Here is a 115,343-nt window from a genome sequence, read left to right as displayed (position 1 = left end):
CCACGGGTGTATTCGCCCATGATCTCGAGCCCGCGCTGTGCGTCGCCAACCTCGCCCAGACAGGCGCGGCCGTCATATTGATCGGTCAGAGCGCGCAGCCGTTCAAGGAAGGCGATGTTTTCCGGCTGGCTCTTGGAATACAGGTGGTCCTGATGGTTGTAGGGGTTGACCATCGGCGCGATGGTTGCGTTGCGCTGATCCAGCGGCAGCGCCGGGTTGTCGCGCAGTTGCGCGTCGTGGAAGTAGAAGTTGATCGTGTCCAGCCGGAACCCGTCAACGCCCATGTCCAGCCAGAACCGCGCCACGTCCAGCAGCGCGTCCTGCACGTCGGGGTTGTGGAAATTCAGGTCCGGCTGCGAGGTCAGGAAGTTGTGCAGGTAGTACTGCTGCCGGCGCGTATCCCACTGCCAGGCCGAGCCGCCGAAGATCGACAGCCAGTTGTTGGGAGGGGTCCCGTCAGGCTTGGGGTCGGCCCAGACGTACCAGTCGGCCTTGGGGTTCTCGCGATTGCTGCGGCTTTCGACGAACCACGGATGCTGGTCCGAGGTATGCGACAGAACCAGGTCGATCATCACCCGCAGACCCAGACCATGGGCGCGGTCCAGCAACGTCTGGAAATCCTCCATCGTGCCGAACATCGGATCGATGGCGCGATAGTCGCTGACATCGTACCCGAAATCCTTCATCGGCGACTTGAAGAAGGGCGAGATCCAGATCGCATCGACCCCCAGACCGGCGATGTAATCCAGCCGCTGGGTAATGCCCCGCAGGTCTCCGATGCCGTCGCCGTTGCTGTCCTGAAAGCTGCGCGGGTAGATCTGATAGATCACGCCGCCGCGCCACCAGTCGGACGCCGTCTTGGTTGAATGCTTGAGGTCCACGTTGTTCTGCACGTTCATCACACGCCCTTATTTGACTGAACCGGCCAGCAATCCGCGGACCAGGTATTTCTGCATTGCAAAGAAGACGACCAGCGGCACCGCGATCGACACGAATGCGGCCGTGGCCAGGATTTCCCAGTTGCCGCCACGGGTGCCCAGAAGCTCGACGATACTGTTGGTCATCACGGTAGTCTCGCCGGATGCGTCGATCAGGAACACCTTGGCCACCAGCAGGTCGTTCCATGTCCACAGGAACTGGAAGATGGCGAACGAGGCCAGCGCCGGAAAGCTCAGCGGCAGGATCAGCTTGGTGAAGATTTGAAATTCGGTGGCGCCATCGACCCGCGCATTCTCGATCAGGTCGCGGGGCAGCCCGGCCATGTAGTTGCGCAGAAGATAGATCGCCAGCGGCATGCCAAAGCCGGTATGGGCCAGCCAGACGCCCAGATACCCTTTGCCGATGCCTATGTTCAGGTGGAATTTCAGCAGCGGGATCAGCGCCAACTGCAAGGGAACCACCAGCAGACCGACCACCGCGGCGATCAACAGCGCACGGCCCGGGAAATCCATCCAGGCCAGCGCATAGGCCGCGAAAGCCGCCACCAGGATCGGAATGATCGTGGCCGGAATCGTGACCGTCAACGTGTTGAAGAACGCCTTGGCCATGCTGTCAGTGCTGTCCTCGGCCAGCAGGACCTTGTGGTAGTTGTCCAGCGTGAACTCGGGCGGCAACTCGGCGGTCACGAAGACGCGCGACCCACGGCTGCCGGTGAATGCTTGGGTGTTCTCCATCCGGTAGTCGCCATTGGCCTGAACGGTGATCGTACCGCCCTTGCGCAGTTCGGCGGTCTGGCCCGGCTCAAACGCATCGATCTCGCGCGAGCTGATGCCCCATTTCGAGATGCGCGCCTTGGTTCCGGCGTCGAACAGGTTGCCCTCGATCACATACAGGCCGTTTTTCTGCATCTGGGTGTCGGGCGCGGCGCTGCGCAGCGTCAGGTTCTGCTCGGACGGGAAAATCGCCCGCCACCAGCCGCTGGTCGCGATCTGGTCCGCCGTGCGAAACGACGAGATGAACAGGCCCAGCGTGGGCACCACCCACAGCACCACCAGAAACAGAACCGAGGCATGTACGGCCCATCTGAGCGCCGGGCGGGTTCCTGCGATCTCACTCATGACGCGCCCTCCTATTCCATTTCCTTGCGCGCGTTGCGCACGTTCCAAACAAGGATCGGGGTCACCAGCAGCATGATGACCATGGCCGAGGCCGAACCCACGCCCCAGTCATTGGCGCGGAACAGCTTGTCGAACATGTAGTTGGCCAAGACCTGTGTCTCCCACTGGCCGTTGGTCATGGCGAAAACGATGTCGAACACCTTCAGCACGACGATGGTGATCGTGGTCCACACAACCAGAATCGTGGTCTTGATCTGCGGCACCTTGATCTTGAAGAAGATCTGGAACGGGCTGGCGCCATCCAGAATGGCGGCTTCGACCGTTTCTTCGGGAATGCCGCGCAGGGCCGCCGACAGGATCACCATGGCAAAGCCCGTCTGAATCCAGACCAGCACGATCATCAGGAAGAAATTGTTCCAGAACGGAATCGTCAGCCAGGTCTGCGGGTCGGTTCCGCCAAAGAAGATGTACAGGGCATTCAGCATGCCGATCTGGTCCTGCTCGACCGGGCGGGTGTCATAGACAAGCTTCCAGATCACCGATGCGCCCACGAACGAGATCGCCATCGGCATGAAGATCAGAGATTTGGCGACATTGCCCCATCGGATGCGGTCGGTCAGCTGGGCGACCAACAGGCCAAATGCTGTCGAAAGCGCCGGGACCACGATCAGCCACAGCATGTTGTTGCGCATCGCTTCCCAGAATTTGGGCTCTCCCATCATCTGGGCGTAGTTGTCCAGACCCACCCACTCGTATCCGCCGCCGGGCACCCGGTCGGTCAGGGACAGGCGTAGCGTTTCCACCACAGGGTAGGCCAGGTACAGCCCCAGCGCGACCAGAGCGGGCAAAAGAAACAACCATGGCCGGACCATGTTTGCCCGATTGATGTTGCGTCCGGCGTTCGGGCCGCGCGGCGGGAACAGAACCTTGTCCAGAAACTGGTTGGACAGGTAGAAGTACCCAACGCAGCCGGATACGCCGATGGCGATCGTCAGCAGACCTTGCAATGCGGGATGCATGTCACCCTCCCTGGCGACAATGGGTCGGGCAACCCGGAGGTCGGATTGCCCGGTTTCATGGCTTTACTGGATCGCGTCCCAAGACGCCTGGATCTCGTCCGCCACGTCTTGCGCGGGTTTGCCACCGGCATAGTCGACCATGCCCGTCCAGAACGTGCCTGCGCCAACCGCACCCGGCATCAGGTCGGACCCGTCAAAGCGGAAGGTGGTCGCACCCAGAAGAATGTCGTTCATTTTCTTCAGTGTCGGATCCGAGAAGGCCGAGGTGTCGACACCCTTGTGCGGGGTCAAAAAGCCGCTGAGCGCCATCCAGGTCTCATGCGCCTCTGGCGTCTGCAGATAGGCGATCAGGTCATGCGCGGCGGGGCTGTCATTGGTGATCGCCCACAGGGTGCCAGCGCCCAGTACCGGGCTGCCCAGATCCTTGCTTTCATAAGCCGGGAAGTAGAAGAAATCGGCATCTTCACCCACGACCGTGCCTTCGGGGAAGAAAGCCGGGATGAACGAGGCCTGACGGTGCATGTAGCACTGCGGCGGCGAGCTGAACATGCCTTTGGGGCTGTCGCGGAAATCCGTGGTTGCAACCGCACCGGCCCCACCGGCGACGTACTCGTCATTGCGGGCGAATGCGCCGAATTCCTCGATCGCGGCCACGACCTTGGGATCGTTGAACTTCAGCTCGTTGGCAACCCACGCGTCATAATCCTCGGGGGATTGGGTGCGCAGCATCATATCCTCGACCCAGTCGGTTGCAGGCCAGCCAGTTGCGCCACCCGACCCCAGACCGATGCACCAGGGCGTGCCGCCATCGGCGACGATCTGGTCGGTCAGGGCTTTGAGCTCTTCCATCGTGGTCGGAACTTCATATCCCGCGTCCTCGAAATTCTCGGGCACGTACCAGACCAGCGATTTCACATCGACCTTGTAGAAGAAGCCGTAGAGATGATCTTGGCCGTCCGGGCCGGCATAGGTGCCCAGATCGACCCAGGACTGGCCCGCTGCATAGTTGTCCCGGATCCAGTCGGCGGTCCCGTCAGCAAGCGGTGTCAGAAACCCGGCCTTGGCCATGTCGGCCGCCAGACCAGGCTGGGGGAACACGGCGATGTTCGGGGCCGACCCGGCCTCGGCGTCGATGCGGATCTGCTGCTCGAAGCTGTCCGACCCGACATAGGCATATTCATGACCGGTGGCAGCGGCAAATCCGTCCAAAACCTTTTCGACATTTTCCTGGTCCGGACCAAGCCATGGGCCGAACACGGTGACCTTTTCGGCCTGTGCCGCGCCCGCCATCAGGGCGACCATGGCCGCACCTGCCAAAAGCGAGTGTTTCATTGATTTTCCTCCCAACTGTATCCGCGCGTGTGAGACTCAGTTTTCAAAGCGCTTTGAATGCGGCCGTTATCCGCTAACATGTTGGCCCTGTCAATGACTAGATTTCGGTGCAGGCAGACAGCGTCCATGTTTTCCTGGCATATCGCGGATAATGGCAAAACAACTTGACGCAAGCAGCAAATCCCCACACAACAGGGCGCACACAAGCATTGAAAGCGTTTTGAAACCGCTATGAACCTCAAACAGCTCTCTCAGATCCTGGGTCTGTCACAGACGACGGTCAGCCGCGCGCTGAACGGTTACCCGGAGGTGAATGAAGAGACTCGCATGCGGGTTCAGGCGGCGGCGGCCAAACATGGCTATCGGCCGAACGCCCGCGCCAAGGGGCTGGCGACGGGTCGGTCGATGGTGATCGGCCACGTGATCCCAAGCTCGTCGCGCCACGAGATGGTAAACCCGATCTTCGGCGATTTCGTCGCCGGCGCGGTCAAGAAATATGCCGAGCACGGCTACGACATGATGTTCACCAATGCCGACGACACCTCGATCGAAGACGCCTATCGCAGCCTGTTCCAACGCGGTGCGGTCGACGGCGTGGTGCTGCAGGGCCCCAAGGTGAACGAGCCGCGGATCGAGGTTCTGACCCGCATGCAGGTGCCGTTCATCGTGCATGGCCGGTCGACCAGCGTCAGCGTGCCCTATGACTGGATAGACGTGAACAACAAAAGCTCGTTCCTGCGCGCGACCCGCTTTCTGATCGACCTGGGCCACAGGAGGATCGCGCTGATCAACGGTCTGGAAGACATGGACTTTGCCCAAAGGCGCCGCGACGGGTACCTCGAGGCGCTGAAACAGGCCGGTCTGTCGCCCGACCCGGCCCTGATGCGCAGCGCCGAGATGACCGAAGTCTATGGCCATCACGAAACCCGCGACATGCTGCGACTCGACGATCCGCCGACCGCGATCCTGACCTCGTCGATGATCTCGGCCATCGGAGTGCGGCGCGCGCTGGACGAGGCCGGACTGAAAATGGGCCGCGATGTTTCGGTAATCGCCCATGACGATGACCTGTCCTATCTGAAGAACGGGCAGGACGTTCCGATCTTTACGGCCACCCGGTCTTCGGTGCGCCACGCCGGCGAACTGGCCGCCGAGATGCTGATCGAGCGCATCCGCGCGCCCCACGACCCGGCCAAGACTAGATTGCTCGAGGCCGAACTGGTAGTCGGCGGCTCGACCGGTCCCGCCCCCAACAGGTTCTGAACATGAAATATACCCGCGCTGATTTCCCCAAAGACTTCCTCTTTGGTGTCGCAACCTCGGCCTATCAGATCGAAGGCCACGCACAGGGCGGCGCCGGCCCGACCCATTGGGACAGTTTCGCGGCCACGCCCGGCAACGTAGTGCGCGCCGAAAACGGCGATCTCGCCTGCGACCACCTGCACCGGTTCGAACAGGATTTCGACCTGATCCGCGAGGCCGGGTTCGATTGCTATCGCTTTTCCACCAGCTGGGCGCGCGTGCTGCCCGAAGGGCGCGGGCCGGTGAACCAGGCTGGGCTGGACTATTATGACCGGCTGGCCGACGCCCTGCTGGAACGCGGCATCCGCCCCTGCGCCACCCTGTATCATTGGGAGCTGCCCTCGGCGCTGGCCGATCTGGGCGGCTGGCGCAACCGCGACATCGCCGACTGGTTCGCCGATTTCACCGAGATCATCATGGGCCGCATCGGCGACCGCATGTACAGCGTCGCCCCGATCAACGAGCCCTGGTGCGTCAGCTGGCTGAGCCATTTCGAAGGCCACCACGCCCCCGGCCTGCGCGACATCCGTGCCACGGCCCGCGCCATGCATCACGTCCTTCTGGCCCACGGCCGCGCGATTCAGGCAATGCGGGGCCTTGGCATGTCGAACCTGGGCGCGGTGTTCAACCTGGAATGGGCCGAACCCGCCGATGACACCCCCGAGGCCCGCGCGGCCGCCGATCTGTATGACGGCATCTACAACCGGTTCTTCCTGGGCGGCGTGTTCAACAAGGCCTACCCCGAGAATGTCCTGCAGGGGCTGCAGGCCCACCTGCCCGACGGATGGCAGGATGATTTCGACACGATCGGCACCCCGGTCGACTGGTGCGGGCTGAACTACTATACCCGCAAGCTGATCGCGCCCGCCGACACGCCCTGGCCCAGCCTGCAAGAGGTCCCCGGCCCCCTGCCCAAGACGCAGATGGGGTGGGAGATCGAGCCAAGCGCGCTGACCCGGTTCCTGACCCGTACGGCCCGGGACTACACGGGCGATCTGCCGATCTATGTCACCGAAAACGGCATGGCCAGCCCCGAGCGGCAGCAGGATGACGACCGCATCGACTATCTGAATCAGCATCTGGCGGCGGTGCAGGACGCGCTGGATCAGGGCGTTCCGGTCAAGGGCTATTTCATCTGGTCGCTGCTGGACAATTACGAATGGGCGCTGGGATACGAAAAGCGGTTCGGCCTGGTCGATGTCGATTTCGACACGCTGGAACGGCGCCCCAAGGCCTCGTTCCGAGCGGTCCAGGCCGCCTTGGCCAAGGGCGATCCGGTCTCGGTTCCGATGGCGCAGCCCAGGGGCGCGATGCACGACCACTGGAACCTGGTGGCCGATATCGGCGGCACCAACACGCGGCTGGGGGTCGTCACCAATGGCACGCTCACCGATCTGCGCAAATCGCCCACCGGCACCCTGCCCGAGTTTCTGGCCGCTCTGCACGACCTGTGCGCCGAGATCGGAACGCCGCCGCGCGCCGTGGTCGCCGCGGGCGCAGGCCCGGTGCGCAATGGCACGATCCGCCTGACCAATGCCAATCTGGATCTGTCCGAGGCTGACATCGCCACGGCCACCGGCGCGGACCACACCTTTGTCATCAACGACTTCACCGCCGCCGCGTGGTCGGTGGCCGAGATCACGGGCGATGACGTGCAGGCCCTGCAGGGCGACCCGACCCCGCCCACGGGCACTCGACTGGTGGTTGGCCCCGGCACCGGGCTGGGCGTCGGCGCGCTTTTGTATTCCGAAGGCCACTATCACACCGTCTCGGGCGAGGGCGGCCATGTCGGCCTGTCACCCCGCACCCGCGACGAGGTGGACGTGTTCGAAGCCGCCCGCCGGATCGCGCCCGAGTGTTTCTTTGGCGACTGCCTGACGCTCGAGGCCGAGATGTTCCTCAGCGGTACGGGCCTGCCGATCCTGTACCGCGCCGCGGGCATGGCCGCTGGCCAACCCGACACGCCAGACCTACCCGCCAAGGACATCCTGCAGGCCGCGCGCGACGGGTCCGATCCGCTCGCCATGCGCGCCGCGCAGATCTTCACCACCCATCTGGGCGCCGTGATGGGCGACATGGCCGTGACCGTGATGCCCACAGGCGGCGTCTTCTTGGTGGGCGGCGTGGCCGAGAAGAACCGCTGGTTGTTCGGCGACGACTTCCTGGCGGCCTTCAACGCCGGAGGCCGGTTCGACGCGCTGCGGCAGGGCTTTGGCGTTTATGTGTCGGAACAGGCCGAATTTGGCATTGTTGGCGCTAACAACTTCTGCAAAAATGCGCTCGCGCGGTAAACTCACCGCCTGATCTTTGCAGAAGGAAGGAGCCGGGACATGATCCTGTGCTGTGGCGAGGCCCTGATCGACATGATCGCAGAGCCGACGGTTTCGGGCGCGCAAGGTTTCGTGCCGCATTCGGGCGGGGCGGTGTTCAATACCGCCATCGCCTTGGGCCGGCTGGATGCGCCTGCCGGAATGCTGACCGGGTTGTCGAGCGACATGTTCGGCGAGCAACTGGCGCAGGCCCTGAAAGACAGTCATGTGGATGGCTCGCAGGTTGTTCTATCGGACCGTCCGACCACGCTGGCCTTCGTGCAGCTGCAGGACGGGCACGCCACCTATACCTTCGTCGATGAAAACTCGGCCGGGCGGATGCTGCGCCCCGAGGACATGCCGGACCAGTTGACCGCGACCTCGGCGCTGTATTTCGGCGGCATCAGCCTGGCCTGCGAGCCCTGCGCCGATGCCTATGCCGCCCTGCTGGACCGCCACGGGGCCGAGCGCGCGGTGATGATCGACCCCAACATCCGCCCCGGCTTCATCCAGGACCAGACCCGCTATCGCACCCGGCTGAACCGGATGATCGCGCAGGCCGACATCGTCAAGGTCTCGGACGAAGATCTGGACTGGATCGTCCCCGGCCCTGAAACGCTGGAGGAAAAAGTGCCGCTGCTGCTGCAGGCCGGCCCCGCCGTGGTCATCGTCACCCGCGGCAGCCGGGGCGCGACCGGGTATCTGGCCGATGGCCGCACGGTTTCGGTGCCGGTCACGCCGGTTCAGGTGGTCGATACGGTGGGCGCGGGCGACACGTTCAACGCCGGGGTGTTGGCGCAACTGCACCGCGCCGGGCTGCTGACCAAACAGGCGCTCCGTGCGATCTCGCCCGACGACCTGCGCACCGCGCTGGAACTTGGCGGCAAGGTCGCCGCCGTCACCGTATCCCGCGCCGGGGCCAACCCGCCCTGGGCTCACGAGCTGTAATTCATCGAAAGCACCAATATGAAACGATCCGAGATCAACCGCATCAAGGCCGAGGCGCAGGCCTTCATCAACTCGTTCGGCTTTGCCCTGCCGCCCTTTGCCAACTGGACGCCCGTGCAGATGCGCAGCCCGCAGGCCGCCGGCATCCGCGCCCGCGGCCTTGGCTGGGACATCACCGATTACGGCCAGGGCAAGTTCGACGAGCTGGGCCTGTTCCTGTTCACCCTGCGCAATGGCGACGAAAAGGACCTGAGCGCAGGACGGGGCATGCTCTATGCCGAGAAGCTGCTGATTTCGCGTGACAAGCAGCTGTCGCCGATGCATCGCCACATCGTCAAGGCCGAGGACATCATCAACCGCGGCGGCGGCGATCTGGTGATGGAGATCTACGCCTCGGCCCCCGATGGCAGCATCGACCGCGACGCCCCCGTCACCGTACCCAGCGACGCCTGCCCGGTGACCATCCAGCCCGGCGAGCATCTGCGCCTGAAACCGGGCGAAAGCGTCACGCTGATGCCCGGTATCTGGCACGCCTTCTGGGCGGAAAAAGGCGATTGTCTGATCGGCGAAGTCTCGACCGTCAATGACGACCGCACCGACAACGTGTTCGAGCAGCCGATCCCGCGCTTTGCCACGATCGAAGAAGATACCGCGCCCGAATTCCTGCTGGTCGCCGATTACTGAGCGCGCTGGGCCGGACCAAAGGGCGGGTCCGAGGCCAGCGTCAACGCGACCCGGCCCGGGCTTGCGGCCTGGGCCAGCCGGTCGCGGACGGCCTCGAAGGCTTCGATCGTCACGGGTTCGGCGGGTTTCAGATAGACAAGGTGGAACAGTGCCCGCCCGCCGCGCACCGTCGCCACATCCAGCACCTGAAACGGGCTGTCTGCACAGATCCGGCGGGCCTGCCCAATGATCTCGGCCCGGGCATCGGCCGGCAGCGCCACACCCACGATATCGCGCAGCGCGCCCAGAAACACCTTGATGGGCTGCGGCAGCAGCGCCAAGCACAGCAGCAACACCACCAGCGCATCCGACACCGGAACCAGACCGGCAAGCGGCCCGCCCTCAAGCAGGTTGATCGCGAAAAACGCCGCCCCGGCCCCAAGGCTCAGCACCCCGTCGACCATCGCGGCCCGGGCCTCGACCCGCAGCAGATCGCTGGTCTTGCCGGTGCGGCGCCAGTTCCAGCGGTGATAGGCGAACAGCGTCAGACAGATGGCCGCCATCGCCCCGGCATAGATCAGGATCCATTCCAGAACCACCGGCGCGGCTTCGCCCGTCTTGGCATAGGCCAGCAGACGGTTCACCGCCGAACCAGCCGCCATCAAGATGATCCCGAACAGCAGCAGGCTGCGAAACATCACGAAGACGGATTCGTCGATCTCGTATCCGAAGGGGCGGTTCTGGTCCGGGGCCCGTCGGATCGAGGCGGCGACCCATCCCGCCACCGCAGCTGTTGCGAAATTGAGCCCCGAGAACAGCCCGTCCAGCAATAGCGCATCGGAGTTTGCCAGCAACCCGGCCACAACCCCGGCACCCGCCATGAACAGGCTGGCCCATTTTGCCGCGTTCAGCGACCGGCGTTCAAAGATCAATGTGTCCTGCATCGGCTCAGCTTTTCCGGTTGATGAGGCTGGCGGTCATTTATGTCCGACGGGCCAAGGCGCAAGCCCCGCGCTCATGCCCGTCCGCGTATCATGTCGGCAGCCTTTTCCGCGATCATGATCACGGGCGAGGCGGTATTGCCCGACACGATCTTCGGCATGACCGAGGCATCGACCACCCGCAACCCCTCCAGCCCCCGCACGCGCAACCGTGGATCGACCACCGCGGCGGCGTCACTGCCCATACGGCAGGTACCGACCGGGTGAAAGATCGTGGTGGCGATGTCGCCCACCGCATCCAGCAGACCCTGTTGGTCGTTGATCTCGGGGCCGGGCAGAACCTCTTGCGGATTATAGGGTGCCAGAGCCCGCGCCGCCATCACCTGCCGTGCCTGCTGCACGGATTTGACGGCCACCTGCCGGTCACGCTCGGCCGAGAGGTAATTCAACCTGATCTCGGGCTGGGCCGTCGGATCGGGCGTGGTGATGTGGCAGTGCCCCCGGCTTTCGGGCCGCAGATTGCAGACAGAGACGGTGATCGCGGGAAAGGGATGCAGCGGATCGCCCAGCCGGTCGGTAGACAGCGGCTGCACGTGATATTCCAGATCCGGCGTGGCCAGCATCGGGTCGGATTTGGTGAACATGCCGAACTGGCTGGGCGCCATCGCCATCGGACCCGACCGGGTCAGGGCGTATTGCGCTGCGATGCGCGCCTTGCCCCACAGGCTGTTGGCCATGGTGTTCAGAGTTTTGGCGTTCTGCACCTTGAACACGGTGCGGATCTGCAGATGGTCCTGCAGGTTCGCCCCCACGCCCGGGCTTTCATGCTGGACCGCGATTCCGTGCGCCGCCAGCACCTGGGGGTCGCCGATCCCCGACAGTTCCAGCAGCTTGGGCGAGTTGATCGACCCCGCCGCCAGCAGAACTTCGGCCCCGGCCACAGCGCGGTATTCGGTGCCCCCCCGCGCAAAGCGTACGCCGCGCACGGCCTTGCCCTCGAGGATCAGGCCCAGAGTCTCGGCCTCGGTCAGGACCCGCAGGTTGGGCCGCTTCATCGCGGGGCGCAGAAATCCCTTGGCCGTGTTCCAGCGCACGCCGTTCTTCTGATTGACCTCGAAAAACCCCGAGCCTTCGTTGTTGCCGTTATTGAAATCGGCACGCGGCTGGATGCCGATCTCTCGCGCGCCGTCCTGCACGGCTTTCAGGATCTCCCAGCTCAGCCGCTGTTTCTGAACCTTCCACGCGCCGCCGGACCGGTGCATTTCGCTGTCGCCGGCGTGGTGATCTTCGGATTTCAGGAAATAGGGCAGCACGTCGTCCCAGCCCCAGCCTGCGTTGCCCAGCTGCCGCCAATGGTCATAGTCGGCCGCCTGCCCGCGCATGTAGATCATCCCGTTGACCGAGCTGCACCCGCCCAGCACCTTGCCGCGCGGATAGACCAGCGACCGCCCGTTCAGACCCGGCTCGGGCGCGGTTTTCATCATCCAGTCGGTGCGCGGATTGCCGATGCAGTACAGATACCCCACCGGGATGTGGACCCAATGGTAATTGTCCGACTTGCCAGCCTCGAGCAGCAGAACCCGTGTCTTGGGGTCCTCGGTCAGCCGGTTGGCCAGCACGCAGCCCGCGGTACCCGCGCCTATGATGACATAGTCGTATTCACCCTCAAGCCGGGCGGTTTCAGATGTGGCGGAATTCATTCTCGGTCTGCTCTGTGCATTGTTCCTGATCCTGCGGAGCGCAGCTTAGCAGTTGTTGCGGGCAATGCACGGGCTCGATGTCGCATTCCGCAACAGTATTTCGCAATCCTGCAGGTCGCGCCCACGGTCGGCGGTCAGACTGGTGTCAAAGGAGGCCCAGAATGACCCAGACCGCCACCCGCGTCCGCACCGGAGGCCGCGCCGCCCGCCGCGCCCTGCGCACCGCGCCCAGCTTTGACATGTTGCCGGGCCTGACCCGCAACATCCCGCTGTGCCAGGTGATGGACGGATCACAGGTCGAGCGGATCGACGCGGCCTCGATGGATATCCTCGAAAACGTGGGCGTGCAGTTCCGCGACCCGATCGCGCTGGCCGACTGGAAAGCGGCTGGAGCCAAAGTCGACGGCGAGCGGGTGTATCTTGATCGCGGGCTGGTCCGCGACTTGATCGCAACGATCCCCTCGGATTTCACCTATCACGCCCGCGACCCGCGCAAGAATGTGCGCCTGGGCGGTCCGCACGCGATTTTCGTCCCGATGACAGGCGCGCCGTTTCTGCGCGATCTGGACGACGTGCGGCGCAACCCGACGCTGGACGATCTGGCGATGTTCCACAAGCTCAGCCACATGCTGCCCGCGCTGCATTCCAGCGCCCATCACATCGTGGAACCCTATGATCACCCGATCAGCCAGCGCCACCTGCGCATCACCTATTCGTCGATGAAATATTCTGACAAGACCTTCATGGGCATGACCACCTCGCCCAAAAACGCCGAAGACGTGATGGAGATGTGCGCGATCCTGTTCGGCGCAGAGTTCATGGAGGATCACCCCGTCACCACCGGCAACTGCAACGGCAACTCGCCGCTGGTCTGGGACGAGACCATGCTGGGGGCGATGCGCGCCTTCTGCCGCCGCAATCAGCCGGTGCTGTGCTCGCCCTTTGTACTGGGCGGGGCTAACACGCCGGCCAGCGTGCCGGCGACGGTCGCGCAGCTGAACGCCGAGGCGCTGAGCGCGCTGGCCTATACGCAGGTGATCCGGCGCGGCTGTCCCGCGATCTACGGGCACTACCTGTCGACCGTCAGCATGAAATCCGGCGCGCCGATGGCGGGCACGCCCGAGATCAGCCTCATGAACTTCATGATCGGCCAGATGGCCCGGCACTACGGCGTGCCCTGGCGCAGCTCGAACACGTTGGGCGGGGCCAAGACATTCGATGCGCAGGCAGGCTACGAATCCGCCACCACGCTGTCGGCGGTGATCCATGCCGGGGCCAACTATATCTGGCATTCGGCGGGCTGGAACGAGGCCGGGATGCATTGTTCAACCGCCAAGTTCGTTGTTGATGCCGAGCAATGCGCCATGGCCTACCGCATGGCCGAGGGCCCGAAATGGCACGATTTCGACGAGGCCGTTGCCGCCGTATCCGATATCGGCCCCGGCGGGCACTATCTGGGCCATCCGCACACGCATGAGAACTTTCAGGAGGCGTTCTTCATGCCCGAACTGTTCGACAACAACTCGATCGAGCAATGGGTGGCCGAGGGCGAGATCGAAATCACCGAGCGCGCCTTGAACCACGCCCGCAAGCTGTTGGCCGAGTATCAAGAGCCCCGCCTGGACCCGGCCACCGACGAGGCGCTGCGCGACTACATCGCCCGGCGCGAGCGGGAAATTCCCGCCGCCGACGAATTGAACCAGCACTATTAGGAAACACTCCACTTGCCCGCCTGCCTGTCAGGCGGGCCTTTTTCATTCGTCGCGCGCGCGCCATTCATTCCAGCGCAGCACCATGTTGGCACCGATCTCAGACAACGGCCTGGGCGGCAGGCGTTTGGGACGGTCCTCGGCACCGAAATGATCGCTGATCCCGGACCGCACGCCACAGGCCAACTCGGCCGCGGCGATCCCGGTCAGGGTGCCGCGCGCTGTGCCCAACCCGTTCTGGACGCAGGCGGAATAAACGCCGGTCTCGATCTCGCGGGTGACCGAGACGCCATTCAGGCTCAGGCACAGATGGCCGGACCATTCGTACTCCATCGAGATGCCGCGCAACGGCGGGAAGCGCCGGTCGAATTTGCGCCGCATCACCGCAGCCGCGCGCCGCAGGTCCGCTGCCCGCGCCTCCATGCCCGGGCGCAGCACGGCGCAGGTGCGGGTGATGATCCGGTTGCCGCCCTGCCCGGTGTCGATCCGGCGCATGGTGGTGCCCATCGGATCGGACGGGGTCACGCCCCAGCGCGGCTGGCCGCCCAACCGGGCCAGCGCATCGGCCTCCAGTTCGCGCGTCATCGCCGCGAACAGAAACAGCTGCATCAGCCGGCCACGTTCCACCCCGAAACTTTCCAGGTGACCGTTGACCGACAGGATCAGCCGGCCGGTCGAGACCTGCCCGAGCGCCGTCTGCACGCGCCAGCCCGCCCCGTCGCGCTGGAACCCAGTGACCGCACTGTTTGCAAAAATCTGCACCCCATCGGCCGCCAAACCCGCCGCCAAACCGCGCACATAGCCCGCCGGCTGCAGCATGACCGTGCCCGGCGTGTACAGCCCCGACACATAATGCCCGGACCCGGTGAGTTCCTGCATCTGCTGCCGGTCCAGCAACTCGGACCGCTCACCGAGGCTGTCCAGATGGCGGGCATAGGTTTGGTTGTGCGCATGTCCCGCTGGGCTGGCCGCGCCGTTCACTTTGCCCGCCGGATCGAAATAGTTGGGGTCGATTCCGTAGTCCTCGACCGCCGCGCGGGCAAACGCGATGGCTTGACGGTTCAGTCCGATCATCACCCGGTCATCACCCGCCCCGGCATAGTCGTCCGAGGCCAGATCATGCGGCAGATCGATCATGAAGCCCGAGTTGCGCCCCGCCGCGCCTTCGGCCACGCGTCCGGCTTCAAGCACCACGATCCGCGCATCCGGCACCAGCTGCCTCAGACGCCGCGCCGCAGACAGCCCGGCAAAACCGGCGCCCACGATGGTGAAATCTGCGGTGATATTGTCCGAAAGCTGCCGCGCGGGAGGTTGCGGGCCCAGCAGGGCATTCCACGCCGCCGGGCCGCGCTGCAGCGGTAGGCGGCAAGCGGTGAACCGCGTCAATCCACCGCCTCGTCGGCATCATCAGACAGGTCGATCCACAGCGTCTTCAGCTGCGTGTACTGGTCATGCGCGTGCAGCCCGTTGTCCCGCCCGCCAAAGCCCGACTGCTTGTAGCCGCCGAACGGGGTCGAGATGTCGCCCTCGCCAAAGCTGTTCACCGTCACGGTCCCGGCCCGGATCGCGCGGGCGCCGCGCAGGGCGCGCTTGGCATTGGCGGTGAACAGCGACGCGCACAGTCCATATGGCGTGTCATTGGCCATCGCGATGGCCTCGTCGAACCCCGCGACCTCGATCACCGACAGAACGGGCCCAAAGATCTCCTCGCGCGCCAGCGGCGTGTCATTGTCCGGAAGCTCGACCACGGCTGCCTCGACGAACCCGTTTTCAGCCTTGCCGCCCAGAAGAACTGACGGCGCCTTGTCGAGATAGCCGCAGACCTTGTTGAAATGGTCTTTGCTGACCAGCGCGCCCAGCCGGGTTGCAGGGTCCAGCGGGTCGCCCACAGTCCACTGACGGGCGTGATGAGCGATGCGCTCCAGCAACTCGGGTTTGACCGCACGATGCACGATCAGGCGTGACGTGGCCGAGCAATTCTCGCCCATGTTCCAGAACGCTCCGTTCACCACATGGGCTGCAACCCGGTCGAGGTTCTCGGCATCCTCCATCACGATGGCCGGGTTCTTGCCGCCCATCTCCAGCACCACCTCCTTGGCGTTGCTTTCGGCGGCATAGGACAGGAATTTCTTGCCCGTCACGGTCGAACCGGTGAAGGACACCATGTCGATATCCATGTGCCGCCCGATGGGTTCGCCCACCTCGGCGCCATCGCCTGGAACCACGTTCAGAACCCCGCGCGGCAGCCCGGCCTCGGCCGCCAGTTCGGCCAGGCGCAGGGCGGTCAGCGGGGTTTCCATCGCCGGCTTCACAACAACCGAGCACCCGGCCGCCAGCGCCGGGCCGATCTTCCAGGCCAGCATCAGCAAGGGGAAGTTCCACGGCAGCACCAGCCCCACCACCCCGATCGGTTCGCGTAGGATCATCGCGATGTGGTCGTCGCTGGCAGGCGCGACTTGATCGTAAATCTTGTCGATCGCCTCGGCGTGCCATTTCAGGCAGTGGACCGCCTCGGGCACATCCACGGTTTCGCAGTCAAAGATGGTCTTGCCGCTGTCGATGCTCTCCATCACCGCCAGTTCGCGGGCATTGCGGGTCATCAGCTTGGCCAGGCGGATCAACACATCCTTGCGCGCCGATGGATGCAGGCGCGACCAGCGGCCGTCGTCGAAGGACCCGCGCGCCTTTTCCACGGCCAGGTCCACATCGGCGGCGGCGCAGGCCGCGACCTCGGTCAGCACCGCGCCGGTGGCCGGGTTCACCGTCGGAAACACCGCGCCCGAGATCGCCGGGCGATAGCCGCCGTCGATGAAGGCGCCGGTGGGCAGGTCCAGCCCGGCGGCGATGGATGCGTATTCGTCCCGTGTCAGCAAGTCCATGCCTCAGCCCTCCACCATGATGTCTGCGATCTTGCGTTTCAGCACCCGGGTCACCTGTTCCAGTGCGCGCTTGTCATCCTTGTTCAGCCCCTTCAGAGGCGGCCGAACCGCGCCCGCCGGGATGCCGTTCATCGTGACCCCATGCTTGATGGTCTGGATGAACTTACCGCCCTGTTCGAGCACTCGCATCAATGGCATCAGCGCCGACATGATCCGGCGGCCTTTGGCGAAGTCGCCCTTCAGCACGCAGGTCTCATACAGCGCCACATGCTCGCGCGGCAGAAAATTCGACCCGCCACAGACCCAGAACGGCGCGCCCCAGGCGAAGAATTCCAGCGCCTGATCGTCCATGCCGCAGCCCAGCTGGATATGCGGATAGTCCCGCGCCAGCATGTGTACACGGTTGATGTCGCCCGAGCTTTCCTTGATGCCGCAGAAATTGCGGCTGCGCCCCACACGGTCGAGGAACTCGGCCCCCATCATCGTGCCGGTGCGGTGCGGATAGTTGTACAGCATCACCGGCAAATCGGCCGCCTTGTCGATGGCCAGCGCATTCAGGGCGTTTTCCCGGTCCGTCGGCACCGAATAGGGCGGGCTGGCCAGCAGGATGGCATCGGCCCCGATCTGGCGCGCGCCTTGGGCAAACGCGATCGAATCCGGCGTCAACATCGCGCCGGTCCCGACCACCAAAGGCAGACGACCCTTCAATCGCTGGTGAGTGAAACGCGCCAGTTCCAGCCTTTCATCAACGGTCTGGGCATAGTTTTCGCCCGTGGACCCGCCCGAGATCAGACCGTGCACGCCATTCTCGACCAGGTATTCGATCACCTCGGCCAGCGCATCCCAATCGACGCTGAAATCATCCGCATAGGGCGTCACCACCGGGGTATAGATCCCCTGAAATCTGAACACGGGCGTCATCTCAATCCTCTTGCCGGGCACGCGTGAAGCTTGCGCCCGACACCAAGGCTAAGAAAAATACAAGATGTGCACAATGTAGATTCCCGACATGAACGGCCCAGGGTCCGACATATCGAGGAAAATCAGACGACCATGGGTCGGCCTGAACACCGTCAGCGGAGTGCGTGACCTTCCTGCCAGACCTGGAGCAGCCCGTGGTCGGAGACATGCAGCACATTGGCGCGGGCACCGGCCGCCAAACGGCCAAGATCTGATCTGCCGATCAGGTCTGCGGGCAACCGGGTCGCCATGTCGAAAGCAGCTTGCAAAGGCAGTTGCGCGAATGCGATCACATTGCGAACCGCGTCCAACAGCTCGAGATGCGCACCGGCGAGCGTTCCATCGGCGAGGGTCAACCGGTTGCCGTCGCGCAAGATCTGCCGTCCGTTCAGCAGGAAGCTGTCGATATCCGATCCGGCGGTCGCCATCGCGTCGCTGACAAGGAAGACACTACCCGGCCCATTTTTTGCCCGGATGGCATTGCGCACTGAAACCGGGTGGACGTGAATTCCATCAGCGATCAGGCCCGCAGACAGCTCGCCAAGCGCCAGCGCCGCGCCTACGACGCCGGGCTCTCGGTTACCCATCTGGCTCTGAGCATTGAACAAATGTGTGACGCAACGCGCCCCGGCCTGAGCCGCTTTCTGACAGGTTTCAAAACTCGCATCCGTATGGCCCAGCGAGACGACGATCCCCGCTTGGGTCATGGCGTGTATCTGATCATCCGTCACGCTTTCCGGCGCCACCGTAACCTTGAGAATCGGCAACCGCGCGACTGTATCCAGCAACAAATCCAGATCAGCCTGCGCCATCGGTCGGATCAGGGCAGCATCATGTGCGCCCTTGCGGGCTTGGGACAGGTGCGGGCCTTCCAGATGAAGCCCGACAATGCCGGCAATACCTTCGTTCACGGCGGCAATCGTGGCCGCGATGGCCCGCCGCGTGACCCCAGTCGTATCCGTGATCAGCGTTGGCAAGATCGACGTTGCTCCGATACGCGCATGTGCCACCGACATCGTGCGGAGCGTTTCCAGATCGGGGGCGTTGTTCAGCATTGCCCCGCCGCCGCCATTCACCTGCAGATCGACGAAGCCCGGAACCAGCAGGCCACCGTCCAGCCGCGACACCCTCGCTGTTCCAGGAGTGTTCGAGAGAGGCGTCACGCCCTCGATACGCCCTTCCGTGAACAGAAGGGCATGATCCTGCAGGATACCTGCAGGGGTCAGAATGTCCGCGCCCGCCAGAGCCTGCAGTTCGCTGGTCATACGGTTTCCGTCACCTTGTTCAGATGCCGCGGTGCGTCCGGATCGATCCCGCGCGAGGCGGCAAAGGCCTCGACCATCGCGTAGAAGGAGACGATCAGGCTCAGCGGATCAGTCAGGGAATGCCCCGTGCGGACATGCGGAATGCGGGTCGCGGAAGTAACCCTGTCCGTGGTTGCAAAGACCCGTGCACCCTTGGCGCTGATTGCGTCGGCCACCTCCGCCAACACAGGCTCCGCCGCATCTGCCGCTGCAAAGCTGAGTACCGGAAAGCCGTCCTCGACGATGGACACCGGTCCGTGCAGAACCTCGGCCGAGGAATAGCTTTCAGCGTGCAACTGGCAGGTCTCCTTGAACTTCAGCGCAGCTTCGTTCGATACAGCCAGTGCCTGACCTCGGCCAAGCGTGAACAATGACGGGTGAGCACCGATAGCGTCACGCACTTCGGGCCAATCGATCCGGGCCGCCTGATCCAGCTGCTCGGGCAGGTCGCGCAACGCCGCCAGCAACGCCGCATCCTGCCCCCACTCTGCCAACAGCCACAAGCCGGCCACCGCCGATGTGACGAATGTCTTGGTGGCCGCAACACTCAGTTCGGGGCCTGCCTGTATATCTATGGCGTGATCGCTGACTTCGGCCAACGGTGAAGCCGCGTCGTTGGTCAACGCTACTGTCAATGCGCCGTCGCGTCGAGCATTGCGAGCCATGGCCACGATGTCGGGGCTTTTGCCGGATTGCGACACCGACAGGCACATCGCCTGGCGCATGCGCAGAACCGAGTCGTAGATTGATCCGATCGACGGCCCGACCGAGGCCACCGGCACACCCAACAGGATTTCCGACGCGTATTTGAGGTAGGTGCAGACGTGATCGGAAGACCCGCGTGCGACCGTCACGACAAATGTCGGGTCCAGTTCGCGGGCAACCGAGGCGACCGCCTCAATATCTGCCTGACCCCGGCTAAAAAGCCGCTCTACGGCCACGGGGATTTCATCAATTTCCCGGCGCATCCGGGTGATCTGCTTTTGCATGATGTGTCCTAGCTGTTGGCCAACCGCAATTCGGCGACAAAATCATAGGCGTCGCCGCGATAGATCGACCGAGTGAATTCAACGACCCGCCGATTGGAAAGGTATGATGTTCGAACAATGCGCAGCCCGGCCGCACCGGGTTCGACCCCAAGCAAACCCGCGTCGGCGCTGTCCAGATTGATCGCCGATATGCGCTGCAGCGCCCGTACTGGCCGGTTTCCATCCCGCTCCAGGACTTCATACAACGAGGCTTCGACCTCCTGCGGGCGCGGCAGAATGTCGATCGGCAGCGAGGCCCGTTCGATCGCCATGGGCCGATCATTGGCCATACGCAGACGCGAGATGCGCGCAACCGCTTCACCCGAGGACAGGGCCAGCGCCATCACCTCCTCGGGCGACGGAGTGTGCACACCGCGCTCAAGCCACTCGCTTGAGGATTCAAGACCGCGTCGATTCATGTCCTCGGTGAACGAGGTCAGCCGTGACAGAGATTGCTCGACCCGAGGCGTGCCGTCGGCCACGAAACTGCCCGAGCCCTGGCGCTGAATGACGATTCCCCGATCTACCAGATCCTGCATCGCCCGACGCACCGTGACGCGGGAAAGGCCCGTGAGATTTGCGATCTCGCGTTCGGCCGGGAGCGGTGCACTTTCCGCCAGCAGACCATTCTCGATGCCCTCTTCGATCCGCTTGCGCAACCGAACGTACCGCGGCCCAACGGCCCGCTGCATCCAGTCACCGGTCCTGAGGAAGGTTTCGATCGTTTCGGCGGTCATGCTGCCCCCAATCTGGCGCGCTCGGCCAGCTGTGCGGCGAGCTGGAGCGCCCCGTCAAGGGCGGTGCCCGCCGGTTCGATCATCACGCTCTGCACCTCGGCGGAAAGATAGGGGATGTAATGCGATGCCACCCCGCCCACTGCACAGACCGGCTCGGCATCATCGCGACCAAGGGCCTGAAGCCCTGCAGCGACATAATCGGCGCCCTCGCGCATCAGGGCCACGGCCACCACATCGCCTTTTTGAGCCGCCGCAATGATTTCGGGTGCGAAGTCTGCGATTTCGGCCGGCCGTGCCTGCCCCGCAAATCGCACGATCTGCATCGGGTCTTCGTCAAAACGTCTGCGTACGGATCGTGTCAGCGCGCTGTCGGGGGCTATTCCGTCCGCTGCAAGCAACACCCGCCGCAGCAGCTGCTGTCCCAGCCAATACCCGGACGCATCATCACCGATGAGTGCCCCATATCCGCCAATCAACCGGATTTCGCCATTGCTTTGCCGCGCCAGGAACGATCCGGTGCCGATCCCGATCAAACATCCATCGACCGGCCCCAACGCCCCAACCACGGCCGAGCGGCGGTCATCCTCGACCTGCACAATGCGCGATGGCAGGTGCCGTGCGATTTCAGCGCCTGTGTCCGCGTCGGTCACGCCAGCAAGCCCTGCGTAGATCGGAATCCCGGTCAAAGCCGCTTCGGGCATCGCAGCACGCTCGGCCAGTGCCCGCAGCCCGGCATTCAGCGTTGAGATAGCCGCCGCGCGATCCGAATAGACATTGGCGCTTCCCAGAACCAGATCATGCCGCCCGGTGGGGCCGGCCATGGCAAACCGGCAGCGCGTACCGCCACCGTCAATTGCAATGAGATATGGGAGGGACTCATCCATATAGATACCTTTACAATACCTTTTGGATGAAAAAAAGACCTCTTGTGGCCAAGACTCGCTATTTTTTGCGCTTTTTGGTGAGTATTTGGTGATATGAAACGAATGGTAGACAAAAGGTATTATATAGGTATTATCTTCGGTGCCAAAGGGGAATCACATGACGCCGCACATGCTGCCGCAAACCGAAATGCTGCGCGACGAATCCGAGGGGCTGGACCTGCGCCCGGACGCCGAAGTTCTGCGCCTGCTGCTGGATGCGCAGAAAGCCGCGCTGAACGGGCTGGATGCTTGCCTTCCGGATATCTCGAGAGGTGCGGCATTGATGGCAGAAACCATCCGCGCCGGCGGGCGGCTCTATTATGCCGCCGCCGGGTCGTCCGGGCTGATGGGCTTGGCCGATGGGGCGGAAATACCGGGAACATTCGGCCTGTCGCCAGATTCGATCGCCATCTGCATGGCCGGCGGCATACCAACCGGGGCAGAGATGCCGGGCCACACCGAAGATGACACTCGGACGGCCGAAATCGCCGCTGCCGACCTCCGCCCCACAGACACGGTGATCGCGATATCCGCCAGCGGCACCACGCCCTACCCGTTGACCTTTGCCGGAATTGCAAAGTCCCGCGGCGCCAAAACTATCTGCATCGCCAACAACGCCGACGCACCCCTGTTCGAGCACGCCGATTGCGCAATTTGCCTGAACACCCCGCCCGAAGTCATTGCGGGATCGACCCGACTGGGCGCCGCAACCGCGCAGAAGGCGGCGCTCAACATGCTCTCGACCCTTATGGGTGTCAGGTTGGGCCATGTGCATGACGGCATGATGGTCAACGTGGTCGCCGACAATGCCAAGCTGCGTCAGCGTGCAGAAGGAATCATCCGGAACATAACCGGCGCCACACCTCAGCACGCCGCTGATGCCCTCGATCGCGCCGAAGGCAACCTGAAGCTTGCCGTACTTTTGGCCGCCGGCGCCGCAACACCGGCGCAGGCCAGTGAACTGCTGGCGGCATCGGGCGGTCATCTGCGCCCTGCGTTGAACCAGATTTGAACCAAGAAGAAGACCAAAAGGGAGAATACATCATGAGAACAACCACACTGACCGCCGTGCTGCTGGCGTCATCGGCCCTGGCCGGTGCGGCAATGGCCGAAACCACGCTGACCATCGAGAGCTGGCGCAACGACGACCTGGCCCTGTGGCAGGAAAAGATCATCCCGGCCTTTGAAGCCAAGCATCCCGACATCAAGATCAAGTTCACCCCATCAGCCCCCGCGGAATACAACGCCGCCCTGAACGCCAAACTGGATGCCGGTTCGGCCGGAGACCTGATTACCTGCCGTCCCTTCGACACCTCACTTGGCCTGTACGAGGCAGGCAAGCTGGCCGATCTTTCTGATCTGGAGGGCATGGCGAACTTCTCGGACGTCGCCAAATCAGCGTGGCAGACCGATGACGGATCGGCCACCTTCTGCGTGCCGATGGCCTCGGTGATCCATGGGTTCATCTACAACAAGGACGCGTTCGACGAGCTGGGCCTGTCGGTTCCGGAAACCGAAGCCGAGTTCTTTGCCGTTCTGGACAAGATCAAGGAAGACGGCACCTATATCCCCATGGCCATGGGCACCAATGATCAATGGGAAGCGGCCACCATGGGTTACAACAACATCGGGCCGAACTACTGGAAGGGTGAAGAAGGTCGCCTCGCCTTGATCGAAGGTTCTCAGAAGCTGACGGACGAGCCGTGGGTCGCCCCCTACCGCCAGCTGGCCAAATGGGGTGCCTATCTGGGCGACGGGTTCGAAGCGCAGACCTATCCCGACAGCCAGAACCTGTTCACACTGGGCCGCGCCGCCATCTATCCGGCCGGCAGCTGGGAGATCAGCGGCTTCAACAACCTGGCCGATTTCGAGATGGGCGCTTTCAAGCCGCCAGTCCAGAATGCCGGGGACGAGTGCTATATCTCGGATCACACCGACATCGCCATTGGTCTGAACGCGGCGTCGCCCAACGCCGATGCGGCACGCACCTTCCTGAACTGGGTCGGTTCCGAGGAATTCGCGCAGATCTATGCAAACGCGCTGCCCGGCTTCTTTTCTCTCTCCAGCTTCGATGTGGCGATGGAGGACCCATTGGCACAGGAATTCGTCAGCTGGCGGAACGAGTGCAACTCGACCATCCGGTCCACCTATCAGATCCTGTCGCGTGGAACGCCCAACCTTGAGAACGAGACCTGGAACGCATCGGCTCAGGTGATCAAGGGCGAGGAATCGCCCGAGGACGCCGGCAAGCGCCTGCAGGACGGGTTGGCCAGCTGGTACGCCCCGCACCAGTAAACCGTCTTTCGTAACGCAAACGGCTCTGGCCAGACGGCCAGAGCCACCCTGAGCTTTCGAGGAACAACATGGGCAATCGCCGGATCAAATGGCACATCGTGGTGTTTCTGGCACCCGCAGTGCTGGTCTACTCGGCCGTCATGGTCTTTCCGCTGTTCAACACGCTGCGGCTGGCGCTTTACACCGAGGTTGATCAGGCCCGTGTTTTCGTAGGCCTGGACAACTTCCGCACCCTGTTCGGCGACCCGATTTGGTCGGATGCGTTCTGGAACGCACTTGGCAACAATTTCTGGTTCTTCTTCATTCACATGCTGGTGCAGAATCCGATCGGGATCGCACTGGCGGCGATCCTCAGCCACCCTCGCCTGCGCTTTGCGGCGTTTTACCGTTCGGCCATCTTCATCCCGACGATCCTGTCCTTCGTGATCGTTGGCTTCGCCTGGAAGCTGATCCTGTCGCCGATCTGGGGCATCGCCCCCGATATGCTGGCCGCGGTCGGACTCAAATCTCTGTTCGCGCCTTGGCTGGGCAAAGAGGAATACGCGCTGACCACGCTGGCCCTGATTTCGGTCTGGCAGTTCGTGGGCATTCCGATGATGTTGATCTATGCCGCCCTGCTGTCGATCCCCGAAGAGATCCTCGAGGCTGCCGAAGTCGAAGGCATCACCGGCATGTCCGCATTCTGGAAGATCAAGCTGCCGCTGATCCTGCCTTCGATCGGCATCATCTCGATCCTGACGTTTGTCGGTAATTTCAATGCGTTCGACCTGATCTACGCATCCCAAGGTGCTCTGGCGGGGCCGGACTTCTCGACCGACATCCTTGGCACGTTCATGTACCGGACCTTCTTCGGGTTCCAATTGCAGCTCGGTGACCCGCATATGGGATCGGCCATCGCAACGGGCATGTTCGCCATCATCCTGACGGGGGTCTGCATCTATCTGTTCCTGATCCAGACCCGCATCCGCCGGTATCAGTTCTGAGGGGCCCGAGGAGAATGAACAAAGCCCGCAGAAACCGCTTCAACATCGCAGCCATGCATGGCGCGCTGATCCTCTATACGCTGATCGCCCTGTTTCCGGTCTTCGTGATCGTGATCAACAGCTTCAAATCGCGAAAGGCGATCTTCCGTGAACCGTTGGCGCTGCCGGATGCCGACTCGTTCTCGATGATCGGATACCAGACGGTGATGAAACAGGGCGACTTCTTCCTGTATTTCCAGAATTCGATGATTGTCACCGTCGTGTCGCTGTTCCTGATCCTGCTGTTCGGTGCAATGGCGGCTTTCGCGCTCAGCGAATACCGGTTCAAGGGCAACACGCTGATGGGCCTGTACCTTGCGTTGGGCATCATGATTCCAATCCGCATCGGCACGGTTGCGATCCTGGACATGATGGTGGCGACCGGTCTGGTCAACACGCTGATGGCGCTGATCCTCGTCTACACCGCACAGGGCCTGCCGCTGGCCGTATTCATCCTGTCCGAATTCATGCGGCAAGTCAGCGACGACCTCAAGAATGCAGGCCGCATCGACGGGCTGAGCGAATATACCATCTTCTTCCGCCTTGTTCTGCCGCTGGTACGTCCGGCGATGGCGACCGTGGCCGTGTTCAACATGATACCTATCTGGAACGATCTTTGGTTCCCGCTGATCCTGGCCCCGGCCGAAGAGACCAAGACCCTGACCCTCGGTAGCCAGGTCTTCATCGGGCAGTTCGTCACCGACTGGAACGCGGTGCTTTCCGCGCTCAGTATGGCGATCCTGCCGGTCATGGTTCTGTATGTCATCTTCTCGCGGCAACTGATCCGCGGGATCACTTCGGGGGCGGTCAAATGATCCGGGTTCTGATCGCAGGTTTGGGCAACATGGGTCTCAGCCACGCGCTGGCGCATCATCACCATCCCGACGCCCAGATCGTGGGTCTGGTGAACCGATCCGGGACAGTGGATCACCCGGATTTGCAGGGGTATCCGGTCTTCACTGATTTCCATACGGCGCTTGCGGACACCAACCCTGATCTGGCCGTGATTGCCACCTATTCCGACAGCCATGCCGATTATGCCTGTGCCGCAATGGACGCCGGTGCGCATGTGTTCGTCGAGAAACCCTTGGCCACCACCGTCGCGGACGCACGCCGTGTCGTCGAGAAGGCCACTGAAGCCAACCGCAAGCTGGTGGTTGGGTACATTCTTCGGCATCACCCGTCGTGGATGCGGCTGATATCCGAGGCGCGCGACTTGGGCGGCCCCTATGTCTTTCGCCTGAACCTGAACCAGCAGTCCGACGGCCCGACATGGGAGACGCACAAGGCGCTGATGCAAACCACCTCACCTATCGTGGACTGCGGTGTGCATTACGTCGACGTTATGTGCCAGATTACCGATTCCCGGCCCGTTCGGGTCAACGGCATGGGCCTGCGATTGTCGGACGAGATCGCGCCCGACATGTACAATTACGGCCAGTTCCAGGTGGTGTTCGAAGATGGCTCGGTTGGTTGGTATGAGGCCGGTTGGGGTCCGATGATGTCCGAAACGGCGTTCTTCGTGAAGGACATCGTTTCACCCAATGGCGCGGCTTCCATTACCGAAGGCAACAAGGGCGCATCCGACGATGTTGACGGCCACACGAAGGTGGGGGGAATTCTTGTGCACAAAGCCAGCGGCGACACCCTGATCGAGATGGATGGCGAACCCGGCCACCAGGAACTGTGCGACGCGGAACAAGCCTACATGCTGCAAACCATCGCGCAGGACATCGACCTGACCCGCCACATGAATGACGCGGTGCAATCCCTGCGGATCTGCCTTGCCGCCGACCAAAGCATTCGATCCGGCCAGCCGGTCGACCTGAAGGAGACGTGACGTGACCGCCCTGAAACTGACCAATGTGTGCAAGTCCTTCGGACAGGTGAACGTGCTGAAAAACATCGACCTGACCGTCGAGGAAAACGAATTCGTGGTCTTTGTAGGCCCCTCGGGATGCGGCAAGTCCACCCTGCTGCGCGTGATCGCGGGGCTTGAAGAGGCGACCTCGGGAACGGTCGAAATCGATGGCCAGACCGTCAACGAGATCCCACCCGCCAAGCGCGGCATTGCAATGGTGTTCCAGTCCTATGCGCTGTATCCGCATCTGACTGTTCGGGGGAACATGGAACTGGGCTTGAAGCAGGCCGGGCATCCCAAGGACGAAATCGCGCGCCGCATCACCGAAGCCAGCCGCATGTTGTCACTGGATCCCTATCTTGAACGTCGCCCGGCCGAGTTGTCCGGCGGTCAGCGCCAGCGCGTCGCGATTGGCCGCGCGATCGTGCGGAACCCCAAACTGTTCCTGTTCGATGAACCGCTGTCGAACCTGGATGCCGCGTTGCGCCTGAACACCCGGGTCGAAATCGCAAACCTGCACCGCCAGATCGACGCCAGCATGATCTACGTGACCCACGACCAGACCGAGGCGATGACTTTGGCGGACAAGATCGTCGTGTTGCGGGACGGCCGAGTCGAACAGATCGGCAGCCCGATGGAGCTGTACAACAACCCCGCCAACCGGTTCGTGGCCGAGTTCATCGGATCTCCCGCGATGAATTTCGTGCCCGCCGATCGGGTCGGTGGATCTGGCCGGCAACTCATCGGCATTCGCCCTGAATACGCTCGCCTTGGGCAGTCGGGTCCGCTTTCAGGCACAGTCGTTCACGTGGAAAACCTTGGCGCAGATACCAACGTGTTGGTCGATATCGGTACCGAAAAGCCTTTTACCGTTCGGGCCTTTGGTCAGCATCAGGTGTCCCCGGGGACGCAGGTCGGCATCGACTATGATCCGGCCAATGCACTGACGTTCGGAGAGGACGGGTTGCGGGCTTGACCGGGCGCGTTTAGCGCCCCCAGTTGTCGGCCGGGTCGCTGTCGGCATAGTCGCGCAGCTGCGGAATGTCCGAGATTTCGGCATGGTTGCGGTTGATCTTCACCCCAACCGCCTTGAGCCGCGAAAACGCACGGCTCAGGCTTTCGGGTTTCATGCCCAGACGCCCGGCGATCAGCATCTTGTCATAGGGCAGCTCGACTTCGCAGGCGCCTTCGTCGCAGTCACACAGGTTCAGCAGGAACTCGGCCACCCGCTGCGCCCCGGTTTGGGCCTTAAGCTGTTCCAGCTGCGACACCAGCGAATGCAAATGTGTGAAGGTCGAAGCCAGGATCGAGATCCCGATCTCGGGATCGGTCTTCATCAAGGAAATCAGCACCGGGCTGGGAATGTGCATGATCTCGCAGGCCGAGACCGCCTCGGCCGAAACCGGATAGGGCACGTTGCGCAGCGCCACCGCCTCGCCGAAACTTTCGCCGCGGGTGAAAACGCTGACCACGGCCTCGGCCCCGGTGGGCGACATGCGGAACAGCTTGACCCATCCGGCCAGCACCACATGCACGGCCTGGGCGCTTTCTTCCTGCACAAAGATCGTCTCGCCACGGTCATACTGGCGCCAGATCGCGTGGCTCAGCAGGGTTTCGACATGCTGATCCGGCAGGCTTTTGAGCAGCAGCGACTGCCGCGCAATGGCTTTTTGTGCTTCATGCGCCACGAAGGCATCCCCTTTCGTCCGGCCGAAATCCCGGCCCATCCATCCCTGCGCCAGCCTATGCCAAACCCGCGCGCCGCGCACCACCCTTTTCCCGGCGTCGCTTGACTATTGTCATGTTCCCGGCGTGCGCGCACCCATAGTCTGCCCGCCAACAGCCAGTTTTCCGGGGAGATCGAGACATGGATTACGAGCGTTTTTTCAGCCAGAGCCTCAGAGACCTGAAGGCCGAGGGCAACTATCGTGTCTTCATCGACCTGCAGCGCAAATGCGGCGCCTTTCCCAATGCCCGCCAGACCGATGGCGCGGCGGCACGGGACGTGCGCATCTGGTGTTCGAACGACTATCTGGGCATGGGCCAGCACCCGTCGGTTCTGGCGGCGATGCATGATGCGCTGGACCGCTGCGGCGCCGGTGCGGGCGGCACCCGCAACATTTCCGGCACCACCCATGACCACGTCCTGTTGGAACACGAACTGGCCGACCTGCACGGGAAAGAGGCGGCGCTGCTGTTCACCTCCGGCTACGTCTCGAACTGGGCGGCGCTGGGGACGCTAGCGGCAAAGATCCCCGGCCTGATCGTGTTCTCGGACGCGCTGAACCATGCCTCGATGATCGAGGGCATCCGCCATTCGCGGGCGCAGAAGGTGATCTGGAAGCACAACGATCTGGACGACCTGCGCGCCAAGCTGGCCGCCGCCGACCCCGAGGCGCCCAAGATGATCGCCTTTGAATCGGTCTATTCGATGGACGGCGACATTGCTCCGATCAAGGAAATCTGCGACCTGGCCGATGAATTCGGCGCCATGACCTATCTGGACGAGGTCCATGCCGTCGGCCTCTATGGTCCCCGCGGCGGCGGCATCGCCGAGCGCGAGGGTCTGATGCACCGTCTGACCGTGATCGAGGGCACGCTGGGCAAGGCCTTCGGCGTGGTGGGCGGCTATATCGCCGCGTCGGCCGCGCTGTGCGACTTCGTGCGCAGCTTTGCCAGCGGCTTCATCTTCACCACCGCCCTGCCCCCGGCGATCGCCGCCGGGGCGGCGGCCTCGATCCGGCATCTGAAACAATCGAATGCGGAACGCGACCTGCAGAAGGCGCGCGTGGCCCAGGTGCGCGCCCGGCTCGACACCGAGGGCATCCCGCATCTGCCCAACCCCAGCCACATCATCCCGGTGATGGTGGGCGACCCGGTCAAGTGCAAGTTCATCTCGGACACGCTGCTGGAAGAGTTCGGCATCTACATCCAGCCGATCAACTATCCCACCGTGCCCAAAGGAACCGAGCGGCTGCGCATCACGCCCTCACCCGTGCACACCGATGCCGATATCGACCATCTGGTCGGCGCGCTCTCGGCGCTGTGGCAACGGTGCCAGATCGCCCGGATGCCGATGGCCGCGCAATAGATTTCTGTCCCTGAACTGGCAAGCCGCCGTGCCCCTGTGCGCGGCGGTTCTTTTTGCCTCAGACCAGATAGAGCGCGAAGATCAATGCCGCAAAGCTGCTAAGCACCATCGTGAAGCCCCGCAGCCAAGCCGGGCTGCGTTCAAGATCGAGATACCGCGCCAGGATGATGCGGGCCTTGAACAAGGCCAGCAGCAGGACACCGCCCCCGACCAGCCGGGGCCCAATGGGCACGAGGGTCAGCAGGGCCGAGGCCAGGCTGAGCGCGATCAGGCCGACCCAGGCGCGGGTCAGGCGATCCGCATGGGTGTATCGGGCAAAGAAAAACCTCGGCATCGCGTCACCCCAACAGGTAGATCACCGGAAACAGCAGGATCCAGACCAGATCGACCATGTGCCAGAACTGGCCGCCGGCCTCGATATTGCGGGGATCGTCGCGCCAGGCGACAAGCAGCAGAATGGCGACCCCGGCCAGCACATGCGCGGCGTGAAACCCGGTGAGAAGGTAGTAGAACAGGAAAAACGGGTGGGTATCGTAGCTGATGCCCTGCGCGGCCTTGCCCGCATATTCCGCGCCCTTGATGATCAGGAAAACCACCCCCAGCAGGGCCGCGCCGATCAGGGCCAGCCGCGCGGCACCGCGTCGCGCCGCGTGCCGCCAGCGCAGCGCCCGCGCCGCCAGAAAGCCTGATGTGACCAGAACGCCGGTGTTGAGCGCGGCCCCGGTTCGGTAGAGATGGGATTGCGCCTCGGCAAAGACTGCCGGGTCGGTCAGGCGGACGCCCACGAAGGCGGTCAGCCCGGCCCCGAACACCAGCAGTTCCGAGACGATCAGAACCCACATCAGCAATTCGCCGGGCAGCTCGTCGATCAGCGAAGCATCACTCATGCGCCGACCAGTTGGCGATAGATCTGCGGCAGGGCCATGGTCAGGCGGTTGGGGTCGGGGATCACCGCGAACCCGCCTTGCCCGAACATGCGCGGGAACCAGCTTTTGCCGGTCTTGTCGATGGTGACGCCAAAGACCGACTGCCCCGCCCGGCGCGCCTCGCGCACGGCCATGCAGGTGTCTTCGATGCCGTGGCGGCCCTCGTAGTGGTCCAGATCGTTGGGCTTGCCGTCGGTGATCACCAGCAGCAGCCGGCGTTTGCGCGCCTGCGCCGCCAGATCGGCCGAGGCATGACGGATCGCCGCCCCCAGCCGCGTGTAATGGCCCGGCCGCAGCGACGCGATGCGCTGCTCCACGGTGGCGGTCATGGGCTCATTGAACTTTTTGCAGCGCTGCACATAGACCCGCTGGCGTTTCAGCGAACTGAAGGCGTGGATGGCAAAATCGTCGCCGCAGGCGTTCAGACCCCAGGCCAGCGCCGCCAGTGCCTCGCGTTCGATATCGATCACCGCACGCCCCGCGACCGCGCTTTCGGTCGATCGGCTGACATCCAGCAGGATCGACACCGCCAGGTCGCGCGCCTCGGGACGGGATTGCATCCAGATGCGCTCGTTGCCCTCGCCATTGGCGCGGCGGTCCACGGCGCTGCGCACGGCGGCCTCGATATCCAGCTGGTCGCCGTCCAGATGGCCGCGGGTCATCACGCGGCCCGGGCGCAGGGCCTCGAACTGGCGTTTGACGGCGCGGATGCGGCGGGCGGTGGCCGGGTCCTTGCCGAAATCGGCGGCATCCACGCGAATCTCGGCATCCGAAGTCAGAACGTTGACGTGATCGGGCAGATACTGCCCCGTGCGCACATCCCATTCCGGGTACAGCACACGCCCCGAAAGGCGCTCGCGGTTCACGTCTTCGGGCGCGAGATCGAGATGCAGCTTCAGCCGCGTCGGCGGCGCCTTCGATATCTGGCCCAGCCCGATTTCGTCCTGATCGTCGGCGGCCTTTTTCGCGTTGTCCGGGTCGTCATCGTCGATCCGGCGGTTGAGGTTCAGGAATTCGGCCCAGCTGAGGATCGCCTCGAACTTGTGCAGGATCAGACTGTCCTGCCGCTCGGCCTGGTCGGATTTGCGGCGGCGGGCGCGGTGGGTCTTTTCCCCCGATTCCTCGGGTGGGCCGTCGGTGTCGCGGCTTTCGACCTCGGTGTGTTCGGAAAAGGCGACCGCGCGCAGTTCGGGCCACAGGGGCACCGGGCGGAACGGCTGGTACCCGCGCGGGGCGGCCACGTCGTCGCCCAGGGCGTCATAGGCCTGGGCGCGGGCGGACAGGGGCGCCGGATCACCCAGCATCCGGCGGATCAGGTCTTCGACGGCGGCCTCGGCCGGGGGCAGGCCGGGCAGATTGCGCTGATACAGCACGCCCTTGCATAGTTCGGTGTAAAGCGGGCACAGGCCCGGCGCGTCCTCGAGCGTTGCGGCGACCATCGCGCGGGCCGCCTGCAGGGCGCGCAGATCGGCGCGCAAAGGATCGTCCTCGTCGATGCGGGTTCCGGCATGGGCGGCCACCGCCGCCAGCCAGACATACAGCGCGCCATTGGCCTCGCGTGCGGGAAACACCGCCAGCCGGTCGGGCAGGCGCAGGACCTCGCCGTCGAAACTGGCGCGTGGGATCAGTTCGGCCTCGGTGGCCAGCTTGCGCCGCCAGCCCAGCCGGTGGCGCGAGAGCTCGGGCGAAACCGGGCGCAGTTCGACGCCCGGACTGCCGCCCAACCCCCGGAAAAGAACGGCCAGCCGCCCCGCGACCTGCGACAGGTCGACCGCGGCTCCTTCGTGCACCTCTGGTGCATCAAGGCGGCTGGCAAGGCTGTGCCACAGTTTCCCGATGGTTTCTTCGGGTTCCCATGGCTCAAAGTCGATCCTGACCATCGCCGGCCTCACCCAAAGACGGCGGTGACAAGATCGAGGAGCCCGCGTTTGATATCCTCGTCATCAGTCAGAGGTTCGATCATGGCGGCAAGGATGGCGCGGTCGGTGGACATGCCCTGCGCGATCAGAGTCGCGGCATAGACGACCAGGCGGGTGGATACGCCTTCCTCGAGGTCCTGACCCTTGAGCCCGCGCAGCTTGCCCGCCAGCCGCACCAGCGGCTTGCAGCGCTCCAGCGGCAGACCGCTTTCCTGCGCGACCACCTCGGCCTCCATCTGAGGCGAGGGGAAGTCGAATTCCAGCGAGATGAACCGTTGCCGGGTCGAGGGTTTGAGGGTTTTCAGAATGTTCTGATAGCCGGGGTTGTAGGAGGCCACCAGCATGAAGCCGGGCGCGGCCTCAAGCTCTTCCCCGGTGCGATCGATCGGCAGGATGCGCCGGTCGTCGGTCAGCGGGTGCAGCACCACGGTCACGTCCTTGCGCGCCTCGACCACCTCGTCCAGGTAACAGATCGCGCCCTCGCGCACCGCGCGGGTCAGGGGGCCGTCGACCCAAACGGTCTCGCCGCCTTTCAGCAGGTAGCGCCCGATCAGGTCGGCCGCGGCCAGGTCGTCGTGGCAGGCCACGGTATAGAGCGGCCGACCCAGACTGGCGGCCATATGGGACACGAAGCGGGTCTTGCCGCAACCTGTCGGCCCTTTCAGCAGGACCGGCAGCTTGTTGGTATAGGCGGCGGCGAACACGTCGCATTCGTCGCCCTGGGGCAGGTAGAAGGGGGCGTCTGCCGCCCCCGTTCCCAGTTTCATGGAGCCGTCCATATCCATCACTCCGCCGGGGTTTCCACGACGCCGGGTTCGATGACCTCTTTGCGCGGAACCCAGATCGAGTAGATGAACAGCAGCGCACCGATGACCACGACCAGACCGGAGCCGAAGCGCATCCAGTAGAAGATCGCGACCTGATCCTGCACATCCATGTAGTAGTCACCCACCACGCGCTGCATGTGCGTCTGGACGGTGCCGGCAAAGGTCAGCACGAAGGTCATGAAGACCATGCCGCCGGTCATCAGCCAGAACGAGGCCATGTTCAGCACCTGATTGTACGGATCACGGTTCTTCAGGATCGGCATCGCATAGGTGAAGATCGCCAGGTTGAGGCAGACATAGGCGCCGTAGAAGGCCAGGTGCCCGTGCGCCGCCGTGATCTGCGTACCGTGGGTATAGTAGTTCACCCCGTGCAGCGTGTGCAGGAAGCCCCAGACGCCGGCGCCGAAGAAGGCCAGCGTGGCACAGCCCAGCGACCACAGCAGCGCGGCCTTGTTGGGGTGGTCCCGACGGCCCTTCCAGACCATGACGAACGCAAAGGCCATCATCGCAAAGAACGGGATCACCTCGAGGCTTGAGAAGATCGACCCGATCCACTGCCAGTAACCCGGCGTACCGATCCAGTAGTAGTGGTGGCCGGTGCCCAAAATGCCCGAGAACAACGCGGCGGCGACGATGACATACAGCCATTTCTCGACCACCTCGCGGTCAACTCCGGTCAGCTTGAGCATCAGGTAGGCCAGGATCGAGGCCATGATCAGCTCCCACACGCCTTCGACCCACAGGTGAACGACGTACCACCAGTACTGCTTGTCGAGGCTCAGGTTGCCCGGGTTGTAGAAAGCGAACAGGAACAGCAGCGCCAGACCCCAGAGGCCCAGCAGCAGGATGTTGGTGATGGCGGTCTTCTTGCCCTTCAGAACGGTCAACGACACGTTGTAGAGGAAGATCAGCGCCGCCACCACGATGCCGGCCTTGACCCATTTGGGTTGTTCAAGGAACTCGCGCCCCTCTTTGCCCAGCAGCCAGTTGCCTTCGAACAGGTTGAAGACATAGGTCAGCACCACACCCAGCGTACCCAAGATCAGGATCGCCAGCTGGATATAGGCCAGCTTGGTCGAGTGGATCTCGCGCTCGGCCTCTTCGGGGATCAGGAAATAGGCCGCGCCGAAAAAGCCGGTGATCAGCCACACGATCAGCGCGTTGGTGTGCAGCATCCGCACGATGTTGAACGGCAGAAGCTCGCTCAGAAAATTGGGGGATACATAGATCCAGCCGGCCAGAAGACCGCCGATCACCTGGATCGCGAACAGGCCCATTGCGAATGCGAAATAGGCATAGGCCACTTTTTGGGATTCGTATTTCATTGCTCCGTTCCCTTCTCAGCCCGCGTCATTCGGGGGCCAGTCCTGAGCGTCGATATTGTCCGTCCAGATCAGGAAGTTGGCCAGATCACGGATCTCTTCGTCGCTGAGGTTGAACCTTGGCATCTGCCGGCGACCGGGAATGCCGGTGGGTTGCGCCTCCATCCAGCCCTTGAGAGATTCAAAGGCCGATTCCGGGTCGTCCAGAACGCCCCAGCGGGTCATCACGTTGGCGACCTCGGGGGCGAAGTAGGCACCCTCACCCATGATCGAGTGACAGTTGATGCAGGCGTGTTTTTCCCAGACGTGTTTGCCCCGGATCACGCTCTCATCCAGCTTCGCCGAGTTCGGCGAATTGACGATGTACAGGTGTGAGTGGGCCGACAGGGCCAGAAAGATTAAAATGAAGAACAGTGACCCGCCATAGAATATGTTGCGGGCCATGCTCTTGGTCATGACTTCTCGCATTGCGCTCTCCTTTGCGCCGCTTTGCTGGTGGGGGGACAATGGCGGGATGGGCGGTTTGCCGCCTTAACGAAAGTCAAGACTCTGTCCTGGCACACGGCCAATAGGCTACATTCCCTTAAAATAAGCGTGAAATGCCCCGAAATCGCCTTGAACCGCTGTTATCAGGGTGCAAAGTCAGATGGAGTTTCCGGGTCCGTGATGTGCTGTTCCGGTGTCTTTGATTGAGCGAGTGAACGAGTAAGAGATGGCGAACTATTCCTATATCGGCTACGCGCCAGGGGTGATTTCACTTAGTTTTACCGGGTTTAACTCCGGTACCATCACTCTGAGTTCAGGCTATGATCCGAACACCGATCGCCGGGTATTTGACGTAACCGACGCGGCCGGTGGAACGCTCGTGAACGGAGATCCGGACAACGGAACTGATTTCAACGGCGACCGTTTCAACAACGAAGTCGGCGATGACCTGACACAGACAGGCGTCGTCACCAGCCTTGACGGATCAACCACCTTTGATTCCGGCGCTATCTATCTGGAAGAATCCTACGCCCTGACCAAACCGGGCGGCGGTACGATCGATGTTTTCCGGGTCGAGGTTGAAGGGAATCTTGTCGGATACATCACGTCCGAACCTTTGGTACCCGGCACCGCCTATTCCTTCATTCGTTCGAATGTGACCCCGTCAACCGCTCCGGACACCACCGATCCCACAGCCATTGTCGACGTGCCCTGTTTTACCGCCGGTACGCTGATAGAAACACCCATCGGCGCCAAGGCGATAGAAGATCTGGCCGAAGGCGATCTGGTTCTGACGCTCGATCACGGCCCGCAACCGATCCGCTGGATCGGGTCGCGCACCCTGACGTCGCTCGATTTGCAGGCCAACCCACGCCTGCGTCCGATCTGTATATCAGCCGGAGCGCTGGGGGTGGGTCTACCGCGGCGCGACCTGCGGGTCTCTCCGCAGCACCGGATGCTGGTTCGCTCGGCGATCGCCGTGCGCATGTTCGACGCCCAAGAGGTGCTGATCCCAGCCCACAAGCTGGTCGGCGTTCCCGGCGTTCATGTCGATGAAACCGCCAGCAGCGTGACGTACTACCACATTCTGTTCGACCGCCATGAACTCGTGACCGCCGAGGGGGCTCCGTCGGAAAGCCTGTACACCGGACCCGAGGCTCTCAAAAGCATCGGCCGCGATGCACGAGACGAGATATTCGAGATTTTCCCCGAGCTTGACGACCCGGATCATGTCCCGATCGCCGCTCGGCCCATTCCCGAAACCGGCAAGCGTGCGCGGCACATGATCCATCGGCATGTTAAAAACGCGCGACCATTGATCGACCGGGCCTGATCCGCTCAGGAAGGTACCGCACGCGGACCCACCAAGGCCGGCCACATCGCCACCACATACAGCGCCATCGCGCTGATCCACAGCCCGTCGGCAACCAGCATGGCGGTCAGGAATTGCGCGTCCAACCCGGACCCAATCCAGCGCAAAATCGCGGCCAGAGCCATCGCGCCGTAGGCGACGACCACCGGCGCGGGGGCGACCAGCGCCCGGCCGCTATGGCCTAGCGCCGCGCGGCTCATGACCGCCAGGGTCATCCCGCCGACGCAGCCGATACCCAACACATGCAGCGCACCAAGTTCACTGCCGAGTCCAAACAGGCCCATTCCCCACAGAACCAGTCCAAGGCCTAGCATCCCCAGGGCCAGATGCAGCGCAAACAGGATCGGCTGCCGGACAGCCCAAGCCCCTCGCCAACCTGACAGGCGCAAACCCTGTATCGCTCCGAGGACCAGCGCCAAAATCGCAACCGCGTACCCGGCCCCGAAGATCAGCATCACAGCGGGCAGCAGCAGGGCCAGAACCATATTGCTTTTTTCCATCCAATCGCGACTGACAGGCCACTCAGCCTCGGGCACACCTTCGCGCTTCATTGCGTTGCGCGTAAAGGCCGGTGTAATCCGACCACCCAAAATGGCGATCATGGAACACAAGGCCAGCAGCCCTGAGCGCAGTCCAACATCCAGAGTTCCGGCCGTCACACCGATCCAGTCCAGATGGGTCAACAGGTTTGAGACCCAAATGTAGGCCAGCAACAGAAGAAAGATCATGTTCTGCGGTTTTGGTCGCCGGATCAGCTGGGTGGCGATCTTGGCCGCAAGAACCGGCACGAAGGCGAGGTCGAGCACTGCGACAATCACCGGGTCGATCGCACCCGAGAACCACAGTGCCACGCGCCCGGCCAACCACAGCGCCGCTGCAGCGGCAATAAATAGGCGCCGCGCCTCGGGGGCGCCGGTCCAGTTGGGAACTGCGGTCAGAAAGAACCCGCCCAGTGCGGCACTGGCATAGCCGAAAATCATCTCGTGCGCGTGCCACATCGGCGGGCTCATGGCATAGGGCGCTTCGGTCCACATTTCGATCCCGGCCAGCGTTGCCAGCCACCCGCCCCAGGCCAGACCGGCAAACACGCCGTAAAGACCTGCAAACAGAAAAAAGACCCGGAACCCCTCACCCATAACGCGCGTGATTGCCGATGGCATGCCTGCTCTCCTTGGCCAAGCTGTTCGTTTGCCAAGCACTAGCAACCGCTGGGCCCGCGCCCCTTAACCAAAATCAAGCGTCGGCGAAAACATGACCCCAAAAAGCACTTATTTTCATGGCTTTTTTCCACCCCATTTCCCTCTGAACACCCCCTCCGTTGACTTTCGTCAAGGAGAAGACGCCCATCCCGGCGCAGTGTCCGGCCTGCCTCACCAGCAAACGGAGAGTGATCATGTCACTTGGAATCAGCCATTATACCACCGGCCGCGCCTTCAGGGTCGGTCTGGCCATGTTGTTGGGCAGCGTCGCTGCTCCGACATTCGCCGAAGAGCCAACCCTGAGCGACGAGGCCTTCGAGGCTTCGAAACAGCTCTACTTCGAACAATGTGCCGGTTGCCACGGCGTGCTGCGCAAGGGCGCCACCGGCAAGAACCTCGAGCCGCACTGGAAGAAAACCGCAGCCGACGGCACCGTGACCGAAGGCGGCACCCTGCAACTGGGCCAGGAGCGCCTTGAAAAGATCATCGCGTGGGGCACCGAAGGCGGTATGAACAACTTCTCGGACATCATGACCGAGGAGCAGATTCGCGACATGGCGACCTACATCATGATGGACGCGCCCAAGCCGCCGGAAATGTCGCTGGAACAGATGAAGGCGACCCGCAAGGTCTATGTCGAAGAGGCAGATTATCCGACCGAGCCGCTGCACGGTCGCAACTGGGAGAACTTCTTCGTCGTCATCGAACGTGACGTGGGCAAGGTTGCCGTAATCGACGGCGACACCAAAGAGGTGCTGACCCACATCCCCACCGGCTATGCCGTGCACGTTCTGAAAGCGTCCGAACACCATAGCCTGACCGAACCGGAACACCCGGGCCGTTTCTGGTACACCATGGGTCGCGACGGCAAGATGACCAAAATCGACCTCTGGCAGACGCCGGACAAGATGTTGGTCTCGGAGGTCAAGATCGCCTATGACGCCCGCGACGTCGCAGTTTCCGGCGACGGCAAATACGTCATCGGTGGTGGTTACTGGCCGCCGCACTTCGCGATCGTTGACGCCAAAACCATGGAACCGCTCAAGGTCGTTTCGACCCGCGGCGTGAACGTGGACGGCGACTATGTCGAAGAAAGCCGCGTGGCCGCGATCTACACGACACCGAACGAACCCACTTGGATCGTCGCCGTGAAAGAACTGGGCCAGTTGTGGCAGGTCGATTACACAGACCTCGACAACCTGCGCATCGACAAGATCGACAGCGCCAAGTTCCTGCATGACGGGTTCTTTGACCCGACAGGCCGCTATTTCCAGATCGCCGCGAACGCGTCGAACAAAATGGTGGTCGTCGATACCGAAACCCACAAGCTGGAGGCGATGATCGACACCGCCGCCCTGCCGCACCCCGGACCGGGCGCAAACTGGGTCGATCCGAACTGTGGACCGGTTGCCGGCACGACCCACCTGGGTGTCGGTACCGTGACCGTTTGGGGCAACGACCCCGAAGGCCACCCGGATCAGGCTTGGAAGGTCTGCTACGAAGTAGAGACGGACGGCCCCGGCCTGTTTGTCCGCACCCACCCGAATTCGGACTACATCTGGGCTGACCAGACCAAACACCCCGAGCCGGAAATCCAGCAGTCGGTGCAAGTCATCTCGAAAGAGACCGGCGAGATCGTGAAAACGATCCAGATCACCGAGGACGAAGGCAGTGCCGCCGTTCACTTTGAATTCAATGCCGACGGCACCGAGGTCTGGGTCTCCAAGTGGAACCTGTCGGACTCCAAGGAACCCAACGGTCAGATCGTGATCTTCGACGCCAAAACGCTGGAAGAGATCGGCCGCATCGACGGGCTCTATGCGCCGACCGGCAAGTTCAACGTCTACAACCGCTCGAACCACGTCACCTGACGGGTTGGCAGCAAGCACAGGAAAGGGCGGGCCCCTCGCCCGCCCTTTCCACGTTTGTCCGCGGCGCCCTGCCCGGCATCCCAACCGCCATTCCAACCGGCCTGACATCCAAGGCCAGACATGACAGCCAAAACGGAGCCTGGACATGACCCAGTCCGAACCGGAAAAGAAAAAACCGATCTGGCGCCGGTATTTCCTGTGGGGAATGCCCGTGGCCGGGATCGCCGCGGCCTTTGTCGCCGGCATCATCTTCTGGGGCGGGTTCAACACCGCCATGGAAGCCACCAACACCGAGAAATTCTGTGTCTCGTGCCATGAGATGCGCGACTATATCTACACCGAGTACAAGGGCACGATCCATGACGTGAACCGCTCGGGCGTGGGCGCTGTCTGTTCGGACTGCCACGTGCCCAAGGACTGGACACACAAGATCATCCGCAAGATCAAAGCCTCGAGAGAGCTGTACGGCAAGATGGTCGGCTCGATCAGCACGCCCGAGAAATTCGAGGCCAAGCGCATCCATCTGGCCATGAACGAATGGCAGCGGATGAAAAAGACCGACTCGCGCGAGTGCCGCAACTGCCACGATTTCGAGTCGATGATGCCCGAGTTCCAGAAACCGCGGGCACGACAGCAGCACTTGAACGCGATGGAGGTCGGCCAGACCTGCATCGACTGCCACAAGGGTATCGCACACTCGAACATCCGTGACCGCGCACCCGAGGATTTCCTGGAAGAGCTCGAAGCCCCGAACCCGGCCTTCGCCCGTCCGATCCCGCCGGAATACCTGGCCAGCCTGGAGCGGATCGAAGCCAAGGAGGCCGCCGAGGCCGAAGCCGAGAAAGCCGCCCGCAAAGCCCAGCAGGAGGCGGTGCAGGCGCAGATCGCTGCAGCGGTCGACACCGCCTTGGCCGAGGAACGCGCCAAGGCCGATGGCACAGCAACCGACGCCGCGGCCTCGGGCGGCAGCGACGTTGGTGGCAACATCGACTGGAACGCCGTGGCCAGCACCGACCTGAAGCTGTTCTATCCGGGACAGGCTTCTTTCGAATGGGTGCAGAACGGCAAGACCCATGGCGGCGCCCGTCCGCTGACCAAAGGTGGCGACCAGTGCTCGACCTGCCACGCCAAGGAGCTGGACGCGATCGGCAACAAGATCGTCGCCGGCGGAGATCTCGAACCGACCCCCATCCCCGGCAAGCGCGGGGTGATCGACGCCACGGTTCAGGCCGCGCATGACGACGAAAATATCTATATCCGGCTGCAATGGGCGGATGCGGGCCACAATCCCGTACCCTTCGTCGACGGCGGCAAGATGGACCCGGACAACCCGATCAAGGTCGCCATGATGATCACTGGCACCGGGATCGAGTTGGGCGAACAGGTGGGGTGCTGGGCCTCGTGCCACGCCGACAACACCTATATGCCCTTTGCGCCCGATGCCGAAACCATCGCCGCCAACACGGACGCGGCCGCACGCCTGACGGCCAAGGACACCGTCACCAAGTACATCAGCGAAAGCCGCACCGAGGTCGAAGTCAAAGGCCGGCGCGGCAAGCCGCTGGGCGGCTGGGACAAGCTGCAGGCCGAAGAGCAAATCGCGCAATACCTGCAGGACGGCACCTTCCTTGACCTGATGCGCGTCTATGCCGACGGCAGCGCCACCAATGGCTATCTGCTGGAACAGCGCGTGGTCAACGATGGCGAGATCTCGGCCTCGGCCAGCCTGTCGGGCGGCATGTGGACGGTGGTATTCTCGCGTCCGCTGAACTCGGGCGCACCGGGCGACGTGCCGCTGGAGCCGGGCAAGACCTACACGGTGGGCTTTGCCATCCACGATGACCACTCGGCCGCACGGTTCCACCACGTCACGCTGAACACCAGCCTCGCGCTGGATGACGACAGCGCCGACATCAACGTGGTCAAACAGTAACGAAATGGGGCCGGCAATCCGGCCCCATTTCCACAGCCGAGGAGACACGCGACCATGACCACCAAGCCCCTTCTGACCGCTGTCCTGGCCCTTGTTGCAGCCCAACCGGCCCTGGCCGATGAAGCCGACCAGATCTGTGCCGAGGCCGAGGAAAGCTATGTCGAACTCTTCGGCGATCCTTCCGACGCCGTGCTGGATGCCGAGGTGGTGCTGATGTACAAGTACCACTTCTGCCCGGCCCAGATCACGGTCAAGCCCGGCACCACGGTGCGCTGGGTCAACGTGGACAAGCGCACCAGCCATTCGGTGCTTTTGAAGGACGGCAGCCAGCCCGAATCCGACCGCATCTTCCCCGAGGAATCGGTCGAGATGACGTTCCTTGAACCCGGCCCGCAGAACTATCTGTGCGGCCCGCATTGGGAAACGCAGAACATGGTCGGCATGGTCACCGTCGAGCCCTGAACGCAGGCAGACATACAGGCAAACTAAAGGAGCGCGGGCGCAAATCCCGCGCTCCTTAACTTATGTCAAGGAGGCCCCTTTGCGAATGCGCCAGTCTGCGGCCATGACACGCCCGGCCATCCCAGCAACGTCCCGATCCGCCGCTCTGTCCGCGCTCGGAACCGACCGGAACGCCCGGGTCCCGATGACATTCAGACCAAGCGAGATTGCACCATGAGCGGTAAGGTTTTTCTGATCGGCGCCGGACCCGGAGACCCCGAATTGATGACCCTGCGCGCCTTGCGCATGCTGCGCGAGGCGGATGTGGTGGTCTACGACCGTCTGGTTTCGGAGGAGATCCTGGCCATGCACGCCCCCGGTGCGCGGCTGATCCCCGTGGGCAAGGCGCCCAAATGCCATACCGTGCCGCAGGACCGGATCAACCAGATCCTGCTGGAACAGGCCCGCGCGGGCTACAGGGTTGCCCGCCTCAAGGGGGGCGATCCGATGATCTTTGGCCGCGGCTCGGAAGAGGCGGCGTTTCTGATGGACCATGGCATTGCGGTTGAATACGCGCCCGGCATCACCGCGGCGCAGGGGGCAAGCTGTTCGACCGGCGTGCCGCTGACCCATCGCGGGCTGGCCACCTCGGTTCAATATGTCACCGGCCATCGTCAGGCCGATAAGGTGCTGGACCTCGACTGGAAGCGCCTGGCGGACCCTGACACCACCTTGGTCATCTACATGGGCGTCGCCAATATTGGCCAGATCGCCATGGGCCTGATGACCGAGAACCTGCCGGGAACGACCCCCGTCCTGGCCGTCGGCAAGGCGACAACCCCGGACGAACGCCGCCTTGTCTCGCGTCTGGACCGTGTCGCCGCCGACGTGCGCGCGGCCGGTCTGGCCGCCCCTACCCTGTTCATCATCGGCAAGGTCGTGTCGCTCTATGCCGAACGGCCGGTTGCCGAGTTGCTGGAGCACGCTCATGGCTAGGACTCTGCCCATTGAACCGGCCCGCCGGGACTGGCCCGGGCGCGCGGTGCTGACCGCCGCCGTGCTGGTGGCCACCTCAGCCTTTGCCGCCGACACGCTGGACCCCAACGCGCTGAAGCGTCTGGTGCATCAGGATTGCGGGTCCTGCCACGGCCTGACCCTGAAAGGCGGGCTGGGCCCCGATCTGCGGGCGGGAAACCTGCAGCACTATGACCCCGAGATCCTGACCGGCGTAATCCTGGACGGCATCCCCGACACGGCCATGCCGCCGTGGCGGCCCCTCATCAGCGAGGAAGAGGCCGAATGGATCGCCCGTTATCTGCTGAAACCGGAGGCCCAATGAAACAGTTTGTCCTTGGCCTCGCGGCCTCGTTGCTGATGACCGCAGCCCATGCCGAACCCACCGCCACCGGAGACCTGGGGCTGGTGATCGAACGGGCCACCGGCTCGGTCCTGCTGGTCGATCAGTCCGACCGCGCCGCGTTGGCCCGGATCGAAGGACTGGGCGATCTGTCCCATGCCTCGCTGGTCTATTCGCCCGACGAACGCTTCGCCTATGTGTTCGGGCGCGACGGCGGGCTGACCAAGGTCGATATCGTGACCCGTCAGATCGCCAAGCGCGTCGTGCAGGCCGGGAACGCCATCGGCGGGGCGATCTCTGACGACGGCACGCTGGTGGCGGTGTCGAACTATGAACCCGGCGGGGTGCGCGTCTTTGACGCCGACACGCTGGATCTGGTGGCCGACATCCCCACCGGCAGCAAGACCATCGGCCTGGTCGATGCGCCCGGCCGCCGTTTCGTGTTCACCATGTGGGATACGGGCGAAACCTGGATCGCCGATTTCGCGCGCGGCACCGACCCACAGATCACCAAGATCACCGACATGGGCAAAAACCCCTATGACGCGCTGATCACCGCCAATGGCCGCACCTACATCACCGGCCTGTTCGGGCAGGACGGGCTGACCGCGCTGGACCTGTGGGACGAAACGCCCGAACCGATCCGGGTGCTGCCCGGCTATGGGCGCGGTCAACAGCAAATGCCCGTCTACAAGATGCCCCATCTGGAAGGCTGGGCGCATACGGGCGCCGAATTCGTATTGCCGGCCGTCGGCCATCACCAGGTGCTCTGGGTCGATGCCGATACACTCACGGAAACCGGGCGCACCCAGACTTATGGCCAGCCCGTCTTTGCCATGGCGCGGCCCGACGGCCGGCAGGTCTGGGTGAATTTCGCCCACCCGCTGAACGACACGATCCAGGTGATCGACACGGTCAGCAAACAGGTCATCCACGAATTCAAACCCGGCCCGGCGGTCCTGCACATGGAGTTCACCCCGCGTGGGCACGAGGTTTGGATCAGCGTGCGCGATGCCAACACGGTCATGGTCTATGACACCCACAGCTTTGAAAAGCTGCGGGAAATCCCGGCCGACAGCCCCTCGGGCATTTTCTTCACCGCGCGTGCGCACAGAACGGGCTTGTAAGCGATGTGCCATATCACCGACCCGATCGACCGCAGGCTGCTGGACGACTGGCAGCGCGATTTTCCCGTTGCCGACCGGCCGTTCCAAGTGCTGGCCGCGGCGCTGGGGCTGGATGAGGCCGAAGTGATCGACCGCCTGGACCGAATGCGCGCCGCCGGACGCATCACCCGCGTCGGCGCAACGGTCGCGCCCGGCGTGGCCTCGGCCAGCACGCTGGCCGCCGTCGCCGCGCCCGAGGACAAGGTGGAACAGATCGCCGCCCTGATCGACGCCGAGCCGGGCGTGAACCACAATTACCAGCGCGAGGATGACTGGAACCTGTGGTTCGTAGCCACTGGCCCCGACCGAGCGCATGTGGACGCCACCCTGGCCCGGATCAGCGACCGCACCGGGCTGCGCGTGCTGGACCTGCGTCTGGTCCGCCCGTTCAACGTCGATCTGGGTTTTCGCATGTCCGATTGTTCGCGCCGGGTGCCACGGCCGCGTGCGGTCGACCGGAGCGTTCTGCGGCAAGGCGACCGCGACATCCTGCAGGCGCTCAGCGCGGGGCTGCAGCTGATGGCCGATCCCTACGCGGCGCTGGCCCGGTCCCTGAACCGCACCCCCGACGACGTAATGGACCGTATCCGGGTGCTGCACAGGGCCGGAGTCATCTCGCGCCTGGGGGTCATCGTGCGGCATCGGGCGCTGGGGTGGTCGGCCAACGCCATGGTCGTATGGGACCTGCCCGCCGACCGGATCGACCACGCGGGCCCCGCACTGGCCGCGCATCCCGGCGTGACCCTGTGCTATGAACGCCAACCGGTCGAGGGCGTATGGCCCTACCGGCTCTATTCCATGATCCACGCCCGGTCGCGCTCCGAGGCGCGGGGTATCCTGGCCGGCGCCTCCGCCCTGCCCGAACTGTCGGGCGCCGCGCACAAGGTTCTGTTCTCGACCCGCTGCTTCAAACAGACCGGCGCATTGATCAAACCGAAAGAGGCCGCCGCATGACCCCGCTGGACGACACCGACCGCCGCCTGCTGAACCGCCTGCAGGAGGACCTGCCGCTGACCCCCCGCCCCTATGCCGACGTGGCGGCCGAGTTGGGGATCACCGAGCAGGACCTGCTGGACCGGCTGGCGCGGATGAAGGCCGACCGGATCATCACCCGGTTCGGCCCGTTCTTCGACGCCGCCGCCATGGGCGGGGATTTCTGCCTGTGCGCCATGGCGGTGCCCGAGGCCGAGTTTGAAACCGTCCTGACCAAAGTCAATGCGCATCCCGAGGTGGCGCATAATTATGAGCGTACGCACCGGCTGAACATGTGGTTTGTTCTGGCGACCGAAACGCCCGAGGCGATCACCGCCACGGCCGACGCGATCGAACGCGAGACGGGGATCACGGTTCACCGGTTCCCGAAACTGCAGGAATTTTTCATCGGCTTCCGGGTGGCAGCATGATCGACGCAACCGACAGACGGATCATCGAGGCTCTCCAAGGCGGGCTGCCCCTGGTGCCCGCGCCCTATGCGCAGGTCGCCGACGATCTGGGGATCGAGGAAGCCGCCCTGCTGGATCGGCTGGCCACGTTGAAGGCGCGCGGGGTGATCCGGCGGATCGCCGCGGCCCCCAACCACTACAAGCTGGGCATGACCTCGAACGGCATGACCGTCTGGGACTTGCAGGACGACCTGATCGGCGAACTCGGCGCCCATATCGGAGCGCTGCCCTTCGTCACCCATTGCTACGAACGGCCCCGTGCCCTGCCCCACTGGCCCTACAACCTGTTCGCCATGGTTCATGGCAGCTCGCCCGATGAGGTCGAACAGAAACGCGGCCGGATCGCCGCGATCCTTGGATCGGCCTGCCGCGGCAGCGACATCCTTTATTCCACGCGCATCCTGAAGAAAACCGGGCTGCGCCTGAAAGCGAAAGGCTGAGACCGATGTTCCGCCTGACCGAATACATGCAGCAGCTTGTCAACCCGACGCCGGTGCGCAAACGCCGCCCCGGACCGGTGAAGCCGGTGGTGATCTGGAACCTGACCCGGCGCTGCAACCTGAAATGCCGCCATTGCTACACCGTGTCTGCGGATGTGGCCTTCCCGGGCGAGCTCAGCCACGAGCAAGCCATGGTCACCCTTGAGGATCTGGGCCAGTTTCGCGTCCCGGCCCTGATCCTCTCGGGCGGGGAGCCATTGGACCGGTTCGATTTTTTCGACATCGCCCGGCGCGCGCGCCAGCTGGTGCCGATGCTGGCCCTGTCGACCAACGGCACGCGGATCCACGACGAAACGGCCGACATGATCGCCGACGTGGGCTTCAACTATGTCGGCATCTCGCTCGACGGGATCGGGGCCACGAATGACTGGTTTCGCGGGGTCGAGGGCGCCTTTGATGACGCCCTGCGCGGCGTGCGCGAATGCAAGAAACGCGGCATCAAGGTGGGCCTGCGGTTCTGCCTGACCGAAGGCACCCAGCACCACCTGCCCGACCTGCTGAAACTGTGCGACGACGAGGGGGTGGACAAGTTCTATCTCTCGCATCTGGTCTATGCCGGGCGTGGCGACAAGAACCGGGGCGAGGACGCGGAACATCAGCGCACCCGGCAGGGGCTCGACCTGTTGCTGAACCGCGCGTGGGAGGCCGCTTCGGGCGGACGCCCGCTGGACATCGTGACCGGCAACAACGACGCGGATGCCGGGTATTTCCTGAACTGGGCCGCCGCCCGGTTCGACGCCGACGCCGTCGCGCATGTGCGCGAACACCTGGCCCATTGGGGCGGCAATTCCAGCGGTCTGGGCGTGGCCAATATCGACAATCTGGGCCGCGTCCATCCCGACACATACTGGTCGGACTACACGGTGGGCAACGTCAAACTCACTCCGTTTTCCGAGTTGTGGACCGGGGATGACCCGATGCTGGCCCTGCTGCGCACGCGGCCGCGCCCGTTGAAGGGGCGGTGCGGCGCCTGCCGGTTGCAGGATGTCTGCGGCGGCAATACCCGCATCCGGGCCCTGCAACTGACCGGCGACCCGTGGGCCGAAGACCCGGCCTGCTACCTGACCAATGATGAAATCGGCGTGGACGGTGCCGGCGAGCGCCTGCAGGTCACGCCTTTCCGGGGGAAAAGCCATGATCCGGCGCATCAGTTCTTTTAAGGCACTCAAATTCGGTACTTTGTGCTCGGTGTTGCTGGCTGGAACGGCCTGGGCGGATGCTCAATCAGATTACGCCGAGCATTGCGCCAGCTGCCATGGCGAGGCCCGGCTGGGCGGCGTCGGTCCGGCGTTGATCCCCGAAACGCTCAAACGCATGCGCGGCCCCCGCGTGGCCGCCGTCATCGCCGAGGGGCGCCCGGCCACCCAGATGCCCGCCTTCGCGCACGAGCTGGACGCCTTGCAGATCGAGGAACTTGCGGGCTGGCTGAAATCTCCGCTGGAGATCGACCCCCAATGGGATGCCGAACAGATCATGGCCAGCCGCACGCTGGATGCCGATTGCGCACCGGTCGATGCGCCGGTTTGGGACAGCGACCCGATGAACATCACGCTGGTGGTGGAAACCGGCGATCACCATGTCAGCGTTCTGGATGGCGACACCTTCGAGGTTCTGGACCGGTTCGAGACCCCCTTTGCCGTGCATGGCGGCCCCAAGTTCAGCCCCGACGGGCGCTATGTGTTCATCATGTCGCGCGATGGCTGGGTGCAGAAATACGACATCTGGGCCCTGAAACAGGTGGGCCGCATCCGCGCCGGCCTGAACAGCCGCAACATCGCCATGTCGGGCGACGGCAAGTGGCTGGCCGTGGCGAACTATCTGCCCAACAGCCTGACCCTGCTGTCGACCGAGGATCTGTCGGTGGCCAAGGTGGTCGAGGTCAAGGGCAAGCAGGGCAAGCCCAGCCGGGTCTCGGCTGTGTACCAGGCCCCGCCGCGCGAAAGCTTCGTGCTGGCGCTCAAGGACGTGCCCGAGATCTGGGAAGTGTTCTATGGCGACAACCCGCCGCAATTCGGGCTGGGCCATGATTTCCGGATCGAGGGGCAGTTCAAGAACCCCGACCCCTTCCCCGTCCGCAAGATCACCACGCCCGACTATCTGGACGATTTCTTTTTCGACCAGAGCTATGAATACGTCATGGGCGCGTCGCGCGATGGCAAGGGCGGTCAGGTGATCGACCTCGTGATCGGGCAGAAAGTGGCGGATCTGGACCTGCCCGGCATGCCGCATCTGGGCTCGGGCATCACCTGGCAGCGCGATGGCACCACGGTGATGGCCACGCCGCACCTGACCGAAGGCACCATCTCGGTCATCGACATGAGCACTTGGGAAACGATCAAGCGGATCGAGACCGAAGGCCCGGGCTTTTTTATGCGCAGCCACGAGAACTCGCCCTATGTCTGGGCCGACGTGTTCTTTGGCCCCAACAAGGATGCGATGCATGTGATCGACAAGCAGAGCCTCGAGATCTTCAAAACCCTGCGGCCCGCGCCGGGCAAGACCGTGGCGCATGTGGAATTCACCCGCGACGGCGCCCATGCGCTGGTGTCGATCTGGGAGGATGACGGCGCGGTGATCGTCTATGACGCGCAGACGCTCGAAGAGATCAAACGCCTGCCGATGCGCAAACCTTCGGGGAAATACAATGTCTGGAACAAGATCACCTTCTCGGAAGGCACCAGCCACTGACGGGCGCTGGCCGGTCTGGAAACTGGCCATTCTGTTGTATCCGGCGACGGCGCTGACCGTCGCCATCAACCTGTTTCTGGCCGGGTTGATCGCCCATGCGCTGGGGTTCGGCGCAGTTACACCGGTGGCCGCGCTGATCTGGTGTGTGCCCCTTGGGGTTCCGGCCAGCTGGCTGGCGGGGCGCTGGGTGCGGCGGCTGATGGATGAGGCCGACGGCTGATCCCGAGCGAACTGCCCAGGGCCGAAGTGCCATTTTTTTGACCACCTGATCGAAGTCAAGTCGTGCCGCCTGCCAATCCCTTACGACTCGGGCAACATCAAATTCGAGTCGGAGTCTCCATGCCCGCCGCCCGCCAAAACCACAGCCTCCCGGTCCGCGCGACACGCGTGGCAGCTGGGCTGGCGGGCATCTTTCTTTTGATGTTGCAGGTGCTTGGGCCAGCGCTGGCGAGTCCCGGTGAAAGTGTCTGGGTGGAGATCTGCTCGGAAGGCGGCGCGGTCTGGGTTGAGGTTGACCTTGAGGAGGGCACCGAAGACCCGACCGCGTATTGCCCGAAATGCGCCGATTGCGCGCTGTGCGCTGTCACCAGCGCGGCACCCGTGCCCGCGCTGACGCAAGTGCCGCAAATCGGAATCTTCCATGTTGTACAGGTTCAAAACAGCAAATCTTCCGTGTTGTACAACTCGGATAAGCTGTGGCCCGAGACCCGAGGACCCCCGTGCACGACCCAAAACATAACTGAACGCGCCCTGCGCGCGTCCATGGCGTCCACCCAAGTTATCGGAGGTGCGCCGTGGTCGTAAGTCGCGCAATCCATATCCTTCTGGCCCTTGCCCTGTCCTGCCTGATGGCGATCAGCGCCCATGCCGACAGCCTTGCCAGCTTCCTGCCCGAGATTGAACCCGCCGATCTGGCCCCCGGTGCCGATGCCTTCGGGCCGGTCCGCGATGACGTTCCGGTCGCACCCGTCCTGAAGGGCGGCGAGACCTTGGCCTGGGCCTTCCTGACTTCTGACTTCGTGGGCACCACCGGATATTCCGGCAAACCGATCCATGTGGTTGCCGCCATCGATGACGACGCGGTGCTGACCGGTGTGCAGCTGGTCAAACACTCGGAACCCATCGTTCTGATCGGCATCCCCAATTCACGCATGGTCGAGTTGACCGAAGGCTATGCTGGTCTGGACCTGAAGGTAGAGGCCGAAACCGGCGGCGAGGGGCATGACCTCGACATCATCTCGGGTGCGACGGTGACGATCATGGTGATCGATGACAGCCTTGTGCGCGGCGGGATCAAGGTCGCGCGGGCGCTGGGGCTGGGCGGATTGTCTCCGCTACAGGCAGACGGGCCGAAACGCGAAGTTGATATGGCGCAGGATGCCGTTTACGACTGGACAACGCTTTCGGGTGACGGCTCGATCCGGCGGCTGACGCTGGATGTCGGTCAGGTCAACGCTGCCTTTGAAGCCACAGGAGATCAGCGCGCCATCAAACGCCCTGAACCGGGCGAGCCTGATGATACGTTCATCGACATGCACGTGGCGCTGGTCTCGGTTCCATCGATCGGCAAATCACTGTTGGGCGAGGCGGAATATCAGAACCTTGTCGAATGGCTGGATGAGGGCGAACAGGCTATTCTGGTGCTAGGGCGCGGGGCCTACAGCTTCAAGGGATCAGGCTACGTACGCGGCGGAATCTTCGACCGGATTCAGCTTATCCAGGGCGACAATTCGGTACGGTTCTTCGACAAACAGCAAGAGCGTCTTGGCCGGGTTGCAGCCCCGGATGCGCCCAGTTTCACCGAGCTGGATATCTTCAAGATCCCCGCCGAAGCCGAGTTCAACCCGGCCGAGCCGTTCCGCCTGCAATTGCTGGTGCAACGGGCCGTGGGTGCGGTTGAAAAAACCTTTCTGACCTTCGATCTGGGCTACAAGCTGCCCGAGCAGTATCTGTTGCCAGTCGCAGCCCCCACTGTTGTGGATGACGCCACTGGCGAAGCCGCTGCGAAAGCTGCCTTGTGGAAACGCATCTGGAAAGATCGCACGGTCGAGATTGCGGGTCTAGGCGTCATGTTGCTGGTGCTGACCGCTACTTTCTTCTTCCAATTCCACGCCACGATGAACGCCCGGGTCTTTTACTGGTTCCGCATCGGATACTTGACCCTGACACTGTTCTTCATCGGCTGGTACGCAAATGCGCAGCTGAGCGTGGTGAACCTGATGGCACTGGCCGGCAGCCTGCGCACTGGTTTCAGCTGGGATGCCTTCCTGCTGGATCCGCTGGTCTTCATCCAGTGGTTCGCGGTGGCTGCCGCCCTGCTGTTCTGGGGACGCGGGGCCTATTGCGGCTGGCTGTGCCCGTTTGGTGCGCTGCAGGAACTGACCAACAAGATCGCACGCGCGCTGAAAGTGCCACAATGGACGCTGCCATGGGGACTGAACGAACGCCTGTGGCCTGCGAAATACATGATCTTCCTCGGTCTCTTCGGGCTCAGCTTTGTCTCGATCCCGCTGGCTGAGACCTATGCCGAGATCGAGCCCTTCAAGACCGCGATCATTCTGAAGTTCATGCGCGACTGGCCCTTTGTCGTCTTTGCGCTGACCCTGCTGGGGATCGGACTGTTCATCGAACGGTTCTATTGCCGCTACCTCTGCCCGCTCGGCGGAGCGCTGGCGATCCCCGCCCGAATTCGCATGTTCGACTGGCTGCGCCGCTACAAGGAATGCGGCAGCCCCTGTCAGACCTGCGCCAACGAATGCCCCGTTCAGGCAATCCACCCAACTGGTGAGATCAACCCGAACGAGTGCGTCACCTGCCTGCATTGTCAGGTGCTCTACCAGTCCGAGGATAAATGTCCCGTCGTTATCCGCCAGCTGAAGCGGCGGGCCAAGACAGGGTCGGTCAATCTCAAGACCCCCCTCGGGCAACCACCGGCGAACCATCCGAACGCCAAACCGCAATCCGTTTCCTAAAAAGGAGGAACGATCATGTCGGAACAAGACAACAAACTGAACATCACCCGCCGCGGGATGCTGGGGGCAACCGCCACCGGTGCCGTGCTGGCCGGGACCGGTCTGGGTTCGACCCTGATGACCGCGAAACAGGCCAGCGCTGCGGCCAACGCCAATCTGGAGCCCGGTGAGCTGGACGAATACTACGGCTTCTGGTCCTCGGGTCAGACCGGCGAATTGCGCATCCTGGGCTTCCCGTCCATGCGCGAGCTGATGCGGGTGCCGGTCTTCAACCGTTGCTCTGCAACTGGCTGGGGTCAGACCAACGAGTCGCTGAAGATCCTGACCGAGGGCCTGCTGCCGGAAACCAAGGAGTTCCTGGCCAAGCGCGGCATGAAAACCTATGACAACGGCGACCTGCACCACCCGCACATGTCGTTCACCGATGGCACCTATGACGGCCGCTATCTGTTCATGAACGACAAGGCCAACACCCGCGTGGCCCGCGTGCGCTGCGACGTGATGAAATGCGACAAGATCATCGAGATCCCCAACGCCAAGGCGATCCACGGTCTGCGCCCGCAGAAATTCCCGCGCACCGGCTATGTCTTTGCCAATGGCGAGGACGAAACCCCGCTGATCAACGACGGCAGCGTGCTGGACGATCCGTCGCAATACGTCAACATCTTCACCGCCATCGACGGTGACACGATGGAGATCGCCTGGCAGGTGATGGTGTCGGGTAACCTCGACAACACCGATTGCGACTATCAGGGCAAATACGCCTTCTCGACCTCGTACAACTCGGAAATGGGCATGAACCTGGCCGAGATGACCGAGAGCGAGATGGACCACGTGGTCGTCTTCAACCTCAAGGAAATCGAGGCCGGCATCGCCGCGGGCGACTATCAGGAGATCAAGGGCGTCAAGGTTCTGGACGGGCGCAAGGGGTCGAACAAAAAATACACCCGCTACATCCCGATCCCGAACTCGCCGCACGGCATCAACACCGCTCCGGACGGCAAGCACGTCTGCATCAACGGCAAGCTGTCGCCGACCGTGTCGATCATGGACGTGACCAAGCTGGACGCGCTGTTCGAAAGCGACGCCGATCCTCGGTCGTGCATCGTGGGCGAGCCGCAGCTGGGCCTTGGCCCGCTTCACACCGCCTATGACGGTCAGGGCAATGCCTTCACCACGCTGTTCCTGGACAGCCAGATCGTCAAATGGAACATCGACAAGGCCATCCGCGCCTACAACGGCGAGGACGTGGACCCGATCATCTCGAAGGTCGACGTGCACTATCAGCCGGGCCACAACTCGACCTCGATGGGTGAGACCAAAGAGGCCGACGGCAAGTGGCTGATCTCGATGAACAAGTTCTCGAAAGACCGGTTCCTGAACACCGGTCCGCTCAAGCCCGAGAACGAACAGGTGATCGACATCTCGACCGACGAGATGAAGGTTGTTCATGACGGCCCGACCTTCGCCGAGCCGCATGACTCGATCATCGTGCGGCGCGACATCGTGAACCCGGTCAACGTCTGGGACCGCAACGACCCGACCTGGGAAGATGCGCGCAAACAGGCCGAGGCCGATGGCGTCGATCTGGAGGAAGGTGCCGAAGAGCCCATCCGCGACGGCAACAAGGTGCGGGTCTACATGGTCTCGCAGGCCCCGACCTTCAGCCTCGAGAAGTTCACCGTCAAACAGGGCGACGAGGTCACGATCTACGTTACCAACCTGGATGACGTGGACGATGTGACCCACGGCTTCTGCCTGGGTAACTACGGCATCGCCTTCGAGGTCGCGCCGCAGGCCACCGCCTCGATCACCTTCACCGCCGACCGTCCGGGCGTGCACTGGTTCTACTGCCAGTGGTTCTGCCACGCGCTGCACATGGAAATGCGCGGCCGGATGCTGGTCGAACCGCAGGGAGCCTGACCCATGCGCTGGCCCCTGCTCATCCCGCTTCTGCTCGGCTCGCCGCTTTGGGCGGCGGACTGGGACGTGCCCAACCGGGCGGGGGCCATCACTGAGACACTGGCGCAGGCGGCGGATGGAGACACCCTCCGCCTGAGCCCCGGCGTCTATGCCGAACGCTTGGTTCTGGACCGGCCCATCACCATCGACGGGCAGGGCCAGGCCACAATCGACGGACAAGGCACCGGCAGCGTCATCACCGTGACCGGACCCGACATCAACCTGCGCGGCCTGACCGTGATCGGGTCGGGGTCGGACCATGGTGAGATCGACAGCGGCATCCAGCTGACCAAGACGGCCCGCGCCGCAGTGGTGGAAAACAACGTGCTACTGGGCAATCTCTATGGCATCGACATCCACGGTGCCGATGACAGCATCGTGCGCGGCAACCGCATCGAGGGCCGGCAGGACCGCCGGATGAACGACCGCGGCAACGGTGTTTATGTCTGGAACGCGCCGGGCGCGGTGGTCGAAGGCAATAACATCCGCTTTGGCCGCGACGGAATCTTCGTGAACTCGTCGAAGAAGAACACCTTCACCGGCAACAATTTCCGCGACCTGCGCTTTGCCGTGCACTACATGTATGCCGACGACTCCGTCGTCAGCGACAATGTCTCGATCGGCAACGATCTGGGCTATGCGGTGATGTTCACCTCGAATGTGCAGGTGATCAACAACGTCTCGGTCGGCGACCGCGAACACGGGGTCATGCTGAACTATGCCAATGACAGCGTGATCTCGGGCAACGTGGTGAAAGGCGCCAAGGAGAAGTGCACCTTTCTGTACAATTCCAACAAGAACGAATTCACCAACAACTGGTTCGAAGGCTGCGGTATCGGGATCCATTTCACCGCAGGCAGCGAACGCAACCGGATCGTCGGCAACGCCTTTATCGGCAACCGGACACAGGTGAAATACGTCTCGACCAAATGGGTCGAGTGGTCGGAAGACGGCCGCGGCAACTACTGGTCCGATTTTGCCGCCTATGACGTGAACGGCGACGGCATCGCCGACGCCCCCTATCGCCCCAACGATAGCATGGACCATGTGCTGTGGACCCAACCCGCAGCCAAGCTGCTGCTCGGCTCGCCCGCCGTGCAGCTGGTGCGCTGGTCGCAATCGGCCTTCCCGGCGCTGCTGCCGGGCGGCGTGATCGACAGCCACCCATTGATGCAAGCCCCTCAACCCCCAGCCATGAAAAAGGTGCCTCATGACGGATAAGGCCCTGACCATCGAAACGGTCTGCAAGGATCGCGGCAAGACCCGCGTTCTGAGCGATATCTCCCTGACGCTCGAGCCCGGACAGCGCGTGGCGCTGCTGGGCCACAACGGCGCCGGAAAATCCACCCTGATCAAGTCGATCCTGGGCCTGACGCCCATCCAAGCCGGCACGATCCGCATCGGCGCCGCCGCCCCCGGCAGCGCGCAGGCGCGTCGCGATACGGCCTATCTGCCCGAGGCGGTCTCGTTCCACCCGGCCCTGACCGGGCGCGAGCAGCTGACCCTGTTCGCCAAGCTGTCAGGCTCCCGCGCCGACGTGCCCGCCCTGCTGGACCGTGTCGGGCTGGGCGACGCGATGGACCGCCGGATCGGCGCCTATTCCAAGGGGATGCGGCAGCGGTTGGGCCTTGCGCAGGTGTTGCTGGGCCAGCCGAAACTGGCGCTGCTGGACGAACCTACCTCAGGGTTGGACCCGATCTCGCGCCAGGACCTGTACGCCATCATCGACGAGCTGGCCGCGCAGGGCACCGCGGTGCTGATCGCCAGCCATGCCCTGACCGAGGTCGAGGCCCGCACCGACCGCATCGCCATCATGCGCAAGGGTCGGATGGTGGCCGATGACACGCTGGCCAACCTGTCGGCGCTGGCCGGTTTGCCGATCCGGCTGAAGCTGCGCGCCCGCGCCAATGCCGACGCGCTGGCCGCCGAACTGGGCGGCAATCGGGTCAACGGCGCCTCGGTCGAATTGCTGTGCTCGCCCGCCGACAAGATGCAGGCCCTGCGCCGCATCGCCGCCATGGGAGATGCCGTGGCCGACGTAGAAATGACCCCGCCCAAGCTGGAAGACCTCTATCGCCACTATGCTCAGGAGGCGCTGCAATGACCCGTTTCCTTGCCATCACCCGCACCGAGATGCTGATCCTGCGCCGCAACCGCTGGCTGCTGGTGGCGACGCTGATCATGGTTCTCTTCGCGCTGGCCCTGACCTTTGCCGGCAGCGCGCCCACCGGCACGCTGGGGGTCGACATGCTGACGGTGTCGGTCGCCTCGATGACCACGCTGTCGGTATATCTGGCGCCGCTCTTGGCGCTGATGATTTCCTTTGACGCCATCGCCGGCGATGTGGACCGGGGCAGCCTGTCGCTGCTGCTGTCCTATCCGGCGGGGCGCGGAGAAATTCTGCTGGGCAAATTCACCGCCCATCTGGCGGCGCTGGCCTTTGCCATGACGGTCGGTTTCGGCACCGCCGGGGCGGTCGCCGCGTGGTTCGGCGGCGCGGGCGCGGACAGCCTGTTCGCGCTTGGCCGGCTGATCGTCACCTCGATCCTGCTGGGCGCCGTGTTTCTGGCGCTGGGATACCTGCTGTCCGCCCTGGCGAGGGGCGCAACGGCGGCGGCAGGTCTGTCGGCCGGGCTCTGGCTGGTCTTCGTCGTCCTCTATGATCTTGGGCTGTTGGGAGCCGTCGTCATGGACAAAGGCGGCGTCTTCACCCAATCCGTCTTTCCCTGGGTGATGGTGGCCAACCCGGCCGACGCTTTCCGTCTTTGGAACATCGCCGCAACCGAGGGCGTGGCCATTGCGTCCGGCATGACCGGCGCGGCGCAGGCCCTGCCCGCCTGGGCGGCGCCCGCCTCGCTGCTGATCTGGCCGGTTCTGGGCTTTGCCCTGGCCCGGTTGGCCTTCCGGAGGGTCGAACCATGACACGCCTTGCCCTGATCGCGCTGATCGCGCTGGCGGCCTGCAAGGAAGAACAGGCCGCCGCCCCGCCGGATCCGGTCGATCTGACCGAAACCGCGCTCAGCTATTTCTGCCAGATGAACGTGGCCGAACACGGCGGGCCCAAGGGGCAGATCCATCTGGAGGGCTATCCCGCGCCGCTGTTCTTTGCCCAGGTGCGCGACATGGTGGCCTATCTCAAAAGCCCCGAGCGGGATGCCGAGATCACCGCGATCTATGTCAGCGACATGGGCGCGGCCCCCAGCTGGCACGAGCCGGGCATATCGAACTGGATCGCCGCCGATCAGGCCACCTTCGTGGTGGGCGCCGGCGTGGCCGGCGGCATGGGCGCGCCCGAGATCGTGCCATTTGCAACGCCGGACGCCGCGGCGCGGTTCATCGAAACCTATGGCGGCACCGCCCTGCCCTTGACCGACATTCCCGACGACGCGGCGCTTGGCCCCGTCGATCTGACCCAATCCCTGGAGACACCCGCATGACCCGCCTGCCCCGACGCCGTTTCCTGACCATCTCGGCCGCCTGCGCCGCCTTGCCGACCGTCGCGCGCGCCGCCCCGGTTGCCCGCTGGCGCGGCACCGCGCTGGGGGCACCCGCCAGCCTGCACCTGGTCGGGCTGAGTGACGCGCAGGCCGCGCCGATCATCTCCGCGCTCGAGGCCGAACTGGACCGGCTGGAGAACATCTTCAGCCTGTACCGCCCGGATTCGCAGCTGAGCCGCCTGAACCGCGACGGCACCCTGCCCGCCCCGGCCCCGGAGCTGCTGCAGGTGCTGGCCCAAAGCGCCGCCCTGCACGACGCAACCGGCGGTGCGTTCGACCCGACCGTTCAACCGCTGTGGATGGCGCTGGCCACCGGCGCGCCGGATGCTGAAATGGCGCAGGCCCGGGCGCTGGTCGGCTACAAGGGAGTTTCGGTCTCGGCCGAGGCGATCCGCCTGCCCCATCCGGGCCGCTCGGCGCTGACGCTGAACGGGATCGCGCAGGGCGCCGTGACCGACCGCATCGCGGCGCTGTTGCGGGCGCAGGGGCTGACCGACGTGCTGGTCGACATGGGCGAGATCGCCGCCATCGGCACCCGCGCCGACGGGTCGGGCTGGCGCGTCGGCCTGGCCGGCCCCGAGGACGTGACCCGGCGCATCGAACTGCGCGACAGGGCGGTGGCAACCTCGGCCCCTGATGCGACACAGCTGGCCGGGCGTCATGGCCACATTCTGGGCCCGCAGGGTCAGCCGGTCCGGCACCGGGCGGTTTCGGTCTCGGCCCCTGACGCGGCGCTGGCCGACGGGTTGTCGACCGCGCTGTGTCTGCTGCCCGCCGACCGGATCGCGCCGGTGCTGCAACGGTTTCCCGGCGCCCGGCTCGAGATGCTGATCTGACCCGAATGGCCGTCGCGGAACTCTGCCGTTGAAATTTGTCGCGCGATAAGAAAAGGTAAAACACCGACAAATTCAGAGCGGCGCGGGCCTGGCCCCGCGCCAGAGGCAAGGCATGGCACCCAGAAAAATCCGGAACATGGAGGAGTTTGCGGCGGTCAGCGGGATCTCGCGCCCGACGGTGTCGAAATATTTCAACGATCCCGACAGCGTGCGCCGGTCGACCCGCGAACGGATCGAGCAGGCGCTGGAGCGGTTCGACTATCGCCCCAACATCTTTGCCATGAACCAGAACCGCAAGCTGACCAAGAATGTCGGCATCGTGGTACCCTATCTGGCCGACCCGTTCTTTGCCGAGATCGCCCGCAACATCGAGGAAAAATGCATCGAGGCCGGGTTCCGTCCGACGCTCTACAGCGCCTATGGCGACCCCGCGCAAGAGGCCGAGATCCTCGACAGCCTGCGCGCGTTGAAACCGGCGGGCGTGCTGCTGGCACCGCTGGGGCGCGATTCCGACCGGTCGTTCATCGAGAAATTCTGCAAGGACATCCCCACCATCCTGTTCGACAGCAACCTGGAAGGCATGGGCGCGGCCTTTGTCGGGTCGGACAACGCGAGCTTCATCGAACAGACCGTCGATTACCTGTGCCGCAGCGGCGAACCGCCCGCGTTCTTCGAGATGCGGCACCCCGCCAACCCCAACGCCAACAAACGCCGCATCGCCTACATCAAAAAAATGGAGAGCCTGGGCTTTGAGCCGCAGGTGATCAAGGTCGACGGTCGCGGCTGGGGCTTCGAGGAAATCGGTCGCCAGGGCGCGTTCAAGCTGTTGGATCAGCCCAATCTGCCCTCGCGCACCATTCTTTGCAGCAATGACCGGCTGGCCATCGGGTTCCTATCGGCCTGCTATGAAAAGGGCCTGCGGGTCGGGTTGGGCGAGGATTGCGACCTGCGCGTCGCCTCGCATGACGACCATCCGTTTTCCAAGTTCACCTGCCCGTCGCTGACCACCGCGGCGCATGACTACACCGCAGTATCGAATCGCTCCGTCGAGACGCTGACGCGACTGGTCGAATCCGGTGGGCGGCTGAGCGCCCGCACCGAAACCCTGTTTCCCGCGCGTCTGATACTGCGGAGTTCGGCCTGATTTTCGACACCTTTTTTACGCGCGTAAAATTTTAGTTGACGCGCGACAAATAATTCGTGATGCTTTCCTCCAGGTAATTCGACACCAGGGAGGAAAGAATGTACCTGAAATCCGTTCTATGGGCGGCAAGCGCAGCGGCTTTGACCGCCGGCGCCGCATCTGCAGAGACGATCACGATCGCCACCGTAAACAACGGCGACATGATCCGGATGCAGAAATACACCGACAAGTTCACCGAAGCGACCGGCCACGAGGTGGAATGGGTCACGCTGGAAGAGAACGTATTGCGCCAGCGTGTGACCACCGACATCTCGACCAAGGGCGGCCAGTTCGACATCATGACCATCGGCATGTACGAAACGCCGATCTGGGGCGCGAACGGCTGGCTTGTGCCGCTGGACGGAATGTCCGCGGAATATGACGTGGACGACATCCTGCCCGCGATGCGCGGCGGCCTCAGCCACGACGGCACGCTGTATGCGGCACCATTCTATGGCGAAAGCTCGATGATCATGTACCGCACCGACCTTATGGAGAAGGCCGGTCTGGAGATGCCCGAGGCGCCGACCTGGCAGTTCATCCGCGAAGCGGCGGCTGCGATGACGGACCGCGACAACGACATCAACGGCATCTGCCTGCGCGGCAAGGCCGGTTGGGGTGAGGGCGGCGCCTTCATCACCGTGACTGCGAACTCGTTCGGCGCGCGCTGGTTCGACGAAGACTGGAAACCCCAGTTCGATCAGCCCGAGTGGAAAGAGGCGCTGACCTTCTTCGTAGACATGATGAACGAATCCGGCCCCGCCGGGTATGCCACCAACGGCTTCAACGAAAACCTGTCGCTGTTCCAGCAGGGCAAATGCGGCATGTGGATCGACGCCACCGTTGCCGCGTCTTTCGTGACCAACCCCGACGACTCGACTGTCGCCGATCAGGTTGGATTTGCTCTGGCGCCGAACTCGGAAGGCGTTGACAAGCGCGCCAACTGGCTGTGGGCCTGGGCGCTGGCCATTCCGGCCGGCACCCAGAAAGAGGACGCCGCCAAGCAGTTTATCGAATGGGCCACTTCGAAGGAATACATCGAACTGGTCGCCGAGAACGAGGGCTGGGCCAACGTTCCGCCGGGTGCGCGCACCTCGCTGTACGAGAACCCCGACTACAAGGACATCCCCTTCGCGCAGATGACGCTGAAGTCGATCCTTGCGGCCGATCCGGAAAACTGCTGCGTCAAGCCGACGCCGTATACCGGGATCCAGTTCGTCGCCATCCCCGAATTCGCGGGCATCGCCACCCAGGTGAGCCAGGAATTCTCGGCGGTCTATGCCGGACAGCAGTCGGTTGACGAAGCTCTGGCCAAGGCACAGGCCTTCACGGCCGAAGAAATGGAAGCCGCAGGGTACTGAGGCCTCCTCCCGGCGGGTGGGCAGGTTTCTGTCCCCCGCTCTCCCCCTTCCACAACCCGTGTTAGTCTCGCAGGCAACAAGTCGCCTGAACAGAGAGGTCTTGCGTCATGGCAACTCAACACTCCCGATCCGTCGCACGCCTGATGATGGCCCCCGCCGTGGTCCTGCTGCTGGGCTGGATGCTGGTTCCGCTGACGATGACTCTGTATTTTTCCTTCAAGAAATACCTGCCGCTGCGCGGCGGTGACCTGGGTTGGGTCGGGTTCGACAACTACGTCCGGTTCGTGACCTCGAGTTCCTTCTGGCCCGCCGTTCAGGCGACGCTGGTGATCGTGGGCGGTGTGCTGGCCATCACCGTGGTGCTGGGCATCCTGCTGGCGCTGCTGCTGGATCAGCCGATGTGGGGCCAGGGAGTGGTGCGCATTCTGGTGATCGCCCCGTTCTTCGTAATGCCCACCGTTTCGGCGCTGGTCTGGAAGAACATGTTCATGGATCCGGTCAACGGCCTGTTTGCCCATCTGTGGCGGTTCTTCGGGGCCGAGCCAATCTCGTGGCTGTCCGAGGCGTCGATGCCGTCGATCGTGATGATCGTGTCCTGGCAATGGCTGCCCTTTGCCACCCTGATCCTGCTGACCGCGATCCAGTCGCTGGACAGCGAACAGCTGGAGGCCGCCGAAATGGATGGCGCGCCACCGCTGAAACGCTTCTTTTTCATCATTCTGCCGCATCTGAGCCGCGCGATCACGATCGTCATCCTGATCCAGACGATCTTCCTGCTGTCGATCTTCGCCGAGATCTTCGTGACCACCGGCGGCGCCTTCGGCACCCGCACCCTGACCTATCTGATCTACCAGCGCGTGCTGGAAAGCCAGAATGTCGGGCTGGGCTCGGCCGGCGGAGTCTATGCCATCATCCTTGCCAACATCGTCGCCATCTTCCTGATGCGCATCGTCGGCAAAAACCTGGACGCGTGAGGAGGACGAAAACATGGCCCGCACCGTCACCACACCACGCAAGCTGATCAACACCGCCTTTGCCTGGGCTGTCGGCCTGCTGATCTTCTTCCCGATCCTCTGGACGATCCTGACCAGCTTCAAGACCGAGGCCCAGGCCATCGCCAGCCCGCCGATCTTTCTGAACTTCGACTGGACGCTGGAGAACTATGCCGTGGTCCAGGAGCGGTCGAACTACATGCGGTATCTGTGGAACTCGATCATCATCGCGGGCGGGTCCACCCTTCTGGGCGTGATCGTCGCGGTGCCCGCCGCCTGGGCCATGGCCTTCGTGCCCTCGGCGCGCACCAAGGATATCCTGTTGTGGATGCTGTCCACCAAGATGCTGCCGGCGGTGGGGGTGTTGTACCCGATCTACCTGTTGTTCATCCAACTGGGCCTGTTGGACAGCCGCGCCGGGCTGGTGGTGGTTCTGATGCTGATCAACCTGCCGATCATCGTCTGGATGCTGTACACCTATTTCCGTGAAATCCCCGGCGACATCCTGGAAGCCGCGCGCATGGACGGCGCCACGCTGAAAGAGGAAATCCTATACATCCTGACGCCGATGGCGGTGCCGGGCATCGCCTCGACCGTGCTGCTGAATTTCATCCTGGCCTGGAACGAGGCGTTCTGGACCCTGAACCTGACCGCCGTCGACGCGGCCCCGCTGACCGCGTTCATCGCCAGCTATTCCAGCCCCGAGGGCCTGTTCTTCGCCAAGCTCAGCGCGGCATCGACAATGGCCATCGCCCCGATCCTGATCCTTGGGTGGTTCAGTCAGAAACAACTGGTCCGCGGCCTGACCTTCGGCGCCGTGAAGTAAGGAAAGACACATGGGACGCATCGTACTTGAGAAAGTCAGCAAGAGCTTTGGCGACGTGGAAGTCATTCCGCCGCTGGATCTGGAAATCAACGACGGCGAATTCGTGGTGTTCGTGGGCCCATCGGGCTGCGGAAAATCCACCCTGCTGCGCCTGATCGCGGGGCTAGAGGACGTCAGCGGCGGCCGCATCCTGATCGACGATCAGGACGCCACCGCGGTGCCGCCGGCCAAGCGGGGCCTGGCCATGGTGTTCCAGTCCTACGCACTTTATCCGCACATGACCGTGCGCAAGAACATCGCCTTTCCGCTGCGCATGGCCGGGCTGGACAAGGCCGAGCAGGACCGCCGCGTCGAACAGGCGGCCGAGGTTCTGAACCTGACCGACTATCTGGACCGCCGCCCCGGCCAGCTTTCGGGTGGCCAGCGCCAGCGGGTCGCCATCGGTCGCGCCATCGTGCGCGAACCGGCGGCCTTCCTGTTCGACGAGCCGCTGTCGAACCTGGACGCGGCGCTGCGCGTAGGCATGCGGCTGGAGATATCCGAGCTGCACAACCGGCTGGAAACCACGATGATCTACGTCACCCATGACCAGGTCGAGGCCATGACCATGGCCGACAAGATCGTGGTCCTTCAGGCAGGCGTGATCGAACAGGTGGGCTCGCCGCTCGAACTGTACCGCGCGCCGCGCAACAAGTTCGTGGCCGGCTTCATCGGCTCGCCCAAGATGAATTTCATCGAAGGCCCCGAGGCCGAAAAGCACGGCGCCCACACGATCGGCGTCCGCCCCGAGCACATTGCCGCCTCGCCCAACGAGGGCCTGTGGAAGGGCACGGTCGGGGTGTCCGAACATCTGGGCTCGGACACGTTCTTTCACGTCCATGTGGACGGCTTCGCCGAGCCGATGACCGTGCGCGCCGGCGGCGAGGTCGGCCTGCGCCACGGAGACACGATCCATCTGACGCCGGAGGAGGACAAGATCCACCGGTTCGACGCGGCAGGGCTGCGGATCGCATGAACCGGCTGGTTGGAAAACGGGCCCTGATCACCGGGGCGGCGCGGGGCATCGGGCTGGCCTTTGCCCAGGCCTATGCCGCCGAGGGCGCGCAGGTGGCGCTGGCCGACATCGACGTGCAGCAGGCGCGCAAGGCCGCGCGCGCGATCGGGCCGCAGGCGATTGCGGTCGAAATGGATGTTTCGCAGCAGGACAGCATCGAGGCGGGCGTGGCCGACGCCGCGGCGCGGATGGGCGGGATCGATATCCTGATCAACAACGCCGCGATCTTCACCGCCGCCCCGATCGTGGAAATCACCCGCGCGGATTACCAGCGCGTGTTCGACATCAACGTCGCCGGCTCCCTGTTCACGATGCAGGCAGTCGCGCGCCACATGATCCAGCAGGGCACCGGCGGCAAGATCATCAACATGGCCAGCCAGGCCGGCCGCCGGGGCGAGCCGCTCGTGGCGGTCTATTGCGCCAGCAAGGCGGCGGTGATCAGCCTGACCCAATCGGCGGGGCTGAACCTGATCAAACACGGGATCAACGTGAATGCCATCGCCCCCGGCGTGGTGGATGGCGAGCACTGGGACGGCGTCGATGCCTTCTTTGCCAAATACGAGGGCAAGGCGCCGGGTCAGAAAAAGAAGGAAGTGGGCGAAGCGGTGCCCTTCGGCCGGATGGGCCGGGCCGAGGACCTGACCGGAATGGCGGTCTTTCTGGCCTCGTCCGAGGCCGACTACATCGTGGCCCAGACATACAACGTGGATGGTGGAAATTGGATGAGCTGATGGTGGAGCGCCCCGCGGATACCCGACCGGTCCGGTTGTGTCAGGCCAATTTGGACGCGTTGCCCAAGGGCGTGCTGCGGCCCGAATACGATCGCGCGGCACTGACGCCGGGGATCGTGCATATCGGGGTGGGCAATTTTCATCGCGCGCATCAGGCTTGGTACCTGCACCGGCTGATGCAACAGGGCGCGGCGCAGGATTGGGCCATCATCGGCGCCGGCGTGCGCGCCTATGACGCCGAGATGCGGCGCAAGCTGCTGGCGCAGGACTGTCTGACCACGCTGGTCGAACTGACCGAGGGCCAGCGTCGTGCCGAGGTGACGGGCGCGATGATCGATTACCTGCCCCCGCAAGAGGACAACGGCCCGCTGATCGCGCAACTGGCCGATCCGGCGATCCGCATCGTCTCGCTGACCGTGACCGAGGGCGGCTATTTCGTGCACCCTGTGACCAAAGGGCTGGACACCGACCACCCCGACATCCGCCACGATGCCGCCAACCCCGACCGTCCGCGCACCGCCTTCGGTGCCATCGTCGCGGGCCTGCGACGGCGGCGCGATGCAGGCGTTGGTCCGCTGACCGGGCTGAGCTGCGACAACCTGATCGGCAACGGGCAGGTTCTGCGTCAGGCGGTGGTGGGGCTGGCGCGACTATCGGACGTGGATCTGGCCGACTGGATCAACACGCAATGCACCTTTCCCAATTCGATGGTCGATTGCATAGTGCCCGCCACCGGCCCGACCGAGCTGGAGCTGGTGCGCGCGCTGGGGATCGACGACGCCGCCCCCGTCACCCATGAAAGCTTCCGCCAATGGGTGATCGAGGATGCCTTTTGCGCCGGTCGCCCGGATTGGGACAAGGTCGGCGCCACATTTACCGTCCGCGTTCATGACTATGAGGTCATGAAGCTGCGCATTCTGAACGCGGGCCACCAGGTTCTGGCCAATGTCGGCGAGATCCTGAGCCTGAATACGATCGCAGACTGCATGGCCGATCCACTGGTTTCAGCATTCTTCCGAAAGGTTTTGGTCGAAGAAATCGCGCCTTTCGTGCGTCCGGTGCCCAATCAGTCGGTTGCGGACTACGTAACCTTGATCGAGGAGCGGTTCCGCAATCCAGCCATCGTCGACACCACGCGTCGCGTTGCTTTTGACGGATCATCCCGGCATGTGGGATTTGTGCTTCCCACAGTCTATGATGCGTTGGCTGCCGGCGCGCCGATCAATGGGCTGGCCCTGGTCGAGGCGCTGTGGGCCCGCATGTGTGCCGGTGCTCGCGAGGATGGAAGTATTATCGAACCCAACGATCCCAACTGGTCCGATCTGGTCACCTCGGCCAACGCGGCCCGTGACAACCCGACCACCTGGCTTGAGCAGACCCAGTACTATCAGGACCTGTCACAATCCGGCGCGTTTCGCGACGCGTTTGACCGGTGGCTCAGGGTGATCTGGGATCAGGGAGCGCGCCAGGCCCTGACGACGTATCTGGGCGACCAAACCTGACCGGTGCAGGATCTAGCAGTGTGCGGCTTTGCCCAAGCCCTCTTCTGCATCGAACAGGGTCTCGGCAACCGACGCCGCATCGTCCAGATGCCGTTCGACGGCTCGGCGCGCGGCGGAGGGGTCGCCGGACTGAATCGCAGAACAGATGGCCTCCATATGTTCGATCCCGGGGCGGTCGCGTTCTGTTGCCGCCAAGGTCATCATCCGCAACCGGCTGATCCGACCATTCAGGCGCTGGACTACATCCCAAGCCACATGATGCCCTGCCCCCTCAAAAATCTCTGAGTAGAAATCGGAAGTGGCGCGGAAGATCGAGCCCGGTGTCTTGTCCACGAAACCTTGCTTGAGCCGCACCAGCGCCCCATGCAGGCTGCTGGCCCTGTCTGATGTGATTTTGCGCGCGCAGTTCTCGGCGGCCGCGGTTTCCAGCATGCGGCGGATATCGTAGATCTGCCGTGCCTCGTCCCGTGTGATCGAAGCCACGATCGGCCCGCGCCCGGGCAGAATTTCGACCAGCCCCTCGGCCTCGAGATAGCGGATCGTTTCCCGGATGACTGTCCTGCTGACACCTAGCTGATCACATAGCGGACGTTCTACCAGCCGTTCGCCGGGCTGGAAAACACCTTCGATGATGGCCTCACGCATGCGCTCCTGCACCATGTCGCGCAGGGTTGCCGGGGGATGATCGATCTTGGTCAGTCTTGGCGTTGTCATGGACGGGAATCTACCGGTCGCGCGTTGCATCAGCAAGGTATGATTGACATCCTGTCTTATGGTATACCATCATGCCGAAAACGGAATCACAGGACCTTTGCGATGCCCGCCACCATTCGTAAAACACTGCTGCATGTCGAAAACACGCTGATCGAAGGTGGCAAAGCCGCCGAGCGCCCTTTGACCTTGATCGCGGCGGTTGCCGTCGTCACCAACCCCTGGGCCGGCCGCGGCTTTGTCGAAGACCTGCGTCCAGAGATACACGATTGTGCTCCGGGGCTGGGCCACATGCTGACCGAGATGATTCTCGAGGCGGCCGGCGGCGGTGACCGGGTTGAAGCCTATGGCAAAGCCGCCGTTGTCGGAGTGAATGGCGAGGTCGAGCACGGGTCGGCCCTGATCCATACCCTGAGGTTCGGAAATGCCTATCGCGAGGCGGTTGGTGCAAAATCCTACCTTGCCTTCACCAATACGCGCGGACCGGCGAATGCGGCCATGCAAATTCCCCTGATGGACAAGAATGATGGTGGGCGGCGCAGCCACTATCTGACCATCCACCTGCAGGTCGCCGACGCTCCGGCCCCGGATGAGATCATGATCGCTTTGGGCGCTTCGATCGGAGGGCGCCCGCATCACCGCATCGGGGATCGTTATCAGGATCTGAAGGATTTGGGACATGACGTCGACAATCCGGCAGCTGTCTGAACCATTCGGACGCCTTGGCTTGCGCTTTGCCGGCCCCCCCGATGGCGAACCTCTGGTCCTGTTGCACGGGGTCGGTATGCAGTCGGAGGCCTGGGCGCCGCAGATCGATGCCTTGTCCGACTTGCACGCGGTCTACGCACTGGATCTGCCAGGGCATGGCCAGTCCGGCCTGATCGCTGTGGGGGCGCAGTTACCAGCATTTGTGGAGTGGCTGCGGGCGGCGCTGGACGCTTTGAACCTGGATCGCGTGAACCTTGTCGGTCATTCGATGGGCGCACTGATTGCCGGCGGGTTTGCGGTCGACCATCCCGATCGGGTCCGGCGCGTCGCCCTGCTGAACGGAGTGTTCCGGCGGGACGACCAGGCCCGGGACTCTGTACTGGCGCGCGCCGGCTTGATCAGCGCCGGAACCTTTGATCTGGAAACTCCACTGCAACGCTGGTTCGCAAACGGTCCGGCCGACCGCGCCGCTCGGGACAGGGTCGCCGCATGGTTGGCCGCGGTCGACATAAACGGCTATGCGACGGCCTACGATGCCTTTGCCCGGGGCGACATGGTCTACGCTGATCGCTACCCTCAGATCTCTTGCCCCTTGCTGGCGTTGACGGGTGCTGAGGATCCGAATTCCACACCCGACATGACCCGCGCCATTGCCGCGGCCGCCAAGGGGCAGGCGGTTGTCGTCGAGGGTCATCGGCACATGGTGAACCTTACTGATCCAAAGACTGTCAACGCGGCCCTTGTTCAATGGCTGAAGACCCCAACGCACGAAAGGTCGCCCGCATGACGGATTTCGACCCTCGCGCCCTGCGCAGCGCGTTCGGAACCTTTCTCACCGGTGTCACGGTGGTCACGACACATGACGAGTCCGGCCGACCGATCGGCTTTACCGCCAATTCCTTTTCCTCGGTTTCGCTGGACCCTCCGCTGGTATCGGTCTGTCTTGCCAATACATCCAGCAATTTCAACACATTCTCTGAAGCCGCCGGTTTCGCCGTCAACATCCTGTCGGAGGATCAGATCAGCGTTTCGAACACCTTCGCACGCCCTTCGCAGGACCGGTTTGCCGGTGTCGATTGGAAGCCAGGACCCAACAGCGCACCAATCCTTGACGGGGTTTCAGCCTGGTTTGACTGCTCGGTTTTCAAGACGGTCGAAGCCGGCGACCACCTGATCCTGATCGGTCGGGTCGAGGCCTTCGACCACTCGATCGCACCTGGCCTGGGCTATGCCCGCGGCGCATACGTGACGCCTGCCGCCGAAGCCCGGGCGCTGAACCGCCGCGCGGGCGTGGTGGTTTCCGCGCTGATCGAGCGGCACGGGCAGATCCTTCTGCTGGACGATGGCAACGGCGGGCTGACCATTCCGGCGACCGAGGACATGGCCAATGGCGCAGATACTGCATTGGCCCAGTTGATCGCGGAATGTGGGATCAAGGCAGAACCGGGCTTCATCTATTCGGTCTACCAGGACAAGTCGCGACGACAGCATATCTCGTTCCTTTGCAAAGCCGAGGACGGCACCCCAGCCAACGGGTCTTTTACGCAGATCGTCGAGTCGACGCTGATGGATGTCGCGGACCCGGCGATCTGTAAGATGCTGGAACGTTTCGCCCGGGAAAGCCGCATGGGCAATTTCGGCATATACTACGGAGATGAAACCAGCGGACGGGTCAAACCGTTGGTTCGGGGGAGTTGAAATGAAGTTCTCGCTGTTTGCGCATATGGAGCGGATTTCGCCAGAGCAGGACCAGAAGCAGTTGTATGACGAGTTCATCCAACTGTGCAAAATCGCCGACGACGGCGGGATGCATGCCGTCTGGACGGGCGAACACCACGGGATGAACTTTACAATCGCGCCCAACCCGTTTCTCAGCCTGATTGACGTGGCTCGGCATACCCGGAATGTCCGGCTGGGCACCGGCACCGTGATCGCGCCCTTCTGGCATCCGATCCGTTTGGCAGGCGAGGCCGCGATGACGGACATCATAACCGACGGTCGGCTGGATCTGGGCATTGCCCGCGGTGCCTACAGTTACGAATACGAACGCATGATGCCCGGCATGGATGCGTGGGAAGCCGGGCAGCGCATGCGCGAACTCATCCCTGCAGTGAAACAGCTCTGGCAGGGAGATTACGCCCATGACGGCGAATTCCACCAATTTCCCAAGACCACCTCGTCGCCCCTGCCCCTGCAACCTGGTGGGCCGCCAATCTGGGTGGCCGCACGCGACCCCAACAGCCACGAATTTGCCGTACGCTCAGGGTGCAACGTACAGGTCACGCCATTGTGGAACGGCGACGACGAGGTCATCGACCTGATGGCCAAGTTCAATGCCGCCTGCGCAAAGTTTCCTGACATGCCGCGCCCCAAGATCATGTTGCTGCGCCACACATACGTGGCCGAAGATCAGAACGACGTGAAACAGGCCGCCATCGAGTTGAACCGGTTCTACTGCTATTTCGGTGCATGGTTCATGAACAAGCGTGACGTCACTCAGGGGCTTATTTCCCCGCTGAGTGATGCCGAAATCGCCGAGCATCCGTTCTATTCGCCCCAGAACATGGAGCGGGACCTTGTCATCGGAACAGCCGATACCGTGATCGACCGGCTTTGGAGATGCGAGGAACTGGGGTATGACGAGTATTCATTCTGGATCGACTCCAGCATGCCGTTTGAACGCAAAAAGGCCTCGTTGGAGCGTTTCATCAAGGATGTGATGCCGGCCTTTCAATAGAGGAATTCTGGATGCAACGGTTTCAGAACTATATCGGCGGCACTTTCCGCGATGGCGACACCTGGTTCGAAAGTGTCGACCCATCCACAGGTGAGGCTTGGGCGCAGATGCCCGCCGCCAGCCAAGCCGATGTGGACCAGGCCGTGATGGCAGCGGACCAGGCCTTCAATTCCCCGGAATGGGCGTCATTGACCGCAACGGCGCGGGGCAAGCTGCTATACCGATTGGCAGATCTGATCGCTGAAAACGCGCCCAGACTGGCCGAGCTGGAAACCCGCGATACAGGTAAAATCACCCGCGAAACCTCGGCGCAGATTGCCTATGTCGCGGATTACTATCGTTACTACGCGGGCCTCGCGGACAAGATCGAAGGCGCCCATTTGCCCATCGACAAGCCAGATATGGAAGTTTGGCTGCGGCGAGAACCCGTAGGGGTTGTCGCGGCGATCGTGCCCTGGAACTCGCAATTGTTCCTGTCGGCGGTCAAGATCGGCCCGGCCCTGGCGGCCGGTTGCACAGTGGTGCTGAAGGCCTCAGAAGAGGCCCCTGCCCCAATGCTGGAATTCGCGCGGATCTTTCACAAGGCCGGATTTCCCGAAGGTGTTCTGAATGTCCTGACGGGCGGGCCCGATGTCGGCGCTGCCTTGACCCGGCACGAAAGAATTGCCCATGTCGCCTTTACCGGCGGGCCGGAAACGGCTCGGCATATCGTGCGAAACTCGGCAGAGAACCTGGCGTCGACCTCTTTGGAGTTGGGCGGAAAGTCGCCCTTCATCGTGTTCGAGGATGCGGATCTGGACAGTGCGGTCAACGCTCAGGTCTCCGGAATTTTCGCAGCGTCGGGTCAAAGCTGCGTTGCCGGTTCGCGACTTGTGGTTCAGGCATCGATCAAGGACGCGGTCCTGGACCGTCTGAGGCAAAAGGCCGAAGCGGTCGTGATCGGCGCACCGGATGACATGGCGACCGAAGCCGGGCCCCTGTGCACGCAGCGGCAGCAGAAATGGGCCGCCGAACTTGTCACCCGGTCGCAGGCCCAAGGCGCGCAATTGATCACTGGCGGCCAGCCACTTGATCGCGCGGGATTCTACTTTCCACCGACCATTCTGGATTGCAGTCGGGCGCGCGATGCTGATTGCCTGACGCACGAATTCTTCGGCCCCGTCCTGTCGGTCGTTTCCTTCGAAACAGAGGATGAGGCCATCGCGATCGCAAACGATACCCGGTTTGGCCTAGCCTCGGGCGTGTTCACGCAAAACCTCACGCGGGCCCATCGGGTGGTTCGGTCAATCCGAGCCGGCATTGTCTGGGTCAACACCTACCGCGCAGTCAGTCCGATCGCTCCGTTTGGGGGGCATGGATTGTCGGGGCATGGGCGCGAGGGCGGGCTGCAGGCTGCATTGGACTACACCAAAATCAAGTCCGTTTGGTTGCGCACCAGCGACGACCCTATTCCTGATCCTTTTGTCATGCGCTGACCCGCCGGCCACCCCGAAATGCGTAAAACTCGGCAGGAAACTCAGAGACCACAAAACAGATCGGCTTGGCAGTAGCTTGCCCACCGTTAAACACTGCGCATCCCGGTTGCAGCGTAAACGAGTTGCAAAACAAGGGTTCAGATTCCACAAGCCGATTTCGAATAGTGCGTGAGGTTCACCGCGCCCGAATTCACTTCGCTCTGCCCGATGAATGGACAGGCTGACTATGGTCATCTGGTGATCGATTGAATTCGGGGGGCTGGCTTGTCAGTTCGAAGTCTCTGAAACTGTTTCTGGGAACGTTCCGAAACCACAGCTCCTTCCAAGAGAACTGCACCGTTTCCATTGCCCGGCGCCGGGTCAGGTTTCCGACGCAGCGGTGGTTCCGGATTGGAAGGCACTGGTATCCACGTGGCGGCATCCCGATCGACCTGTCCTGGCAAACAGGCGCCATGCCTGAAAATGTCTCGATCTCCGATCAGGGTGTGCCGCCTGATCGCGGACGGGGAAATTTTGGGAAACCCTGCGCCTTGATCAGACGAGAAATGTCGCGGCGCAGGGTCTGCGGTATGGTCAAACCGGAACAGAAGTAGCCTTACTTGGTAGCGCTTACATCTCCGGGAATGCATCCACGGGCGCAGAACCTCATGTCGCTGGGCGCAACAGACCACACGTCGACATCATTCGGCGGCTTGTTCTTGAAGTCGATATCAAGGCAACTTGCCGCCTTCGGAGTGTAGTACTTGTTTCTGGGGTCGACATTGCCGAGTTGGTCGAACCCGGAAATTAGACGCATATCCGGTCCCCATCTTTCGCCATGCAGTGTCAGATTGGAGTAATAAGCCATCAGCTTGATCGATTTACCCTGCGCGAACATCTTATAGGTCATCTGGACCCCACCGATTGTCTTGTCGATCGGCCCCTGTTCCAACCCGGAACCAATCGAGATTACCCACCGGCGCTTGAGAGGAATGGAAATATCAACTCCGTCTTCACTGCATTCCAGCAATTTGTACGAAAAAATGTTCAGCACGGCGTTTGTTCTAATCGGGTTCGTGTGAAGCCTCAGAACGCTGTAAACCGGCTTGATGGTGGCACTTTGGATCGGAGCGCCGTTGACGACACAATTTTTCTGCAGCACCGCAAGTTCCGTCAGAACCATGTCCGAAAAGGACGACGCAAAACCGCCTTCCAGGGACTGCGCCATAAGCGCCGACATTCCGGGGGCCTCCAAAACCCGCGTGGAGTCTCCGTATTCACGGAAGAGTTCAACGGGATCCAAGGAAACCAACTGACGGTCAGCTGAAAACAGCAGGTTCTCAGGATCATTTTCATCGATGACTTGATGATATTGAAAAGTAAACAACTCAGTGCCGCCGGAGTACTGCGGTATCCCATCTTCAAATTTTACGGTTCCGTCTTCGGACAAAATCTCTTGTGCCGTTGCCGGTCCGTGGATTGCAAGCGCCATCGCTGCGCAAAGAATTGAAACGCCTAAAGCCTTAAGTCTGAACATGATTATCCCCAGTTTTTTGATCTAAAAATCGAAACAATGCCGTCAAACACTATCAAATTTTCGTATATGTTTCAATAATCGCACCTTTCGGCAGTTCGGTTGAAGTTATGTCCAGACCAAAAACTTGGCACGAAAAGTGCGTCGACCGGGTGGCTCACTTCATTGCGACTTCGGACTGCGCATTGCGCAAGGCCGCCTCGACCCGGTCGGTGAATGGGAGCTGATACCGGACACTCCAGGATTTCTCACCCGCTCGCACAAGTTCGATCACCTTCAAGCCTTCAGCAATCTCTCCAGCCATCAAGTGCGCGTCTGCGAGCAAGGTCTGAGCGTAGAGAACGATCTGAGTTGAACCTGTATCAACATAGGCGTCGATACCGGCCGAGATCTCGGCGATCCCCTCGGCAGGGTGACCTTCTGATGCCCGCGCCCAGCCGTGCAGGATGCGGCCCCAGGCATCCCAGTAGTGGAACTCCCGCTGCCCACTGATCTCGAGCGCGCGGTTGACCATATCCAGCAATGACCCTGTGTCGCCCAATATCTGATAGATGGTCGCCAGGATGTTCAGCCCGTAGCACCGGGTGAAATCGTGTGGTTCACGACTGATCCGCTCAGCCAGTTCCGCTAGCTCGGCGCGAAACGTTTCGCCGTCTCCGCTTTGCAGCACCACGGCCCAGCACCTCATCGCCTGATCAACCAAGTATATGTCTGCCTCGTGATAATTCAGCAGATCGTCCGGGCCGGTTGCCCCGCGCAACGCAATCGCACGGTCGAAAGCAGAAATGGCGACCTCCAGACGGCCAAGCATGAAGTTGCTCATGCCGATATTGTGCGCCACGAGCGCCTCCATCGTCGGGTTTTCCGCGCGCCGTGCGACCTCCTCCAGGTAATCACACAAAGCCAACGCGCCCCTCGGATCGCCCAGAGTCAACTGAGCACCGAACTGCACATGCACGGCCAGAAACGCATCCGTCACACTGGCGGAGGAACGGTCAAGCAGGTGGCGGAACCGGTCCAGATTGGCCAAAACCTCTTTCGACCCGAACGCCCTGGTACTGAGGGCCACGTTCAGCATCTTGCGCAGCGAAATCTCTTCTCGATCCCGTTCGGGGCTTGGGGTGATTTTGTCGTTCTCGGTCAAGGCTTCATTGAGATGGTGGATGGTTTCTTCGTTGGCAAATCGCTCGCCCGAGATGACTGCCGCCCGGCGCCACGCGTCCCGGGCCTGTTTGGGCATGTCCGCGCGGGCATAGTGCTGGGCCAGCAATTCAGGGTTCTGACCCACAAGGTCACTGAACGAAGTGTCGAGGACCTCGGCGATCCGGCTGTGCACCGCCCGCGCCCGACTGGGCAACATCAGGTCATAGGCTGCGTCCCGTATCAAAGCGTGGCGGAACGCATAGGCGCCTCCCATATTGACCCCGCGCCGCACCAATATTTGCGCTTCGACCAACTCGTCCAACATGCGCAGGGTTGCCTCGTACGATTGACCGCTGACCGAACTGACCATCGCAGGCAGGATGTTGCGGTCAATGGCGGCGCAGACCGGCACGATATCGCGGGCCGTGCTCAGCCGGTCGAACATGGCCCAGAACAGTTCCTTGAGTGTCGATGGCAGTGCCTGTTGCATCTGCATTGCGGACGCGTCCGTCTGGTCGAAGAACCCGTCCTGGATCATTCGTGCCATCTCTTCCGCAAACAGAGGGACGCCATCCGTCCTGTTCGCGATCCGGTCTTTCATGGTCTGTGTCACTTGCTTGGACTGCAAAAGCGCATCCAGCATCTGGTGGACGTGGTCCCGGTCGAGGCGGGAAATCGTCAGCGGGACGACACCCTCCCGGCCTTCCCACGGTGGATGGTAGGACGGGCGGAACGTGCACATGATCATGACGGGCATGGACCTGAAGCGCTCGATCAACAAAGCGATGATTTCCTCAGTCGAGGGATCGATCCAATGCAGGTCTTCAAACAGCAACAGAACCGGTCGATGCCGCGCCAGCGCAGCAACGGTCTGCACCAAGGCCTCCTGAAACTGCTGCTTGAGCCGGTCAAAGGGCAGTTTCAGCAGGTTTTCCTCGGCCTCCACCGGCAACGACATGGCATAGGCAAACAAAGGAAGATAGTTTTCCGGAACCTCCGACCATTCCTGAAACAGTTGCCTGAGTTTGCGCAGCTTCCGCTGGTCGGAGTCGGTTCTGCGGAAATCGGCCATGTGGCTGATCCAGCTGAGAACCGGGAAATGGGCACTTCGCTCGTGGTTGGGCGAGCATTGGAACCCAAGCCGCAGAAATTGTTGTTCCTCGAATCCGCGGGTCGATTCCTCGACAAGACGAGATTTTCCGATGCCGGCCTCACCGGACACCATAACCGCCTGCCCTTCCCCATTCAGTGCGGCCTGCCAATGCTTCTTGATCGTCGCGATCTCATCGACCCGGTTGACGAAGGGCGAGCCTTGAACCCCGGGACGCGCCTGAAACCGCAGCATCGGCTCTTCCGCACTCAGAACTTTCCAGATGCCGATCGGGTTCTCAAACCCCTTGAGGCTTTGCTTCCCCTTCCACTCGCAGCGAAAGTTGCTGCCGATCAGTAGCTTGGTGTGCTCGCTGATGGCGACCGTTCCAGGGTCCGCCAGTTCCTGGATACGGGCCGCCAAATTCGGCACCTCACCGACCACCAGACCTCCCAAAGTCGAGTGATTGTCGACCACGGCTTCCCCGGAAGAAATCCCGACCCGAACCCCGATGACCTCACCCTTGCCGTGTTTGATACGACCAATGGAGCCACAGATTTCCAGTCCGGCGGCAACGGCCCTTTCCGCATCGTTCTCTTCTACCGTCGGATAACCGAAATAAGCAACCACTCCATCTCCGATGAATTGGGCAATGTGCCCGTGGTGCCGGGTCACGACATCAAAACAAAGGGCTTGATAGTCGTGCAGAACGGAGCGGTACTCCTCAAGATCCAGATGACTGGACAATTCAGTTGATCCAACGAGATCGACAAAGACCAAAGTCAGATACCTGCGCTCGGGGACACCTTCCAATGCCGTGGGTTGAGGCGCGTGAGACCCAGTTTGCGATGACGTGAGAGCATTCTCGGCATGTGATACGCCACCTTGATCCGAGCGAAGCGCCTCGATCGCCCGCATCATGCGTTTGCGATCCCCGAGGTTCAGTCCAAGCTCGACCAGGTCATTTTCAGTGAGGGTGGCAAGAACATCCAATTCGATCGCGTTCGAGGCGAACACATCATGGTACTTCTCAAGGGAATACCTCTCCAACCACGCCTTGATGTCAGCCATCTTCAGTCCTCGGTCGAAATTACTTCAATGTGCTTTGCCTTTTGTTCAATCGGCGTCAGTCAGAGGGACCTGGTTTCTGACGAAGCTAAAATATGTCCGACCGTATGCCGGCCCTTATAGTCAGCGCGTTGCGTATTAATTGCCAATGCAAGGCGGAACGCCCGCATTGTTGCCCCAACACGAACCTATCCCAAGTCGGAATTTGCGTCTACTGGCTGGCAAAATGCACCTTCGGGCCAAGCGGGATTCAATCAAGAACGCATCCAGCCAGAATTGGCCCAGCCGACGTTCACACTACCCAAGTTTCAGTCTGTCTCTCCGCTACTCATAGCGGTGGCGGTTCGGCGTCAAAATGGTCAAACGCCGGCGTATTGGAAACAAACCGAGCGTCCGTCATAATGATCATAATTATGCCTTTTTGCATACTACAGAGGAAGTGGCGGAAAGGTACCTGTTTACAGGAAGGTTTGGCCGGTGGAAGCACAGGCCAAACCAATGGTTAAAAATGGTCAGCCCAAATGCTCAACTAGCCGTTCCAACAACCGCGCGGCTTCGTCTACGCTCAGAGTCCGGCCGCGAAGATGTATCCGCAATTCGCCCGCTGATACCTCTGCTCGCAATTCTCCGCCTTTGGGCAGCGTCTGAATAGGCAGCCGTTGAATCTGTTTCGGGCGGCCCCCACGCGGCTTTTCCTGAGTCGGTGCAGGCGCGTCTTTCAACGCAGCCTCTATCACGGTCAGTTCCGATTTCGGGTCCGTGGCCTCACCCCGGGACAAGGCCTCCCTCAGCTTGGCCTGCGCGCCATCCCGGATAGCCGCGGCGATCCTGAGACCCGCCTTCTCCGACAACGCAACCGGGTACTGCAGTAAGTCGCCCAAGGCTTCGTGAACCACGGCAAAGCTGCGGACCTTGGACCTTTTGGCCTTGGAGGCTGTGGCGAACAGAACATCCACGGCGGCTTCGGTCGACGGGAACACACCCTGCCCAACAGCGAGGACAGCGATGCGCCCACGTTCATACGGGCTGAGGTTTGATCGAAGTTCGTTCTCCTCGACCATCGAAACATACGCCCCCTGCCCTGCGCCAGCCTGGCGCACGAACGCGGGAATTTGGGCGAATTTCGGGTCACCGCCGGCCAAACGGCGGAAGGCGTCCAACCGGCGATAGCCCGATATCAGGCCATAGCCATCCTCGGTTTTGGTCACCTCGATCGGCGTCCGCAGCCCGTTGGAGCGCAGAGATTCCAGCAGTTCGGACATTGCCTCTTCGTCATCGACCATGCGGTCGCGCCGCAAGAAATCGGCATCGATCTGATCTATGGGCACCATCTCTGCGACCAGACCGGCGTCCTGGGCATCCCGCCAACGCGCAGCGTCGCCTTGGTCTTTTGCAAGGGTTGCGCGGTCGGTCACTGCTGCCATGCCATTCAGCGTCGCGGCCTCGGCCGCGACCTGCGCGATTGGCGGAGTTGACGGGTTGGCCTCGAACGGGCTGATCGAGGGTTTCGCGGCGAAACCAGCCTCGAGCTCTTCAAGTTCCGCCGCATCCGGCGCCGTCAGTCTTCTGCGTTTAGCCATCGGCCTGTCCTCCCATCTGGGCGTCGCGCCACCAACACCCGATCAGCACTTCTTTGAATTCCGCGTAGGTCCGGTCGAAGGTCTCTCGCCCCCGAACATAGGTGTCGCGGTTAAAGTCACGGTAGTCCGCTTCATAGATTCCGTTCACCTGTTCTCCGGCCTGTCCCACCAAAGCGGTGTAATCCTGCCGATAGGCGTTCATGAAATCACCGAAATACGCCTGGATCACGTTGGCCATGTCCGTTTGCTGACTGGCGTCGAACCGGGTGATGATCGCGCGCACGACATCCCACTCGAACTTGAGTTCGGGCAACCCAGCCGCCCTTTGTGCCGCGTTCTCGCCATCCTCGATACTGGCGAATGTGGTGTAGAGCATGTCGAAGAAGCGCCCGGTGGAATCAAATTCCAGGAATGAAGCTCCGAGTGGCACCAGCAAAATGTCCGCTGCGGCCAGCGCATTGATCGTTAGGTACCCAAGTGCAGGAGGAGTATCGAGGAACACGATGTCGTAATCATTCAATACGGCCTCGTCCTGCAAGAAGTTGGTGAGCCCGTCCCACAGCGGCCAACTGCGAAGGCCCATCCGCCAGACCGGGATCTGAAATTCAGCCCAATAGAGGTTCAGTTGAGCACCAATGAGATCAATGTTGGGCCAATGGGTCTTCTGGATGACATCCTGAGGTTGGGTCCTCAGTGCCTCTTGCAGAGTTTCATCCAATGGGATTTCGGGTTGACCGGCAGCCGCGCGGACCCTGTTCTCCTCCTGAACCGCGCGCGCATAGTCTTTTGCGATCAAGGGGAAAACCGTCTGCCATTCATCCGCGACGCGACCACCTAGGATGGACGTCATGGATCCCTGGCTATCAAGATCAATCACCAGCACTTTATAACCGTCCAACGCGGCCGACATTGCCAGATGAGCAGCGGTCGACGTCTTGCCAACGCCACCTTTGAAATTGGCAACGGCAACAACTTTTGCCGGCAGATTTTCCGGCCGGTAGGGCAGGTATTCCTTGGTGCTTACACCTTCGGCGGCGAAATGGCGCCTCAAGGTCAGAACTTCTTCGAGGGTGAACCATTTCGATCCTGCTTCGCCTTCGCCTTGCGGGAGGTCAGGATTTGCCTTGAGGACGCGGCGCAGGTGGGCCGGAGCCACCGGGATCAGGTACTTGGTAATCTCCCAAATCGAAAACCGGCGGAGGCGCTTTTCGCCATCGGGCGCATACCCGCGGCGGGCCAGATCTTCGCGCCCTTTGGCACAGAAGGTTGCAGCTTTTGCGAATCGAGATGTCCCGATAGGATCGGGTAACTTTGATGCAGCCTTGGCCGGATCCAGATTGAAGTACGGCGGGAGAGCAGGTTGCTTAGATTTTGTCACTGTCGATGCCTCGAATAATGTTCGCCTTTCCGGCGTATATCAGGAAATGTACCGAACATTTTCCTTCTGCGCTATCCTCGAAAGAGCAGTTTTCCACAGAAGAATGCCGAAGAGTTCGGTTTCGCGACGAAACCTGCATTTATTTCCAGAAAAGGGCACACCAAAGAGTTTATTCTTTTTAAGGGTTTTAGATTCTTTGCGGACAGAAAACAAAAATAAATCATATACTTGTGTTCGCATTGGCACCCGGATACAGGACCAAGGGTTCCAGGCTTCGGGATCAAAGGCACCTGTATACAGGATCAAAGGGTCCCGAATCCGGGGAGAGGGGCACCGATTCGCGGTTCGGCTCTATCGTGGACTATTTTGGGTCTAATCCGATTGCGCTGATCGCCGCCCACGCGTGTCACGACTCCAAGTTTGAACCAATTGGCCTCCGCTTCTGTGGATAACTGGGACGCCGATTCGGATAGGTACCTGTCTACGGGATTCGCTTCATCCTGCAAATGGGGACCCAAATATGGTTGATCCACGGGTACCTTTTGTGTCACAAACTTGGCAAAAGAGCAGCCGGGCAGAATCATGCCGGATACACAACTGGACATGGATCACCTCTCAGGCGCTTTGCGTCGGGAAACGGTGAAAAAGAATGTGGCCGCGATCCATATCAGCGGCAAGCTGACGCTGTTGCAGCGAAAGCTTTCCAATGTGTTGCTTCTCAATGCCTACGACTCACTGACCACGGCGCAGACCCATACGATTGATGCCCGCACCCTGGCTATGATGGTGGGCTACAACTCGAACGACTTCGACACATTGCGCGCCAGCCTGAGAGCGCTTGCCGAGACAGTGGCCGAATGGGACATGCTCGATGAAAAAGGGCGGCAAGAGTGGGGCGTGTCGTCGTTGCTGAGTTTTGCCAAGCTCAAGGGCGGGATCTGCGAATACGCCTATTCCCCGGCCCTGGCGCAGAAGCTGTACGATCCGAAAATCTATGCGTTGATCAATGTGCACATCCAACGCAATTTCAGCTCGGGGCACGGGCTGGCCTTGTATGAAAACTGTTATCGTTTCGTACGCACCGGGTCGACCGGATGGTGGGCGCTCGAGGTGTTCCGCAAGTTGATGGGTGTGGACGGCAGCGACTATTACACGAGCTTCAAACACCTGAATGCCAAGATCATCAAACCTGCAGTGGCCGAGGTGAACAAAAGCTCGGATATTCTGATCGAGCCCGAGTTCCGCAAGAAGGGCCGCAGCGTCACCGACATTCGTTTCCTGATCAAGGCGAACCCGCAGAAGGCAATGTTCGAGATCGACGACAGCGATGGGGTGCGCAACCTGGCGGTCTACAAGACCTTGCGCAAACAAGGGGTGTCCGATCGGCTGGCGCGTCAGTGGATCTTTGAGCATGGCGAGGATTACGTGCAGCAGAAGCTGGACTATGTAGCCGGGCAGGGGGACGTGAAATCAACGCTGGGGTATCTTTCGGCCGCCTTGCGCGATGACTACAAGGCCCCCGCGGCAGAGACCGTGAAACCGCCTAGTCCCGAGGCGCTGGCCGCAGCCAAGCAGCGGGAGGAAGAAAAGGCACGCGAAGATCAAGCTTATGCCGCGCGCGTAGCGGAGCGCGCCGAGCGTGCCCGCAAGTTGGCCATCGTCGAAGATCTGGTTTCGCGGCGAAACCCCACTCAACGGGATGCCGACAAACGCTTGTTCATGTCGACTTTGTCGGACGAGCTAGACCGAGAGAACTTCCGGCAACATGGGTGGCGATCAGGTTTGAACGCCAACGCCATTTTTGCCTTCTGGGAGGAGTTGGAGCCCGATGCGTTCCAGACGGAAACCCCCGCCTGAGGCACAGGCGGGGCAGGGTGGCTACTGATTTTTCAGTGCATTCCGAAGCGCGTCCCCAAACGCGCTGTGCTGCGCTTTTCCGGCTGATTTTGCGCGTTGCGATTTCGAGGTGCCTGTGTTCTTAGCGCGCGCGTTCTGCCCACTATGGTCGCGATCTTGCCGGGCAGAGGCACCGCCATCCTTGCGCATGCTCAGCCCGATCCGCTTGCGAGGCACGTCCACTTCGACCACACGAACGCGCACGACCTGACCAGCCTTGACCACCTCATGCGGGTCTTTAACGAACCGGTCGGCCAGCTGGCTGACATGCACCAGCCCGTCCTGATGTACGCCGATATCGACGAAGGCGCCAAAGGCAGCGACATTGGTCACGGTGCCTTCCAGCACCATGCCGGGTTTGAGGTCGGTGATCTCCTCGACACCTTCCTTGAAACTGGCGGTCACGAAGCTGGGGCGCGGGTCGCGGCCGGGCTTTTCCAACTCGGCAAAGATGTCGCGCACCGTGGGCAGGCCGAACCGGTCATCCACGAACTGTTCGGCGCGCAGGCCGCGCAGTGCTCCGTCATTGCCCATGATCTGACGGATGTCTCGGCCGCAGGCCTGCACGATGCGGCGGGCCACGTCATAGGCCTCGGGGTGGACGGCCGAGGCGTCCAACGGCTCATCCCCGTCGCGGATGCGCAGGAAACCCGCGCATTGCTCGAAGGCGCGGGGGCCGAGGCGGGCGACCTTCAGAAGATCCTGCCGTGACCGGAATGCACCAGCGAGGTCGCGATGCGCCACGATGGCTTCGGCCAGACCGGGGCCCAGGCCCGAGACATGGGCCAGCAGCGGCGCCGAGGCGGTGTTCAGATCGACGCCGACGGCGTTCACCACGTCTTCGATCACCGCTTCCAGAGACTGGCTCAGCCGGTGTTGATCAACGTCGTGTTGATACTGGCCGACGCCGATGCTCTTGGGTTCGATCTTGACCAGCTCGGCCAGCGGGTCCTGCAGGCGGCGGGCGATCGACACCGCGCCACGCAGCGAGACATCCAGATCGGGAAACTCGCGCGCGGCCAGTTCCGAGGCGGAATAGACCGAAGCCCCGGCTTCGGACACCACGACCTTGGTGGGGGCCTGCACCCCTTTGGGTTGCAGTTTCAGCGTGTCGGCCACCAGCCGCTCGGTCTCGCGGCTGGCGGTGCCGTTGCCGATGGCGATCAGTTCAACCTTGTGGGTGGCGATCAGGTTCAGGATGGTGGCCTGTGCGCCGCGCAGATCGTTCTTGGGTTGGAACGGATAGAGCGTGTCGGTCGCCACCAGCTTGCCCGTCGCGTCCACCACCGCGGCCTTGACGCCGGTGCGGATGCCCGGGTCCAGCCCCAGAGTGGGGCGAGGTCCGGCAGGGGCGGCAAAAAGCAAGCCATTGAGATTGCGTGCAAAAACCTGAATGGCCTCCTCCTGCGCGCGGCTGCGCAGATCGGCCATAAGTTCGACCATCATCGACAGCGACAGCTTTACCCGCCAGGTCCAGCCCGCGGCCTTGCGCAGCCAGGCATCGCCCGGCCCGTCGCTGCGCGTCTGCAGATGGGCGGCCACGATCGCCTCGGCCCGGGCGGCGCCGGTCTCCGGGTCGGGGGCGATGTCCAGCGTCACGATCCCCTCTTTCGAGGCGCGCAGCATCGCCAGCGCCCGGTGCGAAGGCACCTTGGCCCAGGGCTCGGCATGGTCGAAATAGTCGCTGAACTTGGCGCCTTCCTGTTCCTTGCCCTCGATCACCTTCGAGGTCAGCAGCGCCTCGGCCTGCATGAAGCTGCGCAGCTCGCCCAGAAGGGCGGCGTTTTCGGTCAGACGCTCGGTGATGATGTCGCGCGCGCCATTCAGCGCGTCCTTGGTGGTGGGCACGGCCTCGGTCACATAGGCCTGGGCCAGACCCTCGGGGTCGGCGCTGCGGTCGGCCAGGATCGCGTCGGCCAGCGGCTCCAGCCCGTTTTCCCGCGCGATCATCGCCTTGGTGCGACGCTTGGGTTTGTAGGGCAGGTAGATGTCTTCCAGCTGTGCCTTGGTTTCGGCGCGGGCAATGGATTTGGCCAGATCGTCGGTCAGCTTCCCTTGATCCTTGATCGAGTTCAGGATCGTCTCGCGCCGCGCCTCAAGCTCGCGCAGATAGGCCAGCCGGTCGGACAGGGTTCGCAGCTGGCTGTCATCCAGCCCGCCCGTCACCTCTTTGCGGTAGCGCGCCACGAAGGGCACGGTGGCGCCTTCGTCCAGCAGCTTGACCGCCGCGTCCACCTGTCCGGGGCGGGCATTGATTTCCGTGGCGATGGTACGGGCGATGCGGTCCAACGGGGCCTCCTTGATCTCGGGTTGGAGAACCGTCTTAGCCAGCGCCCGCGCCAAGGGAAAGGCGTTGCGTATCGTCGGCGGGCTGAAAATACGGGCATATGCGCGGTTTTGCGCAAACTGGGTCAAAATGCGCATTCAGTTGCGATTGATCCCGGGCCCCGGGTGATTTAAGGGAAGCCCTGTCAAATCAGAGTCACCTCGGAGCGGAACAGCATTCACGCTCCTCGCACGCCGCGCCGCACGCGGCACAACTCTCGGATCGCACGCCCCTGAAAGGCTTAAAAAAGGTAAGGGAACATGGCAGAAAAATCGAACTTCGACATATTGTATACCATCGTAGACGAAGCGCCGGAGCTGGCCAGTGCCTCGTTCCTGCCCATCATCCGCAAATTCGCCTCGGCCGCGGGCGTCAGCGTTGGAACCAAGGATATTTCGCTGGCCGGGCGCATCATCGCGGCCTTCCCCGAAAACCTGACCGAAGAGCAGCGTCAGCCCGACGATCTGGCCGCCTTGGGTGAGCTGGTGAAAACCCCCGAGGCCAACGTGATCAAGCTGCCCAACATCTCGGCCTCGGTGCCGCAGCTGGTCGCTGCCATCAAGGAACTGCAGGGGCAGGGCTACGACATCCCCAACTATCCCGAGGACCCCAAGACCGACGCCGAAAAAGAGATCCGCGCCCGCTATGACGCGATCAAGGGCTCGGCCGTGAACCCGGTTCTGCGCGAGGGCAACAGCGACCGCCGCGCCGCCAAGGCGGTCAAGCGCTATGCCCAGCAGCACCCGCATTCGATGGGCGAATGGTCGGCCGACAGCAAGACCAAGGTGTCGTCGATGCCGGGCAACGATTTCTATGCCAACGAGAAATCGGCTACCATCACCGCAGACCAGACCGGTGATGCGCTGATCGAATTCGTGGGCAAGGATGGCAGTGTTACCGTCCTTAAAGACAGCTGGACACTGGAGGAAGGCACCGTTGCCGATGCCACTTTCATGTCGGTCAAGGCGCTGTCGGAGTTCCTGGATGCCGCGATCGAGGACACCAAGAAAGACGGCACGATGTTCTCGCTGCACATGAAGGCGACGATGATGAAGGTCAGTGACCCGATCATTTTCGGCTACGCCGTAAAGTCGTGGCTGGCGCCGGTGTTCGAGAAATTCGGTGACCGCATGGCACAGCTGGGCGTCAACCCGAATTCGGGCCTGGGCGATCTGCTGAACCGCGTCAAGGACGATGCCGAGATCATGGCCGCGATCGATGCGGTCAAGGTCGATCGACCCTCGATGTACATGGTGGACAGTGACAAGGGCATCACCAACCTGCACGTGCCGTCGGACGTGATTATTGACGCTTCGATGCCCGCCGTGATCCGCGCGGGCGGCAAGGGCTGGGACGAGAGCGGCAAGAAGGGCGACACCAACTGCGTGATCCCCGACCGCTGCTATGCGCCGGTCTATGACGAGACCATCAATTTCTTCAAAGCCAACGGTGCGCTGAATCCGGCGACCGCCGGTTCGGTGGCCAATGTGGGCCTGATGGCCCAGAAGGCCGAGGAATATGGCAGCCACCCGACCACATTTGAGGCGCCCGCCGACGGCACGATCCGCATCGTTCTGGCCAATGGCGAAACCCTGCATTCGCATGAGGTCGAAAAGGGCGACATCTGGCGCGCCTGCACGGCCAAGAAAGCCCCGATTGAAAACTGGATCCAACTGGCGATGGACCGTCAGCGTCTGACCGGCTCCGAGGCGATCTTCTGGCTGGATGCAAACCGCGCCCATGACGCCGAGCTGATCAAATACGTCAAGCCGGCGCTGGAGGCTGCGGGCGTGGCTGACAAGTTCCTGATCATGGCGCCACGTGAGGCGACCCGCAAGTCGCTGGAAACCATCACCGCCGGCAAGGACAGCATCGCCATCACCGGCAACGTGCTGCGCGACTATCTGACCGACCTGTTCCCGATCCTCGAACTGGGCACTTCGGCCAAGATGCTGTCGATCGTCAAGCTGATGAATGGCGGCGGCCTGTTCGAGACCGGTGCAGGTGGCTCGGCGCCCAAGCACGTTCAGCAGCTGGTCGAGGAAAACCACCTGCGTTGGGACTCGATGGGCGAATTCTGCGCGCTGGGGGAATCGTTGAACTTCCTGGCCGACAGCAGCGGCAACGCCAAGGCCGCGGTTCTGGGCGCTGCGGCCGAGGCCGCAACGCAGGGCATCCTGGACCACGACCGCTCGCCCAGCCGCAAGGTTGGCGAGCCGGACAACCGCGACAGCCACTATTGGTTCGCCCGCTACTGGGCCGAGGCACTGGCCGCGCAGTCGGATGATGCTGAACTGGCCGCGCATTTTGCTCCGATCGCCAATGAACTGGCGGAAAAGGAAGAGCAGATCCTGTCCGAACTGCTGGCCGCTCAAGGCGAACCTGCAGATCTGGGCGGCTATTACCACGGCGATCGCACCAAAACTGCGGCGGTGATGCGCCCCAGCGCGACACTGAACGCGATCATTGGCTGAACACAAAAGGCCGGGCGAATGAGCCCGGCCTTTCTATTTTGTCGGATCAGGCGACAGTTGTTATTTTCCTGTGTTATTGTTTGCCTTGGCTTGATTGGCCGCACCTGAACAGTTCCAGCACGACCCGGGTTGGACAAAGGGAGTTGCGGCACGGTTCTCAGCCGGTATCATCCCAGAAAGTTTGCACCGTCGAACGGTTCGGCCGGACTGTGCATTTGATTTGTTAAAGGGTGTTTCAGAGCGCCTGTGTTGCCAGTGATTGGAACCAGGGCCGGCGCTGGATTTGGATTGCCGGACACGGTCGGCGGAGAGTGGTCATGAGTACGCTGAAGATCGCGGTACTGTCCGACATACATGGAAACGCCACGGCGTATGCGACCGCGATCCAGAAGGCCGAAGCTTTTGCGCCGGATGTCGTCGTCATGTTGGGCGATCTGCTGACATATGGTGTGCGCCCTCGGCAGGTGTTGGAACTGACCGATCAACTGATGGCTCGCCAAAACTGCGTGTTCATCCGCGGCAACCACGACCAGTTCTATTTCGATCTGGATAAAGGCAACCCGTCCTTCTACGACAACATAGCAGGATTTGTGTTGGAGTCCGTCGAGTGGACTCATGGTGAGGTCCGGGGCGACCCACCGTTGGCCGATCGATACCCCTGGGCCGACCGCCATAGCATGGGGCCGATCCTGTTTTCACATGCCAACCCTTATGATTATGGGAACTGGTCCTATGTCTCGAAACCGGATCAATGGGCACCAGCTGCAGCGGCCTTGCGACAAATGGGAAAAACGGTCGGGGTCTTTGGGCATTCGCACCGGGCCTTTGCCGTCATGATCGACGAAGCCGGAAGACCGACACCAGCGGATCAACGCAAGTGGATAAGGATTCCGAAAGGGTCAGTGCTGCTACTGAACCCCGGAGCGGTCGGGCAGGGGCGGGGCACGGGCCTGTCTTATCTGACCCTCGAGCTGGATGGCGACCGGGTGAGAATCGACATCCCGTCGATCAGCTTTGATCTGGAACAGATCCGCGCGGATATTCAGGCCACTGACCTCAGTCAGGGGACAAAGGAACGGCTTATTTCATTTATGGAGAAATGAATTGATCACGGTTTTGGTTACAGGTGCGGGTGGCGGTGTGGGCCAGGGCATCATCAAGTCGCTCAGGCTGATTTCTGATTTGCCGCTGCGTATTCTTGGAGCCGACATGTCTGCCCTATCTGCCGGCCTTTATGCCTGCGACAAAGCCTTTCTGGTCGAAGGGTGCCGCTCGCCGGGATATCTCGACTCACTGGCGCGGATATTTCAGTCAGAGTCCGTGGACTACTATTTCCCCGGAACGGATATCGAACTGGCATTGTGTGCCGAAAACCGGGATCGCATTGTGGAACATTTCGGGACAAGGGTCGTGGTCAACAGTCCAGAGACGGTGCGTATTGCCGATGACAAGGGACTGACCTCGGCTTTTTTGGCGAGTAACGGGCTGCCCTATCCGCGCACGTGGCCTATGGCCGAGGCTTTGGAAATGGATGATCTGGTCTACCCGGTTATTGCCAAACCGGCGGTCGGGTTTCGGTCCATCGGGGTCGAGCGGGTGAATTCTCGGGACGAGCTGGCCAACTACCCCGGTGATCCGGCGGCAACCATCGTACAGGAGCTGATCGGCGATGACTCGCGCGAGTTTACGTGCACGATCGTCGGGGCGAAGGGGAGCCTGTCGCCGGTTCTGGCACTGCGCCGAGTGCTTCGGTCGGGCGATACATATCGGGCCATTCCCGAGCGGAACCCGGTGATCGAAGACTATGTCACAGCTATCGCGCGCAAGCTGGACGTCGAAGGGGCCTGCAATTTTCAGCTGCGCCTTGGCGACGACGGAGTACCCAAGGTGTTCGAAATCAATGCCCGGTTCTCGGGCACTACACCGTTTTGTGCTCAACTGGGTTTCAATCCGGTCGAATGTTACCTCAAGACCGATCGCGGCCTTCCCTATGAGCCGGAAATCGCTTGGGACAGCATGGTTCTGCGGTACTGGAGCGAGCTGGTCGTTCCGCGTTCAATGACAGACACATTGGATCAGGCCGGCCAGTTGGAACCTCAGATCCCGGCCCAGTTCAGCCTCTATGGCGGGACGCCATGAAAGTTGCCCTGACAGGGGCAACCGGCCTGCTGGGTCGCCATCTTGTGGCCTGGCTAAGCCGACGTGACATTCCTGTTGCGCGGATCGACCGGTCGAACTGGGATCTGCAGGACGCGATCACCCATGTCAGGCTGGATCAACTGGCGCAAGGTGCGGATGCATTCGTGCACTGCGCGGCCCGGATTGACCTTGCCGGGCCTGCGGATGACGGCTCGGCTTGGCAGGTGCTGTTTGACAGCAATGTGCGAGCCACGTTGAATGCGGCGCGTTGGGCGGCAGATCGTGACGTGCACTTCATCTTTGTGTCCAGCGGGTCAGTTTATCGCGATCCTCATGCCCGCGGAATCGACGAAAGCGCGGAAACCGCCCCGGGGCCGCTTGGGGGTGATTACGCTACAACCAAGCGTTTGGCCGAAGCGGGGCTGGCTGAGCTTGCCCAGACTTCTGGAGCGCGAGTGACCGTGCTCAGACCTTCGGCGCTCTATGGTCATGGGCTGCCTGATGACAAGTTTCTTGTGCGGATGCTTAATGATGCGGCCGCGGGGCAAAACATCACAGTAACAGGTCCAAAGAACAGCATTGATTTCGTGCATGCGCATGACCTGAGCCGGGCGATTTTGCAATCGGCCGATGCCAAAGCTTACGGTGTATTCAATATCTCCGGCGGAGGTCCGGTTTCCTTGGCGGATTTGGCGCAGGAGGTCATGTCCGTCGCAGGTGGCCGGGATGTGATCGAAACCCGACCCGGAGACAGTCCGCCATTCACCCGCTTCGATCTGTCCTCGGACGCAGCCCGGGCAGCATTCGGCTATGCGCCGGTTGTGGACATTGCAACGGGTCTGGAAATGACGTTGAGGGGCCAATTGCTGCCGGCAGCGGCATGACCCGGTCCGGCAGCCGGGCGATGGGAGCCGGAAACATGTTTTTTGAAGGTATCTTGGGTGTTACCCTTGTATTCCGGGTACCAGTCTGCGGGCCAGGTAACCCACCGCCGTTTGGATTGTAGAATATGGTGCCAGTCAACAGTATCAGCCGGCCTAAGCCGATTTTGGAGCAGATCGAATTCGCGTGTCTGATGACTGCGTTGCTGTTCAGCACGTTCACTGCCTTTCGCCATCCGGCGGTTCTGTTCACGGCCAGCGACATGTTTCTGACGATTGCCGTGATCCTGCGGTGCAACCGCAGCCTGCCGCTGTTTCCGTTGCATTCCGCGTCCTCGGTCTGGTTCATCGGCATGCTGATGATGGTGGCGGGACTGTCGATCGGCTCTATCGCGCACGGCGATCCGGTGTCGGCCTTCGTCGTCATCGTGCAGTATTTCTTTTCGTTTGTCCTTCTGCCCCTGGCGATCCTGGGCCGCCCGTATGAAGAGGCGGTTACTCTTGCAAAGGTCGGCGTGATCTCGATTGCCTTGAACTGTCTTGTCGGGATGATCGCCTATGGCGTGGGCTATTCCGGTGGCGAATCCCGGTATTTCATGCTGGTCAGCGGCAACTACCGCGTTGCGGGGCTGGTGGATAATCCAAACGGGTTGGCTGGACTGATCGTGCTTTGGTTCCCGGTATTGTGGTATCTTGGGCTGACGGGTGCGCTAAGAAAACTGCCATTCTTGGCCCTCTTCGGGCTGCTCGCCATCACTTTGATCTACGCAAGTTCGAATTCCAGCCTTGCCGGTGCGGTCATCTGCGGTGCTCTGTTCCTGCTGCTGGTCGGAAATCAGCGCGTGCTGATGATCTGGGGAACAGCTGTGACGACGATGGCTTGGATCAGTATCCAATGGGCCGAGTTCATCTTTCCGCCGACGTTCCGCAACCGGGTATTGTCACCTCTGCTCGAGGGGGACCTGAGTCATGCGGGTACATTTGAAGACCGCGCCGATCTCATGATCGAGGCCTGGCGGTTTCTGCCGGATTACTTTCTGGTGGGTATGGGCGCGGGACAGTATCGCGAACTGAGCAGTCAAGGCATTCCCGTTCACAACCTGTACCTGTTGCTGGCCAATGAAGGGGGCATTCTGGCCTTACTGGGATTGTGCTTCGTTTTGGGGTCCGCCATCGTCTACGCCGTTATGGCCCGGCATAATGTGCCGAACAGGGTGTACGGGCGCGCGACCGTGGTGACCGTCACGCTGACCTTTGCGGCGCTGTCAATGAACTACACCCATGTTTACCAGCGCGGTATGCTGATCCCGTGGATCGTGGCATTGGGGCTGTTGGCTGCGTCCGATCGGTACCGGCGGCGCTAGCGTTACACGTCACGGGTTGCTTTGTCCCATGCCGTTCCCGTCGCCAGCCAATTCGTGGAGGAACTCCTCAAGATTGGTCCAGCCATCTTCGTCCGAATCTGCAATTGCATCCGTCGGGTCCGTGGGATTAAGGCCCCATTGCGTTTCCCATTCATCAGACATCCCGTCGACATCGCTGTCTGCATAGGGCAGGGCGCTTTCAAGCTCGGGCCAACCGCCGACCTTTTCAGGGTTCTTCTTTAGGATTTTGCCGGAACGGTCACGGACCTCCTGAACAACCCTCTGATCCACCGCGTCGCGAGACGGGCGTGTCGCTCCGGCGTTTTGCAGGACCGTTTCGAACACTGTCGAAACCGGATCGGCCTGGACCAAAGGCGGGGTGACCGGTTCATCAACGACATAAACACGATGTTCGGGGGCAAGGACCAGTTCTTCGGGAAGGTCCAGGCTGTTGCGGTTGTCTTCATCAAGGTTGTCCCGAAGATACAACCGGTAGCCGTTCTTGAAACCGTCGAACAGGTGCACCAGTAGATTGGAATCGATGCTTTCACCGGACAGCTTCAGGTTGCCAATGATATTGGCGTCCAGCTCGGTCCAGCGATTGTCCAGCGAAACGACATATTGCCAGATCGGTGAGTACATCAGGTTGTTTACGATTTCGGTCGTGGTCCCCGGGGTCTGGGGCGCGATTTGCGGGTTTCTGAACATCCCATGAGAGAACAGGTTGTGATGGATGCTGAAGTTGCCGCCCTTTGTCAGCAGCATGTTGCGGGCCCGGTTGCTTTTGCCTGGTCCGCCATGCAAGAGGGGCTCGCTGATGATGCTCCACTGAAAGGTCAGCCTTTCGGCGTTTTCTGAGTCAATCGTCTCGTCGCTGCCCCAACTGGCGGAAATGTGGTCGAAGATCACGTCACGCGCGGCTTTGGTGTAGACGCCAATGGCCCCTGAACAGCAGGACTCTACGTCGTGCGGCCCGGGCCGGAACCGAACATGGCGCACGATGACATCATGCGTCCGGATTTCCAGTGATGGGCGCAATTGACGTGGGCCGTTTCGGATCGCAATCCCGCCGCCCGGAGCGGTTTCTCCGGCGATGGTCAGAAAAGGACTGTTTGCGATCAGAGACGCCCTTTCCAGTGTAATCGTTCCGCTGACCCGAAAGATGCAGGTTCGAGGTCCTTTGGCGTCGATGCATGCACGTAGGGAGCCGGGCCCGAATTCTTCGGTTGTCGTGACATAAATCACGCGCCCGCCGCGCCCACCTTTGGCCGCGGCGCCATGCCCTTCGGCGCTGGGAAATGCTCTTTGGGAGCCATCTGGAAATTGCGCCGAAAGTGACCGGTTCGCGTTCTCGGCCAGCAGCGTACCGGGGCTGCAGCCCATCGCCAGAACAGCCGCAAATAGCGAACCATGTAATACGGCGAGCAGTCTTGGCCTTTTTGCAACGGGCATTCTAAAAACCTTGGCTGTTGTCAAAATTCTTCTGCCTTTGGTCTAGGGCGCGGTGTCCCGGGTTTGGGCTTTGGTCGCGCAGACCATCATTGAATCCCGCAGGTGCACTGGGATCACCAGGTCAGACAGCCGTGCCGGAACCTTGAAGCGCGCCCATCTGGGTAGATAACGATGCACTCTTTCAACCAGATATCCTAACGGAAAATACCAAGTTGGCCGATGAAATTCGGTTTGTTGCAAGCCAGCTTTGGCCAAGGCAAAGCGCAGTGTTTCAGGGTCGAAATAGCCGATATGCGCAACACGATAATGCCACCATTGGTCTCCCATGATACGCGCCAACAGGGACGAGCGGTCGGGCGTAACGACGACCAGTACTCCATCATCGGCCAGCAACCGCGCAGCCTGAGTGATCAAGTCCAGCGGATCCGGAACATGTTCGACCACGTCTACCAGAGTGACTAAATCGTAGGGGCCGGTCAGATCGGGATGTGGAAGAACGCCTTGGACCACTGGCAGGCCATGGTGTTTTGCGCGTGCGCAAAACCGTCGCGACGGCTCAACCCCGATCGCGTCGTAACCACAGGCGATGGCCTCCTCGACCAGAATACCGGTTCCGGCCCCCACATCCAGCAGCCGGTTCGCGCCGGCAGTGGGTCTTGGCAATCTGTTCAGCAGCACCCGCTTCTGTCGCGCTCTTTGGGGGCGCGTCATCTCATAGGCCGGGTCTTCGAGATCTTCGTAGAATTTAAGGACATCGACCATATCCGTGCATTGGCAAAAACCGCAGCGGACGCATTGGTCGATCGCGGCGGTTGTACCGTAGTCGGCATTCGAGATTTCAAAGTTCCGCGACGTCGGATCCCCGCGCAGGGTGCTTTCCTTTATCCTCCTGAGGCCGCCGGTGCCGCACAACCAGCATCGCCGGGCCGGTGCGGAAACAACATCATCTGAAGGCTGGTTCACCATGCGCGCATCACCTCCAGTCTGGCAGCAAGCCGGTCCGTTGCCCGGCACCTATGACCCGACTGGCCGGATTTCAAGCAACTGCTCAAAGAACGGAAGCTTGATCTCGAGCAGAACGAACATGACCACCACCAGCAGAATAACCTGAAAAACAAGGCCGCGTTGTTTGTACAGATTTTCGGGGGCCTGTGCGATCGAGTCCCGCGCCAGCCCGACGGCAAGATAGCGCCCGAACAACATCGCCACGAAGGGCAGAGACAGAAGAAGCTCGATTTTGTACTTGGTCAGGAAAACGCCCAGGAAAGCGGTGGACAAGATTGCGTAGACCAGCGCCGAAACCAGTAGCTTCGACTCGTCGTAGTCTTTGAAAGATGCGCGGTACCGCGCGGCAAGCGCCGGGTCGTCAATGGTACGATATTCGGCAAAGCGCTTGATCGCCATCAGATACGCGCCCCCGAACCAGTACGAGATCAACACGCTGGATGGTGCCACGATCGGCGGAACCATAATGAACCAGCCCGCAAAGAACCGGATGGGGTTGTTGATGGCCTCGCTCAGAACGTCCAAATAGGCGCGGTCCTTGGACCGGATTGGTTTGACGTTGTAGATGATCCCCATGATCAGCAGCGACAGCGCCGTCAGGAAGAACGGCGTATTGATCAGCAGCGCGAGTCCCAGACCGATGATCGCCAGACCCAGCCATTGCAACCAGACGATCCGGCCGTCGATCTCAGTCACGACCGAGGCACGCTCTTTTTTCTTCGGGTGGTGTCGGTCGAATTCACGGTCCAACCACTCGTTGATGGTATAGTTGGCCGATGCGATCAGACAGATCGAAAAGATTCCGACGGCGAGGTCGATTACTGACCGACCGGTGAACTCGGCACCCATGATGACCGCAAGAACGGCACCCGGCAGAATGAAGATGTTCTTGAACCAATGGTCGATGCGCGCAATGGACAGATAGTCTTTGAATCCGGCTTTTACCATTGCAACCACTTTCACCGACACAACAACATTTGCCGGACCCGAAAAGGCGGGAAACAGAACAATACGGGCGGCATGTCAGATTTCCAGACTGCGCCTTGCGTGCTTCTTCCGGCGATCATAAAGCTTCAAAACCACAAGGAAACTAGCACATATGACCACCGCGACGATAGGCCAAAGTGCTGCAAGATACCTTACCGACGCAATGGATAGTGTTGCAGACAGAAACAATAACGCATGCAGGCTCAGCACCCCCAAACCAGCCAGGGTCAGCATCTGACGTCCGGGCCAGTTTCGGCGCAGCCAAAGGATTGAGGCCGCCAGGATCAAGATCGAAGCCAGCCAACCTATCGCAAGCGCGGAATGGATAAGACGTGCATGCGGCGGATCAAATACATCGCGGGTGATGTAGCCGAGCGCATTGTCCATCGGGAACGGCCCATTCTGCGCGATGTAGGCGGTGATGTCGTTCGCGGTTACGGCATGGTAGAAGGGCTGCCAAAGGGCGGCATAGTGTTGTAGCGGCAACCGCAGAAACCCCGTCGGATTCGCCAGAATTCGTCTTGAACCGATTTCGGCCATGAGTTCAGTCTTTGGAATGCCAATTCGGTCGGCAATGGACTGCAACCGGTCCTTCTCGTACAGAAACATCAAACTGGCTTCGTAGCTGTGCATCAGAAAGAAGGAGACCGGTCCAAATGGCGCCCGGGAAATCGCCTCGCGTGCGCCTGCCGGACCCTCTTCTTCAAGAATAATCCAGACTTCGGTTCGTGGGTCATCGGGGGCATAGGGGCTTGGGCCTGCAGCGAACATGGCGCTTTTTGCGAATAAGACGTTCCCCAGCACGCTTTCGCGAGGTTCATCGTGGCGAAGATCGTAAGCGGCGCGGTCTGCAAGCAGCACGAAGGTGACGCCCAGAACTGCCAGAGCCAGCCCAGCCCACGGGCGCCTGCCATTGAAATAGCTCGCGCAAAGCACCACCACGATAAGGATGGGCAGAAGAGCAAAACCAACTGGACGGATCGCGATCATGACGCCGACTGTCATGCCCAAGGCTGCAAAGTGCCAGGGCTTGGGGCCGTGGATCGCTTGCACCAGACAGGCAAGATAGACGCATGTCGCGCTCTGGAACAGAGACTCGGACAGGATGCTGTAGTTGAAGTAGAACGTCATCGGGTTGATGATCAGAAGCCCAAGCAGGACGAGACCGGCACCGGAGTGGCCAGTGGCCCGGGCCAGCGTGACCGACAACAGACATGCTGCAGCCGAGAATACCCAGATCTGGCCCACAACAGCGGCGCGTAGCGGGTCCGCGAACCCGTCGAAAAGGTCCAGAAAAAAAGGATATGCAAAGCCGCGATAGGCGGCGGCCTGAACGTAGTCTGCAGAGTCGCTGGAGAATTTTACGTCAACCAAGGGAAAAGCCGTCTGAATCACCGCCTGGACCAGTGCCAGCGCGATGATTATGAGTCCCCCGTTTTCATCTGCCCTTGAAGAAGCTTTCCCCAAAACCCACTCCAAGCAAAGTCCGGTATTTCCGACCGCGCCGCACGTCGGTCAGTACCCGCGCGCAGCATTCGGTGCCCGCATGGTAGCACAGACTCGGCCACCAGACATCCCCGGTGGCCGGAACGGCGCGGTCGCCGGATTTTCTAGTAGTCGTCGTAAGTGCCGTAATACCCTTCGTACGTGGTCCAGCGGTACTTCTTGGGGTCGACGTCATTCAGAATCGTACCCAGCACATTGAAGCCGGATGACTGAAGTCGTTTTGCCGCGGCTTGCAACGCATGCTGTGGCGTTTTTCCCCAGCGCGCGACCAGCAGAACGGCGTCGGCGAGAATGTCGTTGCGGTACACTTCATCCATCACCAGTGCCGGGGGTGTGTCCACGATAATGATATCGTATTGATCCAGCAGCGTTTCTTTGAGTTGCTTGAGCTTGTTTGACGCGGCATCAGACAGCTCGTGCGTAGGGGAGGCTGCGGTGATCAGATCCAATGACCCTTTGGTTTCGGTGGTCAGAGCATGCTGCAGGGTGACACTGTCAGAATAGATTTCCGAAAGTTGCACCTCATCCATGTCCGGAATGAACGTCTTCGTTGCGCCACGACGGTGCGTGTCCAGATCAATCAGCAGAGCGTTCAGTCCGTCGACCGCCGCCGAGGTCGCCAGAACGCTGCTGACGAAGGATTTGCCCTCGTTCGGCAGGCCTGAGGTGATCAGGATCACCTTGGAATGCTGGAACTTGATACAATTGGTCAAGATGCCCCGGGCGGCTTCGGCCAGGGGCGATTTCTGGCTCTGCAACAGGTTTTCGATCGCCTTGTTCTCACCGGCGAACATTTTGCTGCGTCGCTGACGGGCGATATATCCCAGGTTGCTGAGGCCGGTCATTCGGAAGATCTGGTTTTCGCTGCGCACCGTTCTGTCCAGGCCCTCGCGCACCAGCGCGATGATGAAGCCAACGATCATTGCGAACAGGCCGGCCAGCACCGTGATCAATGACCTGCTGGGGGCATAAGGTTCAACCGGGATGCGTGCTTTGGAAACCTGAATCGTGCCGTCCTCAAGCTGGCCGATGCGAGTTTCCAGCAAGGTCAGGTTGTCGATCGTGGTTTGATAGCGGGTTCGCAGTAGTTCGACCTCGCGTTCCCGGCGCAGCAACGACAGCTCCAGACGGGTGCGGGCCTCCAGCTCCTGCTCGGATGTGACCAGCTGTTCCTGGAGGGCCAGAATTTCGTCTTCTGGCAGGTTGCGTTCGATGCCGATGCGCAGCTGGGCCTTGCGCCGCTCCACCTCGGCCCGCAGCCGGGTCACGACCTGTTCGTCATCCAGATTGTCCTCGCGGATGAACTCGGCCAAATTCGATTCCGCCTGGGTCAATTCTTCGCCGAGGATACCGACCCGGCGTTTGAGATTGTCGATCGATGTCATCAAGCGATTGACGCGTGCATCGCGTTCGTTCGCGATATAGACGGCAATGACGGTATTTGGCAGGGCTGCAGCCAGCACCGGCGATGTGGATCGGCCTTCGATGCTGATGGCGAGGCTTTCTCCCGCGCGGGAGACGGAATAAGAGGCCAGAACCTTGTCGGTGACCGCAGCGCGGTGAATCTCTTCATCCGCCTCGCTGTCCGCGCCGGGCGCGCGGCGCACAAAGCTGGGGTCGTCGAACAGACCCAGGCGGTCTGCCACCTGCTCGGCAAAGTCGCGAGACCGCAGTCGGGCCAACTCGGTTTCCACGCTCGACCGGTTCAGTTCATAGGTTTCCAGCTGTCCGGTCGACTCGCTGAATCGTGTTTCCGTGAGAGCCAAAACCATCTGTGCGTCCGACCGATACTGGTCGGGGATGGTCGACATGTAGAAGGCTGTTGCCGAGACCGCACCGACGACCAACAGAAAGATGACCAGAAGGTTCCGGCGCAGTAGCAACCAGATATTGATGAAATCGTTGGTTTCATGCTGGTTGGCAATTACGTCGTCACCGGATTGCACGAGTGTTCTCCATTTTTTTCGGACCGTGAATACGGCTTAAAATCGGCGTCAGAATCGAACTGTTATTTATCATATTGTTTTACCTGTACTTTGATCGGCTCGATAGATTTATCTAGCCATATCAGGCCAAAAGGCCGTCCCTGTGCGTTTGGCGGGCAAAAAAAGCGATGCAAATCCGAGAGCAGAGAGTTTTTGGCCATTCTGGCGTCGGGCGAAGAGCTGCCTTTTCGAGGTCTTAAAATCGTGAACAAATCGCTTGGTTGTCGGCGTTGTTTCCGAATACGACACAGTGGGTTTGGTCCGGCATACCTACCTTCGGGCGTCCTGCGCCCGGGCTTCCGGTGGTTCAGCAGCAGGCTCGCGAAAGGTGATTTTCCAGTTCAGGGTAAAATTCAGAAGGAATATGCACCCGGTCACGAACGCCTGAATGATCAAGTAGTGGAAAGGCAACAACGCAAAGAGAAGAGAGAACAGCGCCACGTTTATCGCCGACGTCGTCGCCGTGACCAAAATGAACCTCTGCAGGGCACTGCGATGTGGAACGCTGGACCGAAACACCCATAGTCTTTGGATGCAGTAATTGAATGTGGCCCCCATCAGGAACCCGATTGCCGAAGCGATCGTTTCGTAGATGCCCAAGACCTCGACCGAGAACGCCATCGCCGAGAAATGGATGACGACGGCCGTGCACCCGGTCACGAAATAGCGACCGACCAGAACCGAGACGTGTTTGAGGTCTTCAAACTTCATCAATCAATCCTTCAGGGCGTGAATGCAGAGCCACCCGATTGAATATCATCGATCCTATCATTGTTCGGCCCCGAGTGTTGGAACAAGCTTCATGACATACGATCCTTCATTCGGTCGGTTTGAAACTGGCGGGAGATCCATAGATCCGCCCGTCGGCCTCCTCATAGAGTAGGGTCAGATCAGCTTCGCGGATCAGCCGTTCCTCATCGACCAGATAGAACCGCCAGTCGATCTCGTTCAGGATGGCGACAACCGCGTTTTGGTCGGCCACGCGTTTGCGGACCTCCTGAATTTCTTTTTCTGGCGACGTACCAGGGTCCGGCCTGCCGGTTCTGCGCTCGAACAACTCAGGGGACTTGAGCGCATCCACACCCTTGACCAGCCGAATGACATCATAGCCGTTTGAGTAAACCACGACACCGTCCCGCAGATTGTCCAGATGCGCCAAAGTCGGAGAGTTCTTCCAGACCGGTGAGGCATAGAAATTCCCCTCCGTCATGTGGGTGCGGGTCATCGCTGCCGTACGTACGGCATAGGTTCCGGTCAACGCCAGCGCAAGTATGAGAGCTGCGGGACGCAGCCGGTTCATCATATCCGTTCCGGGCTGACCGCCAACGAGAGCAAACCCCAGAACCAGAGTCGAAATGAACACTGGCAACAGGTACCTGGCATGGATGGTCAGATTGGCCTCGATAAACAGGGCCAGAACAAGGAAAGGAACGTAGACCAGCAAAAAGAACGAGATCGGACGCGCAACTGGCAGACCGGGAAGGTCATCAGGGTTGGTCTGAACCTTCAAAGCTGTGCCGATCAGAGCAATGACGAATCCCAAAACCACAACCAAAGCGGTCAACGTGACAATCGACGGCAGAGAGCTTGGCAGCACGTAGGCTGATAGCGTGGTCAGTGCCGCGCGGAAGGTCTCGGTGTCGGGATCCCCAAGGAACGCTGCTTGACGCCCGATGCCGGTCCCGCCGGAGGTTTGATTGTACAGGTACCACCCGATGATGATTGCGGATGCGATCAGGCCGAACACAATCGCCGAAACCAGTCGACGGCGCAGATCACCGTGCCCATAAACAAGGATTGTCAGCGAGCAGGCCGCGATCAGTGGGACCAATGCGAACCGGGTCAGCACGCACAGGGCGGCCAGACAGCTTGCCAACACAAAGGCGGACAGGCTGTCGCCGCGCAGGTAACGGGACATGAAGAAATAGGTGCCCAGCAAGCAGTTTGTCGTGAGCGGTTCCGACAGGATCGTGACATGCGCGTACATGAACTGGGGACTCAGGGTCATGATCAGTGCTGCCAGAAAGATCATCCGTGGCCGAACCTTGCAGTCGTTCAGGATCAAGAACATCAAAGCGATGTTCAGGATCAGGCTGAGGATATTCAGTACGGTGGCCGCAAGCACGGGCTGGACACCCATTCCGGCCAGCAGATCAATCAGCGCGGTATAGGTTGGCGCCTGTTGAAACCGGTCAGGGGACAGCCCCAGATAGGCCATAGAATCCGGACGCATTCCGATTCCGTGCCAGGTGCCGGCGGCAAAAAGCCCGGCTGCACAGGCAACGAGGAAAAAGAAAAATACCTTCAGTTCGGTGGACTGCCGCATGAATTCAACCCAAAAACACTTTTACAACCAACAGCGTGAAACATTGCCGAATGTCGCAAGTAACCGTTTTCGAATTCGGCGTATCCATAATTTTTCACCGGCGGAGACGATGACCCAGAACGCTAAGTAGGGTCACTTTTGTTGTCAAGTTTACCCACAGCCGCCGCTCGGACCGGCCTAGTTTCGACCTCCGTGCGGACAGCATTGCGCCGGATCGAATGAAGCTGGATCCGCAAGAGGCGATACATTCACATACAGGCTGAGCGCCACAATTCCACTCAACAGCAAGCCAAGACCCGGCTTTTCCCTCAGCAGAATGACCGAACCCAGGATTATGGCCGTGGTCCAGTGAGAGCTGTAAAGCAACACTTCGAGTGGGTTGAAAAACAGGTAGAACACAAAGAACGTGCCCACCAACGTCCACACTGCCAGCACGAGCGGGGCGCGGCCAGGTGTTCTGGTGCCGGAAACAATTGCCCATCCGATCAGGATTGTCGCCAGAATTGTCAGGGTCAAACGGCTTGGATCGCGGAGAATCTCCCATAGCCGATCCAGCAAAAAGCGGCACTGAACGGTTTCGGCCGGCGCGACCCAGGAAAACAGGAAGAAGCCGGCGGCATAGTCTTTGATGATTTCCGGATTGGTGAAGTTCGCAGCGTCCGCGTACCGGCCAACCATCTCGGTCGGTTCCATGAAAGGATCACCGTCCAGAACGATGCCAAGAAAAACGACCGGAGCCATCATGCAGATTACGGCAATCACCGACGGAACCACCAGTCCGAACGTCAATTTCCGCCCGACACCTCCGCTGAGAGAAGCCCATGCAAATCCAGCATAAACCAGAGAGAATGCAGCCGCCGGCAAATGGGACCATCCGGCCAGCACACCGCAAGCCAGGCCAGCGATCACGCTGGTAAGGGCCGGGTACTTGGCGCAGTGTCTGGCCATCTCGGCCATGATCAACAATGACATGGCGATCGCCCAGAGTGAGACGCTGTAGGTCTCGACAACGCTGAGCGTGGTGACGGTTCCGAAGGTCAGGAGAACAGCAAGCGTCGCCAGAATGGAAACGGAGAGCGACAGGTGTTGGCGCAGCAGGAATAGTGCAATCGTGACAGACGACATGGCAGCCCAGAATGCGAGGCTGATCGAAATCGCGACAGGCTGCCGGATGCCCAGCCCAGTCAACGGCTCGGCGATGGCGGCATTCAGCATCACCACCAGCGGGTGGCGCGCAAGGTGGAAAGCCAGGTAGTGCCCCTGAAACAAGCCATGCGAGTAACGGCCAGGGTCCGAGGCAAGGATGCAGTCGTCGTTGTAGAACGGTTTGCCCGGTGGTGCGGGCATGTCCAGAAACTGCCGCGCGAATTCCAGCCGGAAATAGAAAAAAGCAAAGACCACGCCAAACAGAAGCAGTAGCGCGAGGCCCACCTGCCGTCTCATTGCAGGGGGTTGTAGAGACCGAAATTCGGACCGGATATCGCGCCAAAGGCCCGAGCAGGATGCAATCAGTTCAGTCATGAACAGACTTAGGCACGTCGGTACGGCGCGTGACAAACGAGACAGGCCTGAACCTCTGTTTCGCATGACAATCGGCTGAATTGCGTCCTTTTGTGCGAATTTGGTGAACAGAAGTCCGCGCTTCGAAGATCAGATCAGCCATTTTTTCTGCCAGAAATGATACATCAGAACCGTCCACAGATGGGGCCCCCAATTGCGACGCCCGCTGAGATGCTCGTGCCATCGTCGCGCCAAGGTGGCTGTGTCGAATACGTCCTCGACCCCTTGTCCTGTTGAAAAAACCTCGTTTGCCACAGGCTTCAGCGGGCCACGCAGCCAGTCGTTGACGGGAATTCCGAACCCTTGTTTTGGGCGATCATACAAGGCCTTTGGTACGCGCTTGTCCACGAGGCGCCTTAGGGCCACCTTGCCCTGTTTGCCGTCGAAACGCAGGGATCGGGGCGCCTGCCAAGCGGCGGCGACGACGCGGTCATCCAACAAGGGCGCACGCGCCTCAAGACCGACGGCCATCGATGCTCGGTCGACTTTCACAAGAATGCCTTCGGGCAAATACAGGCAGGAATCCAGCAGCAGCATCGTGTCGATTTCATCAAGGCCATTGGGCAATCCGAGTGTTTGATAAACCCCGCCTTCATTCACGTCCTTCAGCGCTGCGGACGGGTTCCAAAGACTGAACAGGGTATTGTATCGGCTTCTGAAATCAGGCTGCGCGATGACCGAGGCGACTTTGGCGATCCTGTCGGCAGTAATCTGGTCCCGTATGGTGCCTGAAACGAATTTACGCAGGATCGGCGCAACGGCTGCACGCAGGGCATCAGGGGATGCTGCCAAAACAGACGCAGCCGGCCGGGGAAGCTTTCCGCCCAGGCGTTCCATCGCCATCATTCGGGCGTAGCGTTCGTACCCGCCAAAGGATTCGTCGCCGCCATCACCCGACAGGACGACGGTCAGTTGATCGTGAGCCAGTTTGGACACCAGCAGGGTTGGAACCCCGGACGGGTCGGCAAAAGGTTCGTCGTAGACGTGTGGTAGGTCATCGAGCAATTCGAAGGCCATGGCGGGTGTTGCAGTGACCTCGTGATGGTCCGTGCCCAGATGTGCAGCGATTGCGGCGGCATGGTCTGCTTCGTTCAGCCCTTCTTCCTGAAAACGGACTGTAAAGCTGGTGACCTTGCCGTTGGTTTGTTCCTGCATCATGGCAGTGATCAGGGTCGAGTCTATCCCACCGGACAGGAAGGACCCCACCGAGACGTCCGCGACCATGCGCTCCTGCACGGCGCGTTGCAATTCCTCTTCAATACGAGCCAGCGCCCGGTCTTCGTCTTGGATCGGTGCGGCAAGTCCCTGTTTCGCGCAGTCGCGAAGGTCCCAGAACGTCCGGATGGCATCTACCAGGTCCTGAGCCGTCGCGGGCGGTTGGTTCAAACGGACTTCGACCATTGATCCGGCGGGCAACTTCATGACTTCGCGATAGATCGAGAGTGGCGCCGGCACATATCCGTAGCGGGCGTACTGCGCCTGAGCACGGCGGTCGGCTTCCGGCGAGCCAAATGCGGGGTTCGCGCGCAGCGCCTTGAGTTCGGAGCCAAACAAAAGCTGGCCGGACTTGAGGCCTAGATACAGGGGTTTCTTGCCCAACCGGTCGCGTGCAAAAACCACCCGGTTCAGCTTGCGATCCAGGACCGCGAAGGCAAACATGCCGTGCGCCTGTTCCAATGTCTTGCGGATGCCCCAGAGGTCCATCGCCGCCAGTAGCACCTCGGTATCTGATGTGCCGCGAAACGTGACGCCCTTGTCCAGCAACGTCTGCCGCAGGGCCAGAAAGCCGTAAATTTCCCCATTATAGACGATGGTGAACCGGCCGCTGGGCGAGGTCATTGGCTGCGCCCCGGTCTCCGACAGGTCGACGATCGAAAGGCGGCGATGGCCCAGAGCCACACCGGCGTCCGGATCGACAAAAAACCCGTCGGCATCGGGACCCCGGTGCTGAATAGCGTCGCACATGGCCTGCAGCGTGGCGCGGCCCGAGTCAGCGCCCATGGGCTGAAAAGTCAGAAATCCGGCGATACCGCACATGGGTCAGGTCCTTTATTCGACTTGGGGCGCTGTGGGTGGCGCAGGGCGGGCAGCTTTGTTCAGAGCCTGATCATAGGCGCGGGCAATCGCGTCGAGGGAGTAGTGTGTGGCGATGCGGTCGCGGGCAGCATGGCTGTGGGATTTGTAGGTTTCGGGCGGCCAGTTGGCAGCTTTGATGAGGGCCTCTGCCAATGCCTGCGGATCACGTGGCGGCACGACATAGCCGCACGAGTCCACCACTCTGGCGCTGTCGCCGACATGAGTCGTCACGACCGGGCGGCCGTGGCTCATGGCTTCGGCGATCACATTCGGAAAGCCTTCGGTGCGCGAGGCCAGAACCAGCAGGTCAATGCTCGCGTAGAACTCGGACATATCGTGCAGGTCGCCGCACAATGTCACGCTGTCTTCGGGCAGATCGTTGTCGGCCAGCATCGTGCGGATCTCAGGGTTCTCCAGCGTTACGCCGTCTCCGGCCAGACGGGCATGCAGGTCCGGGACGGACTGGCGCGCAATCGCGAAGGCGCGGAAGAAGGTTTCGAAGTCTTTCTGCGGGTGAAACCTTGCCGCCACTCCGAGCACGCGGGCGGGTCCCGGCCGCGCCGTTGGATCGGGCGGAAGGATAAACCCGTTTGGAATCACCGTGGAATGGTCCCCGGCAAAGCCGTATTTCTGGTGCTGAGTTTGAGCGCGGGTCGAGTTGTAGAGGATCCCTTGACAGAACCGGGAAAGCACCTTCGACAGCGCCACCGCAGCGCGGGTGCTGCGGGTGAAGGCAGCTGGGTCGTCCAGTGCTTGCCGCACGGTCCAAACGACGGGAACGCGCCGCCCGGCAATTTTGCCGGCAATCAGGCCCAGGACCATTGCATGGTACATCCAGCACAGAACCACATCCGGCTGATGGGTCCGGATCAAACGTCGGATCTGCCAAACCGCGCGAAACAGGGCCAACGGCGATCTGGCACGCAGCGAAACGTATTCGACCTTGTCATTCGCCGCCATTGTGCGGCAGCGGTTTGAAACCTCGGTCAGGGCGACGACACAGGCCCGTTCTCCCGAATGGGCCAAGAGCCGGGCCAACATGGCTTGTGCGCCACCTTGGCCTGAGAAATCAGTGGTGACATGCAAGATCATCGGGTCACCCTCCGCAGCTCACCGGTGGGTGTTCGATTTAAGCTGTATGTTGATCGGACACACATCACCGGTTCGCGCTCAGCCCTGCGCCATGTGGCGGGCCGTCGCCTTTTGGCCCACATCAACGATGACCTGCGCCAGACGAGCGACGTTCTCGGCGGACCAGGCGGGGTCGACCAGGAAGGCAAGGCTGGTTTCGCCCAGCTCGCGCGCTTCGGGCAACGGTTCCTTGGGTCCCAGGCCTCGGCTGGTGAAGGTTTTCTCGAGGTAAATCTCCGAGCAGCTGCCGGAAAAGGCGGGAAAGCCGGCCTCGGCGATCTCGGCGATGATGCGGTCCCGGCTCCAGCCGGGCGCAAGTTTTTCCGGCCGCACAAATGCGTAGAAGCGGTAAAATGCGTGGGTAACGCCGTCAGGTGGCATTGGCACGCGAAAGGCCGGGCAGGTCGCAAGGGCCTTGTGCAGGATATCCGCATTTGCCGTCCGGTGCGCGCGCCATGCGTCCAGGCGTTTCAGCTGTATTCGACCAAGTGCCGCCGAAGGGCCGTTCATCCGCAGATTGGTGCCGGGTCCCGAGCCGTGCAGCCAGCGAAAGCCGGGCGGGTGTTCGGTGTTGAACACGGTGTCATAACCTTTGCCGTGATCCTTGTAGCTCCAGATGCGGCTCCAGAGATCAGAGTCGTCGGTCAGCAGCAGTCCGCCTTCGCCGCCTGTGGTCATGATCTTGTCCTGGCAGAAGGAAAACGAGCCCAAGGTCCCGATGGTTCCGACATGGCGGTCGCCAATCATCGCACCGTGGGCCTGGGCGCAGTCTTCGATGACCCAAAGGTCGTGGGCGCGGGCCAGATCCATGATGCCGTCCATGTCACAGGGCCAACCACCCAGATGCACCGGTATGATCCCCCGGGTGCGCGGCGTGATCGCCGGGGCGATGGTTTCGGGCGTGATGTTCTGGGTGTCGGGATCGACATCGACAAAGACCGGAACACCGCCCGCCAGCATCACCGAGCTGGCCGAAGCGATGAAGCTGCGCGGCGTTACGATGACCTCATCACCTGGTTGCAGGCCTAGCCCGAGCATCGCGGCGTCCAGCGTAACTGTCCCGTTGGCCATGGCGATCGCGTGTTTGGCTCCGGTATATGCGCAGTATTCGGCCTCGAATGCGCGAACATCTGGGCCGGTCCAGGCGTTGACTTTGCCAGAGGCCAGAACTTGCGCTACGGCGTCGATCTGTTCCTGATCATAGATGGGCCACATCTGCATTTCGCACCTCCTGTCAAATCACCGATCGGACCAGAACAAAGCCTTCAGCCGCCGACCGGTGCACCGTCGCGCCGCGCAGGGTGGCCAGTGCGCGCAAGCTGTCGACCGATCGTTCGTGCGGCGCCTGTTTGACCTGGCTTTCGAACTTGCCGAACGCCTCCAGCTTCCGCTCGATCGTGTCCGAGATGTCGACAAACACGTTTGGCACGAAGGCCGGGGTCAGATAGGGGGCGTTCCAATTTGTTTCGGAAAGGGTTTCGTAGGCCAGAATATTGGCCGGATAGTCATGTTGATGCGGGCGGCTTGCCACCAGCGTGGACAGAAAACTCAGCTGGTGATCCATATGGATGTCGCCCGGATGCGGTGCCAGGATCAGGCTGGGGGCGATGTCGCGGACCAGCTTTCCCAGCGCGCCGTTCAGGTCCGAATGGGCATGTTCTGACAACTCCGCCGCATTGAAGTCCATCCAATGTGTTTCGGTGACGCCCAGCAGATCATGCGCATTGCGTGCCTCGCGCCGTGTGGTTGCTACCTGTTCATCGGTAAACTTCGGGGGTTTGCCACGAGTGACGACAACCACATGCACTTCGCGCCCAGCATCGGCCATGCGGGCTATCGTGCCGCCGGCGCCCAGAACCTCATCATCGGGATGCGGAGCGACGATCAGCGCGGGGCCGGCGTGGCCAGTGGTCAGGTCGGAAGCGATCATGGATGTGTCCTCAGTTTCGCGTGAAGGGCAGGGGGTGTGTCGGCCCCTGACCATTCAGTTATGTCCAGACAGCGCCCGTCGCCGCAGGCCACCGTAAAGCCGCCGTTGCCGATGGCCTGAATCTGGCCGGGCAAGCCGATGAAGTAGCCCTCCGGCTCTGTATACCTGACCCCCGTCAGAACCAGTTTCACGCCATCGGGGCCATAGGTGTAGGCGCCGGGGTAGGGCGGACCCGAAGCACGGATCAGGCGGTGGATGTCCGCAGCAGGATTGGTCCAGTCAATCAGGCCGTCCTCGGGGCGGCGTCGGGCGCACAGGCTGATTCCGTCGGTACGTTGCGGTTCGGCCGGGATGTCGCCATTGGAAATCTGGTTCAACAAAGGCGGCAGCAGTCCTGAGACGGCACGCAAAGCTCGATTGTACAACTCGCGGGCGGTGACGGTTTCGGGATCGACCGCATAGATGGCCTGAGCGGCGATAGGGCCGTCATCGGCACCTTCGCCCAACCAGAAAAGCGAGGACCCGACGTTTCGTTCCTGCAACAGGATCGTCCAGGGGATCACACCGCGACCCCGCAGGCGGGGCAGGGCCGACGGATGAAATCCGATGCAGCCAATCCGCGCCAACGCCCGGAACTCGGGGCCGCAGATCTGTGACCAACCGAGCACCAGGATCAGGTCGGGTTTGACCTTGGCAATCTGTTCGAGAGTCGCGGGGTCGTTGGTTTTCTCGATATGCAGAACCGGGACGCCATACTTCGCGGCCGCCGGTGACAGGTCGACGAAATCCGAATGCCGCGCGGACAGGCGCGGCGACAGGGTTACCAAAAGGGCCGGAACATGCCCGGCACCGCACATCGACATCAGGGCTGCAAGCGTGGTCTCGACGGCGCCGACAAGTACGATATTCACGCGTTCATCTCCTGCATGTCCTGGGCCAGCGGGCCATTCGAGTCCATCCATTTCCGGGCCGCCTCGATCCGGTCGTCGCGGCGGGGTTCGTTGTGCAGGGCCGCTCCGACCGTTTCGCCCAGAATCTGCAGGTCCAGCGCCAGTGACCGATGCGCCACGTACCATAGATCAAGGCTCAGCTTTTCACTGTTGCTGAGGTTGGTGTTGCCGCTGACCTGCGCCCACCCGGTCAGCCCCGGCCGAACGGAACATCGGTATTGTCCGGCGGGTCCGAAGTCTTCGATCGTTTCAGGCAGCAAGGGGCGAGGCCCAACCAGGGCCATTTTGTTCTGCAGGATCAGAACGAGTTGCGGGATCTCGTCGAGCCTCAGGCGTCGGATCATTGCCGTTGCGCGCGTCTGGCGATCCGCATCGGGGTGCAACGATCCATCCGCCGCGCGTGTCTCTTTCATGCTGCGCAGTTTGTAGAGCCGGAAATTGCGACCCTGTCGTCCGGCTCGGATTTGTGAAAACATCAAGGGACGGCCGATGGACAAAAGCACCACGACGCACGCAATGACAAAGAAGGGAAGCGCGAGCAGGCCCAGCAGCAGGCAGATCAGGATTTCAAGCAACCGGTTCACAAATCAAATCCAACTCGCAACACGCGGGGTCCCGCGACACACAAAAAATCAACCAATACAAAGGGACGCGACACGCCACCCGAGCAACCGCGACTGAAATACCGACAACCCGGGTCGACAAGCGGCGATGCAGCAAGATTGGTCGAAACGGATTCTGTTTGCAAGCCGTCGATGCCGCCGCGGGATGCGGGGGCTGAGAATGCTGGGCTGACTAGACGCTGACGCTGATTTGGCTTCTGTATTGCGTCAACGATTCGAGCCAAAGCTGTGAACTGTTGCCAGTCAGGAAAAGCAGGAGCCAGAGCCGCGGTGTGATTGCCGCGAAACTAGGCGGGGTGTTCTGATCGGGTGTTTCGCCCAAAACACCCAGCCTTCGGGCTGCATTCACAGGGGGTTGCGACTGCGGCCGACGCGGTGGCCCAGGCGCTGACAGGTCAGTGTCGACAGGAAAGCCAGCGCCAAAGGCGACGCGCCATTGGCTTTGCTTGTCAGCCTGAGGCCAAGCGCCTATGATTTGCCGAGCGGGATCGTTTCTGTCCCGCCGATGACCGAAATTGCTTTTGACGACCGACTTGCGCTGTGGGTGCGGTTTGTGTTTTCGAGATTTGAGTATCGTGCCCGGCGCCCACGCCCGGCTTGTTGGTGTTTAAGAGTTGGGAGGCAAGGTTTTGCGCAGCTTCTTTCGAGTAATTCTGGCGACGCTGTTGTTTGCGCTGGCCGCTCTGCCGGCCCTGGCCGAAAGCTATCGCCTGCTGCCGCAGGATCGCCTGTCGGTTCGTGCCATGCGTTGGGACCCATTGTCCGCAAGTTACATGATTTGGGATGGCGTGTCCGGCGAGTTCGCTCTGGCCGGTGACGGAACGCTGATGTTTCCGCTGGTGGGACAGGTTGAGGCGGCCGGGCTGACCACGCTGGAACTGTCGCAGATGTTGGAGCTTGAGCTGAGCAGCCAGACCGGCATGGCCGAGCCGCCCAAGGTCGCGCTTGAAGTGATCAGCCATCTTCCGGTCTTTGTTCTTGGAGACGTCAATTCGCCGGGCGCTTATGCCTACCATCCCGGGATGACTGCCCAGCAGGTTCTGGCCCTTGCAGGTGGCCCGATCCGTCCTCCGATCCAGTTTGGGGCAAACAATGATTTCCAGATCATGCGGATGGGCGGCGAAATGCGGCTCCTATCCACTCAGATCGATGAGTTGGAAGATGAGAGGCAGCGGCTGAAAGCTGACCTTGCGAGCCTGCAGGAAGAAGGGATTGAGACCGGCACCGACGCGGCGCCTGACGCTCCCGGAGGGCTCGAGGGTGAAATCCTCGAGGCGACAATGAACGCCCGCGAGGGTTTGGGTGAACGAATTCGGGATCTGCAGGAGATGCTCAAAGAGCAGATCTCGAGCCTGACCATCCAGTTGGAACTTCGCAAAACGCAGATCGAGAATGTCAGCCGGGAGTTAGAAAACCTGAACCAGCTCAAGGAAAAAGGTCTGACCGTATCGAACCGGGTGACGACTATGACCAATCTTCTGAACGATCTGGAATCCAAGCGACTGGATCAGGAGGTTGCGCTGATGCTGGCCCGTCAGGAGCTGAACCGCGCCGAGCGCGACGAGCTGGAACTGGATGACAAGGCGCGCTCTGATGCTCTGGTCCAGTTGAACGCGGTCGAACGCGAGTTGGCCGCGCTGCGGACGCGCCTGGATACCGCGGCGAGCCTGCACGGAGAACTGGCCGCCGCCGGTTTGCTCAGCGAAGATGACATCGCAAGTGAAGTCGTGATTGAATACATCGTCACACGGGCGGGTGGCACGGCGCCACGCAAGATCGACGGGACCGAGGCGGTTCAGCCCGGGGACACCATAGAAGTCGTACGAAGAACCATTGTTACGTCGAATTGAGTTTTCCGGCGCGAGGTTTGCCGGGTTTGTTTTTAGTTTGTTCGCAAGGTCACGAGTATTCCAATGTCTCTCCCTGACGGTCGTCCGGTCGACTTTCTGATTTTCGGTGCCGCGAAATGTGCAACCACCTGGTTGCAAAAGTCGCTGATGCAGACGCCGGCCATCCATATGCCGGGTCCCGAGTTGCATTTCTTTTCTCGGAATTATGCAAACGGACTGGACTGGTATCGTGACCAGTTCGGAGACTGCGATGGCGCAGATCTGATCGGTGAAAAATCGAATTCGTACCTGACCGAACCCCTGGCTGCGCAACGCATTCGGGAGCATTTCCCTGAAACTCGGTTGATCCTGCAGATGCGGGACCCGGTTCAGCGCGCCTATTCCGACTATTGCATGTTGTTCCGCCGCGGCGAGGTCTCGGGGAGGATCGAAGATTATCTGGATCCGGCGGTCGCGGCCGACCAGCGTTTTCTGTCCGATGGGCGATATGGCCACCATCTGAAGCGGTTCTACGACTTGTTCCCAGAGGACCAGATCCTGCTGTTGGCCTATGAGGATGTCCGCGTGAACCCTCATGGGAACCTGAAGAAGGTGGCCGGCCATATTGGATATGACGGACAGCTGGAGCCGCCGGTGCAGCAGAAAGTCAAAGATAAGAATACACCCATGGTGCCACTGTCGCTGCGTCGTATGCTGAAGCCGGTTCGAGCTGTTCTGGACCCTGTACGTCACACCTGGCCGGTACAGTCCATCCGAAACGCTGTCGCTCGAAAGGTGACCTACCCGGCCCTGTCGCCCGAGTTAGAGGCGAAGATGGCCGAGTTCTATGCGGCCGACGTGGAATGGCTTGCCCGCCGCAATCCGGGACTCTGCCGGAATTGGACGGTTTCGGATGCAGTTCACAGAAGCGAATCGCAGGCTATGTCATGATCGCAGGCGAAATTTGGTTTCCATTCAGGAAACAAAAAGCACCTTAGGGCTTTGTGCGTGCACGATGAACCGAGGCTATCGGGCCCTGAGGATACAACAATTGAAACTGCGACGGCGGTCGTCTGCTGCAAAAAAAGGCATTTCTGTGATTTTATGGTGTCCAAGTGGTGGAAAGGGGATTTTGATACCCTTGTTGGTGTGGTAGCGTTGAAGACGTGGGTTCTTGGTCGGGACCGTGTGATGGGCCAGACCACGCGTAGTGTAACGAGTTGACGAGTTAACAGGGGGTTTAGTTCAGGGCGGAGGTTTCTAGGCGCCCGGAATCACGTGGGGGACTTTTAGCGAAGCAATGTGTTTGCCGGCCGGCGCCATGTGGTGTCGATCGGGAATTGAGGCTTTTTAGTGGTGGAGCGGGTGTGTTTGGCCCGTCTCATTTCAGTCGAGTGGTAAGTGGCAATTTTTGCCGGGGGTTCTTATGAGTATGTACGAGCAAGAGTTGGTTAAGCTCAAAAGTGGACCGGATGCAGACAGCACGATCGAACAGGATCGCGCCTTTGGAGACGTCCAGTCGAAGCTGCGACAGAAGCTGACCGAAATGAGCGCCAACCGGCGCTTGCTGATCGGAGATGTATTCGCATCCGCCGGAGCCGTGGCCGTGGCTGTCGTTCTGGCCAATGGTGGCATCGTTCCTGAACAGTTCGGGTCCGTTCTGTTGCCGTTGGTGGTGATGACCTGCCTAGTGGCATTGGCGGTTTTGCCGCTTTCCGGCATCTACAAACGCCACACGCGGTCGACTTCGCTGCGCGATGTCACGTTGATCGTCCGGGCTGCGGGTCTGTCGGTTGTTTTGCTTGCATTGCTGGGCGCTGCCCTGCCGGTTACCGCGCAAGTGCCGCTGGCGGTCTATGTCATTCAGTTCCTGCTGCTGGTGCCCGCCTTTGGTACCCTGCGCGTTCTGGCGCGCAGCACCGAGTTGACGAGCGATCCGGCGCGCCGTTGCCCGGATGCGTCCAACGGGAAAATCCCGGTTATTCTGGTCGGTACCGGCGCCAGCTGCGACCTGTTCGTGCGGTCTTTGCACAATCAGGAATCCAAGTATGAACCCGTCGGCATCATCGATGATGCGCGGAACACGCAAGGCCTGTATTTCCACGATGTGAAGATCATCGGATCACTGTTGGATGCAGACGCCGTCATCGAGCGTCTGAAGTACTATGACCAACTGCCGCAGCGCGTTCTATTGACCGAGCCCGTTACCCATTTTGAAAGTGATGGCATTCGCAAGCTGACTCGTTGGGCTGAAGCCAACAGCATTCCGGTATCGCGTCTGGCGGGACTCGAAGAACTTGGCACCGACAGCAACGGCATCCGGACCGTCAATCCTGAAGACATCCTGGACCGTCCGCAGAAAGCGGTCGAACGTTCGATGCTGCGCGAGATGTTCAAGGGCCGCCGCGTCCTGATCACCGGCGCCGGAGGGTCGATCGGTAGCGAGCTGACACGCCAGATCGCCTCGTTCGAGCCGGCCGAGCTGGTGATGATCGAGAACACGGAATACAACGCCTATTCCATTGACATGGATCTGGGTCAAAACTTCCCGGATGTCGCACGCCGGATCTACGTGGCCGACATTCGCAATGCGTCCCGCGTGAACGCGATCTTTGAACGTCACCGCCCCGAGTTGGTCTTCAATGCTGCTGCGCTGAAGCATGTGCCGATGGTTGAGCTGAACCCTTGCGAAGGCGTTCTGACCAACGTGATCGGAACCCGGAATGTTGCGGACGCGGCCCGCAATGTGGGTGCAATCGCCATGGTGCAAGTCTCGACGGACAAGGCCGTGAACAGCACCAGCGTCATGGGTGCAACCAAGCGCGTGGCCGAGTTCTACGTTCAGGCGCAGGACCGTGTGACAAACGAAACCGATGAGAAGACCCGGTTCTTCTCGGTTCGGTTCGGTAACGTGCTGGGGTCGTCCGGTTCGCTGATCCCGCTGTTCCAGCGCCAGATCTCGGAAGGTGGCCCGCTGACGGTGACTGATCCGAAGATGGAGCGGTACTTCATGACCATCCGTGAAGCCGTGCAGCTGACACTGGTTGCCGCCGCGCGGGGTCTGAACCTTGAAGACAGCCACGGCGAGATTTTCGTTCTGGATATGGGTCGGCCGGTCAAGATCGTGGACCTGGCCGAGCGCATGATCCGTCTGGCCGGCCTCGAGCCCTATCAGGACATCGACATCAAATTCATCGGTATCCGTCAGGGTGAAAAGCTGTACGAAGAGCTGTTCGACGTGACCGAAGAGCGTCGCGAAAGCGGTATTCCTGGCGTTTCCTCTGCAATTCCCGAAGGCGTCTCTGCCGCGCGTTTGCGGGCGCTGATCCTCAAGCTGGAACAGGCTGCTCAGGACGGCAATGATCTTGGGGTCAAAAAGCTGCTCAAGGATCTGGTGCCGGGTTACGGTGCAAACGGTCTGCGCCCGATCGATGGCAAAGAGCTGGCCGCGCGTACCGGCAAGCCGCAAATCAAACCTGTGCCGACGCCCAAGCGGATTGCAAACTTCGCACCGCAGAAAAACCTGGAGACGATTAACGCCGGTCGCTAAAATTTTGTCAAAAGTACATTTAAGTAAGCGGCATTTTCAGCCGCGGGTTACGATTTCAGAAGGGCTCTTCGGAGCATATCGTTGATGTTTATTTGCGACCTTGGCGGGCCCGTCCCAACGGGCAAAGCGAGAGGGATATGACGGCTGAGGCCGAACATATGCGTGACCGGGCCGTTTCTCAGGCCGGGTCTGGTCGTCGTCGCGCGGTGCTGTGGCTCTTGTTTGGGGGGCTGCTGGCCGTGATGTTGGCGGCTCTGTTCGGCCGGATCATGTCGTTTGGTTTGCGTCGGGACGAACTGATGTTCGTGGCACCGGCAGAATTGTTGGGCCAATGGCGCCTGTACCAGGACTTCTTCTACAATCACGTTCCGGATTCGGCGTGGTATTTCCGCGGTCTCTATTTGATCACGGGTCAGGAGGGTCTGCTGGGCTCAGCGCGCCTTGGTGTGTTTCTTGGCTGGATTGCGTTGATCGGCGGTACCGGTTGGGTGACCTGGCGCCTGTCCGGATCGGCTCTGCTTGCGGCATTCTTCATCACGGTCTTGATGGTTGACGGAACACTTCTGGCCCAGGCCGGAATGGCCGCAAGCAACAACCTGCTGCCGTTACCCTTCGTCGTATGGGGTGTCGGGGGTTTTCTGCTGGAAACCCAGCGCGACCATCCGCGGCCAGTTGTTTTTGTACTGATTGGAGTCTGCCTGTCGATCGCAGCGGGGATGAAAGTCAGCGCGGTGGTTTTCATTCCGCCCGTCGCGATTGCCACTTTTCTGATGCCGGGATATATGGCGTTTGCAGAACGTGTTCGACGGGTGACCCTGCCGATGCTGGTGGGTGGGCTGCTGGGTGCCTTGCCGCTGTTCTGGTACATGGCCGTTGATCCCGCGGTTTTCATCGCGCATGTCCTCAAGTTCCATACGGGTCCGCACGTGGCCTACTGGCAGGCCAACGCCGCCTCTGAACCCGATCTGGCTCTGGGCATTGGGGGCAAAGTGCAGTTGGCCTATTCGGTCTGGTTGGGTGGAGCGGCGCTGGTTTGCCTGTTCGTCGTTGCCTATCTGACAGTTTTGGCCAGATCGGGCGGCATGCTGCTCTCCGAGCTCGGCGCGGTTCTGTTGGTTTTGGTTCTGATCGCCGTGACAGCCGCGTTCAGCTTTGTACCGTCGCCTGGGTTTCCGCAGTACTACATTCAGCCCTTGGTCATGATCCCTCTGCTGGGCGCATTGGTCTTCCGAAAGGTCGGGTCAGAGCAGCGTTCGCAGGTCACCCCGGTCCTTGCCGCCGGTTTCGTTCTGCTGGCAGTGCTGGGCGCGCCGCGCCTCGTTCCTGGTCTGGCAGCGCTGAGCGATCCCAGCGGCTTCACGACCACCCGAGTGGCGCAGGGTGCCGAGGCTTTGAAGACCGCACTTGCCGAGAGTGCCCATCCGGACGGACCCGTAGCGACGATCATGCCGATCTATCCGCTTGAAGCGCAACTGCCGGTCTATCCCGAACTGTCTACTGGCCCC

At 61.6% G+C, this 115,343-nt stretch carries 96 protein-coding genes and 2 pseudogenes (1 of these 98 running past the window's edge); 57 read left to right on the top strand and 41 right to left on the bottom strand.

Features of this window, described 5'->3' with window-relative positions:
• From ACR0JC_RS13595 to ACR0JC_RS13580, 4 genes are all read right to left on the bottom strand, one after another.
• On the bottom strand, nucleotides 1-899 hold the 5' portion of the coding sequence (locus tag ACR0JC_RS13595) for an alpha-glucosidase (protein WP_170341223.1). The gene continues 757 nt to the left of window position 1, outside the view; 899 of the gene's 1,656 nt are visible here — the first part of the coding sequence; its start codon is at nucleotides 897-899; its stop codon lies beyond the left edge, outside the window.
• 9 nt (nucleotides 900-908) lie between these two features.
• Nucleotides 909-2,057 (bottom strand): carbohydrate ABC transporter permease, encoded by a 1,149-nt coding sequence (locus tag ACR0JC_RS13590; protein WP_170341221.1) that lies wholly within the window; start codon nucleotides 2,055-2,057, stop codon nucleotides 909-911.
• Between the two features lie 11 nt (nucleotides 2,058-2,068).
• Nucleotides 2,069-3,076, bottom strand: a complete 1,008-nt coding sequence (locus ACR0JC_RS13585; protein WP_170341219.1) for a carbohydrate ABC transporter permease — start codon at nucleotides 3,074-3,076, stop codon at nucleotides 2,069-2,071.
• Between the two features lie 63 nt (nucleotides 3,077-3,139).
• A complete protein-coding gene (locus ACR0JC_RS13580; RefSeq protein WP_170341217.1) occupies nucleotides 3,140-4,408 on the bottom strand; it encodes an ABC transporter substrate-binding protein in 1,269 nt (422 codons plus the stop codon).
• A 231-nt stretch (nucleotides 4,409-4,639) separates the two neighbouring features.
• Here ACR0JC_RS13580 and ACR0JC_RS13575 point away from each other — a divergent pair, with 231 nt between their 5' ends.
• From ACR0JC_RS13575 to ACR0JC_RS13555, 5 genes and pseudogenes are all read left to right on the top strand, one after another.
• A complete protein-coding gene (locus ACR0JC_RS13575) occupies nucleotides 4,640-5,671 on the top strand; it encodes a LacI family DNA-binding transcriptional regulator (protein WP_170341215.1) in 1,032 nt (343 codons plus the stop codon).
• A 2-nt stretch (nucleotides 5,672-5,673) separates the two neighbouring features.
• Nucleotides 5,674-6,972 (top strand): annotated as a pseudogene (locus ACR0JC_RS13570) (GH1 family beta-glucosidase); the annotation flags it as partial.
• 27 nt (nucleotides 6,973-6,999) lie between these two features.
• Nucleotides 7,000-8,001 (top strand): glucokinase, encoded by a 1,002-nt coding sequence (locus ACR0JC_RS13565; RefSeq protein ID WP_367647297.1) that lies wholly within the window; start codon nucleotides 7,000-7,002, stop codon nucleotides 7,999-8,001.
• A 39-nt stretch (nucleotides 8,002-8,040) separates the two neighbouring features.
• Nucleotides 8,041-8,967, top strand: coding sequence for a carbohydrate kinase family protein (locus ACR0JC_RS13560; RefSeq protein ID WP_170341209.1), 927 nt, complete (start codon nucleotides 8,041-8,043; stop codon nucleotides 8,965-8,967).
• A gap of 18 nt (nucleotides 8,968-8,985) precedes the next feature.
• Complete coding sequence (locus tag ACR0JC_RS13555) at nucleotides 8,986-9,651, top strand: D-lyxose/D-mannose family sugar isomerase (protein ID WP_170341207.1); 666 nt, start codon at nucleotides 8,986-8,988, stop codon at nucleotides 9,649-9,651.
• On the opposite strand, the gene ACR0JC_RS13550 is transcribed toward ACR0JC_RS13555, so the two are convergent.
• Together ACR0JC_RS13550 and ACR0JC_RS13545 are read right to left on the bottom strand one after the other, a co-directional pair.
• Nucleotides 9,645-10,574: a cation efflux transmembrane domain-containing protein gene (locus tag ACR0JC_RS13550; protein ID WP_480763971.1), complete on the bottom strand. Its 930-nt coding sequence runs from the start codon at nucleotides 10,572-10,574 to the stop codon at nucleotides 9,645-9,647. The genes ACR0JC_RS13555 and ACR0JC_RS13550 overlap by 7 nt on opposite strands.
• A 71-nt stretch (nucleotides 10,575-10,645) precedes the next feature.
• Nucleotides 10,646-12,271, bottom strand: a complete 1,626-nt coding sequence (locus ACR0JC_RS13545; RefSeq protein ID WP_170341200.1) for a GMC family oxidoreductase — start codon at nucleotides 12,269-12,271, stop codon at nucleotides 10,646-10,648.
• Between the two features lie 161 nt (nucleotides 12,272-12,432).
• Between ACR0JC_RS13545 and ACR0JC_RS13540 the strand changes: the two genes are divergently transcribed.
• On the top strand, nucleotides 12,433-13,983 hold the full coding sequence (locus ACR0JC_RS13540; protein ID WP_170341196.1) for a trimethylamine methyltransferase family protein: 1,551 nt from the start codon (nucleotides 12,433-12,435) through the stop codon (nucleotides 13,981-13,983).
• A 42-nt stretch (nucleotides 13,984-14,025) separates the two neighbouring features.
• Here the strand turns inward: ACR0JC_RS13540 and ACR0JC_RS13535 are convergent, their stop codons facing one another.
• The 7 genes from ACR0JC_RS13535 to ACR0JC_RS13505 all read right to left on the bottom strand — a co-directional run bounded on the left by ACR0JC_RS13535 (nucleotide 14,026) and on the right by ACR0JC_RS13505 (nucleotide 21,772).
• Nucleotides 14,026-15,366 carry an NAD(P)/FAD-dependent oxidoreductase gene (locus ACR0JC_RS13535; protein ID WP_170341194.1) on the bottom strand — a complete coding sequence of 447 codons (1,341 nt, stop codon included), beginning with the start codon at nucleotides 15,364-15,366 and terminating at the stop codon, nucleotides 14,026-14,028.
• A complete protein-coding gene (locus tag ACR0JC_RS13530; RefSeq protein ID WP_170341191.1) occupies nucleotides 15,363-16,859 on the bottom strand; it encodes an aldehyde dehydrogenase in 1,497 nt (498 codons plus the stop codon). Before ACR0JC_RS13530 ends, ACR0JC_RS13535 begins: the two co-directional genes overlap by 4 nt.
• Nucleotides 16,860-16,862: 3 nt before the next feature.
• Entirely contained in the window at nucleotides 16,863-17,780 is a 918-nt protein-coding gene (locus tag ACR0JC_RS13525) for a dihydrodipicolinate synthase family protein (protein WP_170341189.1), read from the bottom strand.
• A 152-nt stretch (nucleotides 17,781-17,932) separates the two neighbouring features.
• Complete coding sequence (gene nagA, locus ACR0JC_RS13520) at nucleotides 17,933-19,084, bottom strand: N-acetylglucosamine-6-phosphate deacetylase (RefSeq protein ID WP_170341187.1); 1,152 nt, start codon at nucleotides 19,082-19,084, stop codon at nucleotides 17,933-17,935.
• Nucleotides 19,081-20,112 (bottom strand): SIS domain-containing protein, encoded by a 1,032-nt coding sequence (locus ACR0JC_RS13515; protein ID WP_170341185.1) that lies wholly within the window; start codon nucleotides 20,110-20,112, stop codon nucleotides 19,081-19,083. The genes nagA and ACR0JC_RS13515 overlap by 4 nt, the downstream gene beginning before the upstream one ends.
• A gap of 8 nt (nucleotides 20,113-20,120) precedes the next feature.
• Entirely contained in the window at nucleotides 20,121-20,888 is a 768-nt protein-coding gene (locus ACR0JC_RS13510; protein ID WP_170341182.1) for a GntR family transcriptional regulator, read from the bottom strand.
• Nucleotides 20,885-21,772, bottom strand: coding sequence for a glucosamine kinase nucleotide-binding domain-containing protein (locus ACR0JC_RS13505; protein WP_170341180.1), 888 nt, complete (start codon nucleotides 21,770-21,772; stop codon nucleotides 20,885-20,887). Before ACR0JC_RS13505 ends, ACR0JC_RS13510 begins: the two co-directional genes overlap by 4 nt.
• A 157-nt stretch (nucleotides 21,773-21,929) precedes the next feature.
• On the opposite strand from ACR0JC_RS13505, the gene ACR0JC_RS13500 reads away from it, so the two are divergent.
• From ACR0JC_RS13500 to ACR0JC_RS13475, 6 genes are all read left to right on the top strand, one after another.
• Nucleotides 21,930-22,823: an N-acetylmuramic acid 6-phosphate etherase gene (locus ACR0JC_RS13500; RefSeq protein ID WP_254430767.1), complete on the top strand. Its 894-nt coding sequence runs from the start codon at nucleotides 21,930-21,932 to the stop codon at nucleotides 22,821-22,823.
• Between the two features lie 32 nt (nucleotides 22,824-22,855).
• The gene (locus tag ACR0JC_RS13495) at nucleotides 22,856-24,106 is read left to right on the top strand and encodes an ABC transporter substrate-binding protein (protein WP_170341178.1); all 1,251 of its coding nucleotides are present in this window, start codon (nucleotides 22,856-22,858) and stop codon (nucleotides 24,104-24,106) included.
• Nucleotides 24,107-24,174: 68 nt separating this feature from the next.
• Nucleotides 24,175-25,089, top strand: a complete 915-nt coding sequence (locus tag ACR0JC_RS13490) for a carbohydrate ABC transporter permease (RefSeq protein WP_093963180.1) — start codon at nucleotides 24,175-24,177, stop codon at nucleotides 25,087-25,089.
• A gap of 14 nt (nucleotides 25,090-25,103) precedes the next feature.
• Nucleotides 25,104-25,943, top strand: coding sequence for a carbohydrate ABC transporter permease (locus ACR0JC_RS13485; protein WP_170341176.1), 840 nt, complete (start codon nucleotides 25,104-25,106; stop codon nucleotides 25,941-25,943).
• Nucleotides 25,940-26,968: a Gfo/Idh/MocA family protein gene (locus tag ACR0JC_RS13480; protein ID WP_170341174.1), complete on the top strand. Its 1,029-nt coding sequence runs from the start codon at nucleotides 25,940-25,942 to the stop codon at nucleotides 26,966-26,968. Before ACR0JC_RS13485 ends, ACR0JC_RS13480 begins: the two co-directional genes overlap by 4 nt.
• 1 nt (nucleotide 26,969) lies before the next feature.
• Nucleotides 26,970-27,965 (top strand): ABC transporter ATP-binding protein, encoded by a 996-nt coding sequence (locus ACR0JC_RS13475; RefSeq protein WP_480763970.1) that lies wholly within the window; start codon nucleotides 26,970-26,972, stop codon nucleotides 27,963-27,965.
• 10 nt (nucleotides 27,966-27,975) lie between these two features.
• Here ACR0JC_RS13475 and ACR0JC_RS13470 read toward each other — a convergent pair whose 3' ends face one another.
• On the bottom strand, nucleotides 27,976-28,677 hold the full coding sequence (locus ACR0JC_RS13470) for a Crp/Fnr family transcriptional regulator (RefSeq protein WP_093963736.1): 702 nt from the start codon (nucleotides 28,675-28,677) through the stop codon (nucleotides 27,976-27,978).
• Nucleotides 28,678-28,856: 179 nt separating this feature from the next.
• Between ACR0JC_RS13470 and hemA the strand changes: the two genes are divergently transcribed.
• Nucleotides 28,857-30,080 carry a 5-aminolevulinate synthase gene (gene hemA, locus ACR0JC_RS13465; protein ID WP_170341170.1) on the top strand — a complete coding sequence of 408 codons (1,224 nt, stop codon included), beginning with the start codon at nucleotides 28,857-28,859 and terminating at the stop codon, nucleotides 30,078-30,080.
• A gap of 58 nt (nucleotides 30,081-30,138) precedes the next feature.
• Here the strand turns inward: hemA and ACR0JC_RS13460 are convergent, their stop codons facing one another.
• The 6 genes from ACR0JC_RS13460 to ACR0JC_RS13435 are packed head-to-tail and all read right to left on the bottom strand — an operon-like array spanning nucleotide 30,139 to nucleotide 35,542.
• The gene (locus ACR0JC_RS13460; RefSeq protein WP_170341167.1) at nucleotides 30,139-30,414 is read right to left on the bottom strand and encodes a cytochrome C oxidase subunit IV family protein; all 276 of its coding nucleotides are present in this window, start codon (nucleotides 30,412-30,414) and stop codon (nucleotides 30,139-30,141) included.
• 4 nt (nucleotides 30,415-30,418) lie between these two features.
• Entirely contained in the window at nucleotides 30,419-30,967 is a 549-nt protein-coding gene (locus ACR0JC_RS13455; RefSeq protein WP_170341165.1) for a cytochrome c oxidase subunit 3, read from the bottom strand.
• The gene (locus ACR0JC_RS13450) at nucleotides 30,964-32,886 is read right to left on the bottom strand and encodes a nitric oxide reductase activation protein NorD (RefSeq protein WP_170341163.1); all 1,923 of its coding nucleotides are present in this window, start codon (nucleotides 32,884-32,886) and stop codon (nucleotides 30,964-30,966) included. The genes ACR0JC_RS13455 and ACR0JC_RS13450 overlap by 4 nt, the downstream gene beginning before the upstream one ends.
• An 8-nt stretch (nucleotides 32,887-32,894) precedes the next feature.
• Nucleotides 32,895-33,704 (bottom strand): CbbQ/NirQ/NorQ/GpvN family protein, encoded by an 810-nt coding sequence (locus ACR0JC_RS13445; RefSeq protein WP_170341161.1) that lies wholly within the window; start codon nucleotides 33,702-33,704, stop codon nucleotides 32,895-32,897.
• Between the two features lie 5 nt (nucleotides 33,705-33,709).
• The gene (locus ACR0JC_RS13440) at nucleotides 33,710-35,077 is read right to left on the bottom strand and encodes a cbb3-type cytochrome c oxidase subunit I (RefSeq protein WP_170341159.1); all 1,368 of its coding nucleotides are present in this window, start codon (nucleotides 35,075-35,077) and stop codon (nucleotides 33,710-33,712) included.
• Nucleotides 35,078-35,092: 15 nt separating this feature from the next.
• The gene (locus ACR0JC_RS13435) at nucleotides 35,093-35,542 is read right to left on the bottom strand and encodes a c-type cytochrome (RefSeq protein ID WP_005977183.1); all 450 of its coding nucleotides are present in this window, start codon (nucleotides 35,540-35,542) and stop codon (nucleotides 35,093-35,095) included.
• Between the two features lie 244 nt (nucleotides 35,543-35,786).
• Between ACR0JC_RS13435 and ACR0JC_RS13430 the strand changes: the two genes are divergently transcribed.
• Complete coding sequence (locus ACR0JC_RS13430) at nucleotides 35,787-36,893, top strand: Hint domain-containing protein (RefSeq protein WP_480763969.1); 1,107 nt, start codon at nucleotides 35,787-35,789, stop codon at nucleotides 36,891-36,893.
• Nucleotides 36,894-36,898: 5 nt separating this feature from the next.
• Here ACR0JC_RS13430 and ACR0JC_RS13425 read toward each other — a convergent pair whose 3' ends face one another.
• Entirely contained in the window at nucleotides 36,899-38,092 is a 1,194-nt protein-coding gene (locus ACR0JC_RS13425) for an NnrS family protein (RefSeq protein WP_170341154.1), read from the bottom strand.
• A gap of 233 nt (nucleotides 38,093-38,325) precedes the next feature.
• Between ACR0JC_RS13425 and ACR0JC_RS13420 the strand changes: the two genes are divergently transcribed.
• The 27 genes from ACR0JC_RS13420 (at nucleotide 38,326) to ACR0JC_RS13290 (ending at nucleotide 66,445) form a co-directional block, all read left to right on the top strand.
• Nucleotides 38,326-40,002, top strand: a complete 1,677-nt coding sequence (locus ACR0JC_RS13420) for a cytochrome D1 domain-containing protein (RefSeq protein WP_093963191.1) — start codon at nucleotides 38,326-38,328, stop codon at nucleotides 40,000-40,002.
• Between the two features lie 145 nt (nucleotides 40,003-40,147).
• On the top strand, nucleotides 40,148-41,935 hold the full coding sequence (locus ACR0JC_RS13415) for a NapC/NirT family cytochrome c (protein WP_170341152.1): 1,788 nt from the start codon (nucleotides 40,148-40,150) through the stop codon (nucleotides 41,933-41,935).
• A gap of 54 nt (nucleotides 41,936-41,989) precedes the next feature.
• Nucleotides 41,990-42,397, top strand: coding sequence for a cupredoxin domain-containing protein (locus tag ACR0JC_RS13410; protein ID WP_170341150.1), 408 nt, complete (start codon nucleotides 41,990-41,992; stop codon nucleotides 42,395-42,397).
• A gap of 213 nt (nucleotides 42,398-42,610) precedes the next feature.
• On the top strand, nucleotides 42,611-43,372 hold the full coding sequence (gene cobA / locus ACR0JC_RS13405) for a uroporphyrinogen-III C-methyltransferase (protein ID WP_170341148.1): 762 nt from the start codon (nucleotides 42,611-42,613) through the stop codon (nucleotides 43,370-43,372).
• Nucleotides 43,365-43,715 (top strand): c-type cytochrome, encoded by a 351-nt coding sequence (locus ACR0JC_RS13400; RefSeq protein WP_170391604.1) that lies wholly within the window; start codon nucleotides 43,365-43,367, stop codon nucleotides 43,713-43,715. Before cobA ends, ACR0JC_RS13400 begins: the two co-directional genes overlap by 8 nt.
• The gene (locus ACR0JC_RS13395) at nucleotides 43,712-44,860 is read left to right on the top strand and encodes a cytochrome D1 domain-containing protein (protein ID WP_170341146.1); all 1,149 of its coding nucleotides are present in this window, start codon (nucleotides 43,712-43,714) and stop codon (nucleotides 44,858-44,860) included. The genes ACR0JC_RS13400 and ACR0JC_RS13395 overlap by 4 nt, the downstream gene beginning before the upstream one ends.
• A gap of 3 nt (nucleotides 44,861-44,863) precedes the next feature.
• Entirely contained in the window at nucleotides 44,864-45,853 is a 990-nt protein-coding gene (gene ahbB, locus ACR0JC_RS13390; protein WP_170341143.1) for a siroheme decarboxylase subunit beta, read from the top strand.
• Nucleotides 45,850-46,302 (top strand): Lrp/AsnC family transcriptional regulator, encoded by a 453-nt coding sequence (locus ACR0JC_RS13385; protein WP_170341142.1) that lies wholly within the window; start codon nucleotides 45,850-45,852, stop codon nucleotides 46,300-46,302. The genes ahbB (ACR0JC_RS13390) and ACR0JC_RS13385 overlap by 4 nt, the downstream gene beginning before the upstream one ends.
• Nucleotides 46,299-46,781: a siroheme decarboxylase subunit beta gene (gene ahbB / locus ACR0JC_RS13380; protein WP_170341140.1), complete on the top strand. Its 483-nt coding sequence runs from the start codon at nucleotides 46,299-46,301 to the stop codon at nucleotides 46,779-46,781. The genes ACR0JC_RS13385 and ahbB (ACR0JC_RS13380) overlap by 4 nt, the downstream gene beginning before the upstream one ends.
• 5 nt (nucleotides 46,782-46,786) lie before the next feature.
• Entirely contained in the window at nucleotides 46,787-48,001 is a 1,215-nt protein-coding gene (gene nirJ / locus ACR0JC_RS13375) for a heme d1 biosynthesis radical SAM protein NirJ (RefSeq protein WP_170341138.1), read from the top strand.
• Nucleotides 47,976-49,529, top strand: coding sequence for a nitrite reductase (locus ACR0JC_RS13370; protein ID WP_170341136.1), 1,554 nt, complete (start codon nucleotides 47,976-47,978; stop codon nucleotides 49,527-49,529). The genes nirJ and ACR0JC_RS13370 overlap by 26 nt, the downstream gene beginning before the upstream one ends.
• On the top strand, nucleotides 49,486-49,749 hold the full coding sequence (locus tag ACR0JC_RS13365; protein WP_093963201.1) for a hypothetical protein: 264 nt from the start codon (nucleotides 49,486-49,488) through the stop codon (nucleotides 49,747-49,749). The genes ACR0JC_RS13370 and ACR0JC_RS13365 overlap by 44 nt, the downstream gene beginning before the upstream one ends.
• A 119-nt stretch (nucleotides 49,750-49,868) precedes the next feature.
• Nucleotides 49,869-50,333, top strand: coding sequence for a DUF2946 family protein (locus ACR0JC_RS13360; RefSeq protein WP_170341134.1), 465 nt, complete (start codon nucleotides 49,869-49,871; stop codon nucleotides 50,331-50,333).
• A gap of 44 nt (nucleotides 50,334-50,377) precedes the next feature.
• Nucleotides 50,378-52,501 (top strand): NosR/NirI family protein, encoded by a 2,124-nt coding sequence (locus tag ACR0JC_RS13355; protein ID WP_174822080.1) that lies wholly within the window; start codon nucleotides 50,378-50,380, stop codon nucleotides 52,499-52,501.
• Between the two features lie 15 nt (nucleotides 52,502-52,516).
• Nucleotides 52,517-54,424, top strand: a complete 1,908-nt coding sequence (gene nosZ / locus ACR0JC_RS13350) for a TAT-dependent nitrous-oxide reductase (RefSeq protein ID WP_170341130.1) — start codon at nucleotides 52,517-52,519, stop codon at nucleotides 54,422-54,424.
• A 3-nt stretch (nucleotides 54,425-54,427) separates the two neighbouring features.
• Nucleotides 54,428-55,684, top strand: a complete 1,257-nt coding sequence (locus ACR0JC_RS13345) for a nitrous oxide reductase family maturation protein NosD (RefSeq protein ID WP_170341128.1) — start codon at nucleotides 54,428-54,430, stop codon at nucleotides 55,682-55,684.
• A complete protein-coding gene (locus tag ACR0JC_RS13340; protein WP_170341126.1) occupies nucleotides 55,674-56,567 on the top strand; it encodes an ABC transporter ATP-binding protein in 894 nt (297 codons plus the stop codon). The genes ACR0JC_RS13345 and ACR0JC_RS13340 overlap by 11 nt, the downstream gene beginning before the upstream one ends.
• The gene (locus tag ACR0JC_RS13335; protein WP_170341124.1) at nucleotides 56,564-57,385 is read left to right on the top strand and encodes an ABC transporter permease; all 822 of its coding nucleotides are present in this window, start codon (nucleotides 56,564-56,566) and stop codon (nucleotides 57,383-57,385) included. Before ACR0JC_RS13340 ends, ACR0JC_RS13335 begins: the two co-directional genes overlap by 4 nt.
• Complete coding sequence (locus tag ACR0JC_RS13330) at nucleotides 57,382-57,900, top strand: nitrous oxide reductase accessory protein NosL (RefSeq protein WP_170341122.1); 519 nt, start codon at nucleotides 57,382-57,384, stop codon at nucleotides 57,898-57,900. Before ACR0JC_RS13335 ends, ACR0JC_RS13330 begins: the two co-directional genes overlap by 4 nt.
• Complete coding sequence (locus ACR0JC_RS13325; RefSeq protein WP_170341120.1) at nucleotides 57,897-58,796, top strand: FAD:protein FMN transferase; 900 nt, start codon at nucleotides 57,897-57,899, stop codon at nucleotides 58,794-58,796. The genes ACR0JC_RS13330 and ACR0JC_RS13325 overlap by 4 nt, the downstream gene beginning before the upstream one ends.
• Before the next feature lie 112 nt (nucleotides 58,797-58,908).
• On the top strand, nucleotides 58,909-59,940 hold the full coding sequence (locus ACR0JC_RS13320) for a LacI family DNA-binding transcriptional regulator (protein ID WP_170341118.1): 1,032 nt from the start codon (nucleotides 58,909-58,911) through the stop codon (nucleotides 59,938-59,940).
• 98 nt (nucleotides 59,941-60,038) lie between these two features.
• Nucleotides 60,039-61,340 (top strand): ABC transporter substrate-binding protein, encoded by a 1,302-nt coding sequence (locus ACR0JC_RS13315; RefSeq protein WP_170341117.1) that lies wholly within the window; start codon nucleotides 60,039-60,041, stop codon nucleotides 61,338-61,340.
• 107 nt (nucleotides 61,341-61,447) lie between these two features.
• On the top strand, nucleotides 61,448-62,314 hold the full coding sequence (locus tag ACR0JC_RS13310) for a carbohydrate ABC transporter permease (protein WP_149775359.1): 867 nt from the start codon (nucleotides 61,448-61,450) through the stop codon (nucleotides 62,312-62,314).
• A 13-nt stretch (nucleotides 62,315-62,327) separates the two neighbouring features.
• Nucleotides 62,328-63,158 carry a carbohydrate ABC transporter permease gene (locus tag ACR0JC_RS13305; protein ID WP_170341115.1) on the top strand — a complete coding sequence of 277 codons (831 nt, stop codon included), beginning with the start codon at nucleotides 62,328-62,330 and terminating at the stop codon, nucleotides 63,156-63,158.
• Nucleotides 63,159-63,168: 10 nt separating this feature from the next.
• The gene (locus ACR0JC_RS13300) at nucleotides 63,169-64,173 is read left to right on the top strand and encodes an ABC transporter ATP-binding protein (protein ID WP_170589078.1); all 1,005 of its coding nucleotides are present in this window, start codon (nucleotides 63,169-63,171) and stop codon (nucleotides 64,171-64,173) included.
• On the top strand, nucleotides 64,170-64,943 hold the full coding sequence (locus ACR0JC_RS13295; RefSeq protein ID WP_480763968.1) for an L-iditol 2-dehydrogenase: 774 nt from the start codon (nucleotides 64,170-64,172) through the stop codon (nucleotides 64,941-64,943). Before ACR0JC_RS13300 ends, ACR0JC_RS13295 begins: the two co-directional genes overlap by 4 nt.
• Complete coding sequence (locus tag ACR0JC_RS13290) at nucleotides 64,943-66,445, top strand: mannitol dehydrogenase family protein (RefSeq protein WP_170341109.1); 1,503 nt, start codon at nucleotides 64,943-64,945, stop codon at nucleotides 66,443-66,445. Before ACR0JC_RS13295 ends, ACR0JC_RS13290 begins: the two co-directional genes overlap by 1 nt.
• Nucleotides 66,446-66,457: 12 nt before the next feature.
• On the opposite strand, the gene ACR0JC_RS13285 is transcribed toward ACR0JC_RS13290, so the two are convergent.
• The gene (locus ACR0JC_RS13285) at nucleotides 66,458-67,159 is read right to left on the bottom strand and encodes a GntR family transcriptional regulator (protein ID WP_170341106.1); all 702 of its coding nucleotides are present in this window, start codon (nucleotides 67,157-67,159) and stop codon (nucleotides 66,458-66,460) included.
• A gap of 102 nt (nucleotides 67,160-67,261) precedes the next feature.
• Between ACR0JC_RS13285 and ACR0JC_RS13280 the strand changes: the two genes are divergently transcribed.
• The 6 genes and pseudogenes from ACR0JC_RS13280 to ACR0JC_RS13255 all read left to right on the top strand — a co-directional run.
• Nucleotides 67,262-67,864: an amino acid synthesis family protein gene (locus ACR0JC_RS13280; protein WP_170341773.1), complete on the top strand. Its 603-nt coding sequence runs from the start codon at nucleotides 67,262-67,264 to the stop codon at nucleotides 67,862-67,864.
• The gene (locus ACR0JC_RS13275) at nucleotides 67,836-68,651 is read left to right on the top strand and encodes an alpha/beta fold hydrolase (protein WP_170341771.1); all 816 of its coding nucleotides are present in this window, start codon (nucleotides 67,836-67,838) and stop codon (nucleotides 68,649-68,651) included. Before ACR0JC_RS13280 ends, ACR0JC_RS13275 begins: the two co-directional genes overlap by 29 nt.
• Nucleotides 68,648-69,562, top strand: coding sequence for a flavin reductase family protein (locus ACR0JC_RS13270; protein ID WP_170341815.1), 915 nt, complete (start codon nucleotides 68,648-68,650; stop codon nucleotides 69,560-69,562). The genes ACR0JC_RS13275 and ACR0JC_RS13270 overlap by 4 nt, the downstream gene beginning before the upstream one ends.
• Before the next feature lies 1 nt (nucleotide 69,563).
• The gene (locus ACR0JC_RS13265) at nucleotides 69,564-70,601 is read left to right on the top strand and encodes an LLM class flavin-dependent oxidoreductase (protein ID WP_170341769.1); all 1,038 of its coding nucleotides are present in this window, start codon (nucleotides 69,564-69,566) and stop codon (nucleotides 70,599-70,601) included.
• 11 nt (nucleotides 70,602-70,612) lie between these two features.
• A complete protein-coding gene (locus ACR0JC_RS13260) occupies nucleotides 70,613-72,076 on the top strand; it encodes an aldehyde dehydrogenase (protein ID WP_170341767.1) in 1,464 nt (487 codons plus the stop codon).
• Nucleotides 72,077-72,244: 168 nt separating this feature from the next.
• A pseudogene (locus tag ACR0JC_RS13255) lies at nucleotides 72,245-72,585 on the top strand (preQ(1) synthase); the annotation flags it as partial.
• 86 nt (nucleotides 72,586-72,671) lie between these two features.
• Here the strand turns inward: ACR0JC_RS13255 and ACR0JC_RS13250 are convergent.
• The 4 genes from ACR0JC_RS13250 to ACR0JC_RS13235 all read right to left on the bottom strand — a co-directional run bounded on the left by ACR0JC_RS13250 (nucleotide 72,672) and on the right by ACR0JC_RS13235 (nucleotide 79,848).
• Entirely contained in the window at nucleotides 72,672-73,592 is a 921-nt protein-coding gene (locus tag ACR0JC_RS13250; protein WP_170341765.1) for a hypothetical protein, read from the bottom strand.
• A 154-nt stretch (nucleotides 73,593-73,746) separates the two neighbouring features.
• The gene (locus ACR0JC_RS13245; protein WP_170341763.1) at nucleotides 73,747-76,893 is read right to left on the bottom strand and encodes an adenylate/guanylate cyclase domain-containing protein; all 3,147 of its coding nucleotides are present in this window, start codon (nucleotides 76,891-76,893) and stop codon (nucleotides 73,747-73,749) included.
• 509 nt (nucleotides 76,894-77,402) lie between these two features.
• On the bottom strand, nucleotides 77,403-78,470 hold the full coding sequence (locus ACR0JC_RS13240; RefSeq protein WP_170341761.1) for a ParB/RepB/Spo0J family partition protein: 1,068 nt from the start codon (nucleotides 78,468-78,470) through the stop codon (nucleotides 77,403-77,405).
• A complete protein-coding gene (locus ACR0JC_RS13235) occupies nucleotides 78,463-79,848 on the bottom strand; it encodes an AAA family ATPase (protein ID WP_170341760.1) in 1,386 nt (461 codons plus the stop codon). The genes ACR0JC_RS13240 and ACR0JC_RS13235 overlap by 8 nt, the downstream gene beginning before the upstream one ends.
• Before the next feature lie 582 nt (nucleotides 79,849-80,430).
• Here ACR0JC_RS13235 and ACR0JC_RS13230 point away from each other — a divergent pair.
• Complete coding sequence (locus ACR0JC_RS13230; RefSeq protein ID WP_170341758.1) at nucleotides 80,431-81,705, top strand: replication initiation protein; 1,275 nt, start codon at nucleotides 80,431-80,433, stop codon at nucleotides 81,703-81,705.
• A gap of 21 nt (nucleotides 81,706-81,726) precedes the next feature.
• On the opposite strand, the gene ACR0JC_RS13225 is transcribed toward ACR0JC_RS13230, so the two are convergent.
• A complete protein-coding gene (locus tag ACR0JC_RS13225; RefSeq protein WP_254430776.1) occupies nucleotides 81,727-84,168 on the bottom strand; it encodes a Tex family protein in 2,442 nt (813 codons plus the stop codon).
• A 162-nt stretch (nucleotides 84,169-84,330) separates the two neighbouring features.
• Between ACR0JC_RS13225 and ACR0JC_RS13220 the strand changes: the two genes are divergently transcribed.
• From ACR0JC_RS13220 to ACR0JC_RS13200, 5 genes are all read left to right on the top strand, one after another.
• Complete coding sequence (locus ACR0JC_RS13220) at nucleotides 84,331-86,544, top strand: NADP-dependent isocitrate dehydrogenase (protein ID WP_170341756.1); 2,214 nt, start codon at nucleotides 84,331-84,333, stop codon at nucleotides 86,542-86,544.
• Nucleotides 86,545-86,861: 317 nt separating this feature from the next.
• On the top strand, nucleotides 86,862-87,647 hold the full coding sequence (locus ACR0JC_RS13215; RefSeq protein WP_170341754.1) for a metallophosphoesterase family protein: 786 nt from the start codon (nucleotides 86,862-86,864) through the stop codon (nucleotides 87,645-87,647).
• A 1-nt stretch (nucleotide 87,648) separates the two neighbouring features.
• Complete coding sequence (locus ACR0JC_RS13210) at nucleotides 87,649-88,683, top strand: ATP-grasp domain-containing protein (RefSeq protein WP_170341752.1); 1,035 nt, start codon at nucleotides 87,649-87,651, stop codon at nucleotides 88,681-88,683.
• Nucleotides 88,680-89,567 carry an NAD-dependent epimerase/dehydratase family protein gene (locus tag ACR0JC_RS13205; protein ID WP_170341749.1) on the top strand — a complete coding sequence of 296 codons (888 nt, stop codon included), beginning with the start codon at nucleotides 88,680-88,682 and terminating at the stop codon, nucleotides 89,565-89,567. Before ACR0JC_RS13210 ends, ACR0JC_RS13205 begins: the two co-directional genes overlap by 4 nt.
• 191 nt (nucleotides 89,568-89,758) lie before the next feature.
• Nucleotides 89,759-90,928, top strand: coding sequence for an O-antigen ligase family protein (locus ACR0JC_RS13200; protein WP_170341747.1), 1,170 nt, complete (start codon nucleotides 89,759-89,761; stop codon nucleotides 90,926-90,928).
• A 9-nt stretch (nucleotides 90,929-90,937) separates the two neighbouring features.
• Here ACR0JC_RS13200 and ACR0JC_RS13195 read toward each other — a convergent pair whose 3' ends face one another.
• The 14 genes from ACR0JC_RS13195 to ACR0JC_RS13130 all read right to left on the bottom strand — a co-directional run bounded on the left by ACR0JC_RS13195 (nucleotide 90,938) and on the right by ACR0JC_RS13130 (nucleotide 108,420).
• The gene (locus tag ACR0JC_RS13195) at nucleotides 90,938-92,311 is read right to left on the bottom strand and encodes a hypothetical protein (RefSeq protein WP_480763967.1); all 1,374 of its coding nucleotides are present in this window, start codon (nucleotides 92,309-92,311) and stop codon (nucleotides 90,938-90,940) included.
• Nucleotides 92,312-92,422: 111 nt separating this feature from the next.
• Entirely contained in the window at nucleotides 92,423-93,142 is a 720-nt protein-coding gene (locus ACR0JC_RS13190; protein ID WP_170341745.1) for a class I SAM-dependent methyltransferase, read from the bottom strand.
• A gap of 252 nt (nucleotides 93,143-93,394) precedes the next feature.
• A complete protein-coding gene (locus ACR0JC_RS13185; protein WP_170341743.1) occupies nucleotides 93,395-94,333 on the bottom strand; it encodes a UbiA family prenyltransferase in 939 nt (312 codons plus the stop codon).
• 75 nt (nucleotides 94,334-94,408) lie between these two features.
• Nucleotides 94,409-95,839 (bottom strand): hypothetical protein, encoded by a 1,431-nt coding sequence (locus ACR0JC_RS13180; RefSeq protein WP_170341741.1) that lies wholly within the window; start codon nucleotides 95,837-95,839, stop codon nucleotides 94,409-94,411.
• Between the two features lie 143 nt (nucleotides 95,840-95,982).
• Entirely contained in the window at nucleotides 95,983-97,824 is a 1,842-nt protein-coding gene (locus ACR0JC_RS13175) for a GumC family protein (protein WP_170341739.1), read from the bottom strand.
• 309 nt (nucleotides 97,825-98,133) lie between these two features.
• Nucleotides 98,134-98,574, bottom strand: coding sequence for a GtrA family protein (locus tag ACR0JC_RS13170; protein WP_170341738.1), 441 nt, complete (start codon nucleotides 98,572-98,574; stop codon nucleotides 98,134-98,136).
• A 106-nt stretch (nucleotides 98,575-98,680) separates the two neighbouring features.
• Nucleotides 98,681-100,096: an ArnT family glycosyltransferase gene (locus ACR0JC_RS13165; RefSeq protein ID WP_170341736.1), complete on the bottom strand. Its 1,416-nt coding sequence runs from the start codon at nucleotides 100,094-100,096 to the stop codon at nucleotides 98,681-98,683.
• Nucleotides 100,097-100,366: 270 nt separating this feature from the next.
• Entirely contained in the window at nucleotides 100,367-101,710 is a 1,344-nt protein-coding gene (locus tag ACR0JC_RS13160) for a hypothetical protein (protein WP_170341734.1), read from the bottom strand.
• Between the two features lie 129 nt (nucleotides 101,711-101,839).
• A complete protein-coding gene (asnB, locus tag ACR0JC_RS13155; protein ID WP_170341732.1) occupies nucleotides 101,840-103,786 on the bottom strand; it encodes an asparagine synthase (glutamine-hydrolyzing) in 1,947 nt (648 codons plus the stop codon).
• Nucleotides 103,787-103,798: 12 nt separating this feature from the next.
• Entirely contained in the window at nucleotides 103,799-104,917 is a 1,119-nt protein-coding gene (locus tag ACR0JC_RS13150; RefSeq protein WP_170341729.1) for a glycosyltransferase, read from the bottom strand.
• 78 nt (nucleotides 104,918-104,995) lie between these two features.
• A complete protein-coding gene (locus ACR0JC_RS13145; RefSeq protein ID WP_480763966.1) occupies nucleotides 104,996-106,177 on the bottom strand; it encodes a DegT/DnrJ/EryC1/StrS family aminotransferase in 1,182 nt (393 codons plus the stop codon).
• 13 nt (nucleotides 106,178-106,190) lie between these two features.
• Entirely contained in the window at nucleotides 106,191-106,886 is a 696-nt protein-coding gene (locus ACR0JC_RS13140) for a PIG-L deacetylase family protein (RefSeq protein ID WP_170341724.1), read from the bottom strand.
• Entirely contained in the window at nucleotides 106,883-107,797 is a 915-nt protein-coding gene (locus ACR0JC_RS13135; protein ID WP_170341722.1) for a methionyl-tRNA formyltransferase, read from the bottom strand. Before ACR0JC_RS13135 ends, ACR0JC_RS13140 begins: the two co-directional genes overlap by 4 nt.
• Nucleotides 107,794-108,420, bottom strand: coding sequence for a sugar transferase (locus ACR0JC_RS13130; protein ID WP_217356853.1), 627 nt, complete (start codon nucleotides 108,418-108,420; stop codon nucleotides 107,794-107,796). The genes ACR0JC_RS13135 and ACR0JC_RS13130 overlap by 4 nt, the downstream gene beginning before the upstream one ends.
• 668 nt (nucleotides 108,421-109,088) lie before the next feature.
• Between ACR0JC_RS13130 and ACR0JC_RS13125 the strand changes: the two genes are divergently transcribed.
• The 4 genes from ACR0JC_RS13125 to ACR0JC_RS13110 form a co-directional block, all read left to right on the top strand.
• On the top strand, nucleotides 109,089-110,309 hold the full coding sequence (locus ACR0JC_RS13125) for a polysaccharide biosynthesis/export family protein (RefSeq protein ID WP_170341720.1): 1,221 nt from the start codon (nucleotides 109,089-109,091) through the stop codon (nucleotides 110,307-110,309).
• Nucleotides 110,310-110,372: 63 nt separating this feature from the next.
• Nucleotides 110,373-111,239 (top strand): sulfotransferase family protein, encoded by an 867-nt coding sequence (locus ACR0JC_RS13120; RefSeq protein ID WP_170341719.1) that lies wholly within the window; start codon nucleotides 110,373-110,375, stop codon nucleotides 111,237-111,239.
• A gap of 475 nt (nucleotides 111,240-111,714) precedes the next feature.
• Complete coding sequence (locus ACR0JC_RS13115) at nucleotides 111,715-113,838, top strand: polysaccharide biosynthesis protein (protein WP_170341717.1); 2,124 nt, start codon at nucleotides 111,715-111,717, stop codon at nucleotides 113,836-113,838.
• 137 nt (nucleotides 113,839-113,975) lie between these two features.
• Nucleotides 113,976-115,343 (top strand): hypothetical protein (locus tag ACR0JC_RS13110; RefSeq protein ID WP_480763965.1); only part of this gene is annotated, 1,368 nt, incomplete at its 3' end.

This window comes from Ruegeria sp. CH5 (genome assembly GCF_056537025.1).
The sequence above is the reverse complement of the archived record's forward strand: the minus strand, read 5'-3'. Positions and strand labels throughout refer to the sequence as shown.

Bases quoted from the DNA above. Each gene is read 5' to 3' on its own strand.
- ACR0JC_RS13430 (WP_480763969.1), top strand. From the start codon at position 35,787: ATGGCGAACTATTCCTATATCGGCTACGCGCCAGGGGTGATTTCACTT.
- ACR0JC_RS13300 (WP_170589078.1), top strand. From the start codon at position 63,169: ATGGGACGCATCGTACTTGAGAAAGTCAGCAAGAGCTTTGGCGACGTG.
- ACR0JC_RS13220 (WP_170341756.1), top strand. From the start codon at position 84,331: ATGGCAGAAAAATCGAACTTCGACATATTGTATACCATCGTAGACGAA.
- ACR0JC_RS13530 (WP_170341191.1), bottom strand. From the start codon at position 16,859: ATGGACTTGCTGACACGGGACGAATACGCATCCATCGCCGCCGGGCTG.
- ACR0JC_RS13345 (WP_170341128.1), top strand. From the start codon at position 54,428: ATGCGCTGGCCCCTGCTCATCCCGCTTCTGCTCGGCTCGCCGCTTTGG.
- ACR0JC_RS13140 (WP_170341724.1), bottom strand. From the start codon at position 106,886: ATGATCGCTTCCGACCTGACCACTGGCCACGCCGGCCCCGCGCTGATC.
- ACR0JC_RS13190 (WP_170341745.1), bottom strand. From the start codon at position 93,142: ATGGTCGATGTCCTTAAATTCTACGAAGATCTCGAAGACCCGGCCTAT.
- nosZ (WP_170341130.1), top strand. From the start codon at position 52,517: ATGTCGGAACAAGACAACAAACTGAACATCACCCGCCGCGGGATGCTG.
- ACR0JC_RS13145 (WP_480763966.1), bottom strand. From the start codon at position 106,177: ATGCAGATGTGGCCCATCTATGATCAGGAACAGATCGACGCCGTAGCG.
- ACR0JC_RS13330 (WP_170341122.1), top strand. From the start codon at position 57,382: ATGACACGCCTTGCCCTGATCGCGCTGATCGCGCTGGCGGCCTGCAAG.
- ACR0JC_RS13440 (WP_170341159.1), bottom strand. From the start codon at position 35,077: ATGAAATACGAATCCCAAAAAGTGGCCTATGCCTATTTCGCATTCGCA.
- ACR0JC_RS13165 (WP_170341736.1), bottom strand. From the start codon at position 100,096: ATGCGTCCGGATTCTATGGCCTATCTGGGGCTGTCCCCTGACCGGTTT.
- ACR0JC_RS13560 (WP_170341209.1), top strand. From the start codon at position 8,041: ATGATCCTGTGCTGTGGCGAGGCCCTGATCGACATGATCGCAGAGCCG.
- ACR0JC_RS13270 (WP_170341815.1), top strand. From the start codon at position 68,648: ATGACGGATTTCGACCCTCGCGCCCTGCGCAGCGCGTTCGGAACCTTT.
- ACR0JC_RS13195 (WP_480763967.1), bottom strand. From the start codon at position 92,311: ATGGGCTGCAGCCCCGGTACGCTGCTGGCCGAGAACGCGAACCGGTCA.
- ACR0JC_RS13485 (WP_170341176.1), top strand. From the start codon at position 25,104: ATGAACAAAGCCCGCAGAAACCGCTTCAACATCGCAGCCATGCATGGC.
- ahbB (WP_170341143.1), top strand. From the start codon at position 44,864: ATGTGCCATATCACCGACCCGATCGACCGCAGGCTGCTGGACGACTGG.
- ACR0JC_RS13115 (WP_170341717.1), top strand. From the start codon at position 111,715: ATGAGTATGTACGAGCAAGAGTTGGTTAAGCTCAAAAGTGGACCGGAT.
- ACR0JC_RS13515 (WP_170341185.1), bottom strand. From the start codon at position 20,112: ATGCAAAAGCAGATCACCCGGATGCGCCGGGAAATTGATGAAATCCCC.
- ACR0JC_RS13305 (WP_170341115.1), top strand. From the start codon at position 62,328: ATGGCCCGCACCGTCACCACACCACGCAAGCTGATCAACACCGCCTTT.
- ACR0JC_RS13365 (WP_093963201.1), top strand. From the start codon at position 49,486: ATGTCTGGAACAAGATCACCTTCTCGGAAGGCACCAGCCACTGACGGG.
- ACR0JC_RS13540 (WP_170341196.1), top strand. From the start codon at position 12,433: ATGACCCAGACCGCCACCCGCGTCCGCACCGGAGGCCGCGCCGCCCGC.
- ACR0JC_RS13185 (WP_170341743.1), bottom strand. From the start codon at position 94,333: ATGGTAAAAGCCGGATTCAAAGACTATCTGTCCATTGCGCGCATCGAC.
- ACR0JC_RS13505 (WP_170341180.1), bottom strand. From the start codon at position 21,772: ATGGATGAGTCCCTCCCATATCTCATTGCAATTGACGGTGGCGGTACG.
- ACR0JC_RS13315 (WP_170341117.1), top strand. From the start codon at position 60,039: ATGTACCTGAAATCCGTTCTATGGGCGGCAAGCGCAGCGGCTTTGACC.
- ACR0JC_RS13240 (WP_170341761.1), bottom strand. From the start codon at position 78,470: ATGGCTAAACGCAGAAGACTGACGGCGCCGGATGCGGCGGAACTTGAA.
- ACR0JC_RS13420 (WP_093963191.1), top strand. From the start codon at position 38,326: ATGTCACTTGGAATCAGCCATTATACCACCGGCCGCGCCTTCAGGGTC.
- ACR0JC_RS13340 (WP_170341126.1), top strand. From the start codon at position 55,674: ATGACGGATAAGGCCCTGACCATCGAAACGGTCTGCAAGGATCGCGGC.
- ACR0JC_RS13555 (WP_170341207.1), top strand. From the start codon at position 8,986: ATGAAACGATCCGAGATCAACCGCATCAAGGCCGAGGCGCAGGCCTTC.
- ACR0JC_RS13410 (WP_170341150.1), top strand. From the start codon at position 41,990: ATGACCACCAAGCCCCTTCTGACCGCTGTCCTGGCCCTTGTTGCAGCC.
- ACR0JC_RS13120 (WP_170341719.1), top strand. From the start codon at position 110,373: ATGTCTCTCCCTGACGGTCGTCCGGTCGACTTTCTGATTTTCGGTGCC.
- ahbB (WP_170341140.1), top strand. From the start codon at position 46,299: ATGATCGACGCAACCGACAGACGGATCATCGAGGCTCTCCAAGGCGGG.
- ACR0JC_RS13500 (WP_254430767.1), top strand. From the start codon at position 21,930: ATGACGCCGCACATGCTGCCGCAAACCGAAATGCTGCGCGACGAATCC.
- ACR0JC_RS13360 (WP_170341134.1), top strand. From the start codon at position 49,869: ATGCCCGCCGCCCGCCAAAACCACAGCCTCCCGGTCCGCGCGACACGC.
- asnB (WP_170341732.1), bottom strand. From the start codon at position 103,786: ATGTGCGGTATCGCCGGATTTCTGACTTTTCAGCCCATGGGCGCTGAC.
- ACR0JC_RS13310 (WP_149775359.1), top strand. From the start codon at position 61,448: ATGGCAACTCAACACTCCCGATCCGTCGCACGCCTGATGATGGCCCCC.
- ACR0JC_RS13280 (WP_170341773.1), top strand. From the start codon at position 67,262: ATGCCCGCCACCATTCGTAAAACACTGCTGCATGTCGAAAACACGCTG.
- ACR0JC_RS13525 (WP_170341189.1), bottom strand. From the start codon at position 17,780: ATGACGCCCGTGTTCAGATTTCAGGGGATCTATACCCCGGTGGTGACG.
- ACR0JC_RS13370 (WP_170341136.1), top strand. From the start codon at position 47,976: ATGATCCGGCGCATCAGTTCTTTTAAGGCACTCAAATTCGGTACTTTG.
- ACR0JC_RS13265 (WP_170341769.1), top strand. From the start codon at position 69,564: ATGAAGTTCTCGCTGTTTGCGCATATGGAGCGGATTTCGCCAGAGCAG.
- ACR0JC_RS13275 (WP_170341771.1), top strand. From the start codon at position 67,836: ATGACGTCGACAATCCGGCAGCTGTCTGAACCATTCGGACGCCTTGGC.
- ACR0JC_RS13225 (WP_254430776.1), bottom strand. From the start codon at position 84,168: ATGCGCATTTTGACCCAGTTTGCGCAAAACCGCGCATATGCCCGTATT.
- ACR0JC_RS13585 (WP_170341219.1), bottom strand. From the start codon at position 3,076: ATGCATCCCGCATTGCAAGGTCTGCTGACGATCGCCATCGGCGTATCC.
- nagA (WP_170341187.1), bottom strand. From the start codon at position 19,084: ATGACCAGCGAACTGCAGGCTCTGGCGGGCGCGGACATTCTGACCCCT.
- ACR0JC_RS13335 (WP_170341124.1), top strand. From the start codon at position 56,564: ATGACCCGTTTCCTTGCCATCACCCGCACCGAGATGCTGATCCTGCGC.
- ACR0JC_RS13245 (WP_170341763.1), bottom strand. From the start codon at position 76,893: ATGGCTGACATCAAGGCGTGGTTGGAGAGGTATTCCCTTGAGAAGTAC.
- ACR0JC_RS13385 (WP_170341142.1), top strand. From the start codon at position 45,850: ATGACCCCGCTGGACGACACCGACCGCCGCCTGCTGAACCGCCTGCAG.
- ACR0JC_RS13450 (WP_170341163.1), bottom strand. From the start codon at position 32,886: ATGGTCAGGATCGACTTTGAGCCATGGGAACCCGAAGAAACCATCGGG.
- ACR0JC_RS13590 (WP_170341221.1), bottom strand. From the start codon at position 2,057: ATGAGTGAGATCGCAGGAACCCGCCCGGCGCTCAGATGGGCCGTACAT.
- cobA (WP_170341148.1), top strand. From the start codon at position 42,611: ATGAGCGGTAAGGTTTTTCTGATCGGCGCCGGACCCGGAGACCCCGAA.
- ACR0JC_RS13565 (WP_367647297.1), top strand. From the start codon at position 7,000: ATGGCGCAGCCCAGGGGCGCGATGCACGACCACTGGAACCTGGTGGCC.
- ACR0JC_RS13290 (WP_170341109.1), top strand. From the start codon at position 64,943: ATGGTGGAGCGCCCCGCGGATACCCGACCGGTCCGGTTGTGTCAGGCC.
- ACR0JC_RS13400 (WP_170391604.1), top strand. From the start codon at position 43,365: ATGGCTAGGACTCTGCCCATTGAACCGGCCCGCCGGGACTGGCCCGGG.
- ACR0JC_RS13455 (WP_170341165.1), bottom strand. From the start codon at position 30,967: ATGAGTGATGCTTCGCTGATCGACGAGCTGCCCGGCGAATTGCTGATG.
- ACR0JC_RS13550 (WP_480763971.1), bottom strand. From the start codon at position 10,574: ATGCAGGACACATTGATCTTTGAACGCCGGTCGCTGAACGCGGCAAAA.
- ACR0JC_RS13545 (WP_170341200.1), bottom strand. From the start codon at position 12,271: ATGAATTCCGCCACATCTGAAACCGCCCGGCTTGAGGGTGAATACGAC.
- ACR0JC_RS13445 (WP_170341161.1), bottom strand. From the start codon at position 33,704: ATGGACGGCTCCATGAAACTGGGAACGGGGGCGGCAGACGCCCCCTTC.
- ACR0JC_RS13320 (WP_170341118.1), top strand. From the start codon at position 58,909: ATGGCACCCAGAAAAATCCGGAACATGGAGGAGTTTGCGGCGGTCAGC.
- ACR0JC_RS13460 (WP_170341167.1), bottom strand. From the start codon at position 30,414: ATGCCGAGGTTTTTCTTTGCCCGATACACCCATGCGGATCGCCTGACC.
- ACR0JC_RS13295 (WP_480763968.1), top strand. From the start codon at position 64,170: ATGAACCGGCTGGTTGGAAAACGGGCCCTGATCACCGGGGCGGCGCGG.
- ACR0JC_RS13355 (WP_174822080.1), top strand. From the start codon at position 50,378: ATGGCGATCAGCGCCCATGCCGACAGCCTTGCCAGCTTCCTGCCCGAG.
- ACR0JC_RS13170 (WP_170341738.1), bottom strand. From the start codon at position 98,574: ATGAAGTTTGAAGACCTCAAACACGTCTCGGTTCTGGTCGGTCGCTAT.
- ACR0JC_RS13425 (WP_170341154.1), bottom strand. From the start codon at position 38,092: ATGCCATCGGCAATCACGCGCGTTATGGGTGAGGGGTTCCGGGTCTTT.
- ACR0JC_RS13250 (WP_170341765.1), bottom strand. From the start codon at position 73,592: ATGTTCAGACTTAAGGCTTTAGGCGTTTCAATTCTTTGCGCAGCGATG.
- ACR0JC_RS13510 (WP_170341182.1), bottom strand. From the start codon at position 20,888: ATGACCGCCGAAACGATCGAAACCTTCCTCAGGACCGGTGACTGGATG.
- ACR0JC_RS13480 (WP_170341174.1), top strand. From the start codon at position 25,940: ATGATCCGGGTTCTGATCGCAGGTTTGGGCAACATGGGTCTCAGCCAC.
- ACR0JC_RS13200 (WP_170341747.1), top strand. From the start codon at position 89,759: ATGACTGCGTTGCTGTTCAGCACGTTCACTGCCTTTCGCCATCCGGCG.
- ACR0JC_RS13260 (WP_170341767.1), top strand. From the start codon at position 70,613: ATGCAACGGTTTCAGAACTATATCGGCGGCACTTTCCGCGATGGCGAC.
- ACR0JC_RS13215 (WP_170341754.1), top strand. From the start codon at position 86,862: ATGAGTACGCTGAAGATCGCGGTACTGTCCGACATACATGGAAACGCC.
- hemA (WP_170341170.1), top strand. From the start codon at position 28,857: ATGGATTACGAGCGTTTTTTCAGCCAGAGCCTCAGAGACCTGAAGGCC.
- ACR0JC_RS13580 (WP_170341217.1), bottom strand. From the start codon at position 4,408: ATGAAACACTCGCTTTTGGCAGGTGCGGCCATGGTCGCCCTGATGGCG.
- ACR0JC_RS13490 (WP_093963180.1), top strand. From the start codon at position 24,175: ATGGGCAATCGCCGGATCAAATGGCACATCGTGGTGTTTCTGGCACCC.
- ACR0JC_RS13435 (WP_005977183.1), bottom strand. From the start codon at position 35,542: ATGCGAGAAGTCATGACCAAGAGCATGGCCCGCAACATATTCTATGGC.
- ACR0JC_RS13325 (WP_170341120.1), top strand. From the start codon at position 57,897: ATGACCCGCCTGCCCCGACGCCGTTTCCTGACCATCTCGGCCGCCTGC.
- ACR0JC_RS13495 (WP_170341178.1), top strand. From the start codon at position 22,856: ATGAGAACAACCACACTGACCGCCGTGCTGCTGGCGTCATCGGCCCTG.
- ACR0JC_RS13395 (WP_170341146.1), top strand. From the start codon at position 43,712: ATGAAACAGTTTGTCCTTGGCCTCGCGGCCTCGTTGCTGATGACCGCA.
- ACR0JC_RS13150 (WP_170341729.1), bottom strand. From the start codon at position 104,917: ATGATCTTGCATGTCACCACTGATTTCTCAGGCCAAGGTGGCGCACAA.
- ACR0JC_RS13160 (WP_170341734.1), bottom strand. From the start codon at position 101,710: ATGACTGAACTGATTGCATCCTGCTCGGGCCTTTGGCGCGATATCCGG.
- ACR0JC_RS13415 (WP_170341152.1), top strand. From the start codon at position 40,148: ATGACCCAGTCCGAACCGGAAAAGAAAAAACCGATCTGGCGCCGGTAT.
- ACR0JC_RS13575 (WP_170341215.1), top strand. From the start codon at position 4,640: ATGAACCTCAAACAGCTCTCTCAGATCCTGGGTCTGTCACAGACGACG.
- ACR0JC_RS13230 (WP_170341758.1), top strand. From the start codon at position 80,431: ATGCCGGATACACAACTGGACATGGATCACCTCTCAGGCGCTTTGCGT.
- nirJ (WP_170341138.1), top strand. From the start codon at position 46,787: ATGTTCCGCCTGACCGAATACATGCAGCAGCTTGTCAACCCGACGCCG.
- ACR0JC_RS13205 (WP_170341749.1), top strand. From the start codon at position 88,680: ATGAAAGTTGCCCTGACAGGGGCAACCGGCCTGCTGGGTCGCCATCTT.
- ACR0JC_RS13285 (WP_170341106.1), bottom strand. From the start codon at position 67,159: ATGACAACGCCAAGACTGACCAAGATCGATCATCCCCCGGCAACCCTG.